At 48.4% G+C, this 115,343-nt stretch carries 107 protein-coding genes and 1 rRNA gene (1 of these 108 running past the window's edge); 101 read left to right on the forward strand and 7 right to left on the reverse strand.

Features of this window, described 5'->3' with window-relative positions:
* The first annotated feature begins 119 nt into the window (after nt 1–119).
* Nucleotides 120–236, forward strand: a 5S ribosomal RNA gene (gene rrf, locus AC0YNW_RS26905).
* Nucleotides 237–368: 132 nt separating this feature from the next.
* Here rrf and AC0YNW_RS26910 read toward each other — a convergent pair.
* Nucleotides 369–578: a hypothetical protein gene (locus AC0YNW_RS26910; protein ID WP_475834506.1), complete on the reverse strand. Its 210-nt coding sequence runs from the start codon at nt 576–578 to the stop codon at nt 369–371.
* Nucleotides 579–842: 264 nt separating this feature from the next.
* Nucleotides 843–1,373: a transposase gene (locus tag AC0YNW_RS26915; protein ID WP_119803325.1), complete on the reverse strand. Its 531-nt coding sequence runs from the start codon at nt 1,371–1,373 to the stop codon at nt 843–845.
* Nucleotides 1,374–1,597: 224 nt separating this feature from the next.
* Here AC0YNW_RS26915 and AC0YNW_RS26920 point away from each other — a divergent pair, with 224 nt between their 5' ends.
* From AC0YNW_RS26920 to rsmI, 10 genes are all read left to right on the forward strand, one after another.
* The gene (locus AC0YNW_RS26920) at nt 1,598–1,789 is read left to right on the forward strand and encodes a sigma factor G inhibitor Gin (RefSeq protein WP_387479986.1); all 192 of its coding nucleotides are present in this window, start codon (nt 1,598–1,600) and stop codon (nt 1,787–1,789) included.
* A 165-nt stretch (nt 1,790–1,954) separates the two neighbouring features.
* Nucleotides 1,955–3,460, forward strand: coding sequence for an aminotransferase class I/II-fold pyridoxal phosphate-dependent enzyme (locus AC0YNW_RS26925; protein WP_475834507.1), 1,506 nt, complete (start codon nt 1,955–1,957; stop codon nt 3,458–3,460).
* 109 nt (nt 3,461–3,569) lie between these two features.
* Nucleotides 3,570–4,205, forward strand: coding sequence for a dTMP kinase (gene tmk, locus AC0YNW_RS26930; RefSeq protein ID WP_387479979.1), 636 nt, complete (start codon nt 3,570–3,572; stop codon nt 4,203–4,205).
* Between the two features lie 107 nt (nt 4,206–4,312).
* Nucleotides 4,313–4,642 carry a cyclic-di-AMP receptor gene (locus AC0YNW_RS26935; RefSeq protein ID WP_119803331.1) on the forward strand — a complete coding sequence of 110 codons (330 nt, stop codon included), beginning with the start codon at nt 4,313–4,315 and terminating at the stop codon, nt 4,640–4,642.
* A 15-nt stretch (nt 4,643–4,657) separates the two neighbouring features.
* On the forward strand, nt 4,658–5,101 hold the full coding sequence (locus tag AC0YNW_RS26940; RefSeq protein ID WP_475834508.1) for a YaaR family protein: 444 nt from the start codon (nt 4,658–4,660) through the stop codon (nt 5,099–5,101).
* Nucleotides 5,102–5,136: 35 nt separating this feature from the next.
* Nucleotides 5,137–6,114 carry a DNA polymerase III subunit delta' gene (gene holB / locus AC0YNW_RS26945; protein ID WP_387479985.1) on the forward strand — a complete coding sequence of 326 codons (978 nt, stop codon included), beginning with the start codon at nt 5,137–5,139 and terminating at the stop codon, nt 6,112–6,114.
* 3 nt (nt 6,115–6,117) lie between these two features.
* The gene (locus tag AC0YNW_RS26950) at nt 6,118–6,921 is read left to right on the forward strand and encodes a PSP1 domain-containing protein (protein WP_387479977.1); all 804 of its coding nucleotides are present in this window, start codon (nt 6,118–6,120) and stop codon (nt 6,919–6,921) included.
* A gap of 92 nt (nt 6,922–7,013) precedes the next feature.
* On the forward strand, nt 7,014–7,388 hold the full coding sequence (locus AC0YNW_RS26955; RefSeq protein WP_475834582.1) for an initiation-control protein YabA: 375 nt from the start codon (nt 7,014–7,016) through the stop codon (nt 7,386–7,388).
* A gap of 134 nt (nt 7,389–7,522) precedes the next feature.
* The gene (locus tag AC0YNW_RS26960) at nt 7,523–8,254 is read left to right on the forward strand and encodes a tRNA1(Val) (adenine(37)-N6)-methyltransferase (protein ID WP_387479975.1); all 732 of its coding nucleotides are present in this window, start codon (nt 7,523–7,525) and stop codon (nt 8,252–8,254) included.
* Nucleotides 8,251–9,135: a 16S rRNA (cytidine(1402)-2'-O)-methyltransferase gene (gene rsmI / locus AC0YNW_RS26965; protein WP_475834509.1), complete on the forward strand. Its 885-nt coding sequence runs from the start codon at nt 8,251–8,253 to the stop codon at nt 9,133–9,135. Before AC0YNW_RS26960 ends, rsmI begins: the two co-directional genes overlap by 4 nt.
* Before the next feature lie 137 nt (nt 9,136–9,272).
* Here rsmI and AC0YNW_RS26970 read toward each other — a convergent pair whose 3' ends face one another.
* On the reverse strand, nt 9,273–9,527 hold the full coding sequence (locus tag AC0YNW_RS26970) for an AbrB/MazE/SpoVT family DNA-binding domain-containing protein (RefSeq protein ID WP_028609554.1): 255 nt from the start codon (nt 9,525–9,527) through the stop codon (nt 9,273–9,275).
* A gap of 269 nt (nt 9,528–9,796) precedes the next feature.
* Here AC0YNW_RS26970 and AC0YNW_RS26975 point away from each other — a divergent pair, with 269 nt between their 5' ends.
* The 35 genes from AC0YNW_RS26975 to spoIIE all read left to right on the forward strand — a co-directional run bounded on the left by AC0YNW_RS26975 (nt 9,797) and on the right by spoIIE (nt 44,337).
* Nucleotides 9,797–11,098: an HD domain-containing protein gene (locus tag AC0YNW_RS26975; protein ID WP_387479973.1), complete on the forward strand. Its 1,302-nt coding sequence runs from the start codon at nt 9,797–9,799 to the stop codon at nt 11,096–11,098.
* A gap of 33 nt (nt 11,099–11,131) precedes the next feature.
* Nucleotides 11,132–11,911: a TatD family hydrolase gene (locus tag AC0YNW_RS26980; protein WP_475834510.1), complete on the forward strand. Its 780-nt coding sequence runs from the start codon at nt 11,132–11,134 to the stop codon at nt 11,909–11,911.
* Nucleotides 11,912–12,362: 451 nt separating this feature from the next.
* On the forward strand, nt 12,363–13,514 hold the full coding sequence (locus tag AC0YNW_RS26985; RefSeq protein WP_475834511.1) for a ubiquitin-like domain-containing protein: 1,152 nt from the start codon (nt 12,363–12,365) through the stop codon (nt 13,512–13,514).
* Nucleotides 13,515–13,665: 151 nt separating this feature from the next.
* Nucleotides 13,666–14,214, forward strand: a complete 549-nt coding sequence (gene rnmV, locus AC0YNW_RS26990) for a ribonuclease M5 (protein WP_387479970.1) — start codon at nt 13,666–13,668, stop codon at nt 14,212–14,214.
* 3 nt (nt 14,215–14,217) lie between these two features.
* Nucleotides 14,218–15,144 (forward strand): 16S rRNA (adenine(1518)-N(6)/adenine(1519)-N(6))-dimethyltransferase RsmA, encoded by a 927-nt coding sequence (gene rsmA, locus AC0YNW_RS26995; protein ID WP_387479969.1) that lies wholly within the window; start codon nt 14,218–14,220, stop codon nt 15,142–15,144.
* Nucleotides 15,145–15,207: 63 nt separating this feature from the next.
* The gene (yabG, locus tag AC0YNW_RS27000) at nt 15,208–16,083 is read left to right on the forward strand and encodes a sporulation peptidase YabG (RefSeq protein ID WP_387479968.1); all 876 of its coding nucleotides are present in this window, start codon (nt 15,208–15,210) and stop codon (nt 16,081–16,083) included.
* Between the two features lie 183 nt (nt 16,084–16,266).
* Nucleotides 16,267–16,539, forward strand: coding sequence for a biofilm formation stimulator Veg (gene veg / locus AC0YNW_RS27005; RefSeq protein WP_116050072.1), 273 nt, complete (start codon nt 16,267–16,269; stop codon nt 16,537–16,539).
* A 156-nt stretch (nt 16,540–16,695) separates the two neighbouring features.
* On the forward strand, nt 16,696–16,881 hold the full coding sequence (locus AC0YNW_RS27010; protein ID WP_387479967.1) for a small, acid-soluble spore protein, alpha/beta type: 186 nt from the start codon (nt 16,696–16,698) through the stop codon (nt 16,879–16,881).
* 128 nt (nt 16,882–17,009) lie between these two features.
* Nucleotides 17,010–17,864, forward strand: coding sequence for a 4-(cytidine 5'-diphospho)-2-C-methyl-D-erythritol kinase (gene ispE / locus AC0YNW_RS27015; RefSeq protein WP_475834512.1), 855 nt, complete (start codon nt 17,010–17,012; stop codon nt 17,862–17,864).
* Between the two features lie 82 nt (nt 17,865–17,946).
* Nucleotides 17,947–18,774: a pur operon repressor gene (gene purR, locus AC0YNW_RS27020; protein WP_387479965.1), complete on the forward strand. Its 828-nt coding sequence runs from the start codon at nt 17,947–17,949 to the stop codon at nt 18,772–18,774.
* Between the two features lie 16 nt (nt 18,775–18,790).
* Nucleotides 18,791–19,189 carry a RidA family protein gene (locus tag AC0YNW_RS27025; RefSeq protein ID WP_387479964.1) on the forward strand — a complete coding sequence of 133 codons (399 nt, stop codon included), beginning with the start codon at nt 18,791–18,793 and terminating at the stop codon, nt 19,187–19,189.
* Between the two features lie 130 nt (nt 19,190–19,319).
* Entirely contained in the window at nt 19,320–19,601 is a 282-nt protein-coding gene (gene spoVG / locus AC0YNW_RS27030) for a septation regulator SpoVG (RefSeq protein ID WP_087571183.1), read from the forward strand.
* 130 nt (nt 19,602–19,731) lie between these two features.
* Nucleotides 19,732–21,126, forward strand: coding sequence for a bifunctional UDP-N-acetylglucosamine diphosphorylase/glucosamine-1-phosphate N-acetyltransferase GlmU (gene glmU / locus AC0YNW_RS27035; RefSeq protein ID WP_475834513.1), 1,395 nt, complete (start codon nt 19,732–19,734; stop codon nt 21,124–21,126).
* Between the two features lie 94 nt (nt 21,127–21,220).
* On the forward strand, nt 21,221–21,874 hold the full coding sequence (locus AC0YNW_RS27040) for a 50S ribosomal protein L25/general stress protein Ctc (protein WP_475834514.1): 654 nt from the start codon (nt 21,221–21,223) through the stop codon (nt 21,872–21,874).
* A gap of 437 nt (nt 21,875–22,311) precedes the next feature.
* On the forward strand, nt 22,312–22,875 hold the full coding sequence (pth, locus tag AC0YNW_RS27045) for an aminoacyl-tRNA hydrolase (RefSeq protein WP_475834515.1): 564 nt from the start codon (nt 22,312–22,314) through the stop codon (nt 22,873–22,875).
* A 63-nt stretch (nt 22,876–22,938) separates the two neighbouring features.
* The gene (locus AC0YNW_RS27050) at nt 22,939–23,169 is read left to right on the forward strand and encodes an anti-sigma-F factor Fin (RefSeq protein ID WP_387479960.1); all 231 of its coding nucleotides are present in this window, start codon (nt 22,939–22,941) and stop codon (nt 23,167–23,169) included.
* Between the two features lie 175 nt (nt 23,170–23,344).
* Entirely contained in the window at nt 23,345–26,905 is a 3,561-nt protein-coding gene (gene mfd / locus AC0YNW_RS27055) for a transcription-repair coupling factor (RefSeq protein ID WP_475834583.1), read from the forward strand.
* Nucleotides 26,906–27,047: 142 nt separating this feature from the next.
* The gene (locus AC0YNW_RS27060; RefSeq protein WP_475834516.1) at nt 27,048–28,157 is read left to right on the forward strand and encodes a peptidylprolyl isomerase; all 1,110 of its coding nucleotides are present in this window, start codon (nt 27,048–27,050) and stop codon (nt 28,155–28,157) included.
* Between the two features lie 166 nt (nt 28,158–28,323).
* A complete protein-coding gene (locus tag AC0YNW_RS27065) occupies nt 28,324–29,928 on the forward strand; it encodes a spore germination protein (RefSeq protein ID WP_475834517.1) in 1,605 nt (534 codons plus the stop codon).
* Nucleotides 29,929–29,949: 21 nt separating this feature from the next.
* Entirely contained in the window at nt 29,950–31,050 is a 1,101-nt protein-coding gene (locus tag AC0YNW_RS27070) for a GerAB/ArcD/ProY family transporter (protein ID WP_475834518.1), read from the forward strand.
* Complete coding sequence (locus AC0YNW_RS27075; protein WP_475834519.1) at nt 31,047–31,367, forward strand: hypothetical protein; 321 nt, start codon at nt 31,047–31,049, stop codon at nt 31,365–31,367. Before AC0YNW_RS27070 ends, AC0YNW_RS27075 begins: the two co-directional genes overlap by 4 nt.
* Nucleotides 31,358–32,296 carry a Ger(x)C family spore germination protein gene (locus AC0YNW_RS27080; RefSeq protein ID WP_475834520.1) on the forward strand — a complete coding sequence of 313 codons (939 nt, stop codon included), beginning with the start codon at nt 31,358–31,360 and terminating at the stop codon, nt 32,294–32,296. The genes AC0YNW_RS27075 and AC0YNW_RS27080 overlap by 10 nt, the downstream gene beginning before the upstream one ends.
* 65 nt (nt 32,297–32,361) lie before the next feature.
* Complete coding sequence (locus AC0YNW_RS27085; protein WP_387479955.1) at nt 32,362–32,556, forward strand: CLC_0170 family protein; 195 nt, start codon at nt 32,362–32,364, stop codon at nt 32,554–32,556.
* A gap of 69 nt (nt 32,557–32,625) precedes the next feature.
* Nucleotides 32,626–33,498 carry an SPFH domain-containing protein gene (locus AC0YNW_RS27090; protein WP_475834521.1) on the forward strand — a complete coding sequence of 291 codons (873 nt, stop codon included), beginning with the start codon at nt 32,626–32,628 and terminating at the stop codon, nt 33,496–33,498.
* Between the two features lie 13 nt (nt 33,499–33,511).
* Nucleotides 33,512–33,685 (forward strand): type II toxin-antitoxin system antitoxin, encoded by a 174-nt coding sequence (locus AC0YNW_RS27095; protein WP_182914504.1) that lies wholly within the window; start codon nt 33,512–33,514, stop codon nt 33,683–33,685.
* A 449-nt stretch (nt 33,686–34,134) separates the two neighbouring features.
* Nucleotides 34,135–34,677: a stage V sporulation protein T gene (gene spoVT, locus AC0YNW_RS27100; RefSeq protein WP_387479953.1), complete on the forward strand. Its 543-nt coding sequence runs from the start codon at nt 34,135–34,137 to the stop codon at nt 34,675–34,677.
* A gap of 153 nt (nt 34,678–34,830) precedes the next feature.
* Nucleotides 34,831–36,504: an oligosaccharide flippase family protein gene (locus AC0YNW_RS27105; RefSeq protein WP_475834522.1), complete on the forward strand. Its 1,674-nt coding sequence runs from the start codon at nt 34,831–34,833 to the stop codon at nt 36,502–36,504.
* A 32-nt stretch (nt 36,505–36,536) separates the two neighbouring features.
* Nucleotides 36,537–38,045, forward strand: coding sequence for a bifunctional methyltransferase/pyrophosphohydrolase YabN (yabN, locus tag AC0YNW_RS27110; RefSeq protein ID WP_475834523.1), 1,509 nt, complete (start codon nt 36,537–36,539; stop codon nt 38,043–38,045).
* Nucleotides 38,046–38,230: 185 nt separating this feature from the next.
* Nucleotides 38,231–38,503: an HU family DNA-binding protein gene (locus AC0YNW_RS27115; protein ID WP_116050095.1), complete on the forward strand. Its 273-nt coding sequence runs from the start codon at nt 38,231–38,233 to the stop codon at nt 38,501–38,503.
* A 3-nt stretch (nt 38,504–38,506) separates the two neighbouring features.
* Nucleotides 38,507–38,794 carry an RNA-binding S4 domain-containing protein gene (locus tag AC0YNW_RS27120; protein WP_387479950.1) on the forward strand — a complete coding sequence of 96 codons (288 nt, stop codon included), beginning with the start codon at nt 38,507–38,509 and terminating at the stop codon, nt 38,792–38,794.
* 271 nt (nt 38,795–39,065) lie between these two features.
* The gene (gene yabP, locus AC0YNW_RS27125) at nt 39,066–39,350 is read left to right on the forward strand and encodes a sporulation protein YabP (RefSeq protein WP_387479949.1); all 285 of its coding nucleotides are present in this window, start codon (nt 39,066–39,068) and stop codon (nt 39,348–39,350) included.
* A complete protein-coding gene (yabQ, locus tag AC0YNW_RS27130; protein ID WP_475834524.1) occupies nt 39,347–39,964 on the forward strand; it encodes a spore cortex biosynthesis protein YabQ in 618 nt (205 codons plus the stop codon). Before yabP ends, yabQ begins: the two co-directional genes overlap by 4 nt.
* On the forward strand, nt 39,964–40,272 hold the full coding sequence (locus AC0YNW_RS27135) for an FtsB family cell division protein (protein WP_475834525.1): 309 nt from the start codon (nt 39,964–39,966) through the stop codon (nt 40,270–40,272). The genes yabQ and AC0YNW_RS27135 overlap by 1 nt, the downstream gene beginning before the upstream one ends.
* Nucleotides 40,273–40,501: 229 nt before the next feature.
* Entirely contained in the window at nt 40,502–40,996 is a 495-nt protein-coding gene (locus AC0YNW_RS27140; protein WP_387479946.1) for a S1 domain-containing RNA-binding protein, read from the forward strand.
* A gap of 866 nt (nt 40,997–41,862) precedes the next feature.
* Complete coding sequence (gene spoIIE, locus AC0YNW_RS27145; RefSeq protein ID WP_475834584.1) at nt 41,863–44,337, forward strand: stage II sporulation protein E; 2,475 nt, start codon at nt 41,863–41,865, stop codon at nt 44,335–44,337.
* Nucleotides 44,338–44,546: 209 nt separating this feature from the next.
* Here spoIIE and AC0YNW_RS27150 read toward each other — a convergent pair whose 3' ends face one another.
* The gene (locus AC0YNW_RS27150; protein ID WP_475834526.1) at nt 44,547–45,632 is read right to left on the reverse strand and encodes a hypothetical protein; all 1,086 of its coding nucleotides are present in this window, start codon (nt 45,630–45,632) and stop codon (nt 44,547–44,549) included.
* Between the two features lie 10 nt (nt 45,633–45,642).
* Nucleotides 45,643–47,118 carry an MBOAT family O-acyltransferase gene (locus AC0YNW_RS27155; protein WP_475834527.1) on the reverse strand — a complete coding sequence of 492 codons (1,476 nt, stop codon included), beginning with the start codon at nt 47,116–47,118 and terminating at the stop codon, nt 45,643–45,645.
* 361 nt (nt 47,119–47,479) lie between these two features.
* Here AC0YNW_RS27155 and AC0YNW_RS27160 point away from each other — a divergent pair, with 361 nt between their 5' ends.
* From AC0YNW_RS27160 to AC0YNW_RS27220, 13 genes are all read left to right on the forward strand, one after another.
* Nucleotides 47,480–50,689, forward strand: coding sequence for a glycoside hydrolase family 78 protein (locus AC0YNW_RS27160; protein WP_475834528.1), 3,210 nt, complete (start codon nt 47,480–47,482; stop codon nt 50,687–50,689).
* Nucleotides 50,690–50,701: 12 nt separating this feature from the next.
* Entirely contained in the window at nt 50,702–55,189 is a 4,488-nt protein-coding gene (locus AC0YNW_RS27165; RefSeq protein WP_475834529.1) for an RHS repeat domain-containing protein, read from the forward strand.
* A gap of 623 nt (nt 55,190–55,812) precedes the next feature.
* On the forward strand, nt 55,813–57,561 hold the full coding sequence (locus AC0YNW_RS27170; protein WP_475834530.1) for an RHS repeat domain-containing protein: 1,749 nt from the start codon (nt 55,813–55,815) through the stop codon (nt 57,559–57,561).
* An 11-nt stretch (nt 57,562–57,572) separates the two neighbouring features.
* Nucleotides 57,573–57,866 carry a hypothetical protein gene (locus AC0YNW_RS27175; protein WP_475834531.1) on the forward strand — a complete coding sequence of 98 codons (294 nt, stop codon included), beginning with the start codon at nt 57,573–57,575 and terminating at the stop codon, nt 57,864–57,866.
* Between the two features lie 334 nt (nt 57,867–58,200).
* Nucleotides 58,201–58,737 (forward strand): hypothetical protein, encoded by a 537-nt coding sequence (locus AC0YNW_RS27180; RefSeq protein ID WP_475834532.1) that lies wholly within the window; start codon nt 58,201–58,203, stop codon nt 58,735–58,737.
* Nucleotides 58,738–59,414: 677 nt separating this feature from the next.
* The gene (locus AC0YNW_RS27185; RefSeq protein WP_475834533.1) at nt 59,415–59,591 is read left to right on the forward strand and encodes a hypothetical protein; all 177 of its coding nucleotides are present in this window, start codon (nt 59,415–59,417) and stop codon (nt 59,589–59,591) included.
* A gap of 221 nt (nt 59,592–59,812) precedes the next feature.
* Entirely contained in the window at nt 59,813–60,058 is a 246-nt protein-coding gene (locus tag AC0YNW_RS27190; RefSeq protein ID WP_475834534.1) for a hypothetical protein, read from the forward strand.
* A gap of 496 nt (nt 60,059–60,554) precedes the next feature.
* Nucleotides 60,555–61,073 carry a hypothetical protein gene (locus AC0YNW_RS27195; protein ID WP_475834535.1) on the forward strand — a complete coding sequence of 173 codons (519 nt, stop codon included), beginning with the start codon at nt 60,555–60,557 and terminating at the stop codon, nt 61,071–61,073.
* 40 nt (nt 61,074–61,113) lie between these two features.
* Nucleotides 61,114–61,368, forward strand: coding sequence for a CPCC family cysteine-rich protein (locus tag AC0YNW_RS27200; protein WP_475834536.1), 255 nt, complete (start codon nt 61,114–61,116; stop codon nt 61,366–61,368).
* 240 nt (nt 61,369–61,608) lie between these two features.
* Entirely contained in the window at nt 61,609–62,133 is a 525-nt protein-coding gene (locus tag AC0YNW_RS27205) for an RNA polymerase sigma factor (protein ID WP_475834537.1), read from the forward strand.
* Complete coding sequence (locus tag AC0YNW_RS27210; RefSeq protein ID WP_475834538.1) at nt 62,117–62,902, forward strand: hypothetical protein; 786 nt, start codon at nt 62,117–62,119, stop codon at nt 62,900–62,902. Before AC0YNW_RS27205 ends, AC0YNW_RS27210 begins: the two co-directional genes overlap by 17 nt.
* Nucleotides 62,903–63,189: 287 nt before the next feature.
* Entirely contained in the window at nt 63,190–69,708 is a 6,519-nt protein-coding gene (locus tag AC0YNW_RS27215) for a cellulose binding domain-containing protein (protein WP_475834539.1), read from the forward strand.
* A gap of 39 nt (nt 69,709–69,747) precedes the next feature.
* Nucleotides 69,748–70,524 carry a hypothetical protein gene (locus AC0YNW_RS27220; protein WP_475834540.1) on the forward strand — a complete coding sequence of 259 codons (777 nt, stop codon included), beginning with the start codon at nt 69,748–69,750 and terminating at the stop codon, nt 70,522–70,524.
* A 193-nt stretch (nt 70,525–70,717) separates the two neighbouring features.
* Here the strand turns inward: AC0YNW_RS27220 and AC0YNW_RS27225 are convergent, their stop codons facing one another.
* On the reverse strand, nt 70,718–70,942 hold the full coding sequence (locus tag AC0YNW_RS27225) for a helix-turn-helix domain-containing protein (protein ID WP_475834541.1): 225 nt from the start codon (nt 70,940–70,942) through the stop codon (nt 70,718–70,720).
* Between the two features lie 175 nt (nt 70,943–71,117).
* Here AC0YNW_RS27225 and AC0YNW_RS27230 point away from each other — a divergent pair, with 175 nt between their 5' ends.
* Nucleotides 71,118–71,396, forward strand: a complete 279-nt coding sequence (locus AC0YNW_RS27230; protein WP_475834542.1) for a hypothetical protein — start codon at nt 71,118–71,120, stop codon at nt 71,394–71,396.
* Between the two features lie 82 nt (nt 71,397–71,478).
* On the opposite strand, the gene AC0YNW_RS27235 is transcribed toward AC0YNW_RS27230, so the two are convergent.
* The gene (locus AC0YNW_RS27235; protein WP_475834543.1) at nt 71,479–72,078 is read right to left on the reverse strand and encodes a DJ-1/PfpI family protein; all 600 of its coding nucleotides are present in this window, start codon (nt 72,076–72,078) and stop codon (nt 71,479–71,481) included.
* 308 nt (nt 72,079–72,386) lie between these two features.
* Between AC0YNW_RS27235 and AC0YNW_RS27240 the strand changes: the two genes are divergently transcribed.
* From AC0YNW_RS27240 to AC0YNW_RS27440, 41 genes are all read left to right on the forward strand, one after another.
* Nucleotides 72,387–73,121, forward strand: coding sequence for a vWA domain-containing protein (locus AC0YNW_RS27240; protein WP_387479982.1), 735 nt, complete (start codon nt 72,387–72,389; stop codon nt 73,119–73,121).
* Nucleotides 73,105–74,034, forward strand: coding sequence for a serine/threonine protein kinase (locus tag AC0YNW_RS27245; RefSeq protein WP_387479933.1), 930 nt, complete (start codon nt 73,105–73,107; stop codon nt 74,032–74,034). The genes AC0YNW_RS27240 and AC0YNW_RS27245 overlap by 17 nt, the downstream gene beginning before the upstream one ends.
* 20 nt (nt 74,035–74,054) lie before the next feature.
* Complete coding sequence (gene tilS / locus AC0YNW_RS27250; RefSeq protein ID WP_475834544.1) at nt 74,055–75,467, forward strand: tRNA lysidine(34) synthetase TilS; 1,413 nt, start codon at nt 74,055–74,057, stop codon at nt 75,465–75,467.
* Nucleotides 75,468–75,517: 50 nt separating this feature from the next.
* Nucleotides 75,518–76,057 carry a hypoxanthine phosphoribosyltransferase gene (hpt, locus tag AC0YNW_RS27255; protein ID WP_387479931.1) on the forward strand — a complete coding sequence of 180 codons (540 nt, stop codon included), beginning with the start codon at nt 75,518–75,520 and terminating at the stop codon, nt 76,055–76,057.
* A 100-nt stretch (nt 76,058–76,157) separates the two neighbouring features.
* Nucleotides 76,158–78,173: an ATP-dependent zinc metalloprotease FtsH gene (gene ftsH, locus AC0YNW_RS27260; RefSeq protein ID WP_475834545.1), complete on the forward strand. Its 2,016-nt coding sequence runs from the start codon at nt 76,158–76,160 to the stop codon at nt 78,171–78,173.
* Between the two features lie 252 nt (nt 78,174–78,425).
* Nucleotides 78,426–79,466 carry a BMP family lipoprotein gene (locus AC0YNW_RS27265; protein ID WP_475834546.1) on the forward strand — a complete coding sequence of 347 codons (1,041 nt, stop codon included), beginning with the start codon at nt 78,426–78,428 and terminating at the stop codon, nt 79,464–79,466.
* Nucleotides 79,467–79,598: 132 nt separating this feature from the next.
* Nucleotides 79,599–81,134, forward strand: a complete 1,536-nt coding sequence (locus AC0YNW_RS27270) for an ABC transporter ATP-binding protein (RefSeq protein WP_475834547.1) — start codon at nt 79,599–79,601, stop codon at nt 81,132–81,134.
* A 5-nt stretch (nt 81,135–81,139) separates the two neighbouring features.
* Nucleotides 81,140–82,222, forward strand: coding sequence for an ABC transporter permease (locus AC0YNW_RS27275; RefSeq protein ID WP_475834548.1), 1,083 nt, complete (start codon nt 81,140–81,142; stop codon nt 82,220–82,222).
* Nucleotide 82,223: 1 nt separating this feature from the next.
* Nucleotides 82,224–83,186, forward strand: a complete 963-nt coding sequence (locus tag AC0YNW_RS27280) for an ABC transporter permease (protein WP_387479926.1) — start codon at nt 82,224–82,226, stop codon at nt 83,184–83,186.
* A gap of 201 nt (nt 83,187–83,387) precedes the next feature.
* The gene (locus AC0YNW_RS27285; RefSeq protein ID WP_475834549.1) at nt 83,388–83,780 is read left to right on the forward strand and encodes a VOC family protein; all 393 of its coding nucleotides are present in this window, start codon (nt 83,388–83,390) and stop codon (nt 83,778–83,780) included.
* A gap of 287 nt (nt 83,781–84,067) precedes the next feature.
* Nucleotides 84,068–85,006, forward strand: a complete 939-nt coding sequence (gene nadA, locus AC0YNW_RS27290) for a quinolinate synthase NadA (protein ID WP_475834550.1) — start codon at nt 84,068–84,070, stop codon at nt 85,004–85,006.
* Nucleotides 85,007–85,081: 75 nt separating this feature from the next.
* A complete protein-coding gene (gene nadB, locus AC0YNW_RS27295; protein ID WP_475834551.1) occupies nt 85,082–86,695 on the forward strand; it encodes an L-aspartate oxidase in 1,614 nt (537 codons plus the stop codon).
* A complete protein-coding gene (gene nadC, locus AC0YNW_RS27300) occupies nt 86,688–87,572 on the forward strand; it encodes a carboxylating nicotinate-nucleotide diphosphorylase (protein WP_387479922.1) in 885 nt (294 codons plus the stop codon). Before nadB ends, nadC begins: the two co-directional genes overlap by 8 nt.
* Nucleotides 87,569–88,339 (forward strand): type III pantothenate kinase, encoded by a 771-nt coding sequence (locus AC0YNW_RS27305; RefSeq protein WP_387479921.1) that lies wholly within the window; start codon nt 87,569–87,571, stop codon nt 88,337–88,339. The genes nadC and AC0YNW_RS27305 overlap by 4 nt, the downstream gene beginning before the upstream one ends.
* 4 nt (nt 88,340–88,343) lie before the next feature.
* Nucleotides 88,344–89,249 carry an Hsp33 family molecular chaperone HslO gene (gene hslO, locus AC0YNW_RS27310; protein ID WP_387479920.1) on the forward strand — a complete coding sequence of 302 codons (906 nt, stop codon included), beginning with the start codon at nt 88,344–88,346 and terminating at the stop codon, nt 89,247–89,249.
* Between the two features lie 19 nt (nt 89,250–89,268).
* Complete coding sequence (locus AC0YNW_RS27315; protein ID WP_475834552.1) at nt 89,269–90,231, forward strand: peptidylprolyl isomerase; 963 nt, start codon at nt 89,269–89,271, stop codon at nt 90,229–90,231.
* Nucleotides 90,232–90,370: 139 nt separating this feature from the next.
* On the forward strand, nt 90,371–91,309 hold the full coding sequence (gene cysK, locus AC0YNW_RS27320; RefSeq protein WP_387479918.1) for a cysteine synthase A: 939 nt from the start codon (nt 90,371–90,373) through the stop codon (nt 91,307–91,309).
* A gap of 131 nt (nt 91,310–91,440) precedes the next feature.
* Nucleotides 91,441–93,030, forward strand: coding sequence for an anthranilate synthase component I family protein (locus AC0YNW_RS27325; RefSeq protein WP_475834553.1), 1,590 nt, complete (start codon nt 91,441–91,443; stop codon nt 93,028–93,030).
* Between the two features lie 53 nt (nt 93,031–93,083).
* Nucleotides 93,084–93,665 (forward strand): aminodeoxychorismate/anthranilate synthase component II, encoded by a 582-nt coding sequence (gene pabA / locus AC0YNW_RS27330; protein ID WP_475834554.1) that lies wholly within the window; start codon nt 93,084–93,086, stop codon nt 93,663–93,665.
* Nucleotides 93,662–94,594 carry an aminotransferase class IV gene (locus tag AC0YNW_RS27335; RefSeq protein ID WP_475834555.1) on the forward strand — a complete coding sequence of 311 codons (933 nt, stop codon included), beginning with the start codon at nt 93,662–93,664 and terminating at the stop codon, nt 94,592–94,594. Before pabA ends, AC0YNW_RS27335 begins: the two co-directional genes overlap by 4 nt.
* Before the next feature lie 48 nt (nt 94,595–94,642).
* Nucleotides 94,643–95,491: a dihydropteroate synthase gene (folP, locus tag AC0YNW_RS27340; protein ID WP_475834585.1), complete on the forward strand. Its 849-nt coding sequence runs from the start codon at nt 94,643–94,645 to the stop codon at nt 95,489–95,491.
* A 57-nt stretch (nt 95,492–95,548) separates the two neighbouring features.
* Complete coding sequence (gene folB / locus AC0YNW_RS27345) at nt 95,549–95,935, forward strand: dihydroneopterin aldolase (RefSeq protein WP_475834556.1); 387 nt, start codon at nt 95,549–95,551, stop codon at nt 95,933–95,935.
* The gene (gene folK / locus AC0YNW_RS27350; RefSeq protein ID WP_387479913.1) at nt 95,913–96,467 is read left to right on the forward strand and encodes a 2-amino-4-hydroxy-6-hydroxymethyldihydropteridine diphosphokinase; all 555 of its coding nucleotides are present in this window, start codon (nt 95,913–95,915) and stop codon (nt 96,465–96,467) included. Before folB ends, folK begins: the two co-directional genes overlap by 23 nt.
* Nucleotides 96,419–96,631: a helix-turn-helix domain-containing protein gene (locus AC0YNW_RS27355; protein WP_116050149.1), complete on the forward strand. Its 213-nt coding sequence runs from the start codon at nt 96,419–96,421 to the stop codon at nt 96,629–96,631. Before folK ends, AC0YNW_RS27355 begins: the two co-directional genes overlap by 49 nt.
* 8 nt (nt 96,632–96,639) lie before the next feature.
* The gene (dusB, locus tag AC0YNW_RS27360; protein WP_475834557.1) at nt 96,640–97,671 is read left to right on the forward strand and encodes a tRNA dihydrouridine synthase DusB; all 1,032 of its coding nucleotides are present in this window, start codon (nt 96,640–96,642) and stop codon (nt 97,669–97,671) included.
* A 284-nt stretch (nt 97,672–97,955) separates the two neighbouring features.
* The gene (gene greA, locus AC0YNW_RS27365; protein WP_387479911.1) at nt 97,956–98,432 is read left to right on the forward strand and encodes a transcription elongation factor GreA; all 477 of its coding nucleotides are present in this window, start codon (nt 97,956–97,958) and stop codon (nt 98,430–98,432) included.
* A 76-nt stretch (nt 98,433–98,508) separates the two neighbouring features.
* Entirely contained in the window at nt 98,509–100,020 is a 1,512-nt protein-coding gene (lysS, locus tag AC0YNW_RS27370) for a lysine--tRNA ligase (protein ID WP_475834558.1), read from the forward strand.
* Between the two features lie 348 nt (nt 100,021–100,368).
* Nucleotides 100,369–101,163, forward strand: a complete 795-nt coding sequence (locus AC0YNW_RS27375; protein WP_387479909.1) for a tyrosine-protein phosphatase — start codon at nt 100,369–100,371, stop codon at nt 101,161–101,163.
* 117 nt (nt 101,164–101,280) lie between these two features.
* The gene (locus AC0YNW_RS27380; RefSeq protein ID WP_475834559.1) at nt 101,281–103,395 is read left to right on the forward strand and encodes an S-layer homology domain-containing protein; all 2,115 of its coding nucleotides are present in this window, start codon (nt 101,281–101,283) and stop codon (nt 103,393–103,395) included.
* Between the two features lie 99 nt (nt 103,396–103,494).
* Entirely contained in the window at nt 103,495–104,262 is a 768-nt protein-coding gene (locus AC0YNW_RS27385) for a YveK family protein (RefSeq protein ID WP_475834560.1), read from the forward strand.
* Complete coding sequence (locus tag AC0YNW_RS27390; RefSeq protein ID WP_475834561.1) at nt 104,243–104,935, forward strand: CpsD/CapB family tyrosine-protein kinase; 693 nt, start codon at nt 104,243–104,245, stop codon at nt 104,933–104,935. Before AC0YNW_RS27385 ends, AC0YNW_RS27390 begins: the two co-directional genes overlap by 20 nt.
* Before the next feature lie 36 nt (nt 104,936–104,971).
* Entirely contained in the window at nt 104,972–106,795 is a 1,824-nt protein-coding gene (locus AC0YNW_RS27395) for a polysaccharide biosynthesis protein (RefSeq protein ID WP_475834562.1), read from the forward strand.
* Nucleotides 106,796–106,833: 38 nt separating this feature from the next.
* Nucleotides 106,834–107,364 (forward strand): hypothetical protein, encoded by a 531-nt coding sequence (locus AC0YNW_RS27400; protein ID WP_475834563.1) that lies wholly within the window; start codon nt 106,834–106,836, stop codon nt 107,362–107,364.
* 33 nt (nt 107,365–107,397) lie between these two features.
* Complete coding sequence (galU, locus tag AC0YNW_RS27405) at nt 107,398–108,282, forward strand: UTP--glucose-1-phosphate uridylyltransferase GalU (protein ID WP_475834564.1); 885 nt, start codon at nt 107,398–107,400, stop codon at nt 108,280–108,282.
* Between the two features lie 60 nt (nt 108,283–108,342).
* Nucleotides 108,343–109,458, forward strand: a complete 1,116-nt coding sequence (locus AC0YNW_RS27410) for a DegT/DnrJ/EryC1/StrS family aminotransferase (RefSeq protein ID WP_475834565.1) — start codon at nt 108,343–108,345, stop codon at nt 109,456–109,458.
* Between the two features lies 1 nt (nt 109,459).
* Complete coding sequence (locus AC0YNW_RS27415) at nt 109,460–110,101, forward strand: sugar transferase (protein WP_475834566.1); 642 nt, start codon at nt 109,460–109,462, stop codon at nt 110,099–110,101.
* Nucleotides 110,102–110,213: 112 nt separating this feature from the next.
* Nucleotides 110,214–111,344, forward strand: coding sequence for a glycosyltransferase family 4 protein (locus AC0YNW_RS27420; protein WP_475834567.1), 1,131 nt, complete (start codon nt 110,214–110,216; stop codon nt 111,342–111,344).
* A 4-nt stretch (nt 111,345–111,348) separates the two neighbouring features.
* Nucleotides 111,349–112,407, forward strand: coding sequence for a glycosyltransferase (locus AC0YNW_RS27425; RefSeq protein ID WP_475834568.1), 1,059 nt, complete (start codon nt 111,349–111,351; stop codon nt 112,405–112,407).
* 72 nt (nt 112,408–112,479) lie between these two features.
* Nucleotides 112,480–113,553 (forward strand): glycosyltransferase, encoded by a 1,074-nt coding sequence (locus AC0YNW_RS27430; protein ID WP_475834569.1) that lies wholly within the window; start codon nt 112,480–112,482, stop codon nt 113,551–113,553.
* A gap of 99 nt (nt 113,554–113,652) precedes the next feature.
* On the forward strand, nt 113,653–114,573 hold the full coding sequence (locus tag AC0YNW_RS27435) for an ATP-grasp fold amidoligase family protein (RefSeq protein WP_475834570.1): 921 nt from the start codon (nt 113,653–113,655) through the stop codon (nt 114,571–114,573).
* Nucleotides 114,574–114,613: 40 nt separating this feature from the next.
* On the forward strand, nt 114,614–115,343 hold the 5' portion of the coding sequence (locus AC0YNW_RS27440; protein ID WP_475834571.1) for a lipopolysaccharide biosynthesis protein. Its footprint extends 755 nt past the window's final position; the window shows 730 of its 1,485 coding nt (coding positions 1–730); the start codon lies at nt 114,614–114,616; the stop codon falls past the right edge of the window.

Below are 115,343 nucleotides of genomic sequence, written 5' to 3' on the forward strand. Positions count from 1 at the left end.
TGGAAGCACAGCAATGTGTGGAGCTGACGAATACTAATCGGTCGAGGGCTTATCCTACTGCTAAGGATGATTCAACAGTTACTTTCGTATCCAGTTTTCAAGGTGCAAACCCTTGATCGTTTGGTGATGACGGCGAAGGGGAACCACGCGTTCCCATACCGAACACGACCGTTAAGCCCTTCAGCGCCGATGGTACTTGGACCGCAGGGTCCTGGGAGAGTAGGACGTCGCCAAGCACAAAATGGCCTGCCGCAGATGACTGCGGCAGGTTTTTTGTGCTTGGCGACGTTCCTCTCCCTGGTTGGGAGAGTGTCCGAACCTCTTCATCGAAGCAACTCGGAGATGTTGGCCCGGCCTTAGCGGTAGGTTCAGACGCCGACCGTGAAGCAGCGCTTCGAAGCCCACTCATCCGGTGCGGAATGGACGTCGCCAAGCACAAAATGGCCTGTCGCAGATGACTGCGGCAGGTTTTTTGTGCGTTCGGGGACTTTGGGATCGGCGAAGCCCTTGATCCCAAAGCCCCCGGGCGACGTTCCTCTCCCTGGCTGGGAGAGTGTCCGAACCTTTGATCGAAGCATCTCGGTGATGTTGGCCCGGCCTTAGCGGTAGGTTCAGACGCCGACCGTGAAGTAGAGCTTCGAAGCCTACTCATCCGGTGCGGAATGGACGTCGCCAAGCACAGGAGCCTACCGTAACGGATGCGGTAGGCTAATTACTTTTAAAAAGAAAAGTTAAAGACAAAAGACAAAAACTTAAAGATTAAAACCTAAAGTCAAAGACCATTCTCTCGGGGAGAATGTGAAGGGCCCTGTTGCTTGTGTGCAACAGGGCTTAAGCCATTTTTAACGATGATAATAGGATGCTTCTTTCCATTGGAGGCGCAAGACGCCGTCTTTGCGCTGCTTGCGGAAGGCAAAGGACAACATAAGGCGGGGAATGATGAGCCAGATGTGCCAGGAGATCAGACTGATCATAATGGAGGGCGGTGTCCACGGATACAGGACAGCAATGATGCACAAGCCCAGCCAGAATAGGTGCCGATGGACGCGTCTGAAGATCAGGAGCGAGATATCATTGGCCGGCTTGAATCCGATCCAGGGCGGTGTGATGCGCCATGTCCATTGACGCTCCGCTGCTTCAGTGACGGAGATAAAGGTTAAGACGATAATAATGAGGTGGAGCACTTGTATCGCTGCAAACCCGAATAACCAAGCGAATAACCCGTGTATGCCGTAATTCAGCATTTGAAAGCCGAGGAAAATAGCCGCTATGATGAGATGGCTCAGGATGAGCTCTGACTTGACGATGACTCTTTTGACCAGTTGATATTGATAGATCGTGGCGTTCATTTGATCCGCTAGGGATTGTTTCATGCAGGACATCCTTCCGTTATCTTGCTAAAACTCCATTACATATATCGGCAAATACAGGAGGTTCGTGAAGTTTAACTTTTACATCTGTTGTCAATCACCATTCGCCCAGACGCAGCATAAGATATATAAATATTTGAAATACGTTATGAAACAAGTATATTTCACTAGAATTCGTGGCATAATAATAGGAACAGAGTTAACGGAATGAGAAAGCGGGGATGATTATGGATCAAACCACCACTCATCAATGCACGATTTGCGGCAAGTCGAAGTCAGAAGGGGAAGGTATCCGCATTGTACTCGGCTTCATATGCGCCGATTGTGAGACCGAGATGGTCCATACGGATGTGAAGGATGCCAAATATCCGTTCTTCATTCATCAGATGAAACAATTATTTGTTGAAAAAAATGCTTGAAACAGCCCTGGGAACAGAGGCTGTTTTTTATATCTGCAAAAACGACTGACACTAGATGAAGACACAGCCTTATTTACGTCTGGGACATGACTTCGTACAATAGATGAATAGACACCCAATCAGTCAACGGACGAACGGATTGGAACGGAAGGATGATCGATCGCGATGGGAAGATTACAAGCTCCGCTGTTTGAGGCGTTGATGAGACATGCGCAGAGCAGTCCCGCCAGCTTCCATGTACCGGGGCATCACAACGGGGCGGCGCTTCTGCATGCGCTCCATACTATCGATACCGAGGATGCATTAGATATAGGAAAGCAGCTATCCGCTATTATGCGTCTCGATGTGACAGAGCTGTCTTCAACGGATGATCTCCACCACCCGGAAGGCGCTATTCTGGCAGCACAGCGTCTGGCAGCTCATTGTTATGGAGCGGAGGAGACTTGCTTTCTGGTTGGCGGCAGTACTTCTGGTAACTTGGCGATGATTCTGGCTGTATGTGAGCCCGGCGATATCATCATCGTACAGAGGAACGTACATAAGTCAGTCATTAACGGGATGAAGCTGGCAGGTGCCAAGGCTGTATTCCTGACACCTCACATCGATTCAAGCACGGGACTCTCAACGATTCCATCGCTTGAGCAGGTCAAGCAAGCGCTTCATCAATACCCGCAGGCGAGAGGCGTGTTCCTCACTAATCCCAATTACTACGGAATGGGCGTGAAGCTGGACGCGTACGTAGAAGCATGTCATGCACAGGGAAAGCCGCTGCTGATCGATGAAGCACATGGTGCTCATTATGGGATGCATCCAGATTTGCCGACTTCGGCTATACAGGCGGGCGCAGATGGAGTAGTGCAGTCCACGCATAAGACCTTGCCGGCGTTAACAATGGGGGCCATGCTTCATATGCAAGGGAAGCTTCTGAATCAACGTAGAGTAAGAGAGGCGCTGGCTATGGTGCAAAGCTCCAGTCCTTCTTTTCCCATCATGGCTTCACTCGATATTTCCCGCGCAATAGTGGATAGGCTTGGCGACAATTTCTTCCATACCGCGATCGAGGCGGTACATTCTTTCCGAAATTGGGTAAAGGAAAGTAAGATGATATTCACTGTAGGTGAGACTGAGCTACATACGGACAAACAGACTGATCCGCTGAGACTAATACTGACGGTACCGAGCGGGAAGCTGACAGGATTCGAGCTGCATCGGGAGCTGGAGAAGCGCGGATGCTGGGCGGAGATGTCGGATCCTCTTTATACAGTATTGGTCATGGGTCCTCATGTGTGCCCTGACGGAACTATATCCCGGTTAAAGGATGCTTTGAAGGACATTCATCAAACATATGTATCTGCTGAATGCCGTGAACCAAATCGACAGGAGCAGGTGGAGCTCGTAGACCCGAGCGAAGGGATCAGCGAACCAGTCTCATTCGCAAGAGCGAAGGAGCAGACAAGCAGGAGAGTCCCTTTGCATGAAGCTCTTCATCATCCATCCGCCGAAATGATCATTCCTTACCCTCCGGGGATACCGCTTCTCTATCCGGGAGAGCGATTCACGGATCGTCATCTTGCCGATATCAAGCGATTATCAGGTGCCGGTGCGAGGTTCCAGGGTGCTGAGGACAGCACAATGGATACCGTAGCTATATTAATAGAAGAGAAATGTTGAAGAGGGTCGAAATACAAGGGATATCCCTGTAAATTTCATTGTAGTACCAGTACCGCTTTGTTACAATGAAAGGACAAGGACGCTACTTACAGTAAGGGGAAACCGCAGATTGAGTACGGGACTGTTTATTACAATAGAAGGCGGCGAAGGCGCCGGCAAAAGCTCACTCATTGGGCAGCTTGCGAATACAATGCAGAATAAGGGCTATCGCGTAGTCGTCACGCGGGAGCCAGGGGGCATCCCGATCGCGGAGAAGATTCGCACCGTGATTCTGGACCCCGAGCATACGACGATGGATGCAAGAACGGAGGCGCTGCTCTACGCAGCATCCCGCAGACAACATCTGGTGGAGAAGGTCATTCCGGCATTGGAAGCTGGAGAGATTGTCATCTGTGACCGCTTCGTTGACAGCAGCCTTGCTTATCAAGGCCATGCAAGGGGGCTTGGTATCGAGGAAGTATGGCAAATCAATCAATTTGCCATCAGTGGTACGATGCCTGATCTAACCATCTATATGGATGTCTCCCCGGAGGTAGGGCTGTCGCGAATCGCGAGCAATCCCCAGCGGGAGATTAATCGTCTGGATCTGGAGAGACAATCGTTCCATGAACGCGTACGCGAAGGTTATCACTTGGTGATGGAGCGATTCCCGGATCGCATACACCAGGTAGATGCGGAGGAAACACCGGATCGGGTGCTGCAGGCGGTTGTGGCTATTGTCGAACAACGCTTGAGTGGGATATAGCTTGCTTCGTTGCAGCGTCAATTGTAAGGGGTACCACAGCACGAGCACAGAGGAAGACTAAGTCATTTATTGTTTACCTATTCTAATGAAGCCAAGGGGGAATGAAGATGAAATTAGTCATTGCGGTTATTCAGGATAAGGATAGCAACAAACTGTCTAATGCGCTTGTTCGGGAAGGGTTCAGAGCAACCAAGTTGGCAAGTACGGGCGGTTTCCTTCGCGCAGGTAATACCACGTTTATGATCGGGATTGAGGATGAGCGGGTGCATGAAGTGCTCCAAGTCATCAGCTCGAATTGCAAGGTGCGCGACCAATTGGTCACGCCGGTATCGCCGATGGGCGGATCGACCGATTCCTACATTCCGTTCCCTGTAGAAGTACAGGTCGGAGGGGCTGCGGTATTCGTTATGCCGGTAGAACGTTTTGAACACTTCTGATTGGGTGTGACATAGATGAGAGTTGACCAAGGTTGGCGCCCGGTTGGGCAGAACCGGGCGAGCGCCGATTCATCCATGAAGCCGGTGCAGCCTGCAAACTTCGCTGATGTGATGGTCCAGCAGGATGCGCAGCGAACACAGGAGCAGCTGAATCAGAAGCTGCAAGATATTCATCGGCAAGGCGATCGTCTCGCCAAGAATATGACGGTAAGGGAGCTAATGCTTTACCGCCAAATGGTGAAGCTGTTCCTGGAGGATACAATCAGGCGCGGCGTCGGATTGAAGGAAGTCAGAGGCTTCGACCGCCGCGGGCGGGTGAAGCGCTACAAGCTTCTCGATGAGATCGACGCCACGCTTGTAACGATGGCGGAGGACTTGCTCGACAGCGAGGAAGGTAGAATCGAGCTGTTGAACAAGATAGGCGAGATACGGGGGATTCTGATCAATCTCATGTTCTAGCCTTGCGACGCCAGGAAAGGTAAGGAACGAGAATGATGAGCTTAGAGCATGCCGATATACAATGGAAGGCGCAGCGCATACTGAAGCATGCCCTCCAAAGCGATAGAATTTCACATGCCTATCTATTCAGCGGTCCAACCGGTACGGGAAGAATGCAGATGGCGCGGCAATTTGCCAAAGCGCTGTTCTGCAGCACGGATGGCTGGGATGCTTGCGGCGAATGCCTGGAATGCCGGAAGTTCGACCATGGCAATCAGAGCGATCTCATTATGATGGCTCCGGACGGGCAAAGCATCAAGATTGACCAGATCCGTGAATTGCAACGTTCGCTGTCCTATCGCAGCACGCAGACGGGACGCGTCGTGTATATTATTGAAGCGGCGGAGAAGATGACGATTCAAGCGGCGAATAGCTTGCTTAAGTTTTTGGAGGAGCCGGTATCTCCGATCGTTGCGATTTTAATTACGGATAATGGACAAGCGGTGCTGCCGACGATTCGGTCGCGCACGCAGTGGGTGCCTTTTCTTCCAATGCCGCCTGAGGCGATGCTGGAGCGCTTGACGGCCGAAGGAGCCTCGCCGCTGCTGGCCCGAGCCGCTGTCCAGCTGTCCTCCGGACTGGACGGCGCTAGACAAATTCTCCAGCAGAATGGGTTTGCAGAAATCAGAAACCTAGTGATACAATTAGGCAAGGAGAGTACGTCCCGATTCACCGCGGCGATGATCACTGCCCAGCAGCAGTTATTTAAGACAGATTTAGCGAATCATATGGATCTGCTGCTTTCATTATTGACACTATGGTTTAAAGATTTGACACAGTTCCAGGCCGGAAGGCAGGACAAGCTTGTTTTTATAGATCAGTTGGAATGGATAAGCAGCAATGCTTATAATCGCTCCTTCGCAGGTTGGGTAAGCTGTATGGAGCATGTCCTGGAAGCAGGCAAGCGCATGCGGGCGAATGTATCGCCACAACTCGCGTTTGAGCAACTATTGGTAAACTTACAGGAGGGCTAATCCTTGTATAATGTCATCGGTGTCCGCTTCAAGAAGGCGGGCAAGATCTATTACTTTGACCCGGTCGAGCACCCCGTGGATAAGGAACAGCATGTGATTGTTGAGACCGCCCGCGGAATCGAATACGGTAAAGTGGTGGTGGGACAGAAGCAAGTCGGTGAATCGGATGTTGTTCTCCCTCTCAAGAAGGTGATACGAATCGCAAGCGATGTTGATGCGCAGGTTGTGGAAGAAAACCGTGCAGCGGCTAAGAATGCATTCACAACCTGCCTTGACAAGATCAAGAGTCATCAGCTTCGTATGAAGTTGGTTGATGTCGAATTTACCTTCGACCGCAATAAAATCATTTTCTACTTTACGGCTGAAGGCCGTGTCGACTTCCGGGAGCTCGTCAAGGATCTGGCCAGTGTGTTCCGGACCAGAATCGAGCTTCGCCAGATCGGCGTACGGGATGAAGCGAAGATGCTTGGTGGCATCGGGCCTTGCGGACGCGTCCTCTGCTGTTCCTCATGGCTTGGTGACTTCGAGCCGGTCTCCATCAAGATGGCCAAAGACCAGAATCTATCGCTGAATCCTACGAAAATATCGGGCCTGTGCGGACGTCTGATGTGCTGTTTGAAGTATGAGCATGACAATTATGAGAGCGTGCGCGAAGAATTGCCTGCCGTGGGCAAGATCGTCGTTACTTCGTATGGTGAGGGCAAAGTGACAGGAATCAATGCCGGATCGAAGAGCGTGTACGTACAGCTGTTCGATTTACCAGGCAAGCCAAAAGAGTTGCCGTTAGACGACGTCGTTGTGAAGTAAGCAAGCGGCAGAAGTCATTCTGATAGGTGAGGTAACGCTCACGCTTGAAGTTCTGGGGTGGGAACTTGGAGAAGAGAGATATTTTTGTTCAAATGGATGAATTGGATAATCGAATGGGAGTGTTCCATGCCGAGCTCAGCGCTCTGAAGCTTAAGGTGAAAGAGCTGCTGGAGGAGAACAAGCGTCTTAGCATCGAGAATCATCAGCTGCGGCAGGTATTCAAGCGAGAGACGATATCCGAGCGCGAAGCAGTGGGAGTCGCCGTACAGAGCGAAGTCAGTACGGCGGATGCGGAGCTGTCGCCAAATCATGAGGCTGGCCTCGAAGAGGGCAGCGTTGCGGTAGGCGAGGGCCATGACAATCTCACGCGGCTATATCATGAAGGATTCCATATTTGCAACGTATATTACGGACATCTACGAACGGAGGGCGACTGTCTGTTCTGCCTCTCCTTCTTGAACAAATAAGTGGAATCCGTATCGACAGGCCGTCCTTACTGCTGAGGACGGTCTTTTTTCTAAATAAATTTAGGGTAAGAAACAGTACTTTTTGAACAACCTCCAAAATGGAAAAAATGAACGAAGGATATAAAGGAGAGACCATGAACGTGTCTGAACAACCATCTATTCCGCTTACCGCGGGTGAAAGAATCGACGATTTGTTAACGGATACGGGGCTGATGATCATTCAAAGCCGTGAAGTGTTCAGCTTCTCGCTCGATGCGGTACTCTTGTCGCGATTTGCGAATATTCCGAAGCACGGCCGGATTGCCGATCTATGCTCAGGCAACGGCGTCATTCCGATTTTACTCTCATCAAGGACAAAAGCTTCCATCGATGCGATCGAAATCCAGCCGAGACTGGCCGATATGGCGCGAAGAAGTGTCGCATTGAACGGATTACAAGAACAAATTACGGTGCTGGAACAGGATTTGCGTACTTATCCTAAGATTGTGGCCAATGGCGCCTATGATGCCATTACAGTGAATCCTCCTTATATGCCAGTTACAGCTGGCGATAAGAACGAGAACGAACATTATGCCATCGCGCGGCACGAAATACATTGCACGCTTGAAGATTTGGCGCAAGCCTGCTGCAGGCTGCTGCGTCCTGGCGGCAAGCTGTCGATCGTCCATCGGCCATCCCGACTGCTCGATATTATAGAATCGCTTAGACGCTGGAAGCTGGAGCCGAAGCGAATCCAGTTCGTCCATCCCCATGCGGGCGCAGAAGCGAATATGGTATTAATTGAAGCCATGCGTGACGGGAAGCCGGATATTAAGCTGCTGCCGCCAATTATGGTATACAACGACGAAGGAGTTCAGATCGTATGAAGAGACAGCGAAGCTATTCGGTCCAAGCTAGCGATGGCATGAATGGGGAAGCGGGAACGCTTTATCTGGTAGGGACGCCCATCGGCAACCTGGAGGATATGACGATGCGCGCCATTCGAATTCTGAAGGAAGTGGACCTGATTGCAGCGGAGGATACGAGACAATCCCGCAAGCTGCTCACCCACTTCGATATTCATACGCGTCTGGTCAGCTATCATGAGCATAATAAAGCGGCAAGCGGCCCTGAGTTAATACGGCTTCTGGCTGAGGGGCAGTCCATTGCTCTCGTAAGCGATGCCGGATTGCCAGCCATATCTGACCCGGGAGCTGATCTCGTTGCGGAAGCGACAGAACAAGGGATAACGGTGGTTCCGGTGCCGGGAGCGAATGCGGCCTTGTCCGCTCTCATTATGTCAGGATTGCCGACGGATCGATTCTTGTTTGCCGGATTTCCTCCTAGAGAGAAAAAGTCGCTTGGGAAGTGGCTGAAGGATCTGTCGGGACAAGCAGCCACGCTTATTATGTACGAATCGCCCCATCGGCTGACGAAGTCGCTCGATGCGATGCTTGAGCATCTTGGCGATCGAAGGGCGGCGGTGGTTCGGGAATTGACGAAGCGGCATGAAGAAGCTGTCAGAGGAACGTTGTCCGAATGCCTGGACTGGTTCCGGGACAATGGTCCGCTAGGCGAGTTCTGTATCGTCGTGGAAGGCGCGGACACGGCCCAGTCGTCCAATGAAGAGATGTGGTGGTCCCAGTTGGATGTAGCTGCCCATGTCGCACACTATGAGACGACAATGGATCGGAAGGAAGCCATTAAGCAGGCGGCCATCGACCGGGGAGTTCCCAAGAGAGACGTATATAATGAAGTAAATCGATAGGCTGCGGGGGAAGGTCCGATAGAATGGCCGGAGAAAAAAAGGACCTTCCTGGCCGGGTTCTAGCGCAGGAAGGCAACAAGGAGTATAAAAAGGTTAGAATTAACAAGTAGGTATAAATTGATTATAACCGATTTTTTTTATTTTGTCACAGGAGTAGGCATTTCTGATAAACAAATATGACAAACAATTTTTCCTTTGAAGTAGGAAACGTTCTCTGCATTGCCGCAGAAGATACAAGCAGGCTCATATTTCTTCAGCATGATGCGCTCTCCGTCTACATAAATCTCAAGCGCGTCCTTCTCGCCAATACCAAGTGTACGGCGCAATTCAATTGGAATTACCACGCGGCCAAGCTCATCGACTTTACGTACGATACCTGTTGATTTCATCATTATCTATCAAATCCTCTCACAAAATGTATTTTCGTCACCATTCGACAATGTTTGTAGATTCCATGTTACTATAATACCAACTCTTCCCAAAACAGTCAACCTAGAATCTTCTGCCAGATCGCTGTAACCACAAGCGATCTCGGGGGATCATCGGACAATTGCTATGTAATAGAATACAACAGCTTCGACATTTTGGAAACTATTTTACGACACTATTCGACAATGGTACTGCGTTTTGTGTCGAAACTATGAACAAAGGAGATGAGAAGATGAGAGAGCCGTTAACGGAAGAAAAAGTATTTAAGGATCCGGTACACGATTATGTATATGTCAGAGACCAGACGATATGGGAGCTTATTAATACGAAGGAATTTCAGCGGCTTCGTCGGATCAGGCAGCTTGGCACAACCTACCTGACGTTCCACGGGGCAGAGCATAGCCGATTCTCCCATTCGCTTGGCGTCTACGAAATTACGCGGCGCATCATATCGCAATTCGAGCGCAGCGGCTACCCGGATTGGCCGTCCGAAGAACGGCTGGTCTCGCTGTGTGCCGCACTGCTCCACGATGTAGGCCACGGACCCTTCTCGCATTCTTTGGAAGAAATATTTGATACAGACCATGAAGTATGGACCTGCAACATTCTGCTCGGCGATACGGACATTAATAAGGTGCTCCGGCAAGTGTCGGATGACTTCCCGGACAAGGTTGCTGCCGTAATTCAGAAGACGTATCCGAAGCCGATTGTCGTCAGCTTAATCTCAAGCCAGATGGATGCGGACCGGATGGACTATTTGCTTCGTGATGCTTATTTCACCGGAGTCAATTACGGCACATTCGATTTGGAGAGAATTCTAAGGGTGCTCAGGCCGTACCAGGGCAAAATAGTCGTGAAGGAAAGCGGTATGCATGCCGTAGAGCATTACCTCATGTCCCGATACCAAATGTACTGGCAAATTTACTTCCATCCCGTCACGCGCAGCTCGGAGATTATATTGAGGCAAATTTTCCGGCGGGCGCAGGAATTGAATGAGCAAGGCTATACGTTCCGCTGGATGGCGGGACCGCTTCAGCAGCTCTTGAACAACACGCTTTCTCTGAGCGATTACTTAAAGCTGGACGAACCGCTTGCCCAGACGGCATTCGCCGAATGGGCCGAGGAATCGGATGAACTGCTTAGCGATCTGTGCCGTCGTTTCCTGAACAGACAGTTATATAAGTATGTAACCATCGATAATCCTGATGAATCACTTCTATTAGAAGTAACGGATGCGCTGCAGTCGGTCGGTCTCCATCCGGATTATCATATGGAGATTGATTACCCGTTTGACCTTCCGTATGACGTATACAGGCCGGATCAGAACAATGGAGAAAAACGTGAAAAAGCGCCGATTTTGTTGCTGGACAGCGAGGATCGAATTAGCGAGATTTCCATGAAATCCGACATTGTTCGTTCTATTACAGGATTGCATCAAGGACAGTACCATTTATATTTTCCGGAGGAGCCGCTGCGGAAGAACAAGGAGCTTCTGTCCGAGCGGATGCTGAGATTGTTTAAGCTCGACTTATAATGAAATGAATGATTATAGGAGTGAAACGACACGATGACTTTACCGGTACTTTTTGACACGCATACCCATCTTGATTCGTACAAATTCGACGAGGACCGCGAGGCAGTGATCGAACGCGCTCGCGCGGCTGGTGTCGAGCTAATGGTCAATATTGGCTTTGACCGGGAGACCATCCCGACGACGATGGCGCTCGCAGAGAAATATGACTTCATCTACGCGGCTGTCGGCTGGCATCCGGTCGAGAGCATCCATATGAAGCCGGAGGATCTGGATTGGATCGAGGAGCTGTGTAAGCACGAGAAAGTCGTCGCCATCGGCGAAATTGGACTGGACTATCACTGGGATACGTCACCGAAGGACGTGCAGCATCGTGTATTTCGGGAGCAAATCAGGCTCGCGCGCAAGATCGGAAAGCCGATTGTCATCCATAACCGCGATGCGCATGAGGACATTATTCGCATATTGAAGGAAGAGCAGGCAGAGGAGATTGGAGGCGTCATGCATTGCTTCTCCGGAAGCTGGGAAACCGCTAAAATTTGTCTCGATATGAACTTCTATATCTCCTTCGGAGGACCTGTCACCTACAAAAATGCAAGGGTGCCAAAAGAGGTTTTGGAAAGGGTTCCAATGGACCGTCTTTTGATCGAAACGGACTCCCCTTATCTAACTCCTCATCCATATCGTGGAAAGAGAAATGAGACCTCTTATGTGGCACTTGTGGCGGAGGCGGCAGCCGAAATTAAGGGGAAAACGGTGGAGGAAATTGCTCAAATCACAACCGAAAACGGTAAAAAATGTTTTGGAATCGTATGAAAGTCGGTTTAAAACCGAGAAATAAAGACCTTTCGCGCAATAAAACTGATTTTTGTCGCTGAAATCACGTATATTTTTGAAGTTTTCCCGCTTTTTTCGTGAAAATCGCATTTTATCGCATCTTTACAACTGGGCTCTGATGAAGGTATCATTCAAATCAGAGCTTTTCGTTTTGTATTGGATTTCCAGTCTAGCAACCCAACATAAGCCTCATCAACACTCCTCACTCCCATCCCATCGTGAACGCTTAGGCGCCTACCACACATACCCTTCACAAGGACGACATCCATCCCAAGTTTGAATAAACGGTAAAACGTCGTCATAGGGATAAACAGGGAGGTGAGAGGGACTGCTTTACTGGAGCGCGTGCTTGCACGCCAATATATTATAGTCGCGTCAGTTGTAACATGCGTAACACTTGGCGGCGGGGCTATGAAGGAGGACCGAAGAAGTGGGATTAATCCAGTCATCTAAGGACACCCATGGGAAACGATCATCCAGCATGACTTTCGCGATGCGATGGAAGCATGGAAACTTGCGTTTGATTATGTTGAGCGCTGTAATCTCAATCGCTATGACTTTCATGTTTTTGGTGTTGTTGTACGGAACGGCTGTCAAAAGCGTCTCCGTAGTAGTGAATGGACAAGAAACCGTTGTGGAAACAAAGCAATGGGTCCTGCAACGCCTACTGGATGAACAAGCTATTACAATTGGACCTCATGATGAGGTGTCTGTCCCGCTTAATTCACCGATTAAGAATGGGGACCGGGTCGAAGTGAATCATGCGATTCCGGTCGTTGTAAAAGCTGATGGCAAGACATCAACGGTGTACACGACAGAGAAGACGGTACAGGCGGCGATAGAGGAACTCAATCTAACGCTACGCAATGAAGATACAATTAGTCCTCCTCTCCACCAACCGGTAGAGGCGGAAGAGATGATAACTATAGTTCGAGTGAATACGAAAGTGTCCGAGCTCGAGAAAACTGTGCCATTCTCTATCGTGAAGAAAGAAGACCCGACACTGGAACAAGGCAAGGAGAAGGTTGTTCAGACCGGCAAGGAAGGCGTCGTGGTTGAGCAGAAGAAAGAAAAGTACGAGGATGGCGTACTGGTATCGAATCAAGTTGTGAGCAAGGTCGTTCAGACAGCAGCGGTGAATCAGGTGGTCGCGGTAGGCACCAAGAAGCCTGAGCCGAAGGTAACCATTCTGTCGAACAACAGTCCGAGTGTGATGACCGTAACCAAAGGCGACGTGACGTTCAAGGCGAAGAAGATGCTGAAGAATGTAACACTGACAGCCTATTCCGCTGGCGTGGCGTCTACCGGTAAGGATAAGGATCATCCGGACTATGGCATTACTGCCTCCGGTACTCGCGTGAAGGAAGGCCGCACCATTGCGGTTGACCCGAAGGTTATACCGATCGGCTGGTGGGTTTATATCGAGGGCATCGGCTTCCGCCGTGCTGAGGATAAGGGCAGCGCCATAAAGGGCAATAAGATCGATGTTTATTTTGACAGCAATAGCCATGCTACGAAGTTCGGCAAGAAGACGGGATATACCGTCTATATTCTTGGTCCGAACAAACCGACAGCTAGCTAATCTGTGTCAAAGAGAAGCGGGGCTGTTCCGAGGGTCACATGACCACCGGAACAGCCCCGTTTGCCTTGCGGAATGGATGAAGTGTCTTTGCATGATTAAGGAAGGTAGGATATGCTGAAGCTAAGGGAACGAACAGGAAGGAATGGGAACGTTGATTAAGGAAGTAATCGTGGTGGAAGGCAAAAGCGATACGGCGGCGATTAAGCGGGCTGTTGATGCCGATACGATCGAAACCAACGGATCGGCCATCGGCGAAGATGTGCTGCGCCGCATTGAGCTTGCCAGCGAGAGAAGAGGCGTGATCATCTTCACCGATCCCGACCATGCCGGCGAGAGAATTCGCAAGATTGTGGCACGTCGTGCCCCTGGCTGCAAGCATGCCTTTCTCCCGCAGGAGATGGCTTATTATAAAGGTGATATCGGCATTGAGAACGCAAGTCCGGAGGCGATTGTGAAGGCCTTGTCGGAGCTTCGTACCGAGTCATCGGCGCAAGAGGGCGAGATCAAGTGGGAGGATCTGATGGAAGCGGGATTGATCATCCATGACGATGCGGCCAATCGGAGACTGATTATGGGCAAGCTGCTGGGCATCGGCTATGCCAACGGCAAGCAGTTCTATAAGCGCTGTACGAGCTTCTGCATATCGAAGGCGGAGTTCGAAGAGGCCGTGCGAGAGATGGAGAAGAAACTGGAGGAATAACGAATGAGTATAGAGAGCGGGAGCGGGCAAGCCAAGGCGCCGAAGAAATCGGGCGCTTCGGATATCGGTACGCCGAGACGAACGAAGGAAATTATCGCAAAGCACGGCTTCTCCTTCAAGAAGAGCCTTGGACAAAATTTCTTAATCGACGGCAACGTCTTGAATAATATAGTAGCTGCAGCTGAGCTGGACGAACATAAGGGCGCTCTGGAGATTGGACCGGGTATCGGCTCTCTGACACAGAAGCTGGCGGAGACAGCGGGCAAAGTAACGGCCGTCGAGATCGACCAGCGGCTGATTCCGATACTAGCTGATGTGCTCGCTGACAACCCGGAAGTAACGGTCGTTCATGGTGATGTGCTCAAGCTGGACCTCAAGCAGCTGTTCCAGGAGCAATTCTCCGAATGCGCGGGCGTAAGCGTGGTGGCGAACTTGCCTTATTACGTCACAACCCCGATTCTGATGAAGCTGCTGGAGGAGCGTCTGCCGCTCCAGCATATTGTCGTGATGATTCAGAAGGAGGTTGCCCAGCGGATGGCAGCAAAGCCGGGCGGCAAGGAATATGGCAGCCTTAGCGTGGCTGTGCAGTATTATTGTGTGCCCCAGCTAGTCTGCACCGTACCTCATACCGTCTTCATTCCGCAGCCAAACGTCGACTCTGCGGTTATTAAGCTGACGGTAAGGGATACGCCGGCCGTAGACGTACCGGATGAGGCCTATTTCTTCCGTGTCGTCCAGGCCAGCTTCGCACAGCGCCGTAAGACGCTGGCGAACAATCTGACGGCGTTCGTAGGCAAGGAACGCCGTGAGGAGCTGACGGCCATGCTGAACCGTATCGGCATCGATCCAGGACGACGGGGCGAGACGCTGTCGCTTGACGAATTCGCCTTGCTGTCGACTAGCCTGCATGAAGCGGGCTGGAATCGATAGCCTACATTTTTGATCACCATTCGAAGGGTCCGCCCATAGGATAGACGAAGAGGTGATTAACCTATGAAGCATGGGGACCTGGTCGTCCGCAAATCGTATGGCGGTGACGTGTTGTTCCGTGTCGAGGATGTACGTACCCATAATGCCGTCCTGAAGGGCACGGATTACCGGCTGCTGGCGGATGCGCCAATTCCTGATCTGTCGGTCGTGCGCGATCCCGAGTCTACACGCGCAGTACAACAGGTACGGATTAAAGTGAATGAATCGTTAAAGAAAATGCACACCGATAGAGAGCGGCAGGCGCTAGGCACAGAGGAAGCCATCAGGCTTGCTCAGCAGCAGCAGCAAAATGCCCATTACTTTGAGGTGCCCGGCAAGGTGCTTCATCTAGACGGTGACGGCAACTACTTGAAGAAGAGCATGCAGCTCTACAATACGATGCATGTGCCTGCTCACGGCCTGCATATCCACGAATCGCAGATGGCGGATGTGCTGTATCGGCTGCTGCCCCAGATCAAGCCGGATATCGTCGTCATAACCGGACATGACGGCGTACTGAAGAACCGGGCACCGAACGAAATCTATAGCCTTACGAGCTACAAGAATTCGCAGAACTTTGTGAATGCGGTACGAGTGGCTAGAGAATACGAGAAGAATAGGGACGGCCTCGTAGTCGTGGCCGGCGCTTGCCAATCACATTTTGAGGCGCTGCTGCAGGCGGGCTCTAATTTTGCCAGCTCTCCGGGCCGCATCTTGATTCATGCGCTTGACCCGGTCTATATCGCGATCAAGGCCAGCTATACGTCCATAAGAGATGCCATCAATTTGCCTGATGTGATTCATGGTACGATCAGCGGAATAGATGGCGTAGGCGGCATCGAGACGATGGGACGGTACAGGGTTGGCTTGCCCAAACCGAAGGTAACGTCGGCACCGTAGGACTATTGGAATGTATAATCAAGGGAATTATGCACAAACTATTGTTTAGATTTTCTCATTTTTAAAAAAATGGGTGAAATCACCGTTGACAAGAGAAATATTGGACTGATATAATATTTTGCCTCATTTGACAAACCCTCTTTTTTTGGTTATAATGGACAAGGAAAGAGGTGGTAGCTGACAATGGCAAAAAATGCGCTGTTGGATATAAAACGCAGCTTGGAAGCCCATGTGGGATCCAAGATCCGTCTTCGGGCAAACGGTGGTCGCCGAAAGACCATTGAACGGACCGGCACGTTGGAAGAAATCTACCCTTCTGTGTTCATTGTTAAGCTGGATGAGGAACAGCACGCTTTCAAACGCGTTTCCTACAGCTATGCGGACATCCTGACAGAATCTGTGGAAGTGACCGTGTGCAATGATGAGGGTCAAGTACGCATCGCTTTTCAACAATAGATCGACATAAGTTTCATAAGGCCGATAAGGCATCTGGCGCAGAGCAATCTGTGCTTTTTTTTTGCGCATAATCGTCTGTAGGGGACACATACTACCTTCGTCAAGCCGTGTTTGCAGCATGAATGAGCAAATTCCAGACAGCGGAGGGATATGGATATGGGACGCAGAAGGCGCAGCGTAATGTCAGAACAGCTGAAGTACGAGCTGGCCAAAGACTTGGGATTTTACGATACCGTCCAGCAGGAAGGCTGGGGCAGCATTAAAGCGAAGGATGCCGGCAATATGGTCAAGCGCGCGATTCAGTTGGCGGAGCAAGCAGCGTCGAAGTCACAGCAGCCATAGTGAAGGTGCGTAGAAGCTAAACCTGTGCGGACTGCAAAGAAGCAGTTGCCATGGTTTAGCTTTTCTTGTATTCCTTTGTTATAATGGGGCTTAAGCTAAGCTTAGAGACGAACGGGTGAACATATCGGATGAAAATTTATGAAAAAGCACCAGCCAAAATTAATTTGCTGCTGGACGTGCTTCGCAAACGGGATGACGGTTATCACGAAGTCGAGATGATCATGACCATGGTCGATCTGGCCGACCGCCTGGAGATGGAAGAGCTTCCGCGCGACACGATTATCATATCAAGCCAAGTCGGCTATATTCCGCTGGATGAGAAGAATCTGGCTTTTCAAGCGGCAAGGCTGATCAAGGAACGCTACGACGTCAGGAAAGGCGTCTATATTCATCTGGACAAGAAAATACCTGTGGCTGCCGGCCTTGCAGGCGGAAGCAGCGATGCAGCTGCTGCGCTTCGCGGCTTGAACCGGCTGTGGGATCTGAACATATCGGAGGACGAGCTGTGCGTGCTTGGGGCGGAGCTTGGTTCTGACGTGCCGTTCTGCGTTACGGGAGGGACAGCCATCGCGCGGGGCAGGGGGGAGAAGCTGGAGCATATCGATCCGCCGCCGCAATGCTGGGTCGTGCTGGCGAAGCCGCCGATCAATGTGTCCACCGCCGATGTATACGGACGGCTGCGTGCGAACGATCTGAAGCACCATCCTTCCATTCCCGCGATGCGGAATGCTCTCGCGAAAGGCTCCTTCCAGGACATGTGCGCGGGACTTGGCAATGTGCTGGAGACGGTTACGCTGGATCTCTATCCAGAAGTTCTTCAATTGAAGGAGAGCATGCTTCGTCTGGGTGCCGACGGGGTGCTCATGTCTGGCAGCGGACCTACCGTATTCGGACTTGTTTCGAAGGAAGCGAAACTTCCTCGTATCTATAATGGACTTCGCGGATTTTGCAAGGAAGTATACGTGGTAAGAATGCTTACATAATCATGACGTTCTTCTTGCTTAAATCCGTATAAAAATGTTATATTGTGTTTATATTATTCGGATTTAGTGGGGGGACATGGAAATGAAGAAGTTGAAACGAAGCTCGAGATTAGTAGAAATGACGCAATACCTGTTATCTCGTCCCCACACGTTAATTTCGCTGACAGCATTTGCTGACCGCTATCAATCCGCGAAGTCTTCCATTAGTGAGGATTTGGCTATTATAAAAGAAGTGTTCGAGGAAGAGGGCATCGGAGAATTGCAGACGCTCGCAGGCGCTGCTGGCGGAGTGCGGTATATGCCGCAGATGCGGCAGACTGTTGCGCTCGATATTATGAAAGACATCTGTCTTAAGCTGGAGCAGCCGGATCGCGTGCTTCCTGGCGGCTATCTGTATATGACGGATATGCTTGGACAGCCGGAGCTTCTGGCTGACGTTGGCCGCATGTTCGCGACGGCATTCTCTGGCCGCAAGATTGACGTCATTATGACGGTGGAGACAAAGGGCATTCCGCTTGCTTATGCGACAGCAGCTTGCCTGAATATTCCGGTTGTCATTGTTCGTAGAGACAATAAGGTGACGGAAGGCTCCGCGGTAAGTATTAATTACGTGTCGGGCTCGACCAAGCGCATTCAGACGATGTCGCTTGCGCGCAGAGCCTTGAAGGAGCAGTCACACGTTCTGATTATAGACGACTTTATGAAAGCCGGCGGCACGATTCAGGGCATGATGGACTTGCTCTATGAATTCAAGGCGACGGTAGCTGGCGTCGGCGTATTTGTGGAGTCTGGCGAGGTAGAGCTGGAGGAGCGGCTGCTGGAGGACTATGTGTCGCTTGCCAAGCTGACAGCGGTAGATATGAAGACGAAGCATACCACGGTTGTTCCGGGCAATTATTTCAAAAGCTGAGAGGCGGGGAATAGTCATGACAACAAATACGAAGCTGGAAGTCATCTCGACGAGTGAAGCGCCGGCCGCGATTGGTCCTTATTCGCAAGCGATTAAGCTGGGCGGATTGCTCTTTACATCCGGCCAGATTCCTCTGGATGCATCAGGCGCTCTAGTAGAGGGCGGTATCGAGGAACAGACGCATCAAGTATTCCGTAATTTGAAAGCGGTATTAGAAGAAGCGGGAGCGTCATTCCAGGACGTGGTGAAAGCGACGGTATTCATGAAAGATATGAACCAATTCGCAACGGTCAACGGCATCTATGCTTCCTATTTTGGCGACCATAAACCGGCTCGCTCCGCTGTAGAGGTGGCAAGGCTTCCGAAGGACGTCTTTGTCGAAATAGAAGTGATTGCATCGACATATGTCGAATGAAAACGAAAAAAATGCATACTAAAAAAAATATTTTAAATTGAGTATCATTTTACCAAAAAAGCAGAAGGAATTGGCACAAAAACGTGGAAGTATACACCAAGTCTCAGATAGGCAAAGGTGGTGAACACAAGTGCAAATTACTGATGTCAGACTCCGCCGTGTGAACTCGGAAGGTCGCATGAAGGCTATTGCTTCCATAACCATTGACAACGAATTCGTGGTTCACGACATTCGCGTTATCGATGGTAATAATGGTATGTTTGTAGCTATGCCTAGCAAGCGGACTCCGGATGGTGAATTCCGTGATATCGCTCATCCGATTTCTTCCACGACTCGTGAGAAGATTCAAGCTGCCGTCCTGGCAGAATATGAGCGCGCGGCTGATGAAGTTGCGATTGAAGAAGGGGCATAATAGCGGAGCTATTCAGCTTCTGCAAAAATGGTATCGTATGGAAAAGAGAGCCCAGGCTCTCTTTTCTTTTGTTTCAATATGAGCTATATTCGAGTGAGGATTGCTAGGTGATAGGGAGGGTATTCAAAAAATGAGAGTGATGGCGATTGTACTGGCTGCCGGTCAAGGCAAACGGATGAAATCGAAACTATATAAAGTGCTGCATCCCGTCAGCGGGAAGCCGATGGTAGGCCATGTACTGGATACAGTCAAGGAAGCGTCCAGCGAACGGACAGTAGTTGTGGTCGGGCATGGAGCAGATATGGTGAAGTCGTATTTGGGTGATGCTGCGGAATACGTGCTGCAAGAGCAGCAGCTTGGAACGGGCCATGCGGTTCTGCAGGCAGCACCGTTGCTAGGCACAGAAGAAGGTACAACAATCGTGATCTGCGGCGATACGCCGCTTGTTCAATCTACTACGCTGCACGCGATGCTGAAGCTGCATGCGGATAGCGGAGCAGCTGCTACGATTCTGTCGGCTTCCTTCGAGAATCCGGCTGGATACGGCCGCATTATTCGCGGAGAGGACGGAACGGTACAGCGGATCGTTGAGCATAAGGACTGCTCGGCGGAAGAAGCGGCGGTACAAGAGATTAACACAGGTACGTATTGCTTCGACAACCGCAAGCTGTTCGACGCTTTGGGCAAAGTGAATAATGAGAATACGCAGGGTGAATACTACCTGACTGATGTGATCGGCTTGCTGAAGGAAGCGGGAGAGGTCGTACAGGGCTATTGCACCGATGATACAGCGGAAGCTATCGGCGTCAATGACCGTGTCGCGCTGGCAGAAGCGGAGCGTTATATGCGCGAGCGTATCAACCGCAAGCATCTGCTGAACGGCGTGACGATTATCGATCCGGCCAATACATATATTGAGGCCAGCGTGCAGATCGGCTCGGACACGGTCGTCTACCCGGGCACCGTTCTCCGCGGATCTACCGTAATTGGCGAAGATTGTGTCATCGGTCCGGCTGCGGAAGTGGTGGATACCGTGATTCATAATGGCGCTTCGATTAAATACTCAACGTCTTGCGAATCGGTCATTGGCGAAGAAAGCGCAGTCGGCCCGTACGCCAATCTGCGCCCGGACTCGAAGCTTGGCCGGGGGTGCAAGGTAGGCGATTTCGTCGAGCTGAAAAACGCATCACTTGATGATGGCAGCAAAGTGTCGCATCTGAGCTATATTGGCGACGCTATTGTAGGCAAGGACGTCAATATTGGCTGCGGCGCCATTACGGTCAATTACGATGGCTTCAACAAAGCGGTAACCGAAATTGGCGACGGCGCCTTTATCGGCAGCAACGTGAATCTGATTGCCCCTGTAAAGGTGGGTAACGGGTCATATGTCGTTGCGGGAACGACCATTACGCAGGATGTGCCGGACGGGGATCTGGCGATTGCCCGTGAACGTCAGGTCAACAAGCCGGGGTATGCGGACAAGATTCGCGCCCGGGCGAAGGCGAAGAAAGAACGCACGGAGTAGCTATTGTCGGCTCGACACGGCCTTATATGTGATTAATTTCTGATAGATGTGGGTAAAGTGATATGGACATCCAATTCTTCGAGGAGGGTTCCATATGGCAATTGCAATACAAGCGGAACAACGGACCGGGGCTACCAAAGGCGATTTGCGTCAGCTGCGCATTAGCGGCCAGGTACCTGGCGTCGTATATGGCAGGCAACTGCAGTCTTCGGCTGTAATCAGCGTAAGCGAGAAGGAATTGTCTACCTTGCTGCGTTCTCATCCCAACGCGGTGCTGGAGCTGAGTGTACCCGAATCTGGTGTGCATTCCGTCATGGTGGCGGATGTTCAGCGCGACGCGCTGAATCATAAGCTGCTTCACGTAGATTTCCGCCAGATCAATATGAACGAGAATGTACGGGCGAGCGTCCGTATTGACGCGACAGGCGACTCTACCGGCGTACGTGAAGGCGGCATCCTATCAGTGATCCTTCATGAGCTGGAGGTTCAGTGTCTGCCAGGTGATATTCCAGAAGCCATCGAGGTCGATGTATCCGAGCTTGGCATCGGCGACAGCATTCTCGTCTCCGATCTTAAGCTGCCTGGGGGCGTAGAGGCCAAATCCGATTCCCAGCTTGTGATCGTCACGGTGCTGGCGCCGCAGAAAGAGCTGAGTGAGGAAGAGAAGGAAGCGCAGGATGTGGAAGCTCAAGAAGCGGAATCGCGTTCCGACAATGCGGTTCACGAGGAAATCTCAACAAGCACTTAGAAGGCCATATCAATATGCCTGGCAAGCTGTCCTCCCTGGAGGGCAGCTTGCTTGCGTTCGGGGACAACTCTTCGCAAATTAACGCTAATTGTGCTACATTAAGGAGGTAATGTGGTTGCCGAAAGATGCTAGTTGCACCATATCTACGATGGGTGCGCACAAGCTTATTTGCTCACGAAGCAGGTTTTCCAAACCTGAGCTTACGCTTAGGTTAAAGCTGAAGACCAAGCTTATGCTCACGAAGTAGGTTTCTTCGACCTAAGCTTACTCTTAGGTGAAAGCAGAAAACCAAGCTTATGCTTACGAAGTAGGTTTTCTCCAACCTAAGCTTTCGCTTAGGTTATGGTCGAAAACCAAGCTTATGCTTACGAAGTAGGTTTTCTCCAACCTAAGCTTTCGCTTAGGTTATGGTCGAAAACCTTTTAGGAGGATATCATATGAAATGGATTGTTGGGCTCGGTAATCCGGGCGCTCAATATAAGGATACACGGCATAATGTCGGATTTATGGTCGTGGATGAGCTGGCGAAGCGATGGGGCATCACGCTGACTCCTCAAGGCAAGCATAGAGCGGTGATCGGCGAGGGCAATGTCGGCGGTCAGAAGGTAGCGCTGATCAAGCCTATGACGTATATGAACTTGTCGGGCGAAGCGGTACGCTCGTTCCTTGACTACTACAAGGCTGATCTGGCCGATGGCATTATCGTCTACGATGATCTGGATACCGAAATCGGAAGGCTAAGGCTTCGCTATCAAGGCAGCGCAGGCGGGCATAACGGCATCAAGTCGCTTATCCAGCACCTGAATACACAAAGCTTCAACCGGATTCGGATGGGAATTTCGCGTCCGCAGCCAGGCAACGTCATCTCCGATTACGTTCTGGCGAACTTTCCGAAGGCGGAGCGCGACAAGCTGGCGCACATGATTGAGCAGGCCTGCGATGCCGCTGAATTCGGATTAAAGGCGCCATTTGAAGAAACAATGGCAAAGTTTAATCGGTAACCGTTAGTTTGTGGCGTTACGGGGCATACTGAAGGGTATAACTACTCTTCAGGAGGCATACATATGGCTGTAAACTATATATGCAGACATTGCAAGACAGCGATGGGCTCCATCGACAGATCGTCAGTGACAGAGCAGCAGCTCGGTTTCCATTTCTTGACCCCCGAAGAGCGCAGCGATATAATAGCGTATGACTCAAACGGTGATGTTACGGTCAAGGTTGTTTGCGATTATTGCAACGAAGCGCTGACTACGAATCCTGACCTATTGTTGGTCAGCAATCCTCTTCAATAAACCGATAGAAACTTGCGAGAACAAGCTATGCCGCCTTGTGGCCGGATGTAGCTGTTTTTGCGTGGGCAGATCAATCCGGGCTGAAGCATCCATTGCTGACCGACTGGTATGAGCCGATCGGCGGGGGAATGCTACAAGTCCCTAATCTATGACAAACAAAAATTTTCACCCGAACATGGTTGTGTATAGAAAAGAGGTGCCGCAAACGTTGAAAGCGCTAATTCAAGCTTTTGCCGCAGATTCGGACGTCCAGTCAATCTTGTCCGGTATCCGCAAAGGGATGCGTGAGCAGATGGTATCCGGGCTCGCCGGCTCTTCCCGCCAAGTGTTGATCGCAGCGCTGGAAGAAGCGGTAGAGCGTCCGATGCTGGTTGTGACGCATAATATGTTCTCCGCACAGAAGATTGCGGAGGATCTGCAAGAATGTCTATCACCTGATAAAGTGATGTTATATCCTGCCAATGAGCTTATGGCTGCAGAAGCGGCGATCTCGAGTCCCGAGACGCTGGCGCAGCGCATGGACGTGCTGATCAAGCTGTCCAAGGGCTATCGCGGGATTATTGTCGTGCCGTTCTCTGGCGTGAGGCGCTACCTGCCGATTAGCAGCGTTATGGCTGACGCTCAGATCAAGATCGCAGTCGGCGATTCGTTGCCGATGGACGGCTTCCTGCTCCAAATGACGGCGCTCGGCTATGTGAGGGCAGACCGCGTGGAATCGCGCGGAGAGATGAGCGTACGGGGAGGCATCGTTGACTTCTATCCGCTTACGGCATCGCAAGCGTACCGGATGGAGTGGTTCGGCGACGAGATTGATTCCATTCGTGCCTTTGATCCCGCAGAGCAGCGTTCGTCGGACCGTATGGACTCCTATGTGATTCCGCCTTGCCAAGAGATTATTGCAGACGCTACTCGTATGTCAGTTGCGGCCAGGCATGCTGCGGATCTGTTGGAGAAGCAGCTCGATAAGATGACGGACCGTACGGCGAAGGACCGGCTGCGTTCTGAAATTGGCAGCGAGCTGGAGAAGCTGAGAGAGCAAGTCTACTTTCCTGAAATCTATAAATATATTGCACTGCTTTATCCGGAACGGCAGACGATTCTGGATTATATGCCAAGCGATACGCTTCTTGTGCTGGATGAGCCGACGCGTCTCATCGAGACGGCGAAGCAGCTGGAGCGGGACGAGAGCGAGTGGGCGCTGCATCTGCTGCAGAGCGGCAAGTCGCTCCCCGGGCTGGTGCTTGCACGCGATACGGATGAGATTCTTCACCACCGTCCGTTCCCGACGTTGTTCTTATCCCTGTTCTTAAGACAGATTCCGCATAGCCAGCCGCAGAACATTCTCAATATGACCAGCCGTTCCATGCAAAATTTCCACGGCCAGATGAACGTGCTGAAGTCGGAGATGGATCGCTGGAAGAAGATTGGCGCGAACGTTATTATGCTTGCAGGCAATGCGGAGCGTATGGATCGCATGCGCCGCGTGCTGGATGATTACGGCATAGAGCCGCCTAATCTGCTGGAGGGCAATCTTCAGCAGGGCTTTGAGCTGCCTTCTTCGCATCTGGTCGTCATTACGGAAGGCGAGATGTTCTCACAGAAGCAGCGCAAGCAGCGGCGCATCGACAAGAAGATGGACAACGCCGAGCGAATCAAGAGCTATACCGAACTGAAGGTCGGCGATTACGTCGTTCACCACAATCATGGCATCGGCAAATATGTCGGCATCGGCACGTTGGAGATCGGCGGTATTCATCGCGATTACTTGCATATTCTGTATTCCGGCGGCGACAAGCTGTCGGTGCCGATCGACCAGGTTGACATGATTCAGAAGTATGTCGGCTCCGAGGAGAAAGAGCCGAAGGTCAGCAAGCTGGGCGGCGCCGAGTGGACCAAGGCGAAGAGCAAAGCGAGAGCTTCCGTACAGGATATCGCCGACGACTTGATCAAGCTGTACGCGCAGCGTCAGTCAACGCCAGGCTTTGCCTTTGGAGAGGACACGTCCTATCAGCAGGAATTCGAAGCGATGTTCCCTTACGATGAGACGAGGGACCAGCTTCGTGCGATAGAAGAGATTAAGAGAGATATGGAGAAGGGCCAGCCGATGGACCGCCTGCTATGCGGCGACGTTGGCTATGGCAAGACGGAAGTCGCGGTGCGCGCGGCATTCAAGGCGGCGATGGAGAGCAAGCAGGTCGCCGTTCTGGTGCCGACGACGATTCTGGCGCAGCAGCATTATGAGACCTTCCGCGAGCGGTTCTCCGGCTATCCGATCAATGTGCAGGTACTAAGCCGATTCCGCTCCCGCAAGGAGCAGAACGAGACGATTAAGGGATTGAAGAACGGAACAGTGGATGTGGTGATCGGCACGCATAGACTGTTGTCTCAGGATATTATTTTTAAGTCGATTGGCCTGCTGATCGTGGATGAGGAGCAGCGGTTCGGCGTATCGCATAAGGAGAAGCTGAAGAAGCTGAAAAACAACGTGGATGTGCTTACGTTGACGGCAACTCCGATTCCGCGCACGCTGCATATGTCCATGCTGGGTGTACGCGATTTGTCCGTCATTGAGACGCCGCCGGAGAACCGGTTCCCGGTTCAGACGTATGTCGTGGAATACAGCCCGGCCCTTGTGCGTGAAGCGATCGAGCGCGAGCTTGCCAGAGGCGGGCAAGTCTATTACCTGTATAATAGGGTTCAAGGCATCTACCAGATGGCCGAAGCGATCAACGCGCTTGTGCCGGATGCGAAGGTGACCGTCGGGCATGGTCAGATGTCCGAGCAGGAGCTGGAGAAGACGATTCTGGACTTCCTGGACGGCGAGTCCGATGTACTCGTCAGCACGAGCATTATCGAGACAGGCGTCGACATCCCGAATGTGAACACGCTTATCGTGCATGACGCGGACAAAATGGGCTTGTCCCAGCTCTACCAGCTTAGAGGGCGCGTCGGACGATCCAATCGAATCGCTTATGCCTACTTCACATATCAGCGGGATAAGGTGCTGACTGAGGTAGCGGAGAAGCGTCTGCAGTCTATCAAGGAATTTACGGAGTTGGGCTCCGGGTTCAAGATTGCTATGCGTGACTTGTCTATACGCGGTGCCGGGAATCTGCTTGGAGCGGAGCAGCATGGTTTCATTGCGTCTGTCGGCTTCGATATGTATTCGCAGATGCTGGCTGAGGAGATTGCGAAGCGCAAAGCGGAGATGACTGGCGAAGAAGTGGTGGAAGAGAAGACGGTCAGCACGGTCATCGACATCAGCGTGGATGCGTACCTGCCTTCTGACTACATCTATGACAGCATTCAGAAAATCGAAATTTATAAAAAAGTGGCGACTGTCCGTACCTTCGAGGAGTGCGACGATTTGATCGACGAGCTGGTCGACAGATTCGGCGACCTGCCTCAGGCGGTCAGTAATTTGATGTCGGTAGCCAGGCTTAAGATCTACGGCAGCCTATATGGAATCGAGATGATCACCCAGAAGGGAGACGATCTTATCTTCCGCATGTCCGAGACTCAGAGGGGCCGCGTTGCCCGGAAAAAAGTGGACCAGCTCTGCCTGAAGCTGGAGAACCGCTTCAAGCAAAGTGCGGAGCAAGAGTCGCCGCCGACCGTTCTCCTTCGCGGGAAAGGACTGAATATGGAGCAGAAGCTTCATTTGTCAGAGAAATTCATGGAGGGCTACAGCGAAGCCCTGCCTAAAAAGGAAGAGCTGCAGAACGCGACGTCGTAGGACAGATTCGCTTTTCGGGTTCCTTTTCTGATACAATAAAAACAGTTTATGTTCAAAGTCGGTTGGCATCATGTCATGCTTCGTGATCAGGAGTGACTATTGAACAACCTCTAATAGCTTATAATCTGAAAGGGGATTCTACATGTTTCACAGTACACGCAAATCGACATGGCGCAGAAGCGCACTGCTCGTCCTTGCAGCGGTGCTCGTCATGACGATGCTGGCGGCATGCGGCGGCAAGGGGAAGGGTGAACATTCCTTGCAATTTAAGAACGTAGACAAAGGCGAGGTTGTCGCGACATTCAAGGATGGCAAAGTTACGCAAGATGAACTTAAAAAGTATCTGGACGTCTATGTTCTGGCTCAGCCGGCTTACGAGTCGGTCGTGGAGATCCCGCAATTCCAGGAGATGCTGCTAGAGCAATACGTAAGCTTCAAGCTGCTTAGCGCTCAAGCATCTGAAGAGTCCATGAAGGAAGCACGCAAGCAAGTGGACGAGCAACTGACAGGATTCAAGGAGTTGAAAGGATCGGACAAGACCTTTGCAGACGAATTGAAAACGAAAAAAATCTCGGATGCGGACATCGCGACTTTCCTGCTGCTTAATTCCGCAGCTGTCGTGCATATGAATTCCCTGGTTACAGATGAAGATATGGCGAAAGCCTTTGAAACGATGAAAGCTGATTTTGCAGTATCCGACGTGCGCCATATCCTGGTTCAAACGACTGAGACTGATCCGAATACGCAAGAAACGAAAGAGCTCCGTACCGACGAAGAAGCGCTGGCTCGCGCCAAGGAAGTAAAAGCGAAGCTGGATGCAGGCGGCGACTGGAACGAGCTGGCTAAGACGTATTCCGATGACGGCGGCTCCAAAGACAAAGGCGGCTTGTATGAAGCAAGCCCAGGCAGCAAATGGGTAGAGCCTTTCAAAATCGCGACTTACGAGCAGGAAATCGGCGTGATCGGCGAGCCTGTCAAATCCGATTTTGGCTACCATGTCATCAAAGTTGAGAAGCGTGAAGACAAAAAGCTGGATCAACTGACTGAAGAAGAGAAGAACCAAGTAAAAGGCGCGGCGGCTTACACGTACATGGAGAAATTCATGACGGAAGAAATGCCGAAGCAAGAGCTGAAGATTACGCTGCCTAAAGCTGAAGAGGGCGCAGGCGAAGCACCAGCAGATGGCGAAGCTCCAACAGCGACGCCAGCCGATGGTGATGCTGCAAAAGGCGACGAGAAAGCCGCAGAATAAATTCAGCTATATCGCATAGAACGACTAAGACCGTTTGACCGGGCATCATGCCGGACAGACGGTCTTTTTTGTATGGGGACTTTGGATAGATTTTCCCTGAATTGAAAACACTAAAACGGATACGGTACAGGACGGACTGCGACTATCGATGAAGGGCGGTGACAGCATGAGGCTAATCAAGGGATATAGGCGAACGAGGCAACCGAAGAAGCTTTCTACCAACCATACGTTGTCTGAATACAAAGACATGAGACTGAGCGGCTCGCTGAAGCAGCTGGAAGATATTATAGACCATACGCTGGGTACAAGCGCCGATCTGGCCGTGCGCAAGTTTCAAGTATTCGGCCGCTTCCCCGCCGTCATGTTCAGCTTCTCTCATATGGTTCAGCAGGCAGTGGTCAATGAAGATATTATCAGACCGTTCATGCATGTCCCTAGACATCTGCAAGATCGCAACATCGAGCTGGCGCAATTGCCGGACATTCTCTTGTACGAGACGCTGTATCACGGGGAAGCTGAATTGCAAGGAGAAATCGATCTCTTGATTCGGGGGGTGTTGGGCGGGGATACGGTTGTGGCCATTGAAGGCATGTCAGAGGCTTTCCTGATCGGTACGCGCAGTATCGACAAGAGAGGCATCGAGCAACCAGCTACGGAGCAGGTCATCCGCGGACCGCGTGAAGGCTTTATCGAGTCCTTAGGCACGAATTTGGCCCTCATCCGTTATCGGCTGCAATCGACTGAGCTGCGTGTTGAATCCAGAGAGATCGGAACCCGGACAAAGTCCAAGGTAGCCATATGCTATATGGATGGCATTACCGACCCTGAGCTGTTGAAGGAACTGGATCGCAGGCTGTCGGAAGTGAAGATTGACGGTGTGCTGGATTCTGGGTATCTGGAGCAATTTATCGAGGACAATAAGTGGTCGCCTTTCCCTCAGGTACAGTATACGGAGCGGCCGGATAAGGTCGTGGCCAATTTGCTTGAGGGCAGGGTCGCGATTCTTGTTGATGGCTCTCCATTGGCTCTGGTTATTCCTACTGTATTCGGGCAGTTCTATCAGACGGTAGAAGATTATACGGAGCGATTCCTGCTCATGAGCGCCATTCGAATGGCGCGTCTGGTTGCCCTGATCTTCTCGCTTGTCTTTCCGTCCTTGTACGTCGCTATCATTTCGTTCAATCCTGAGCTTATCCCGACGGAATTCGCAGTGGCTGTAGCAGGCGGAAGAGCGGGCGTGCCGTTCCCGGCTGTCATTGAGGTGCTCATTATGGAAGTCTCCATGGAAGTGCTTCGGGAAGCGACGATCCGATTGCCTCAGCAGGTCGGCGGCGCCCTGTCGATTGTCGGCGTGCTTGTCATCGGACAAGCAGCTGTAGCGGCAGGCTTCGCCAGCCCGATTACCGTGGTGATTATCGCGCTGACTACAATCGGTTCATTCGCAACGCCGGCCTACAATGCCGCGCTCGCGCTTCGGCTGCTGCGTTTCCCGCTCATTATTATGGCTGGCATATTCGGCTTGTACGGCATTATGGTCGGTCTTATTGTGATCGCGAATCATGTGCTGTCGCTGAAATCATTCGGCGTGCCTTATCTGAGTCCGCTCGTGCCGGGGGATAAAGAGGGGATAAAGGATCTGCTCATACGGGCACCGATCAAATGGATGAAGAACAGACCGGCATTTCTCCATCCTCAAGATAATATAAAGCTGCAAGTGGAAGATCAGGCTTCACCCCCGAGCACTGATGAAACAAGTCCGGAAAAAAGATAGGCGGAAGGAGCACCATCGATCATGGCTAACACGCAGACCAGACAAATTACGGTTCTTCAGACAGCGGCTATACTCGTCAGTACGATTATCGGCGTAGGTGTGCTGTCGCTTCCTCTGTTTGCGGCCAGGGCGGCCGATTCGGCTGCTCCGATTGTGACTCTCTTTGGCATTATCGTCGCTTTCATTGGACTGGCGCTCATCACATGGCTGGGCATACGCTTCCCGGATCATACGATCATCGAATACAGCGAGCAAATTATCGGCAAGTGGATCGGGCGGCTTGGCAGTGTATGTATTATTGTATTCTTCGCTGTGTTGACATCGCTGACCGCCAGAGAATTCGGCGAGGTGGTGGTTACCGCTGTATTGAAAACAACGCCGGTCGAAGTAACCGTCATCGTGATGCTCATGCTGGCCGCGATATCGGCGCGGAAGTCGCTGACGACCTTCGCGTATATTCATAATTTCTATTTTCCCTTGCTTCTGGTGCCTTGCTTGTTAATCGCCATTCTGTCGCTCAGTAATGCAGAGATTATCAACCTGCAACCGGTGATATGGTCCAAGCCTAATCATGTTCTTCTAGGAACGATTACGATTGCCGCGCTATTCCAGGGCTCATTCATCCTGACTTTAATTATCCCGTCGATGAGACAGCCCAAGAAGGCCATGAAGGCAAGCGTATATGGGATTTTGATTGCTGGAGGACTCTATTTGGTCATTGTATCGGCAGCCGTCAGCGTCTTCGGCGCTGAGGAGATTAAGAAGCTGCTATGGCCCACGCTGGAGCTGGCTAAGGGTACTAATTTGCCGGCTAATATATTGGAGCGGCTGGATGCGGCGTTTCTCGCCGTATGGGTGACAGCGGTATTCACGACGCTGCTGTCCAGCTACTTCCTGACCGCATATGCGATGAAGCAGCTATTCCGTTTGCGCGAGCATCGGGTATTCTCGTTTATTTTGTTTCCGTTTATTTTTTTCATGGCGATGATTCCTCAGAATGTGACTCAGCTTTATGGCATCATCGAGCATGTCGGTCGATTCGGCCTGATTATCACGATTGCTTATCCGGCGGTCTTGCTGCTTCTAGCTATGATGCGCAAGAAGAGGGGGCAGGTACAGTGAATACCAAGGGGACGCGCCGCTCCTTACGATTTATCTGCGCAGTTCTTCTGCTGACCCCCTTGTTAAGCGGTTGTTGGGACCGGCTGGAGATCGATGACCGGGCTGTTGTACTGGGCGTATCGATCGATGAGGTGGGAAGCGAGGAAGCGGCGAAGCGCGAGGAGAACGAGGTAACCCATGTGAGGGGCTCTCTCCCTCCTCCGAAGGAGGGGATGGTCAGGGTAGGCGTGCAGATTGCGCTTCCTGGTCAGATTCCGCTTGGTCCCGGCGAAGCGGGCGGCGCGGGAGGCGGCAGTCCGAACCGACTGTGTGGGTGATTCATGTGGTCGGCCACTCTATTAACGATGCCTTTATGAATTTGCAGCAGCAGGTATCGAGCCGGCTGTTCTTCGGTCATCTGCGGATTATCGTCATCTCGGAAGCAGTCGCGGAGAAGGATATGAGCAATATTAATGATTACTTCCGCCGCAACCCGGAAATACGCAGAATGGCCTGGATGATGGTGTCCAAAGGAAGGGCATTCGAGCTGATGAATGCGGCCCCCAAGCTGGAGCGGATACCGACGCTATACTTGTTGTCCACACTCGACAATGCGATTAAGATGGGCAAATTTCCGAAGGATTATATTGGACAGTATTGGAGCAACTCCTCGAAGAAAGGGCAGGAAGGTTTCTTGCCCTACGTGGAGATCAAGGAGCAGGATAATGTCGAGATTCAGGGGCTGGCCTATTTCCGCGGAGAGAAGCTGGTCGGCATCACGAAGCCTCTGGAGATATCCGGGTTCCTTGGTCTGCGCGGCATTAATCCGGCTGGTTATCGCGCGGTCGTTCTGCTGGATTCGGAGGATATGTCTACCGCCGTTATGACGAACGTGACGCATAGGCATTCCAAGATTGATCTAAGTGTGAAGGATGGCAAGCCGCATTTTCGGATTAGAGTAGAACTGGAGGCAAACCTGGCAGAGAAGATGAGCAGCAGCATATCACTGGATGATCCTGCAACGATCGCCAAGATCGAGCGAAAGCAAGAGGAAGGCTCCGTCCAGTTCTATAACAATATTATTGAGAAGACACAAAGCAAAGGCTCCGATATATTCGGATTTGGCGAGATGGTCCGAGCCAAAAAACCGGGGTACTGGCATCAATATATCGGGACGAAGGAAAAGTGGCAGGAGATGTACAAGGAGACGACCTTCGATATTGATGTAGCGGTACGGATTCGCCGTATTGGCATGAAAGCTACGTAACGCATCGATTTTTTGGCCTATGCGATGGAGCAAGAATAGGGCTGTAATAGGAGGAGATGGAAAAAATGATGTTAAGCGTGGTCACGATTGGCCTGTCAGGTTACCTTTTTTTCATCTGTGTCTTATGCGGCTTTTTCCTGCTGTTCATCGATGCCAAAGAAACCCATGTAACCAAAAGAGAATACCGATTGTCCAACATCTTCGGCTGGATTCACCTGATTCTGGGCGTTTCTATTCTGTTGATCCTTTGGCTAGCATAAAATATCAGTTGCTTATATTTGTAAAAAGTGATATCATTAACATATCATAATGATATGGGAGTGAATCTCATGAGAGAGAAAAAAGCATTATATGTCAGCGGATATCTGGCACTTCTAATTGCGATTGTTGCAGCTGTAGGCGGTGCGGCGCTGATCATCCTTCAGCTGTCCTCGACGTCTGTATCGGCATTCAGCATTCTACTGGGAGTTGTGCTTCTCCTAGTGGCCTTTCTGATTACGACGTCATTAGTTATTGTTCAGCCGAATGAAGCGAAGGTTATTACCTTCTTCGGCACGTATATTGGTACGATTATCGAGAGCGGCCTATGGATGGCTCTGCCGCTTACGACAAAGGCGACGATATCGCTTAAGGTGCGCAACTTCAACAGCCAGAAGCTGAAGGTGAATGATGCGGAGGGCAATCCTGTGGAGATTGGCGCGGTTGTGGTCTTCAAGGTCGTGGATACGGCCAAGGCTACCTTCGACGTCGATCATTACGAGCGGTTCGTCGAGATTCAGAGCGAGACGGCGATCCGTCATATTGCAGCACAATATCCTTACGACATCTTCGATGACGAGAATGGTGTATCGCTTCGCGGCAATGCGGATGAAGTGGCAGCCGAGCTGCAGCGCGATCTTCAGAATAGGCTGGAGGTTGCAGGGGTGCAACTGGTCGAGACGCGGATTACGCACCTCGCTTATGCGCCGGAGATCGCAAGTGCAATGCTGCAGCGTCAGCAAGCAATTGCGATTGTAGCGGCGCGCCAGAAGATCGTTGAAGGGGCAGTCGGCATGGTAGATGCCGCGCTGCGGAAGCTGGAGGAGAACGGAATCGAACTGGATAGCGAGCGGCGGGCCGCGATGATCAACAATTTGATGGTTTCGATCGTATCCGACAGGGCGGCGCAGCCTGTCATCAATACGGGCTCTCTGTACAGCTAAGGAACGCTGAATTATGGGGAAAGAGAAGAAGGCGTTCCCGCTGCGCCTCGATCCCGACATCCATCGTGCGCTTGAGCAATGGGCCGCTGACGAATTCCGCAGCGTGAACGGTCATATCGAATTTCTGCTGCGCGAAGCGCTTAGCAAGGCAGGACGGCTTGGAAAGCCCCGCAAAGAAGAGGAATAATCGGGACGGCATATGCAGACTGGCTGCGTATGCCGTCTTTGTCGTAGATGGACAACTCTGGATACATACGGCTAGAGAGGGCATCATAAGGCTCTGGGCCGTGAGGGGCAGCTCGCATTTGGCGGTTCTTCAAGGGAACAGCGGGTCGTATTGGAGACGTGCATAAGAAATTGGGAGCGGATGAATACTATGGTCAGATTCAAATTCTCCATTGAAGAATCTTAACACTTCAGGTACCGGAGCAGCACCAAGACCCTACGATAACAACGGCCTGCTGCGAATGTTCTGGTATGGGATATGATCTGCCAAGCTGCCGGCTTGGCGCTACCCGGAAGAAATTCGAGGACGCCGAAAGTCCTCGTGGAGCTCTCAGTGATGTTTTTTTATAAAAAAGTGATGCATGAATCCAGTCGATTCAAAATCCTCTAGGGAAAGCGGGGCAACAAGAAATGAAAGCAACTGGAATTGTACGTCGTATCGACGATCTCGGGCGTGTGGTGATTCCGAAGGAGATTCGCCGTACGTTGCGTATACGCGAGGGCGACCCACTGGAAATATTCGTTGACCGTGACGGTGAAGTCATCTTGAAGAAATACTCCCCGATCGGCGAGCTGGGCGACTTCGCCAAGGAATATGCGGAATCGCTGTACGAGAGTACCGGGCATATTACGCTGATTGCCGACCGTGATACCATTATTACGGTAGCGGGGGCTTCCAAGAAAGAACTGTTGGACAAGCCTGTCGGCAATACGCTGGAGTCATGCATGGAGAATCGCAAGACGCTTGCGGAAACGAATGGCGGCGCTTATGAAATTGTGAAGGATGTACAGGATCAATACAGCTCGTTCGTCGTGGCCCCTATTATTGCTGGCGGAGACCCCATCGGTGCGGTTGTACTGCTGAGCAAGGATGATTCCGTCAAGATGGCACAGCTTGAGACGAAGATGGCCGAGACGGCTGCAGGCTTCCTCGCGAAGCAGATGGAGCAATAAGCGATATCTTATTGGCGCCTACACATAAGAACATGAAGACACGGCTTCTCCGCACAGCTTTCGTGTTGCGGAGAAGCTTTTATTTTTGTATCTGCTCCCGTTTACGGTATAATCATTAATCATAACCATTCATAGGGAGCAGGGGACTAACATATGGGCCGGACGGCATCGAGACTTCGCGGAGGCGGAATCTGGCGGAACGGCGTAATCCTGATGGCAGGGGCTGCGCTCGTCTCCAAGCTGGTAGGCGCTTTGCAGAAGATCCCGCTGCAGAATTTGGCAGGAGACCGCGTATTCGGCATCTATAATGCCGTCTATCCGTTCTATCAGCTGATTGCGGTCTTGGCTACAGCGGGTCTGCCTACGGCAGTATCTATTATTATTGCGCGCAAGCTTAAGGAAGATGAACCTCTGGAGGGGACAAGGAGTACGGTTATCGCCGCATCGATTCTTCTGGGAGCGACAGGCGTCTTCGCGTTTCTGGGAATGTGGCTTTCCGCCGACCTGGCGGCATCATGGATTGGCGATGATTCGGCGGCACTGGCCATCCGTGTATTGTCGGCTGCGCTGCTATTCGCGCCGTTCGCTGCTGTGCTTCGCGGCTATCAGCAAGGGAAGAGACGGATGGGCTTGTCTGCCGCATCCCAAGTCACGGAGCAGTGCGCACGCGTTGCGATTATGATTCTAGCGCTGCAAATTGGCTTGAATGCGGGCTGGAGCGATTCCGCCTTGGCTGCGGGTGTGATGAGCGGAGCGGGCGCGGGTGCGCTCGTCGCGCTTGTGCTTCTGTCGATAGGAGGCTGGCGCGAGCGGGCGGCAAGACGGCAAACCGCTCGAACCCCGTTGGGAACCCGCCGTATTCTGCGGGAGATGAAGGAATTGGCTGTCTTGGCTGCTCCGGCTGCGCTGGCCTCTATCGTCGTGCCGGTTGTAGGGGTGGTCGATGCCTTTATGGTGCCGCGTCTGCTGGGAGACAGCGGCATGGCTGAATCAACGGCGATGAGCCTCTTCGGCGTATATAGCCGCGGCGGTCCGCTGGTGCAGCTTGTTACGATGGTCGCGGCTGCCGCAGCAGCGGCCATGGTGCCGGGTCTCGTGACCGCTAAGGCCGGAGGCCAGTTGGACGAGCTGCAGACCCGTCTGTCGTTGCAACTGCGGATGGCCTGGATGATGGGCGGGGCGGCGGCCATCGGCCTCTTGCTGCTGGCAGAGCCGCTCAATATCATGCTCTACAAGGATGCGAAGGGCACGCTTGCCTTCGCGCTTGTCGGCTGCACCGCGCTGGCCGGCTGTGTGAACGCGATTGTCGCGCCCGCGCTGCAAGCGCTCGGCTCGGCGCGGGTGCCTGTGGCGCTGCTCTTGCTCGCAGCGCTGCTGAAGGGCGCGCTGAACGCCGCGCTGGTGCCCTCCCTCGGCATCGAGGGAGCAGCGCTCTCCGGCGTGATCGCGCTAAGCGCCGCCGCCTTGCTGGGCGCGGCGGCGCTGCGCCGTGCGGCTGCGGGGCTCCGCCTGCCGCACGAGCGGTTGAAGCGGCGGGCGAGCATTAGCCCCGCCGCCGCAGGCTTGGTCGCGCTGGCGGCTATGGCCAGCGCGGTACTGCTTGCCCAGCGCGTGCTTGGCGCCGCGCTTGGGTATGGGCTGCCGCAGCGAAGCTTGGCGGCAGCCCTGTCGCTGGCGGGCGCAGCCGTCGGCGTGATCGTCTTCGCCGTCGCCGCTCTGCGCGCAGGCGCGATAGACGCGCGCGAATGGCGCGCGATTCCGGGCGGCGATCGGCTTGCCGCCCGGCTGCGGCGGCTTCGGCTGATCCCGCCGCTGGACGAGCGGTAGCTCGTCCCCTTACATAAGGAGGAGGATTCAAGGTGGCATATTCGCCAATTGTGATAGTTGGACTTGGCTCCGGCGACCCCGATCAACTTACGCTGGGCATCTGGCGGCAGCTGCAGGCGGCGAAGCGCGTCTTCGTCCGTACCGAGCACCATCCCGTGATGGCTCTGCTCCAAGAACATAACATTCCGTATACCTCATTCGACAGCTTGTATGAGCAGCATGATTCATTCCCGGAGGTGTATGAAGCCATCGCTGCAAGACTGCTGCAGGAAGCGCTGCAAGGCGGGAGCGAGTCTGGGGCTTCGGCACCTGCCGATGCTATTCTCTATGCTGTCCCCGGCCATCCGATGGTGGCGGAGCGCACGGTACAGCTGCTTCGCGAGCGTTGTGCGGCAGAGGGCGTAGAGCTGACCGTACTGGGTGGCGAGAGCTTTCTGGACGCAGCCTTCGCCTCTCTGGGCCTTGATCCGATTGAGGGCTTCTCCCTGCTGGATGCGGCGGAGCTGAAGGCTTCTCTTCTGCAACCGGAGTTGCATACAGTCATCGGTCAGGTGTATGATGCTTTTACCGCTTCTGACGTCAAGCTGGCGCTGATGGAGCGATACCCGGAGGATTACGAGGTCGTTATCGGCCATGCACTGGGTGTACAGGGACAGGAGCGGATCATCTCCGTTCCGATCTATGAGCTCGACCGCAATCAGGAATACGGCAATCTCTCGATCATTTATGTGCCGCGCTCCGAGGATCCGGCCTTGCGCAACCGGACGTTCGAACGGCTGCATGAGATCGTGGCCATCCTGCGCAGTCCTGAAGGCTGCCCGTGGGACCGCGAGCAGACGCATCAATCGATTCGTAAGAACTTCATTGAAGAGCTCTATGAGGCTTTGGAAGCCATTGATAACGACGATCCTGACGGCATGCAGGAGGAATTTGGAGATGTCATTCTGCAAGTGATGCTGCATAGCCAGATGGAAGAGGAAGTTGGCGCATTCTCGGTCTATGACGTCATAGAGACGCTGAACGAGAAGCTGATCTTCCGTCATCCTCACGTGTTCGGCGAGACTGGCGCACAGAATGCGGACGAAGCGCTAGCGAACTGGGAAGGCATGAAAGCGGAGGAGAAGCGGAGGAAGGGAACAGACGCGGCAAGGGTGTCGCAGCTGGACGGCATTCCGCCGGATCTGCCCGCACTTATGAAGGCTTACAAGCTGCAGAAGAAAGCGGCGAAGGTCGGCTTCGACTGGGATGAGCTGGGACCTGTCCTATCGAAGATCGAAGAAGAGCTGCTAGAGCTGCGAGAAGCGATCTCTTCCGGAGACGGAGAGAAGCAAGCGGGTGAGCTGGGCGACCTGCTGTTCGCCGTTGTGAATGCGTCGCGGTTCATCCACGCTGATCCCGAGGAAGCTCTCTCTCGGACGAATCGAAAGTTTAAGAGCCGATTTCAATATATTGAAGAGCAGCTTCGTATAAACGGCAAAACTTTTGACCAAACTGATTTACTAGAGATGGATCGATGGTGGGAAGAGGCTAAGAGACTTTAGCTTGTATGACTTTCGCCACAATTCGCCTAAATTCCGCACTATTCCCAAAAAAAATTGCAGTACGCGGCAGGATTTTGTTCTCTCAAGCAGAATAAGTATTCTTCGTAAGAGCAGATTTTGCTAATGGGTGAGCCGCCTCGACGCGGCAGCCACAAATAACCGTTATTTATTAGGAGGATATTCACATGAACAAAACAGACCTGATCAACAACATTGCAGAGAAGAGCGGACTAACGAAACGCGACGTTGAAGCTGTCCTGAACGGCTTTCTTGGCGAAGTAACTGACGCGCTTGCAAGCGGCGACAAAGTACAATTGATCGGCTTCGGTACTTTCGAAACTCGCAAACGTTCCGGCCGCGTGGGCCGCAACCCGCAAACGGGTAAAGAAATCACGATTCCAGAATCCAAAGTTCCTGCATTCAAAGCAGGCAACAAGCTGAAAGAAGCGATCAAGTAATACATGCGCTTAGATAAATTTCTCAAGGTGTCCCGCCTGATCAAACGCCGTACCGTTGCGAAGGATGTATCCGAGCAAGGGCGCGTGTGGATTAACGGCCGCGAAGCGAAAGCGAGCAGCGCCGTCAAGGTTGGGGACGAGCTCCAGATCCAGTACGGTCAGAAGATCGTGACGGTCCGCGTGGAGCGTCTCACCGAGACGACCCGCAAGGATGAAGCCAGTGAGCTCTATACCTTGGTGAAAGAAGAACAGCGCCCGCGCGAGAATGATCTCGATTGGGAGAAGCAATAATAGAAGGGCTGTCCGGCTTAGGCCGGGCGGCCCTTTTCTGCTGCAATTAGGTATCGTGGATAGTTGGCTGTGCATAGAGCCTTCGCATTCAGGGGACGCTTGTCCTAACGAAGCTCTGTCCCCGTCTATTCCAGATTCGAAGCTTTCGCGACCGCAAAACACTTAGGGCATTTCATTTTGGAATTGTCCCTCCGCCTAAGATTCGCAGGTTCTAAACCTTGTCCTTCTCCCATACAGTAATAGAGAAATTAACGAAGCGGGGGACGAGTCTATGGCGGAAGCGGGCAAGGGGCAGAAGAATCAGGATGTAAAGCTGATTAATCGGAAGCTGCTGGAGCTTACCGGGGTCGTGAATGTGGAGAGCTTCGACAGCGAGGAATTTCTGCTGGAGACGGAGCTGGGCTTTCTGACGGTTACCGGACAAAATTTGCATATTAAGCATTTGAGCCTGGAGCAGGGCTTAGTTGCTATTGAAGGATTGGTCCATTCTCTCGCCTATCTGGACGGAGCGGCAGCCAGCAAGTCCAAGGGGCTGTTCGGAAAGCTGTTTAAGTGACGTTAAGCGTACAATGGATGACGGTAGCCGTCATGCTGCTATCCGGGCTTAGCATGGGTGTCGTCTTTGACGGATACCGCGTTGTGTCGAATGAGCTGCGATTTCCGCGATGGTGGCTGCCGGTGCTTGATATCATCTATTGGATGGCGGCTGCGGTCGTCGTGTTCCGAATGCTGTATGCCAGCAACAATGGCGAGGTGCGGGCATACGTGTTTCTAGGACTGGCTATCGGGGTAATCCTCTATTATTGGCTGTTAAGCAAGCCAGTGATCGGCCTGGTGAAATGGATAATCGGCGCTATACGAGCTCTTATCTCATTCATTTTGAAGGTATTCGACATTATGATCGTCAAGCCGATTCTGTTGCTTTACAAAACCGTGATGGTCATTTTAGGATTTGGGTCTGCGCTCACTATTTTCCTTCTAAAAATTGTGGTACAATTGGTTCGTCCAATTTGGCTATTGCTGTTATGGATGATAAAGCCTGTGACTCGCCCGCTGGGGCGCTGGCTGAAGCCGCATTGGGAGCGATGGAGGGTAGAGGAGCGTCTCGCGAAGGGACTAGCTGCCATTACCAGGCGTTGGAATCAATGGTTTAGGAGGGGTCAGCGTTAATGTCGAAAGCAGCTGCAAAAAAATCAGTAAGCGGATCTGCCGCGAAACGCCGGTACAGGATCTGGATGATGTTCATTGTCCTGTTCATGGGCTGGGCGGGTTATACCTTATTCGGTCAAATGCAGCAGCAAAAGGCGACGTTCGAGAAGCTGACGACGATCGAGAGCGGGATTGAGGAAACCAGGTCTCAGACAGAAGCGCTCAAGCGCGAAGTGGAGCGCCTGAACGATCCAGAATATATCTCTCAGCTGGCTACCAAGGAGCAAGGAATGGTAAAAGAGGGAGAACAGCAAATATTTAGCGAATAATGGGGCGCCTTATCGGGTGAACGTCTGTTGACCTTGCTTCGGCGATTCGGTTATAATCACGATAGATACAAGACTTTATATGGCGGGGCTAGAGGATGTTTCAAATACGGCAATCGTGTTTAATATCGATTGAACCCGGCTTAATGACGAAATAAGTTTTGTTCGAATCAAGCTCGATATGTCGGGCAATGAATTATCACAAAACTTTGAGAGAGGAACATTTTATTTTATGGCAATTGAAGTGGGCGCCAAGTTAGAAGGAAAAGTGACGGGCATCACGCATTTTGGGGCATTTGTCGATTTATCGGGAGGTGTCACGGGTCTAGTTCACATTTCAGAGATTGCCGATAACTACGTCAAGGACGTGAAGGATCATCTGAAGATCGACGACGTCGTGAAGGTCAAAGTGATCAACGTTGATAAAGACGGAAAGATCGGACTCTCCATTAAGCAAGCCATTGACCGGCCAGAAGGCCATCAGCCACCACCGCAACGTGAGCGTGCCAGCTCAGGCGGACCTGGAGGCGGAGAACGATTCAACCGCGGAGGCCAAGACCGAGGCGGACGTCCCTTCAACAAGCAATCGTCTGGCAGACCGTCCTACGGCAAACCGTCATTCGAGGATAAAATGTCTCGCTTCTTGAAAGATAGTGAGGAGCGTATCTCTTCCCTGAAGAAGAATACGGAAGGCAAACGCGGCGGACGCGGTGCCAAGCGAGTATAAACCATTACGTTACTTACTACCCTATAGATCAAGCAGGACCTACGTGGTCCTGCTTTTTTTATTGCGCTGGGGCGGGCTGCCAGAGGTTGGCATCTACTCAGCCATGGCATGATCCGTGCGGATCGTATGAATTGAAGGAGTAGAGCGAGTTGATTAAGTCGTTGTAATCGACTAAAAGCCGAACTGGGGGTATTAAGAGCGAGATAGATCGGTCGGACCGACTTAAAAGTCGCGCTAGCGGTGCTCAGAGTGAAATAGGTAGGTCGGACCGACTTAAAAGTCACGCTAGCGGTGCTCGGAGTGAAATAAGTCGGCGAGACCGACCTAACAGCCGAGCTGATGGTACTTTGAGTGAAATAAGTCGGTACAACCGACTTAAATTCACAAACGCAGCCTTCGCACGACTAACTGTAGCCGACAACCTCGCCTTTCTAGTCCGATGAGTTTCTCGTCTTACGCCAGATGCTGTCAGCAAGGGGCACAGAGCAAGGCAATTGCTCATTACCTGTCGAGTACGGCAGCACGGAAGTCGGTTTGAGCGATATTCCTATTTGAAACAAATACTTTTCTTCCATCCTCCGCTATTCCCGACAGGTTACCGCGTCCATTCGCCATCAAATTGGAAGCGCTATCTGTCTTTTTTGTTGACAGTGAACACGCTAGCGAACAGTACGTATCTCGGTCAAAGCCAGTAGGGGCGTGCGATTGACCCTGACGTGACAATGACTGCAAGTCCATGCAATTTTGTCGGAAAAAACTTTTGGGCGTATTACGATAAGTGACAAACTTCATAAGGACAGGCTCCTATAATTGGAAATACAATAAAACCGGATTGGTGGTGTCAAGTAGTGAAGAAGGAAAGCGTGATGGGAATCCCGGCGCTGAAGCGAGCGGGATGGTTTCAAACAACCGTACAGAGAGGGAAGGATATGCGTGCCGTCAAGGGGGCGGTGAGCATGCTTCTCGCCAAGAAGTGGACCATACTGCTTGTTGCTATCGGATTTTTGCTTGGACGAGCCGTCATCTTAGAGTCGTTAATGCCTTTTGCCGTCGCTTACTTTGCCGTCCTTTATTTTATGAGAAGGGATATTTATGGTTGGGTAGCCGTCTCGCTGGTAGCGGGAAGCTGGTTCGCGGTTGATCCTGCTCCGTTATGGATCGCGATGGAGATTGCCGTGCTGTTCCTGCTTATGAAGGGGCTGGAGGCGTACGAGAAGGCGGAGCTGTCTACCGCCCCTATTCTGGTCTTTACCGCTACGCTTCTTGTACAGATGTTCAGCGTCTTCATAGGAGATACGCTCAGCTGGTACAGCTTTATGCTTGTGGTGGTGGAGGCGGCACTGGCGTTCGTGCTGACGCTGGTATTCATTCATGCGATACCAGTTCTCACAATGACCAAGAAATCCGCGGCACTCAAGCATGAAGAGATTATCTGTGTCATGATACTGCTTGCATCCGTCATGACGGGAGCCGTGGGATGGATCGTATACGGAATGTCGGCTGAGCATGTGATGTCGCGTTATTTGATTCTTCTCTTTGCAATGGCTGGTGGGGCGCCGCTTGGAGCTTCTGTTGGCGTCATTGGAGGATTGATTCTGAGCCTGGCGGATTTCAGCGCTCTAATGCAGATGAGTATGCTGGCTTTTGCGGGATTGTTGGCGGGGCTGCTAAGAGATGGAGGCAAGATGGCAGCTGCGTTCGGCCTGCTGCTAGGCACATCCATTCTTTCTATATATATTGGCACGGGGGCGGATGTCATGAGTTCAACATGGGAGTCCGTTGCAGCCGCTACGCTGCTGTTATTGACCCCAAGGGGCGTCATTCGTACAATTGCCCGTTATGTGCCGGGAACGAACGAGCATGTGAAGTCGCAGCATGAGTATGCAAAGCGAGTACGGGAAGTAACGGCGGAGCGGGTATCCCAATTCTCCGATGTATTCCGTCAGTTGTCCCGCAGCTTTGGCCAATTGAATCAAAATGTAGCGGAGGTGAAGCGCGAGGAGGAGATCGGACATTTCATGAATGCGGTAGCGGAGCGCAGCTGCGCGAGCTGCCATCGGCAAAAGGCTTGCTGGGAGGACAAGTTCTTCCACACCTACAAAATGATGACCGATATGATGACGACCGTAGAGGAGAACCAGGTTCCGGGGACAAAGGAACAGCCGCGCACGTGGACATCCCATTGTGTGAAGTCATCTCAGGTGCTGACGGTTATGAAGCATCAATATGAGCTGCATCAGAACAATAAGCATTGGAAGAAGCAGATTCTGGATTCCCGTCAATTGGTCGCAGACCAATTATTAGGCGTATCGCAGGTCATGGAGGACCTATCGAGAGAAATTAAGAGGGAGGGCCAGACGCTTCATCTGCAGGAAGAGCAAATTAGAGAGGCGGTAGAGGGACTGGGGTTGTCCATCCAAGGCGTAGATATCGTGAATTTGGAGGAGGGGAACGTCGAGATTGAGGTGTATCATTCATTCGAAAGAGGCTTCGACGAATGCCGCAAAATTATCGCGCCGCTGCTCAGTGATATCCTTGGTGAGCATATCGCAGTGAAGATTGAAGTGCCGCCGGCCAAGCATGGCGAGCCGACGATGGTCACATTCGGTTCAGCGAAGCAATATGAGCTGGAGACAGGCGTAGCTGGAGCAGCCAAAGGCGGGGATCTGCTGTCGGGAGACAGCTTTAGCCTGGTGGAGCTTGGCAACGGGAAGTTTGCGGTTGCGATTAGCGACGGGATGGGCAATGGAGAGCGAGCACGCCAGGAGAGCAGCGCGGCTCTCTCGATCCTGCAGCAGCTGCTGCAATCCGGCATGGACGAGAAGCTGGCGGTGAAGTCGGTCAACTCGGTGCTGCTGCTCCGGTCTTCGGAGGAGATGTATGCTACGGTCGATTTGGCGATCATTGATCTCTATACAGCTCATACGACCTTTATGAAGATCGGTTCTACGCCTAGCTTTATCAAGCGCGGCAAAGAGGTCATTCCAGTAACCGCTAACAATTTGCCGATCGGCATTATTCAGGATATTGATGTCGATTTCGTCTCCATGCAGCTGCAGCCCGGCGATACGCTCGTCATGATGAGCGACGGCATCTATGATGCGCCCGGCCATGCGGTGAACAAGGAGATGTGGATGAAGCGCATCATTAGCGAGATGCAGACGGAGGACCCGCAGGAGATTGCGGATACGTTGCTGGAGACGGTCGTGCGTTACCACGAAGGCGACATCGTAGACGACATGACCGTGCTCGTAGCCCGTGTGGACAAGCATCTGCCGGAATGGGCGTCGTTCAGATGGCCGGGAGTAACGAGGATGGAGCGTCCTAGGACGGTGAGTTGATGGAGAGCGGACAAGCTTTAAAGTTAACAAAATCAAGGGAGGTATGGATATAAGCATCAAGAATGATTAGGAATTTAGAATGTTAGTTATGATCCCCTCAGGGTAGACGACGCACATCGTTCATCTAATAAGATGAACTTGACCGTTGTTTAAACTGAGGGGGATTTCGTGTGTAAAGGAATAATGGTTACTAGTGCAGTGTACAACCCTTAATAATGAAGAACCAGCTCTTGCATATTTTTATCTTTTTCGGCCCATTGCTCTCTTGATATTCTTAAATCATCAAGATGTTCATTAATATTGTCTGGAGTTAATCTTATTCCGAACCAGGGAGGCACCGTCTCTACTTCTCTACCTAACATACGGTATAACATCAGATCACCGGTCCTCTTCGAGAAGTGGGACAAGTCGTCGTAATAGGAGTCATGGTAGAGCGAACTCATTGATATGTCATGAAAACCGGAGAAGTCCCAAACAGGGGCAATCGTTGAGAGTTGACGTACCCACTCTTCAAGATCCGACCAGTAATTTTTTTGCCATATCGATTCAAGAAGTATAGCATGCATTGGACCTATGTAAAGATACAGCGCAATATCATTTTGATCACAGAGCTCTTTAATTTGCTGAATATAATTTATACTGTCGGTTGAGAGTTGGAACTGGTTAGGTATAGTGTTCAAATCTCGGTTTATATCTGCAGGTATTCTAAAGCTCTCATCATAGCTCCCATCATCGAGAAATTGGCTTTCTGTATATATTATGGAGTGATTCAGATTGTCATACAACACTCTTACGCTATCAGTAAATACCGTCTTGGTTAAAAGTGTCGCAAATAAATCCTGAAAGAGCAAAGGGTTGTCTAACCGTTCTTCTACAAAGTTAACATGATTCTTATGCGTTTCATTAAAGGTTTCAAAATCTAATCCTAGATATATCGTTTTTAAATTTTTATTATTTTTCAATAGATATTCCACGTATCTCAGATGGATATAAGGACTAGAAGCGGAAAGGCCCAAATTATAGCTATCTTCGCCTGTCAGAGCTGTTAGTGTAGAAGGATTCAAGCGCATTGCGCGTGAGGTGCCCAGAATTATAGCTTGAGACTGATATCTCATACTGTGAACGGTTTTAAACAAATAAGGATCTCTATTGCTTATTTTATTATAGTTATAATCATTTTTCTTTGTATGGTATATTCCGTAAGGATCAACGAAGTAGTTAGTTGTAGCTACTATTGTAAGAATTAATGTTGCTAAGATTAAGGTAGATATAGCCCATTTTTTTTGTGTTTTCATTATTGCCACCTTAAAAGTTAAAGTATAAAAACTCTGTTATTCTATTTAAATTCATAATCGAGTAAACAAGCAAAATAATAATAAACAGTGCATTCAGTAAATTAGGCTTAAAGGCCGCCGCTTTCTCGGATGTATTTTTAAAACCTAGTATAAGAATAAGTCCAATAAATATGTAGAGAAGCGACAAGGTTTTATTTTCTAGAGGTGTAGATGCAAACCCTATCCCAATCTCCTTTACCGGCTGGAGCAACACGCTTAATTGAGTCGGTAAAAGTGCTCCATTTAATCCCATCATAGCCTTTATAAAATGAATAGCCATACTTATGGACTCAACTTTAAAGAAAACAAGTATGAAATTCACATATAAGAAGGTTATTCCCCATGCGATTGCCTTGGGCAGCCTGATGGATGTTTTTCTCCATAAGCGATAAATAATAATTCCTGCCCCAATCAACAAGCCCCAAATAATAAAATTCCAGCCTGCTCCATGCCAAATACCGCTGATTAAAAACAACAGAACCAACGACAGGCTCGTTATCCATTCTGTTTTGAGCCTTAGAGTTTTTGTCATAAATGCGCTTCTGGATAGTTTGCGGTTCACAGGCACATATACGTATTCATATAAGAAACGGGTTAACGTAATATGCCACCTAGACATCATTTCTTGAATATTGGTTGCTTTATAAGGAGAATTGAAGTTAATAGGAATCCTAATGTTAAAGAACAGGCCTAAGCCTACGGCCATGTCCGAATAGCCGCTAAAGTCAAAGTACAACTGAAAGGTATATGACAATGCCACAATCCAAGCATCGAAGAATGTAATGGTGTCCAAGACGCCCATGCCGCTTGCCACAGTCGTAGAGAATTGATCGGCAAGAATGACCTTCTTAAATAACCCGATTGTAAAAATGTATATGCCTAATGAGATGTTCTCATAGTTGATTCGATGGTTGGCTGGCAGCTGGAATTGAGGCATCATTTGACGATGATGGACAATTGGCCCGGCAATGAGCTGAGGGAAGAAGGTAACAAATAATGAGTAGTTAATAAGACTCTGTTCCTTGACCTTGCCGTTGTAGCAGTCGATGATATAACTGATTTGTTGAAAGGTATAGAAACTGATCGCCAGCGGCAGAGCTATATTCAGAAGAGTAAGATTGGCTGAAAATAGACTGTTCACGTTGGACAAGATAAAATCGAGGTATTTGAAATATCCGAGCAAGCCTAAATTAAAGACAATGCCAGTAATTAGTGCAGGCCTCGCCTTATGAGAAATCAGATATCTTCCAACCATATAGTTGGCTACAATGGATATGAGTATTAGTGGCAGATACGCTGGGTTCCACCAACCGTAAAAAAACAACGAGCAAGTCACTAACCAGAGTTTGGAGAAGCGCTGTGTGGCTGACCAGGCATTGAGCACAAAGTAGCTTACGAATACAAAGGGCAGATATAGAAAGATGAAGTGGGGCGAGTTAAACAACATGTCCTTATGCTCCTGTAGGTAGATGCCCGGCAGTCCAGTAAACGAGTGACGTGATCTATCTGTTTAATAGATGAACATAGCTATTATACGAAGCCAGATGATGTTTGATCAAGAAATTTATGTTAGAGTTTGTCGAACTATACGTTAAAACTCAGTCTCCGTTCTTATAGCGGGGGCTTTTATTGTGGGGAAATTAGGACTTAAGAAATAGTTATATACGGACAGACGTTCTGTGAATATAATTAATCTTGTTGTCCAGAGAGAGTGAAATTTTAGGAATGGAGGAATGATTTTTAAATCGTTTTGTCATATCAAGGAATACATAAAAAAATCATATGTTTATAACTAGGAGGAAAACGAGATGAATAGGCTCAAAAGAAGTTTTGTATTTATTCTCTGCTTCTGTCTAATCCTTGGAATTGGTGTTCCGGCATCAATCTCTGCAGAAGAAAAAGAGATCATTCAGGATCAAACGGAAATGGTTCAAGATACAGAGGAAGTTATCGATGATAATAGCCCCGTCTTGGAGGCAGCCCCCCCAGATGTTATAGAAAGCGCCAGCGAGTATGGGGAGACGGTTCTAGGAGAAGTTGTTGATCTAAGGACTTCTAACAGCAAGCATTACTTATTGTCTGATAATACCTATATGGCAAGGGTAACATTTACTGATCAGCATTACTTGGACGAGAGCGGCACTTGGAGAAATATCGACACTAGCTTAACGGATGAAGCGGAAATTGACGTAAGTGATCCGCTCATTTCGTTGGAGACAGCCCAGACATTAAAGTCGTCGTTTTCGGTAAACTCCCGGAAAAAAGCTGATACGTCTGAGTCGGATATGAGAGCATTGAAAGTTCCTTTTGATGTAAAGCTCCCTAAGCGTATCTCCAAAGGCTACACCATTGGAAAAGGCTCTGAATCGTTAACCTTTATTCCGCTTGAGGCTTCAAATACAAAGGGAGAAGCTCTTGGCAACAAAATGCTGTACAGCGATGTATGGACGAGCTCCGATGTAGAGCTAGAAGTTATTGAGAATGGTATAAAAGAGACAATTTACTTGAAAGATGAGCAAGCACCTACATCATTCCGTTTTCAGGTAGAGGGTGATCTTGCAAACTCTAAAACTTTTGAGCTGCAGCCTGCTTGGCTGGTTGATGCCAATGGCACGACTCGTGATGTGGAGCAGGTCATAAGCGAAGAGAATGGACAAACCTTTGTTGACTTGACGGCGGATGTGTCGGAGTTGGTGTATCCGATTGCGATTGATCCGACTGTAAATATAGTTTCCAATCAAGTCACGTTCCAGAGTACAGTGGTAGATTCTCAACAAACACAAGATAACAGCAGTACTCAATTTCTAAAAGCAGGAAGGGATTTAAACGGTAAGGAGACAAGGTTTTTATTAAAATTCGACATTGAGTATCCTGGCATCATTCGTGAGGCCTTTCTAAATATGTATCAGGGTGGACGAAATGAAACCTTTCTTAATTTGGACTTCTTTAAAATAACTTCACCGTGGACAGCATCGGCTGTGACCAATTTTGCTAGTTTACCATCAATAGCTGGCACTAGATTCTTTGATCGCCAAATTCCAACCGGCAGTTCAAATCAGTGGTATAGATTTGATATTTCCAGTGTAGTGAAAGACTGGTCAACAGGCGCAAGTCCAAACTATGGGTTTATGGGTAAACAGATGGGGACAGTTTCCAAGACCGAAACCGTATTTCATAATTTTAACTCACCTGATGTAGCACTTCGCGCTTTTCTGGATATTGTTTATACACAGCCGCCTAGTGCTCCTGAGGTAATATCGCCAAATGGCGGAGAGATATGGACTGGTCAACAGATTATTACCTGGAAGCCATCTACAGATGTCTATGACTTTATCGGTTTACCAAACAAGACCTATTATGCGGGAAATTCTCCTGCTACACAAATTGGTCAGACTTTTACAACAGGTACATTGGGAAGTGAGAAGCTGACAAAAGTAACTTTTAACATGTTATTTAATCAATCATCCAATAGAGAGTTGCCTGTTAGCCTTTATCTAGCTAGCGGGGGTGTGCCAACAGGAACAGCCCTTTCAACAAAGAATGTAACGATAAATAATAAGGGGCAGTATACGGCTAGTTTTGATTATACACTGGCTCCTAATACTACTTATGCCATTATCTTTGGTTCACCAACAATGACACAATTTAATGTCGGTATGCAGACTACAACGAGTAATTACGCTGGAACCGCTGGATCGTTTGTCACTAGAAATGGAAGTGGGAGTTTCACAGAGAATTTGACAGAGGACTTAATGATTCAAATCGAAACCACCAAATCCAACCTCCGTTATCATATTCAAGTTTCGACAGACGCGGGGGCGACTTGGACTGATATTGTGGCGCTTACGGCTCCTGGTGTGACGTCGTACCCATATAATTTTACGCCGATCAAGCAAACCTTTAATGCTAAAGTGCGGGTTCGCTCATACAACGGGCAGTTATATGGGGCATGGGATGAAAGTGACAATGTGTTCATTATTCACCAGCTTCCAAATCAACCGACAGGATTGACACCGGGCAGTACGAATTCGGCAACGCCTATGCTGACTGCAAGCACGACCCCCGTTCTGAGTTGGACCTTCTCCGCTCCGAATACAGGAAGCTTCCAGTCCCAGTATCAGGTTCGTTTGTTCAGTGGTGCAACGGTTGTACATGATAGCGGCTGGGTTCAATCCTCCAACACATCCTATACGGTTCCTTCAGGTCTGCTGACAAGAAAAAATACGTATAGCTGGCAAGTAAGGATTAAGGATAATGTTGGAACGGAATCGGCATATTCGGCTCAGAGCTATATAAAGATTAACGGTCTGCCAGTTGTTAATGTGACTTCCTATACGAATGGAGCAACGCTGACAACCAACACACCGCAATTTACATGGACCTATACGGATAGTGAAGGACAAGCCCAAACGGAATACCGCATCTTGGGTTCCCAAGATAATTGGCAGACAGTCGGATACGACTCGGGTCCGCTTACAGGCAATGCAACGACTTTTACAACTACGCCACTTGCGAATGGGGCCTGGAGCTTTAGAATTCTAGCCAAAGACGGTATGGAATGGTCGGACCCAGGTGTTAGAAATCTAATCCTTCCAGCATCCTTCGAGCCTAATAATACGTCTGCGCAGGCATTCGCGATTAACTATAACCAAAGCTATTCGACGGTAATAGATACAAGCGCGGATATAGATTTCTTCAAGTATGTAGCTGCATCCAACGGTGTAGATACCTTTACGTTGAACGTACCAGCCGGTAAAAACTACGATGTGCATGTATATGACAGCGGTATGAATCTGATTGCAGCGGGCATTCAGGGCGTTGGAGCTGTCGAGAATGTACTCTATCAAGTAACCAAAGGAAACACCTATTACATCAAGGTATTCGGAGTGGATGGCCATTTTAGCGCGACAGCAACGTATTCGTTCATTCTGAAGAAGCTGAATCTTCAATATGAGACGGTATACCAGTACGATGCGAACGGGAATATCGTGGGCAAAACAACTACCCAAAAGAATTAAGGAGGAAGCTTCTTGAAGATATCAGCAAAGCGGACGCTCATTATTCTGTTGCTTAGCGTCCTTCTATTCCCAGATCTATCTAATACCATTCAATATACGATTACTGCCGCGCAGGGAGTGGACTATCGCCATGTCAACACCAAGCCTGACGAGGCGCCATTCCGCGTGGAGTTGGGCAATGAGACAATCTCTACTCTATCCGGCAGCATTTCTTTGGGAGCCAGCGATCTGAGTCTGCCCGGGCGTAATGGTCTAGGTTTCACACTAAGTCGCGTATACGATAGCGGAAGCTCTCAGCTATATCAGATGACGAGAGCCAGCACGACTAATGGAACAGATCAGTCGCAAGAAGAGAAAATGTTCCCGATCGGCACAGGCTGGAGCTGGGATATTTCCTACCTGGAAATTAACGAGGGCGGCAAATACCTCCACTTAGCGGGTGCAGGTGTATTCAAGATTAACAAAGATAATGAGTTTATGGGCTATCCGTGGAAAGACTATACCTTCGAAGAGAATAAGACGGTAACGGTGGGGGCTCTTACCTCTGCCTATGCAGTCAAGTCGATTCATAAGATCAACCAATACTTCGATTCGCAAGGCAAGCTGATTCAAATTGCGGATTCCTACAACAATACCATTAAGTTTGAGTACTCGGGGTGGAAGCTAATCTCCATTACCGATGCTATCGGCAACAAGATTAACATAACCTATGGCGAGGGTACTGTTGTATTAAGCACGGGCACCAAGACGGTTACCTATACGTTGGCTAAAACTAACGGTAAAGATCTGTTACAGAAGGTAACGGACCCAATCGGGCGTGAGATAGGATACGAATATAGCGTAAAGGAAGCAAAATTTAGCCTTGTTCATACGACACCAGCCGTATCCAATCCCTATGCATTGCTAACGGGAATCACGTATCCGACTGGTGCAAAAAGTGTTATTGAATATGAGAGCACTCCAATAACCCGGTATATTGGCAAGACGATGGTTAATCAAGTGTATCGGGCAAAGTCGAGAGAGGATCAATTCGTTCAGCAAGGCGGGGCTATCTTCAAGGCGAATCGAAAAGATGTCACATATCCGCTCAGCGACATGGGATCGTCGTATGATACTGACTATAATTTCTCGGTAGCGATTAATGATGGTCTGTCAGTTACAACCTACACGAATGAGAAGGACTACATTAACGAGGATTACTCACCGGTCTTCTATAATAACAATCGTGCGAGCACTTCGGTACAGAATGGAGTCACTTATACTTCACGAGTAGATTATGAATACGACCGTATCAGAAGATGGCCAGTTCCAATTAAAATTACTGAGACGACTTCCAATTCAGCAGTATCCGCTACTAAAGTAAGCCAGAACAGCATGCTGTACGACTCCTACGGCAATGTTGTGTCCTCTGTTGATCCTAACGGAAGAATCACCATTAATACGTATGACGAGACCTCACACTTGCTGGTGGGAGTTCAGTCCCAGATTGATCCATCCCGATATGTGTATAACGAAATTGTCAGAGACAGCGTTCATGGACATATTTTGACCCAGCGGGTTAGAGAAGGAAGCCCGACAGGAAATATACTACAAGAAACCGTGAACAGTCAGTATGATTCATTCGGTAATGTTACTCAGCAGAAGCTGCTTCAAAGCTCAGGCGGCTACATTACGGTCAACACAGAGTTCAAAGCTACTGCGCCATATAACGGAGCTTTTTCTACTAAAATAACAACCTCTGGTTATGATGTGGACCGCAAAGCTATTACGGTATCGGAAGTATTGAATTTCCAGACGGTTGACGGGATTTTGACTAGCTACACGGACGGGAAGGGCAATACGATAGCCTATCAGTACGATAATCTCAACCGGGTCACAAAGGTAATTAATCCTGATTCGAGCGAGAGCACCATTAGCTATCGGGATAAGCAAAACGAGATTGAGATGACCGATGAAATGGGTATTAAGTTGTTGACAAGATGGAATCCGTTCGGCTGGAAGACCGAGACGGGAATCATCGAGTACCATGTATTTAAGCCAAAAGCGAAGTTTCGTTATGATGCATTCGGCCGTGTGACACAAACGGAGGATGCACTAGGTAATCTGACAAGCTTCGGGTATGACCAGTGGAGTCGTCAGAATAAAATTGTAATGCCGGATACTACATCCTCCAGAGTTGTTTATGATGATATTGGAAACACCAAGACTGCCATTGACAGTGTGGGCAATCAGCTAAAGGAATACTACGATATTGCGGGCAATGTGCTGAAGAAAGAAGAGGTCACAAGTACGGGTACCGCAACTATTTTAGGAACCTACACTTATGATTTGGCCGGAAATGTCTTGCTGGCAAAGGATAGTGCACAGAACACGACGAAATATTCGTATGATGCACTGAGCCGATTGACAAGCGTTATTAACGCCTTAAATGAGACAACAGCCTATAAGTACAATTTGCAGGGCAATATGATTCAATTGGTGTATCCAGACGGGAACAGTCTGAGCAAAGAGTACGACGAATGGGGTCGACTCATTAAGTCCATCGATGCCAAGAATCAAGTTGAAACGTTCTACTACGATGCCAATAATAATATGATTGGCTCAGTGGATCGGAAAGGCAATCGATTTAAGTATTCCTTCAATAATCGCAACATGCTGCTTTCTTCCGAGTTGGTCAATGCCCAGGGTAATCCACTTCCGGTTAGTGAGAAGGTGGCCTATCAGTATGACCTGGCAGGCAAACGTAAGCAGATGAGCGATGTGACTGGAACAACATCCTATACGTACAATCCGAACACAGGTCAATTAACAGAAGTACAGTTCCCAGATGCCAAGACGATTAAATATGATTATGATGCAAACGGCAGCCGGGTTGGGATGAAGGATCCTTTTGGGTTCAATACGTATTACCGCTACAATGCGAATAATCAGCTAGAGATAGTATCCTCTTCCCTGAACTTTAATCGTGATTATGTCGCCAAGTATCAGTACTACTCGAATGGCTTGTTAAAGCAAACAACGCAAGGCAATGGGGTCGTCACAGAAGCAGCTTATAATGGACTCCGTATGCAGGGATTGCAGCATAAGAAGAGCGGTGGAAGCGTCATTAATGCGTATTCTTATATGCATGATCCAAATGGCAATATTAATTCACGTACAACGAACGGTATTACAGATGTATACCAATATGATTCGTTAAACAGGATATCGACCTCCTCTCAATTTAATGAGAGCTATCAGTATGACAGTCGCGGCAACCGCAGCAATATGTCTACCAGTAATCCTTTTGATAGCGCGGCGGCTGATCTGTCCTACGATACCCGCAATCGTCTCACTCAGGTGATGACTACAGATGGCAAGACTGTTTCTTATACGTATAATGGTGATGGTCAGTTGTGGGAACGAAGTGAGGGGGGCAAAACTACCCGTTATTATTGGGATGGTGACCAGATTATAGCCGAGGCTATGGTCACTGGTGGCACAGCAAAGTTCTATGCTCGTTACATCAGAGGCAAAGGGCTAGAAGCTAGGGAAGATATTCAAGGAAAAGCCTATTATCTAAAGAATAGTCATGGTGATATTGTTGAATTAAGAGATTCGTCAGGTAATTTGAGACTGAATCAATATGACTATGATATCTTCGGCAATATGACTGTTCAGAATGAACTCATTACCCAGCCTTTTAAATATTCGGGTGAGATGACAGACTCAACTACTGAGCTACAATATCTTCGGGCTAGGTGGTATGATCCGTCCATTGGAAGGTTTGTTGGAGAGGATACGTATGAGGGGGATATTACTAATCCGTTGGCTTTGAATCTTTATACGTATGTAATTAATAACCCATTGAACTATGTTGATCCGAGTGGGAATTATTGTGTTTCAGCTGATGGCAAATGGGCACACGGAAATCCTTGTGAATCACCAACTAGTATTGAAATGGGTGATAATGATAAATATTATGGATCGCCTATTATTGACAATGGTATTATTATAGGATATTTAGGTAAAAGTGGACCCTATGCACAAAAGGAATTTAATTATTGGAAGGAGTTTGGTAAAGGGGCTGTCACAGGATCGGCAGATGCTATTCTGGGGAATTATGTTTACACTCAATTAATGAGTACTAAGCATGAAGTGGTTAATATATCAACTTTAGGTCTAGCCAATCAAATTGATCGTTATGTGTTTCCGAGTTCTTTTAATAAAACCATTGCAAATCTCTCTAAAACTGCAGGGTTAGTCTCTATAGGTATTACTGGTTTTGAAATTTATAATGATTTTCAAAATTACACAGGCAATGATAGGTATTGGGCGGCTACGTTAACAGTCGCGGGTACAGGTGCATCAATTGGCGGTACGGTATTGGTTACAGTAGGCTTAACTGCTTTAACTGGTGGGGGTTATCTTGTTGCTATTGCTGCATTTGGGGCTGGAGTTGCAATTGGAGCTGGGGTTAGTGCTGGAGTTGATTATTTGAAAAAAGAATTTTTGAAATAAAGGAGATACAATGAGTCTAATTTATAATAATCTTCCCCTGCCTTTGTATTTAGTACTAACAATTATACTTCCTACATTTAGTTATTTTGTTTATTTGAAAAGCAAAAAACAAAGAAAATCTCTGTTCTTCAGTATGGGTTTTATGTGTATTTGTTTAATTGGATATTTGAGTGCATATATCCGAATTGTAGAGCATTATAATTGGCAAACAGACTTCTCAAACCATCTTCCTCCTGTGCTTATACTAATTATAGGACTCATGTTTTTATTTATTTCAATTGGTACTTATCAATTAAGTAAGAATAATAAAGAAATGAGGCGGATAGTTGTAACTTGTATTACTATTTTGTTTATGACCTTTATATTTTTTATATTGTTTTTTATACTAAAAGTAAGATAGGGAAAGCTATATATGAGTGAGTAGGACTACACCATGACGTGAGAAAAACCAAAACACCTTCAAGAAAATAGTGCCATGTCGTAAGATGTGGAAATAATCTTGAAGGTGTTTTTGCGTTGGTAACCATAATAAACAAGAATGGGGGCCGCCTCGTTAAGCCCATCGATTTCCGGTTAATGAGAAGGTTTCCTATCAATATGACCTGGCAGGCAAACGTAAGCAGATGAGCGATGTGACTGGAACAACATCCTATACGTACAATCCGAACACAGGTCAATTAACAGAAGTACAGTTCCCAGATGCCAAGACGATTAAATATGATTATGATGCAAATGGCAGCCGGGTTGGGATGAAGGATCCTTTTGGGTTCAATACGTATTACCGCTACAATGCGAATAATCAGCTAGAGATAGTATCCTCTTCTCTGAACTTTAATCGTGATTATGTCGCCAAATACCAGTACTACTCGAATGGTTTGTTAAAGCAAACAACGCAAGGCAATGGGGTCGTCACAGAAGCAGCTTATAATGGACTCCGCATGCAGGGATTGCAGCATAAGAAGAGCGATGGAAGCGTCATTAATGCGTATTCCTATAGGCATGATCCGAATGGCAATATTAATTCACGTACAACGAATGGTATTACAGCTGTATTCCAATATGATTCACTGAACCGGATATCGACCTCTACTCAATTTAATGAGAGCTATCAGTATGACAGTCGTGGGAATCGCAGTAATATGTCCACCAGCAATCCTTTTGATAGTGCGGCGTCTGATCTGTCCTATGATACCCGCAATCGCCTCACCCAGGTGACGACTACAGATGGTAAGGCCGTTTCTTATACGTATAATGGTGACGGTCAGTTGTCGGAACGAAGCGAGGGAGGCAAGACGACCCGTTATTATTGGGATGGTGACCAGGTTATAGCGGAGGCTGTAGTAACTGGTGGTACAGCTAAGTTCCATGCTCGTTACATCAGAGGCATTGGGCTGGAAGCCCGGGAAGATGCTGAAGGCAAAGCCTATTACCTAAAGAATGGTCATGGAGACGTTGTAGAGTTACGGGATTCGTCAGGCAACCTGCGATTGAATCAGTATGACTATGATATCTTCGGCAATATGACGATTCAGAATGAGCTCATTCCCCAGCCATTTAAATATTCGGGTGAAATGACAGACTCAACAACTGAGCTGCAATATCTTAGGGCTAGATGGTACGACCCATCTATTGGAAGGTTTGTTGGGGAAGATACTTATGAAGGGGAGATTAAAAATCCGCTAACGTTAAACCTCTATGCATATACATCTAATAATCCGTTGAGATATATTGATCCATCAGGTCATGTATTTGAACAGAGTGCAGGTTTTGGAGGTTCGGTTAAAGAAACCGCCAAGGCTAGTTATATGAAATGGAAGCTTGGGGATTCTAGTGCTTTTGAGGATGCGCCACAGTACATCAAAGATGAAATGATTAGACTGGCAAAAAGTGATTGGTCTGTAGATGAGGCGATAACTTGGTTCTTATCGGGAATAGTTACAGGTGCAGCGTTAGCATCTCCTGCTGCAATTGTAGCTGCATTTGAAGTTGCGACTATGGGCATCACTACTGCAGCGATTACTGCTGGTGCTACTACTACACGTGCTGCAGTGACAGTTGGTATAGCAAAAGGTTCAGGATTGTTTGAATCATCTCTCTTGGCGAGTTCTGGAATAAAAGTTGGGGGGGTTGCAGAAGTCACAGTAAAAGGTAAACACATTACTCTTAAAGATATTATTATATACGCAGATGGCGTAAATGACTCGAAGAACCTTATTGGAGTTAAGGATATTGTTCAATGGAGAAACGCAATAATCGAGGAGTTAAAAAAACAGGGATATGAAACACTTACAATTCAAGGTATCCGGGTTGAAAATTCAACATCTGTAAACCCAGGAATGACCATTAATCGAACTTTTGATTTAACTAAATAAGGAGTGGGAATGTGTTAATCGAGGATGTAGATTTTACTGCTGGTGAAATTGAAGAAATTGAGCTTGCAAAGGAACTTTGTGATGGAATGTATGTTGGGGAAGAGGAGATAACTTGCTTTGCTGTTTTGTCGAAATTGTTTAATCATACCATTACAATTAAAGATAATAGAAAAGAAGTTGTAGGAGCATATTCACAATTGATCCAGTATAACAAGTTCTGGTCTGGGGTTGAGTGGTTTAATAACGGTCACATTGAAATGGTTACTGCTAAACTAAGGAAGGTATTGAAATCAGAAGTGTTCTAGTGATTTAAAACAACAATTAATTTTAATACCACATGCGAGTGTAACTCCATGTGGTTTCTTTTTTAAGTTTAAACCACCTGGCGTATCATACTTCGTTGGATTAGAGAACAAAATATGATTGAGCATTAGCAGATTAAAAGTATTCACATGCGGTTACTTGTGATGGCGGTATAGAGGGTGTCGGTATTAAAGAGAGCATAAATGGTTCTACTTGGACTCCTGATATTATGCATGTCGGATCAAGAGAGATATATAATTGAAGATTTAGATTTAAGGGATACTAGATATGGAACTTATGATGCACTTTTAAACTATTTGGGGAAGTAGGAATTATATGTACTGCTACAGGGTTACCAAATATAATCCAGATTACAGAGATGAGTTTGGTGCGTACACAAGAGATGATTGGACTGCAATTTCTGATATAGGTGAAGAGTTTAATAAAAAGACTTTCAAAATGGAAGAGTATCTGCGAGTAGAAAATTTATATGTAGATGCAGTTATTAGGATGATGGAATGTGTAGGGATAAAAAGCCTAATGGTAATTGGCTTGGAGAAGTACTATGAGACACCGAAAATAACAGCACATCACGAGATATACACAGAAAGAATGGTGCAATTATATCAAAATATTTCTGAGGACCTATTTGTAACAGATCATGATTTACAGGATTTGTGTAAACTAGTGCTGAGAGAATCGTTGTATTTGGGATTAGTATTTGAGGACAAAATGTATGTTCATTTTGGCTACGATTACTATATCTATACTGGTATAGATAAAGAATGTAAGGATGCCATAGACAGTATTCAAGCAAAAGGTTTATTTGTTGAAGAATGTGAATCACCCTATTTTCGAGAAGATGATGATTGATTAGCTTTAAGAATTGATATTTCCAAATGTGTACCCGCATGGACTAATAGTTTATTTTTTAGGGGAAGTGTCAGGGATAAGCTCGAAAAAATAATAGGATTGTATACGTACTATTCAGCCACATACGAGTATAACAACTCCATGTGGTTTTTTCTTATTCCATTCATAAAAATCATAATAGTATTTATAACGGTCATATTGTAGAATCGATGTGAATCGTTTCAAAATATTTACATCTTAAGGGGCAAACAATAATGAAAAGAGAAGGAATCCCTCCAAACTCCATTCTGTTAACTACGTTTGTATTACTCTCTATCTATTTTTTACTTCACTTATCGATTGTTCTGAAGAGCATAGTTATTGATAAGTCAATCTTAAGTGAATTTGAGATGAGCACATTTTATCTTTATTTTGAAACGGACAAGTAACAGTACAAGTTAGCAAATGTATTGAGTATTTTCTCGATTATTGTAGCTGTTCTGAACTTTTACTCTTTAATGGAGAAGGTAAATAGTACTCCGGATGACACCTCAGAAAATGAAATGTGGAGATTCTTTGCTCCATATAGTGACCAGCCTCATTTTGTAGTTACAGGCAGTGGAATCGAGAAATGATTTTATTTTGATTACTATGTGCTAATTACTCAATAGACGAGCTTAATAGGAGTGTATGAATCCATGTTCGAAGACATTGATTTTTCACCTGGAGAAGTTACGTATAATGAAACTGATGACCCCGATTATCTACAAGAAGAGGATTTATTTCAAGTTACTTATGGAAATGACTTATATGTCTTGGATGTAGGCTATTACAGAACAGAATATGCTGTTGTTGTCATCAAGTCATTAGACTAGTCAAAACCTATTTGGGAAAAGAGATGCACCGCGATAACAGAACTTTATTCAATCGTGCAAGAATGTTCTGAGTTTGTAAAAGAATTAATGAAAAATCCTTCTTCTGAGTACTAGGGTGACTAGTAAATATTCATGCGGTAGAAATAATCTCGGTTAGAGAAATTTATGGTCACCCTAATCGGACGCAATTTGTAGAAACATCTTGAGTGGGAGAGAGTCACTTGTTAGAAAACATTGATTTTCATGGTGGAAAGGTGTTATTTAACTATTTTTATAAAATCAACTTTGAATCCACATTACAAGAAGATGATTTCTATTTGAGTGAAGATATGCTAGCAGTATCCTATATGGATGGACAGTGCCTTTTAGACGCCGGTTGGTCAGGCGATGAAAATAATCGCGCGTTCGTAATACGAATTGTCATGGAAAATGACTGGGTCAGCCCATTTAAGAGTATAAGACGTTAGACAAAAGAGAAGTAGAAAAGGTTATTAAAGAATTTATAAAAGAAATAACAAAGAGGATATAGACTTAATTTTAATGATTTTAAAATTTCGGGATCAGTTAGACCTAAAGCATTTTTGTGAAAGTAGGCAGTATAAACAACTCCCTATGGTTTTCAAAAAGCAATTTTTGTTAAGGAGAGGTGCCTAAAATTATATGTTTGATGATATTGATTTTTCTCCCGGAATAGTTACTTATAACGGAACCGAATTCTTGGATCAAGAGGATATATTTCAGGTCAGTTATTATGAGGGATTGTATACGTTAGACGTTGGTTGGTACAGAAAAGAGTTTGCGGTCTCCGTAATAAAAAATTACGACTGGGAAAGTCCGCTATTGGAAAAAAGGTGCAAGGAGCTAAATCAACTTCATAGAATAGTTCAGACATGCTCTAAGTATGTACGAGAAATAATTCATAACGGGTAAATATATGGACCCTGATAGAATTGGAGCTACACTATGTACAAGGCTCATATTAGACTTCTTATTATCGCACTTTCAGTACTCTTTTTATTTGCGGGCGGCATGGTCATCAGTAAATTTATTAATTTCGATTCAAAGCCTGCTGTGTCTAACACAGGTGAGGTTTTTTACGGAACGTGGATCATAGCAGATGAGATTGCAAGCGGTAATGTAATAGCATTAGATGATGAAGAGATTGGGTCAATTATAGGACAAACGATTACATATACGGCTGAAGAAGTTAGAACAGGCGAGGCGATTCTACAAACTCCAAGTTATAAAAAAGAGGTTATACCCGCCATCCAATTCCAGAATGATTCCCTACTCTCCATACAAGAACTTGGCATCCAAGATGATTATATAACGGAAGTTACATTGTATGGAGATGAGAAGCTGAAGAACTATTGGTTCCATCTTGGAGGGACCTTCTTCCTGACAGACAATGATAATCAATTAATCTTGTTTTACGGAAATGTTTATTTTTTAATGGAAAGACAGGTGGAGGGTCAAGCATAGCGTTCTGAGGATTAAAAAGGATTAATATAGGGGTAGAGATATGAAGAGATTACAGTGTCCATGTTGTTTTAACTTTACTATTGAAAGTCAAGATGAGGTTGTTGTGGATATTTGTGAAGTTTGTTTTTGGCAATATGATGAAGTTGCTCATTCTAAACCTAATTTAAATATAGGAGCAAATTATATTACCCTAAATCAAGCAAGGGAAAATTATAAAAATTTTGGGGTGTGTAAACCTGAGTTTAAAGAGATGGTAAGAAAGCCATATCAAGAAGAAATTCCTGAGAATAACTAAACTCCTAGCATATTAGTCTTGTTCGGTCTGTTCAATGATGGCTATCGTTGAATGTGTTAAACCTTCGAGTTATCTAAATAAGATGCTTGGCACAAAATCTAGGGATGCTGAATTAAACGATCATGGAGCTTGAAGCTCCATGGTCGTTTTACTTTTTACTCACGAATATTTTCATAAGAGTAAACTTTCTCCGAACTTGCAGGGTAATACTTATAGAACAGCAAGAAAGGGGTGAATGAGGTGGAGCTTGATACGATCAGCCGGATCGTTCAGGGTGACAGGGAGGCGTTCCGCAGCCTGTATGACGAGTACTTCGACTATGCGATGCGGACGGCCGCGCTGGTGGCGAAGAATCGGGAGTGGGCGAAGGATGCGGTGCAGGAGACTTTCCTCCGTGTATACCGGAACATCTGGCAATACGATAGAGCCAAGCCGTTCAAGCCGTGGTTCTACAGCATTTTGCTTCGCGAGTGCTATCGGGTAATGGAGCGGGAGAAGAAGATTGTGCCGATGGGTGAGCAGTTGGAGCGAGTGGCTGTGGAAGCAAACATGCCGGATGGGAAGGTCGATCTGTACGATGTCCTGCAATCTCTCCATGATATGTACCGGATACCGCTTATCTTGAAATACCTTCATAACTACAGCGAGCGGGAAATCGCCGACATTATGGAGCTGAACGTCAATACACTGAAGTCGCGCCTCCTCAAGGGGCGGGAGCAAATGAGAGACCGATTGGGAGGGGAGCCATATGGATCAAAAGCTTAAGCAGCGTCTGGAAGAAGAATCGAACTATCCTTCCCATCTGAAGGAAGAAATGTGGGCGCAGATTGAGTCGCAACTGGAGAATGGCTCTTCGTTGCCGGCAGATTCAATAGAGGGACAATTGAACAACACAGAACAGCCACAGGGGAAAAGAGGAAAATGTACGATGACCATTATCAAAGCAACTACAGGGCTTGCAGCAGCTGTCATAGCTGTCACAGCATTTTTGGCTTTGCCGCCTGGAGAGGCGTTTATGAAGAGCGTGCAAAACTGGTTTGCGCCGGAGAAAAAAATCGAGGTTGAGGTCGAGGGGAATAAGGAAGAGACAAACGGACAGATCCATGTAAATGAAGAAAGCCGCTACGCCATCTATTATGACAAGGAACGCTATAAGCTCGTTCAGCAGGACGGAAAGGACATCATCACGACTATTGAGCTGTTACCGGAGCCGTACCCGCAAGTATCGCTGACGATTGAACAGAATGTAGACGCGTTGCCGGAGAAGCTGGCTGCGGAGATCGCAGGCAAGCTGGCCGACCAGTTTGCAGAGGTGCGTGAAATTGAGAAGGTTAGTGAACCTGTAGAAGGCTACCGTATTCACGCGATTAACGGTCATGATCGTCTGAGTGAAGTCATCTCGGTATACGTCACAAGCAACGAGCAGCAAGGCAGCTTCATCCTGACAATGAACTATTTCCTGGAGGCGGCTGAAGGCCATGGGGCGAGATTTACACAGACGTTGGAGCAGTTCAAGGTGCTGGCAGAGGAGTGATTAACACCTATGCACCGCTAATGGAGTAGGGGGAGGCGAATTCGCCTGCCAGGAGCTAACGTAGTTTCTTTTTTAAAAATAGACTTGAAAAAAATAAGGCGATGAAGACAGCAGATTATGCTGTCTTTTTCTATGGATTTAATATGTTATTTTGTTAAAGTTCATGACTATTGATCTATTTAATGAAAACCTTCGGTTCTATAGTCCTATGAATTGGAATAATTGCCAGTCGATATATAGGGATAACGACATCTTTTTGGATAAGAATGGAGAGGGTTTAATTGAAGGTGAAAAAGCTTTGGGCAAAATGGATGAACTGGATGCTGATTATCGCTTTAATATGGTCCATTGCACCTGGTTCCATCGTAACGGCACAAGGCGGGCTGCAAGCTTCGGACAATCCGAAGTTTATTCAGCTTCTTCCATCTGTGTTCAACCCATCGGCTGGCGAAAGCACGACCATTCGCTGGAATTGGGAGATTGATCATATTACTGCCATTGAGGTTAGGGATGGAGAACGGCTAGTCGAGACGCTGACAACACAAATGTATGCGGGCGGTTATGCTGTTCATAACTACCAATGGGATGGAAAGGACAAAAGTGGTAAGGTGCTTCCTGCGGGCACATATACGATTATCGTACGCTCGACGGAACCGAAATACGAGAGATGGGCGCATGTCGCGTCAATGACCCTTGTAGACGGCGATGCCGACAAAGTTTATGTTGCGCCAAACGATGACAAGAGAAGTAATCAATTTGTAGTATATGGACTGAATGGCAGCAACAACGGCGTAACGAACGTTCAATTGACGGCCACAAATACAGAGAACGGTCAAGCGACAACGCTTGAAGCTACTCTACAGGAGAATCAGTGGTTTGCAAACGTAACGCTGCCGCCGTACAAGCAGATGAAGCTGGAGGCTGTGTTTACGGGAGGCACAATCGACAAGGCGCATACAGTGATCGTGAACCATCGATTCCGGCTATTCGATGACATGCGATTGTTGGCTTTGCAGTATTACAATGATGACAATGTAGTAGAAAAAATTAGGACAGACAACAAACTGCCGGAAGACGAGCCTAATCCAAGTGAGCTATTCGGAAGAAGTATTCTGGTCTATGAGCCGGTGGAGATTGTTCCGATTGCACAAGAGATCGATCCGCTCTCCAATACGCATGGCGTCATGGATGGGTATGAGGGACTTACGTTGTTATCTCCTGCAAATATGTCGACTGGTAATTATTTTGGTCATGCAGAAGATGTGTTTATTGACGGTGCGGCACCGCTCTTCTTCAACCGGTTCTATAATTCAAGAAGTGATAACATTAGTGAATTTGGTATGCACTGGAGTCACACATATTCCTATCGTCTGCGCGATCTGGGCGAGCAAGTCGTTATTATGTTTGAGGATGGACATACGGAGACCTTCACTGCAACGGGCGGCGGAAGCTATACGAAAGCCGAAGGTCGAAACCACGCCTTAAAGAAGCAGTCGGATGGTACGTATCAATTGTCGATTGATGGAATGACATTCCTGTATTTTAACGGGCAGGGCCTCTTAACAAGAGTAGCGGATCTGAACAATGTTCAGACCGTGCTGCATTATGACGGAACCAAGCTTATCCGAGTCGAGAAGAACGGCAAGTCGATTCAGTTCCATTACAATGGCAAAGGGCAACTGCTGAGCGCCACGGCTCCTGGTCAGAATACCGCCCAATACAGCTATCAATCCCAACAATTGAATAAGGTTGTACTGGATGAACAGGATTGGCTCTACAACTATGACGACGGCAAGCGGCTGTCCTCGATCATTAAGCCTTCCGGGGAGACGTTGCGATCCTTTGCTTATGACAGCCAAGGCAGGCTGATCAAGGAAACGAACGGCAACGGTCATTCCAGCACGTTAAGCTATGATGACTACGAACGCAAGGTCATTCTGACCAATCCAAAAAACGAGCAAATCACTTATTATTACGACAAAGATTATCGTCTGGTGAAGGTGCAAGACAGGACGGGAACAAAAACCTATCAGCATACGAATGCTTCTGCTGTAAGCAGCGTCACTTCTTTGGCATCCACAAGCGGTAATGTGGCGAAAGCCGTTAGTGCTCAGAGCAGCAAGAAGCAAGAAGTAAGGACGCTTGGCGCTGCTTCTTCCGCATCAAGCGACGTGTTGAAGGTGCAGATGTATAACGTCAGCGATCTAGGTAAACAGGACCCGACGAATACGATTCACCCAATGATGCGCATCTACAATACATCGCAGGGAACCATCGATCTGAGCGATGTAACCGTACGTTATTATTTTACGAATGACGGCATTACAGAGCAGGTCTACTGGTGCGATTGGTCGGATATCGGCTGCTCGAAGGTGAAAGGATCGTTCCTTAGTGTAGCCGCTAAAGGCGATACTGCGCTGGAGGTAGGCTTTGCCAGCGATGCCGGTGAATTGAAGCCGGGCGAATATGTAGAGGTGCATAACCGCTTCAACAGCAAGAACTGGAACGATTACGATCCGACCAACGACTATTCTTATAACGCTGGAGACAACATATTTGTCGATTGGAACAAGGTTGATGCGTTCTATCGCGGCGTGCTCGTATGGGGAGATGGCAGCGGAAGCGGAACGCCGGAACCAAGCCCAACGCCGACACCAACACCCGATCAGGGGGAGTCTCCAGGTCCAAGTCTGACACCAAGTCCAACACCTGAACTGGAGCCTGATCCGGAGAAAGTGCCGTACATCGAAGCATCGGATAACGGAACGCGCAGCATACGGGCCGAAATGTTCAACTTCAACCGGAGCGCCAACTACAACACGATTTATCCGTGGTACCGCCTTGTGAACGAATCGGATGAAGCGATTCCGCTGAAGGATATTCGGATTCGCTATTTTCTAACGGCGGATACTTCGGAGGAGCTCATCTTCTGGTGCGACTGGGCAAGCATTAGCTCAGGCTCGAAAGTAAAGGGCAACTTCATGAAAGTATCGAATCGGGATGGAGTCGTCGATACGGTATTGGAGATTTCGTTCACCGATCAGGATGCGGTATTGAAGCCTGGACAGTCTATAGAGCTTCATACGCGAATCGGCAAAAAAACATGGCCTGACTTCAAACAGACCAATGACTTTTCGTTTAATCCCAAGTCCACCCAGTATGAACCGTGGAAACGAATTGCGGTATTCGTAAACGGCAGATTTGTATGGGGACAGGTGCCGGTAGCTGCCGCTGATATTGCGCCGCCGGAAGAAGCGCCGCTGTATGTGCCGAATGATTTTGCAAAAACAAAGGCGATTCTCATTACGGACCAGCTGGGTAATAAAACCTCGTATGTATACGATGCTAATGGGAGTTTGACGCAAATAACGGATGCGCTGGGCCAGACATCGGTTTGGACCTATAACGACAGATCCCAGGTCACCAGCTATACGGACCGGGAAGGCCGTCAGATGTCTTATACCTATGATAGTCGTGGGAATCTGACTAATGTAACCGATGGAGAAGGTCATGTGACCTCCTATCAATACAATGCGCTTGGTTCGCCAACCTCCGTGACATTGCCGGATGGCTCGAAGATTCAGGCAGTGTATGATAGCAACGGCAATCCGGTAGAGTTCATTGAAGCGGACGGAAGTGTCTACAAGCAGACATTCGACGAGAGCAACAAGCTTGTTAAGTGGGTTGATCCGCTAGGCCAGGAAATCAAGCTACGATATAACACGCAAGGACAGGTTGACCGCGTCGAGTATGAGGACGGCACCTTCGTCTCCTATCAATATAATAAAGATGGAGAAATGGTAGCATTGGTTGATCGCAATGGAGGCATTACGCGATCCGAATACGATGCAGCAGGTTTCAATACGGCTGTTGTGGATGCGCTGGGCCAAAGAACAAGTTATATCTATGACGAACTCGGACTGTTGGTCGAGACTGTAGACCCGCTTGGTAACAGTGAGAAAATCATTAGGGATGGGTTCGGTCAAGTAACAACAAGAGTCAATAAGCTGAACCAGAAGACGGAATACAAGTACGATGCGATTGGCCAATTGTTGTCGACGACCGATCCCGCAGGTCATACGACCCGATACGAATATGATGCGATTGGCCAGCTTAAGCGTCAGATTCTGGCCGATGGTTCAGTCACTACTTATTCGTATGATGGCTCCGGTCTAATCGTTGAACAAAACGACCAAGGCTCCATAACCCGATATGAATACGACAAACGCGGCGCACTCATCAAGGAAACGAATGCGCTCGGATATTCGACTTCCAGGGTCTACAATGCAAACGGCTTGGTAGAGAAAGAGTTTAATGCTTCTGGTCATGCGACTTCTTATGAATACGATGCATCGGGACGTTTGAAGAAGAGTATTAATGCGCTTGGCCAAGCGACCTCGTATGAAAGGGACCAACTGGGTCGAACGCTTGCCGTTACCGATCCAAGCGGTGCGGTTACACGCTATGCGTATAACGACAGCGGTAAGGTATCTCGTGTCGTAAATGCTGACGGACATGCTATCGAGTATACGTATGATGCATTAGGCCGCAAGCTGTCCGAACGCGATCCGCGAGGCAGCATCACTCGTTATGCTTATGATGCATTGGGGCAATTAACTTCAGTGACTGACGCATTGGGAGCGAAGACGGCTTACCGCTACGACGCCGCAGGCAATCTGGTGGAGCAGGTGCGTCAGGACACTGGTGGAGTGAAGAAACAGATTACGTCGTACACGTATAATGCGGTTGGTCAGCGCCTCAGCATGACGAACCCGCTGGGCCATGTTACTAAGTACGCTTATCATGAGACAGGCGCATTGGCATCCATGACCGATGAAGACGGTTATATTACGCGTTATGCATATGACGAGTTAGGACGCCGCACGGCTATAGACTATAACGGGACATCCTCGGGGACATTCCGTTATGACCAGAAGGGGATGCTTGTGGAGGCGGCAAATGCTTCCGGCAAAACAACCTATGCGTATGATGCCCTTGGTCAATTGTTGACAAGCACCGACCCTAACGGAAAAGCAGTAAACTATACCTGGACACCGACAGGACGGAAAGCTTCGATGGCTTACCCAGGCGGAGATAAGGTGTATTATGAATACAACGAACTGGATCAGATTATCAAAGTAACAGGGCCGAAAGATAAGCCGGCTGAGTATCGTTATGACATCAACGGCAATGTATTGGAAAAGCTTGCGGCTGACGGCGTTACCACGTCATATAGCTATACATCGCTTAATCGACTAGAGTCGCTGAACGAGCAGCTTCCTTCCGGAGAGTTATTGCGGTCGATTACGTACAGCTACGATGCTGCTGGCAATATCGTTAAACAGGATGAGAAGGCAAGAGGCATTGATCGCAAGCGACAATATGAGTATGACGCATTGAACCAGCTTGTTAAGGCGCTGGATGAAGGCGTAGAAAAGACTTATGTATACGACGCTTTCGGCAATCGCACTCAGATGCAGGAGGGAAGTTCATCCCCAGTCCGTTATGAGTATAATGGAGCCAATGAATTGCTCAAGCGGACGCAGGGTATGGATGTAACAGCCTATACGTATGACAAGCGCGGTAATCGGGTAGAAGAGAAGCTGAACGGTGTGACTAATGCGACCTATACCTTTAACGAAGCGAATCGTCTTTCTGAGTTGAAAAAGGCTGGCGTGACAACGACCTATTCGTATAACGTTGACGGTCATCGCACGAGAAAATCTACAGGAGCAGATCAATTGGTTTACGTGCTTGATCCGTTAAGCCCTTATGGAGAGGTGCTGGAAACGTATCAGAACGGTCGTCGAGCTGATTCCGTCGTATATGGTAAGGATCGTCTGGGTGTAGTGAACGAACAAGGTGACTTCTATAGCTACAGCCTTGACCATCTGGGCAGCGTCCTTGAGCTTCGGAATTCAGACGGGGCTGCCGCGGAGAGCTATAAGTATGATGCATTTGGCGAATTGCTTGCGGGACCAACTGGTAATTCTGACGTACAGACTCATCTGTCCTACACGGGTCATGAATATGACCCAGAGAGCCATTTGTATTATGCTAAGGCACGATATCTGGATGCTAGATTAGGCAGGTTTGTTAGTGAGGATACGTATGAAGGAGACATTTTTAATGTAACCACATTAAATTTATACACGTATGTCAGCAACAGTCCACTACTATTTACTGATCCATCAGGATATGCTTTATGTGAGGGGGCGACCAACTGCAACCCAAAACCATCCCCAACAAGGAAAAAAGAAGTACAGTTAGTTTCCAGCCAACAGCTTATTGATTTGGAATTTGAGAATGTTGACGACAATATGGTTAACGGATTAAACGAAACATTAAGAACATATGAAATAAATACAGTTGAAAGAATAAGACATTTCTTGTCACAGATTATGCAAGAATCTGAACGTGGGTTGTGGACTACCGAGCTAGGTAAAAAGAGTTATTTTGATAAATATGAGCCTGGAACCAAAATAGGTAAATCTTTGGGTAACACCAAAAAAGGAGATGGATATAAATATAGAGGTGCAGGCTATATTCAAATGACAGGGAGATACAATTATCAAAAGTTTGCTGATGCAATGAACGATCAAAAAATTATGGAGCTAGGGGCAAAATATGTAGCAGAGCATTACGCATGGCACGCAGCCGGTTTTTGGTGGCATAATAATAAGATGAATGATTTGGTTGATTCAGGCGCAACTGTTGCACAAGTTACAAAACGTGTCAATGGTGGTACTAATCATTTATCGAATCGCGAAAAGTACTATAAACTTACAGTTAAAGTAATCAAATAAAATGAAAATCAAAAAAATATTTAAGTGGGAGGAGCTCATTTGTTCAAAAAAGGAGTAGCTTTACTTCTAATTTGTGTCGCCTTGGCCTCGTGTGATAATGGGGATCTTAATAAAACCACACTGCAGGCTAATGCCTCGACTGAAACTGCTATTGGATATCAGATTATTGACTCAAGTTTCACTCGCAATAATGGATCGATTAAGTATCCCGTAATCAAAACAACAGCAGATGCCGACGATGTCCTAGTAAATGAACTAATAAAAAAAGAGCTTATACAACGATTAGATGCCAATTTTACGGAAACGGATACTATTGAGTTGAATTATAAAATTACAGCTAACAATAATAAAATTTTAAGTATTCAATATGTTGGTTATGTATATGCTGAGACTGCGGCATACCCTGTACATGTGCTTTTTACTACTAATATCAATTTGGAAGAAAATAAAAAAATAATATTAAGCAACGTTCTAAGAGTTAATGACAAGTTAGTCGAGGCATTCAAAAATGGCACATACAAAAGCTATGATGATAATTTTAATTTAGCTGAAGAGGGGGTATTGGATAGCATTATTAATCGAATAGAGGGCAGCGAATGGCTGGAGTTGCTATCTAATGCTGATCAAGAGGTAAATCTATCAGGTGCCTTTAGTTATATCACCGACAATGCTTTTGGTATAAGTATTCCGATTGCGCATGCGGCAGGAGATCATTTAGAACTGGAGGTTTCATTGGTTGACCTTGTTGGTCATTTTAACAATGGAAGTAGTATTTTAGAGACGCTTATTAAAAGTTTCCCGGTGCAAGATCCCTAATATGAAAAATGAGCTGTTAGTCTGAGCAAGATAGATTATAAAAAAGCCATAAGTGGATGTGATGTGACCCCGAAAAGTTAGACACTGTATATTAGGCGGCTTCAAGAGCATGAGTCCTGGACTGTACCGGACTCATGCTCTTTAGTTTTGCTTTACCCGGCTTGTGATTGCAGTACGTTATATATGGGTCATATTAGTTCTCTGACTCTGAACAATTCTCAACCGAAACAACCAATTGATCAACCGTAATATCCAGTGCCGTACAGATTTGTTCCAGCGTGCGGATATAGACCCTGTCTACGGAATCGGAGCAGAGATGGTTGATGGTCGCAATTCGCATATTCATGGAAAGCGCGAATTGCCTTTGAGAAATGCCGCGTTCCGCCAGTATTTCACGCAAGCGAATATGAATTTTCATACTTCCTCCATTACCGTTAAGCGTAATTAAAAAGAGTATAGCATAAACAGAGTATAAATACATTGCACTATACTCTTAAGGGTGGTATATTAATAACCAATTAAACCCTTAAGAGTTTAAACCTTAAAGGGTATAGACAATCCTAGTCTTGTCGATAAGGAGGAGTATGACAAGTATGGTGCGAGAACATCATTCGTCGCCCATGACCAAACCAATGGACACCTACAATCTCTACATCGAGCAGGAGGATACGTTCTATCAACAGCTGGAAACGTTGGAGCAATGCCAGGTTGCGGTGTTTGACCATATCTTCCGTTATGGCGAGCGCTTCAACAAAGCGACGGTCGAGCAAGTGCTGCGGAGCGTTCATCAGCTGGAAGTGAACGTACGGCTGGAGTTGCTGCAATTGCGGCTGGACAAGGCATTCCTGGCCTATGACATGAAACATAACTAACCGCAATAGAAGAACCGCTCTTACTCCCATCAAAAAAGGCTACCCCAACAGGCCCAATGACCCGCTAGAATAGCCTACCTTCTTATAGCACTAATGTCTCATTTTCTTGACGTGCAGCCTGTTCCTCCCGAACAAGCCGGATGAACTCTCTCATGAAGCCCGGCAGGTCAGGCCAGGCATGGCCGCTGACCAGCTTGCGGTCGGCATGCAGCGTGTCCGTCGTGTACGTGGCGCCCAGGCGCTCGACATCCGGCTTCACGGCGTTGTAGCACGTCATCGTGCGGCCCTCGAAGTAGCTTGTATCTTTCAATGCCATGAACACCAGCGCGCCGTGGCAGATGACGCCGATCGGCTTGTCCTCTTGGAGGAAATGCTCGACGATGCGCGGCAGCTCAGGGTGGTTGCGTATATATTCCGGGGCGCGGCCGCCGGGAATGACAAGTGCGATATATTCCGACGGATCGATATCCGCGAAGGAAGCATGAGATGGCAGCAGATGGGCAGGCTTCTCCGTATAGGTCTCCCAGCCCTCGATAAAGTCATGAACGACGGTATTCAGCACTTTTTTCTCCGGGGATGCAATGACAGCATCATAACCTTCCTCTAGCAGGCGGTAATAGGGATAGAAAATTTCCAAAACCTCTGTTCCGTCACCCGTAATCAGCAGAACCTTGTTCGACATGCGCTCACTCCTTCAAGGAATTTTTTGGCATACACTCCTATTATCTATGGGGCGTCCAAGTCTGTAAATCTATCCGAAGTCACCGTGTCCTTCTGCCCAATCCGGTTCTAACCCTGTCAGATTCGGGCGATGGCAACCCCCGATGGGATGGGCTATACTAATATGAAGCTTACCTTGGAGCGGCGAAAAGCCGATAAATACGGGTAAGGAAAAGGAAAATGATAGGTAAGAGGCGTTTATCTCTCTCAAAAAAGGCAAAGCTGATAGAAATGGCTTTATAACTTTGCTATGCGGAGGGATAGACGATGATGAGGCAAATATTGCTGATAACAGATGGCTGTTCGAATGTGGGACTCAGCCCGGTGGTGGCGGCGGCTCATGCCAAGTCGGAGGGCATTCATGTCAATGTGGTAGGTGTGCTCGACCATGGGGATGTAGGCGAGCTAGGCGCGGCAGAGATTGAAGAGATCGCGCGTGCCGGCGGCGGACTGAGCCGTATGGTCAATACGCGGCAACTATCGCAGACGGTCCAGATGATGACGAGGAAGACCGTGGTACAGACGATTCAGATCGCGGTGCAGAAGGAGCTGCAACAAGTGCTGGGCAACGGCTCCATCGAGGCGCTGCCGCCGGAGAAGCGGGGCGAAGTCGTGCGCGTCATCGATGAGCTTGGCGAGTCGTCGGGTCTCCGAGTGGCGCTGCTGATCGATGCCAGCGCGAGTATGAAGCCGAAGCTCGCCGCTGTGGAAGAAGCAATTCACGATTTGATGCTTAGCCTACAGGCCAGACAGGGTAAGAGTGAGATATCGGTATTTCATTTCCCAGGCTCGCGTCATGGCGATGATTGCATTATGGATTTGGCTTGGACCAGCCATCTGAGTGGCGTGCATTCGATATTTCCCAAGCTGCAGATGGGCGGGACAACGCCGACAGGACCTGCAATTATGCAGGCGGTCGATTATTACAGGCAAGGCGAAGCGGGGGACTACGGCCGCAGAGGCAGACATGAAACGGATGGGATGATGGGTGACTACGTCGTTTAAGCTGGAGCTGCGGCGCGGAAGCGTCGTAATCGGCAAGTGGAGACAAGGCAAGTACCGGGTGGAACGGCTGCTGGGAGAAGGGGCCAACGGGAAAGTCTACCTGGTCCAGAAGGACAGGGATTGGTACGCGCTCAAGGTGGGAGCGGATGCAGTAGACATGCAATCCGAGGTGAACGTGCTGAAGTCGCTTGCTCAGCAGAAGGGTCAAGGGATGGAGCCGTTCCTGTTCGACGTCGATGATCTGTACGGACCGGGCGGGAAGGAATATCCGTTCTACGTGATGAGATATGTGCGCGGAACGACACTTGCCAGCTACCTGAAGGAGCAAGGGGCGGAATGGTTCCCTCTGGTCGGGCTGAATCTGCTGAGCAAGCTTGGCAGGCTGCACCGGTCAGGTTGGGTATTCGGCGATCTGAAGGTGGAGAATGTGATGGTGGCCGACTACGGTCATGTTGAGCTGGTAGACTTCGGGGGTGTGACGGCTGCCGGCAAAAGCATCCGCCAGTTCACAGAGATCTACGACCGCGGGTATTGGAACAGCGGCTCGCGTTCGGCCGATCCGAGGTACGATCTCTTCTCGTTCAGCGTATTATGTATCCAGTTGCATGAACCAAAGCGCCTCCATCAGCTCACGAAGGAGCTGCTGCCTCAGAACCGATCAACAGTCGAGCTTATGGCGTTAGCGGAGGGGTGCGCGATGCTTAAGCCGGTGGCTGGCTGGATGCGCAAGGCACTGCATGGCGAGTTCAGAGACGCAGAGGAAGGTGCGGCTGCGTGGCGGCTGCTGATGCACCGGAAGGAGACGCGCAGATCCTCCACAATGCCGGGCTGGCTGAAGGGGCTCGTTGCGACCTCCGGGATTCTGCTCGCGGCCTCGATCTTCGTCTGGTTGCTTCGCAATGTATGGATGTAGCAGAGGAGGGCAATAGAATAATGAATGAACCGCTTCAGATGGAACTTGCGAAGGAAGCGGCTGCCCACAGCATGTGGGAGAAGGGCGATACCATTCTGGTGGCCGTGTCCGGAGGGCCCGATTCTATGGCGCTGCTTCATATGCTTCATGCGCTGTCTGACCAAGGCATTAAGCTGGTTGCTGCTCATGTGAATCACGGGTTTCGGGCGGAAGAGTCCGCCTTCGAGCTGGAGGTTGTTCAATCGTTCGCTAAGAGCCTTGGGGTGCCATGCGAGACCATTGTCATGGATCTGCCTTCTTATATAGAAGAAAACCGATTGAATCTGCAAGCTGCCGCGAGGGAGAAGCGATACGAATTCCTGTACCGGACAGCGACTCAGTACGGCGCGTCATGCATTGCGCTCGCCCATCATGCAGATGATCAGGCGGAGACGGTGCTGATGCGGCTGATCAGGGGAGCGGGACTATCGGGACTCTCAGGCATGAGCAGCGTCCGTCGCGAAAAAAATGTGCAACTCATACGCCCCCTCCTTCGTATGAACAAGTCAGACCTTCTGCGTTATTGCGAGGAGCACGAGATTCCGTACTGCGTTGACAGCAGTAATCTGGCCCGGTATTACTTCCGTAATACGGTTCGTCTGGATGTCATTCCTTATTTAATGCAGTTCAACCCGCAGCTTCCTCAATCTCTCCAAAGACTGGCTGAAGTAGCCGGCGCGGAGGATGATTGGATGGAGCAGCAGGCATCGGAATGGTTCAGCCGCATCGTACGCTGCGGAGAAGGCGAATGCCAGGTGGAATGCCGGGAGCTGTCCGGTCTGCACGTCGCTTTACAAAGGAGATTGATTAAACTAATATTAAATTATCTGTCTCAGGATACGGAAAACATAACCTATGGCGCCGTCGAGACGATGCGGCAGGCGGCATCTTCGCATGCTCCAGCTACATGGCGGATGGACGCCGCAGGCGGGATCCAATGCTTGCGCGAATACAGCGTAATGAGATGGGTACATACGAATGCAATACCGGATATGGCAGGCGGGTACAATTACGTCATCGAACAGGGAAGCGATGAACGAATTGAAGCGGCGCCAAGCGGATGGAGCTTCCGGTTAGAATGGTTGGAGACTGCGGCTGCGAAGCCGGCATCCCGCATGGAAGCACATTTCGATGTGGCCGGACTGGTCTTTCCGCTGCATGTGCGCAACCGCGTGCCGGGAGACAGAATTCATGTTTTAGGATTAAATGGGTCGAAAAAAGTGCAAGATATGTTCGTTGACGAGAAGGTACCGCCCTCCCGTAGAGAGCTGTATCCGCTGCTCTGCGACGGTGACGGCAAGCTGCTGTGGATTCCCGGCATCCGCCGATCCGCGCATGCCCTTCCAGGGAGCGGAAGCGCACAAGTTCTGCGTATTACGGCACTCAACGAATAAGGAACAAGGGAATACACATAAACATAGGTAACGCGTAGGAGGCTTTTGAAGTGCAGAACGACATCCAAGAAGTGTTATACAGCGAAGAGCAGATTGGCGCCAAGGTAAGAGAACTGGGGGCTAAGCTTAGCGCTGATTATGAAGGGCGGAATCCGCTCGTTATTTGCGTCCTCAAAGGCGCGTTTATTTTTATGTCCGATCTGGTGAAAACTATTACCGTTCCGCTTGAGATCGACTTTATGGCCGTCTCCAGCTACGGTGCTTCCACCAAATCATCCGGCGTCGTCAAGATTATTAAGGATCTGGACGTGTCGGTGGAAGGACGCGATGTCCTCATCGTCGAAGATATTATCGACAGCGGCCTGACGCTCAGCTACTTGATCGACGTATTGGAGCGCAGAGGCTCGAAGTCCGTGACCGTGGTCACGCTGTTCGACAAGCCGGCGCGCCGCACGGTTAGCTTGGAGCCGAACTACAAAGGCTTTACGCTGCCTGACGAATTCGTCGTGGGCTATGGCCTGGATTATGCGGAGAAGTACCGCAACCTTCCTTATATCGGCATTCTGAAGCCGCAGGTTTACGAAAAGTAATTCGCGCTGGAACCGTACATGTCCGCCCTCCGGTAGCCTCTATTGTGATGGAAAGTCATGCTATGGTAAAATATCTAAAGCGTCTGAGAGGAGGTAGGGGATGAATCGGATTATCCGAAATACTGGTTTTTATTTGATCATCTTTTTGGTTACCGTTGGTGTTTTTCAATATATTAGCGGTCAAGGGGATTCCACCAAGCCGCTGAGATACGATGAATTCCGCCAAGTTGTGGAAGCGGGAAATGTAGCATCGATTACCGCGAAGTACGATAAGGAATCGTATTACATTACGGGTAAATATAAGACAAAGCCGGAGGGTGCGGACAATGATAACTTCACGTCCCGCATGAACACCTACGCGGCAGAGCAGAACCTCGATGCTTGGCAGAAGGAATACGGCTTCGAGTATAAGGCCGAGCCGATGGATACCCCAAGCTTCTGGGTGACGTTCCTGACGTCCATTATTCCGTTCATTCTGCTCATCGTACTGTTCTTCTTCCTGATGAATCAGGCTCAAGGCGGCGGCGGCAAAGTGATGAACTTCGGCAAGAGCCGTGCCCGTCTGTACAACGAGGAGAAGAAGCGCATCACGTTCGAGGACGTGGCAGGCGCAGACGAGGAGAAGCAGGAGCTGGTGGAGGTCGTCGACTTCCTGAAGGATCCTCGCAAGTTCAATCTCGTCGGCGCACGCATTCCGAAGGGCGTATTGCTCGTAGGTCCTCCAGGTACAGGTAAGACATTGCTTGCCCGTGCGGTTGCGGGTGAGGCGGGCGTTCCGTTCTTCAGCATCTCGGGCTCCGACTTCGTGGAGATGTTCGTCGGTGTCGGCGCATCCCGCGTACGTGACTTGTTCGAGAACGCGAAGAAGAATGCGCCATGTATTATCTTCATTGACGAGATCGACGCAGTCGGCCGTCAGCGCGGCGCCGGACTTGGCGGCGGGCATGACGAGCGCGAGCAGACGCTCAACCAGTTGCTGGTTGAGATGGACGGCTTCGGTGCGAATGAAGGTATTATTATTATCGCAGCGACGAACCGTGCTGATATTCTGGACCCTGCGCTTCTGCGTCCGGGCCGCTTCGACCGTCAGATTACGGTTGACCGTCCAGACGTGAAAGGCCGCGAAGCGGTACTGAAAGTCCATGCGCGCAACAAGCCGCTTACCGGCGAGGTGAAGCTGGACGTTATCGCGAAGCGTACAACAGGCTTCAGCGGTGCGGATCTCGAAAACCTGCTTAACGAAGCGGCGCTTCTTGCGGCACGCCGCAACAAGAAAGAAATCAACATGGTGGATATCGACGATGCGATTGACCGCGTGATTGTCGGCACGGAGAAGAAGAGCCGTGTCATCAGCGATCGCGAGAAGCGTATCGTGGCCTACCACGAAGCAGGCCATACGATTGCAGGCTTCTTCCTGGAGCATGCCGACCTCGTGCACAAGGTAACAATCATCCCGCGGGGACGCGCAGGCGGATATGTCATCATGCTGCCGAAGGAGGACCGCATGCTGGTCACGAAGCAAGAGTTGCTTGATAAAGTTACTGGATTGTTAGCTGGCCGGGTAGCGGAAGAAGTATTCATCGGTGAGATCGGAACCGGCGCATACAGCGACTTCAAGTCAGCAACTGGCATCGTGCGCAGCATGATTATGGAATACGGCATGAGCGATAAGCTCGGTCCGATGCAGTTCGGCAGCTCGCAAGGTCAAGTGTTCCTGGGCCGTGACATTGGCCATGAACAGAATTACTCTGACGCCATTGCGTACGAGATTGACCAAGAGATGCAGAACATTATCAATGATTGCTACGACAGAGCGAAGAAGCTTCTCACAGAGAAGAGCAAAGAGATGCATCTGATCGCGAATACGCTGCTTACGGAAGAGACGCTTGAGATGGAACAAATCAAATCCTTGATCGAAAAAGGCGTGTTGAAGGTAGAAGGCGAATCGCCATCCGGCGAAGGCTCCTCATCTGCTGAGGTTACAACTGCCGAACCGATCATCGACGAGATTGGCGATGTGAAAGTTCGCATCCAACCTCGTGACGAGGCGGAAGTGAAAGACGCAACGCCACCGGATCAATCCGGCAACAATTCCGACGATCCAGATAAAAAGTAAACCATATTCGTCCCGTTGCTCCTTCATGGAGCCGCGGGACGTTTCATTTTTTAAACTAGCGTGATTATTCATGCAATTCATTACATAAACATGCAGTAGCGGTGTTAATGTATCTAACACAATTTGATTGACGTAAATTTTTTTGTCACTATAATGAAATAATAGCGGCAAGAAACAGCAATACTGTAAAGGTAATGCTGTGCTTGTTGTTGTCATGTTCAAAAACAATTTAATTAAGGGGAGAATTGAAGCATGAAAAAGACATTCAGCTTTATGCTCATGCTAGTAGTCGCTCTGTCGCTTGTATTGTCTGCTTGCGGACAAGCCAAAAACGGCGGAACAAATGAGGGTGGAAACAAAGTCGAGTCTGACGGAAGCGGCAAAGACTTCAAGATTGGCATGGTAACAGACGTAGGCGGAGTTAACGATAAATCGTTCAACCAAAGCGCATGGGAAGCTCTTCAGAAGCTGAAAGCCTCCACTGGCGCTGATACGAAGTTCCTGGAGTCCAAAGGTGAAGCAGACATGGAGCCGAACCTGAATAACTTCGTTCGTGAAGGCTACAGCCTGACTTGGGGCATCGGTATGCTGTTCGAAGACGCTCTGAAAAAAGTAGCGACTGAGAATCCGGATGCTAAGCTTGCTGTAATTGACGCTGTTGTAGAAGCTCCGAACGTAACATCCGTTACTTTCGCAGAACAAGAAGGCTCCTACCTGGTAGGCGTTGTAGCTGGCCTCATGACAAAGTCGAACAACATCGGCTTCGTAGGCGGCATGGAAATTCCGGTTATTACTCGCTTTGCGAAAGGCTTTGAAGCTGGTATTAAAGCTGTGAATCCGGAAGCTAAAGTCAATATTACGTATTCCGGCGCTTTCGATAAGCCTGACCTTGGCAAGAGCATCGCAGCTACTATGTACAACGACGGCGCGGACATCATCTTCCACGCTTCTGGCGGTACAGGCAATGGCGTATTTAACGAAGCTATTGAGCGTAAGAAAAGCGGCAAAGAAGTATGGGTTATCGGCGTAGACAAAGACCAATCGCTGGAGTTCGGTGACGAAGTCACGCTGACATCCATGATGAAGGGCGTTGAAGCGGCGGTAACGAAAGTATCCAAAGACCTGATCGACGGCAAATGGCAAGGCGGATCGCATCAAGTACTTGGCCTGAAAGACGACGCAGTAGGTCTTCCTGAGACTTCCACGAAGAATGTTCCAGAAGACGTTTTGAAAAAAGTGGAAGAGTACAAAGCAAAAATCGTCAGTGGAGAAATTACGGTTCCGGGTGAATAAGATCGATAGATCGGACTCACGATAAAGCTTGGCATGGGTCACAGAGGCAAGACCGGCATGAGCCGGTCTTGTCCTGTTTCTCTGATCAGAAAGAGCGAATAACTATATGTGATCCCGGGAGATGATGAACGCATGGATCAGAGCGGGGCAGTCGTACAACTGAAGGGCATTACCAAGAGGTTTCCTGGCTTGGTTGCGAATGATTCCATTAACTTCGAGCTGAAGAAAGGCGAGATTCACGCTTTGCTCGGTGAGAATGGAGCAGGCAAGTCTACGCTTATGAATATCTTGTTCGGTCTGTATCAGCCGGATGAGGGTGAAATCTGGATTAACGGAGAGCAGACAGTCATTGACGGCGCCTCCAAAGCAATTGAGCTGGGCATCGGCATGGTGCATCAGCATTTCAAACTTGTGCAGCCCTTCACGGTAGCGGAGAACATCGTTCTTGGCAATGAACCGAAGAAGGGGCTTACGATTGATTACAAGCTCGCGAACGAGAAGGTTAAGTCGATCTCCGAGCGCTATGGTCTGAAAGTAGATCCGCAGATGCGGATTCAAGATATTACGGTTGGCATGCAGCAGCGGGTTGAAATTTTGAAAACGTTATATCGGGGCGCGGAGATTCTCATCTTCGACGAGCCGACAGCTGTTCTAACCGTTCAAGAAATCGAGGAACTGATCGAAATTATCCGTAATCTCGCTGCAGAAGGTAAGTCCATCATCATTATTACGCATAAGCTGAAGGAAGTTATGGCGCTGGCTAATTCGGTCACTGTTATCCGAAGAGGCAAGGTCATCCGGTCGCTCAGCACAAGCGAGACGAGCGAGCGCCAGCTGGCCGAGCTGATGGTAGGACGCGACGTCAACTTCCAGGTCGAGAAGTCGAAGAACAAGACTGGCGAAGTGGTGCTCTCGGTTGAAGGGCTGCGCATGAAGGGCGATCAGGGCAAGATGGTGCTGGACGGCACCAGCTTCCAGGTACGCTCCGGCGAAATCTTCGGCATTGCAGGCGTAGACGGCAATGGACAAAGCGAGCTGATCTATGCGATTACGGGCATGCGCAAGGTGCAGGATGGTCATGTGAAGCTGAATGGCACAGACGTGACGAACGATACGCCTCGCAAAATCTCCAATGCCGGTGTCGGCCATATTCCGGAGGACCGTCATAAGCACGGGCTTGTGCTTGATTTCAAGCTGAGCGAGAATATGATACTCAACACATACTTTAAGCCGGAATACGGCAAGTCGGGCTTGATCGACGAGAAGTCAATGGACAATCTGACTACCCGGCTGGTAGAGGAATTCGACGTGCGCACCTCCGGCATCTATACGCATGCGCGTGCGCTGTCCGGCGGCAATCAGCAGAAGGCGATCATTGCCCGCGAGCTGAACAAGGACCCGGATTTGATCATCGCCGTACAGCCGACTCGGGGATTGGACATCGGTGCGATTGAATTTGTTCACAAGCGTCTTATGGAGGCGCGCAATGAAGGCAAGGCTGTCCTGCTTGTATCCTTCGAGCTGGACGAGCTGTATGCTTTGTCCGACCGGATTGAGGTTATGTATGAAGGCAAGCTGGTTGGTGCGGTGGACGCCGATAATAGGGATGATGAGCGTCTCGGCTTATTGATGGCCGGCAATTCCGATCATGATGGGGAAAGGAGCTAGCGGCAATGGACGTAATCAAGAAGATTTTTAATGAAAAAAGATCGCTGCTTGTGCCGATTGTCTCCATCGTGCTCGGCTTGTTGATCGGGGCCATTGCGATGCTGGCAGGCGGCTATAATCCGATTCTGGCGTATAGCTCCCTCTTCAATCGGGTGATTGGCAGCCCGTATCATATGGGTGAGACCATTCGTGCGATTACGCCCTTGATCTTTACGGGGCTCGCGGTAGCCTTTGCTTTCCGTACGGGTCTGTTCAACATCGGGGTAGAAGGACAATTCGTTATGGGGATGACAGGTGCGACGCTGGTTGGCGTCCTGCTTGATCTGCCATGGTACATTCACGGACCGCTTGCCGTAATTACGGGCGCCGTATTCGGCGGACTCTGGGCAGGCATCGTCGGCTACTTGAAAGCGAAGCGCGGCGTGAACGAGGTTATTTCCTCCATCATGCTGAACTGGACGGCTCTATATTTGGCCAACTTCATCGTAACCAGGTTCCTTACTGACCCTGGCCAGCAGAAGTCTAGAGCGATTCATGAATCCGCTCTGATGAATATTGAATGGCTGGTTCAACTGATGGACAAAGCTCGGATTCATTGGGGCACGTTCGTGGCGCTGGCATGTGTCATTATCTTCTACATCATCTTGTGGCGTACGAAGCAAGGCTACGAGCTGCGCGCAGTCGGACATAATCCGGATGCTGCGCTCTATGCTGGCATGAACGTCAATCGTACGATCGTGAAGTCGATGATGATCAGCGGCGTGTTCGCAGGTCTTGGCGGCGTGTTCGAGGTGCTTGGCGTATTCGGCAATCAGACCATTATGGCGGCATCGCCTGGTTATGGCTTTGACGGTATCGCCGTTGCATTACTTGGCGGCAACACGCCGGTTGGCGTTCTGCTCGCGGCTATCCTGTTCGGCGGTCTCAGCTATGGCTCCGCCGGTATGAGCTTCGGTGCAGGCGTGCCTCAAGAGATTGTCCGGATCGTTATCGGATCGGTTATCTTCTTCGTGGCGGCGCATGGCATCGTGAAGTTTATTCTTAAACCGTTCATGAGCAAGCGCGCGAAGCGGAAGGAGGCGGCGTAGGATGCAATTTATTGAAGTATCTGGCCAGCTCATTAACATTACGCTTGTATTCTCCACCGCACTAATCTTCGCCGCTCTCGGCGGTATGTTCTCGGAACGCTCGGGCGTAGTCAATATCGGTCTGGAAGGCCTGATGGTATCCGGCGCTTTCGCGGCTGCGGTCGCGACGGACTATGCCACGCAAGCAGGACTTGGCGGCATCTCGCCATGGATTGGTTTAATTGCGGCAATAGTCTTCGGCGTTGTGTTCTCCCTTCTGCATGCCGTAGCGACGATTACATTCAAGTCGGACCAGACCGTAGTCGGCGTCGTGATTAACATTCTGGCGCTAGGAACGGCTATTTATTTCACCCGGAGCCTCTATGACGGCTCGGCTCAGACGAGCCAGCTGACAGAAGTGTTTCATAAGGTGGCAATTCCGTTCCTGTCCGATATTCCGATTATCGGGGAAGGCATCTTCCGTTCCTATCCGACGACGTACATCGTTATCGTGCTTGTGATCATCAGCTATTTCGTGCTGTTTAAGACGCCTTTCGGATTGCGTCTTCGCGCGGTTGGCGAGCATCCAAGCTCGGCTGACACGGTTGGCATCAGCGTAACGAAGTATCGTTATATCGGCGTTATGCTGAGCGGCGCGCTTGCCGGTCTTGGCGGAGCGACGATTACGCTGACGACAACAAGCAGCTTCGCGCATAATACGATCTCGGGCCAAGGCTTTATCGCGCTTGCCGCCCTGATCTTCGGCAAGTGGAATCCGCTTGGCCTTGCAGGCGCCGCCGTATTCTTCGGCTTTGCGCAGGCGCTGCGGAATTTCGCGCAATTGTTCGATTTCTCGAAGCAAATCCCGACGGAAGTGTTCTATATGCTTCCGTACGTGCTTACGCTGATTGTCCTTGCGGCGGCAGTCGGCCGATCCAGCGCTCCTGCGGCGCTTGGACAGCCATACGACCCGGCGAGAAGGTAGCTTGAATCAAGAGTGGCCTGCCTTGGCCGCTCTTATGCAAAAGATCGTACTCCATTGCAGCCAGCGAAGGAGTGCGATTTTTTTGATCGAGGCCAGGGTGATGATGCCGCAGCTGAATGGATAATACGCGGCTTGGTTTGAAAAGCTTTGTACAAGGGCGGCATTACGCCGATCATTCTGAATGCTGGAGGAGAAAAACACATGCAAAAAATCAATACGTTTCTAATGTTTGAAGGTCAAGCGGAGGAAGCCATGAACTTCTATCTGTCGCTATTCGAGGATTCCGAGGTCATCAGCATTTCCAAGTACGGCCCGGAGGGACCAGGCGAGGAGGGCACGGTCATCCATGCGACGTTCAAGCTGGCTGGTACCACTTATATGTGCATCGATAGTCATGTCAAACACCAATTCAGCTTTACGCCTTCGATCTCTTTATATGTAAATTGTTCCTCCGAGGCCGAGATCGAGACGTTATGTGCGAAGTTGTTAGAAGGCGGGAAAGCCTTGATGCCGCTTGGCGAATACGGCTTCAGCCGGAAGTTTGCTTGGGTAGCCGACCGCTTCGGGGTCACATGGCAGTTGAACCTGGCATAAGGTCAGACGCTGCTCGGCATGTGGCGGTCATGTATAGCGATGAATGGGGGCTCGTCCGGCAAGGACGGGCTTCTTTTCTATAAAATGAGGAAACATCCATTGACAGAGCCATCTGCCAAGTGTAAATTAAATCTTAATCAAATGAATTTATCCCTTTTGGTTTAAACTATAGGCAAGCGAATCCCTAAGTTTGTGCATCATTTCACAAAGTCGCTAGCCGCATAACGGAATGGGACCATCGTTCATCAAATGGAAGGCCCATCCCTCATAAGAGGAGAGGATCTATCGTGGAAGCATTGGCACTGGAGCGCAAAGCGGAGCAGAATCGAGAGCTGCGCGAGAGGCTGTTGCAATTAAAGAAAGAGCGTAATGCCATTATTCTTGCTCATTATTATCAGCGGGATGAAATACAGGAAGTAGCGGATTTCCGGGGGGATTCCTTCTTGCTAGCACAGAAGGCCGCTCAGACGGATGCCGAGGTTATCGTGTTTTGCGGCGTTCACTTTATGGGTGAGAGCGCCAAGATTCTGGCTCCGAACAAGACGGTCATTATTCCGGACGAACGCGCCGGCTGCCCGATGGCGGACATGGTGAACGTGGATGGACTGCGCAAGCTGAAGGCTCAGCATCCGAACGCCAAGGTGGTTACGTATATCAACTCTTCGGCAGAGATCAAAGCGGAGACGGATATTTGCTGTACATCCGCGAACGCCGTGAAGGTCGTCAATTCGGTTGAGGGCGATGAAGTGATCTGGGTACCGGACAAAAACCTGGGACACTACGTTCAGCAGCATACTGACAAAAAGATGATCATCTGGGAAGGCTACTGCAACACGCATGACATGCTGACGGTGAAAGACGTGGAGGAGATGAAAGCCAAGTATCCGAACGCGCAATTCGTCGTCCATCCGGAATGCCGTCCGGAAGTTGTGGAGCTTGGTGATTTTGTCGGAAGCACAACCGCTATTCTCAAATACTGCAAGGAATCCGATGTTCAGGAATTCATCGTAGGAACAGAGGATGGCACTGGTTATCAGTTGAGACTCGATAGCCCGAACAAGACGTTCCACTTCGCATCGAAATATTTGGTATGTCCGAACATGAAGGTGAACAATTTGAAGAAGCTCGTCAAAGCGCTTGAGACGATGCAGCCGCAAATCTACGTTCCGCCGGCTGTTGCGGACAGTGCCCGTTTGTCGCTGGAGCGCATGCTGCAAGTGAAGTAGCATGCGCTGCTTCACTTATAAGCGATAATTGCAGGCTACAGATCAAGATGACCCCGAGGTGAAGGAGCTAGCGTTATGATTCCTAGATATTTGGTCGACGTGGAGCTGGACAAGCTGCCCGTCTTAGATAAAGATGTCATCGTTATTGGGGCCGGCATTGCCGGTCTTTTTACCGCTATACGGGCAAGCAGACAGCATTCGGTGCTGATGATTACGAAGAAGTCGCTGCTCGACAGCAATACACGATACGCGCAAGGCGGGATTGCCGCCGTTATCTCTGATGAGGATTCACCCGCTTACCATAGACAGGATACGCTTATGGCCGGCGCAGGACTGTGCTCGGACGAAGCGGTCGATGTATTGGTGCATGAAGGTCCAAAAGGCGTGCAAAGCCTTATTAAGATGGGCACGCAATTCGACGTGGAGAATGGCGAATTCGCCTTGACCAAGGAAGGCGCCCATAGCCAGCGGCGCATCTTGCATGCGAATGGCGATGCGACGGGCTATGAGATTGTACGTGCGCTGTCCGAGAATGCGGTCGCCAATGAGAAAATCGAAGTATGGGATGACCATTTCGTCATTGATCTGGTTACGCAGGACGGCGAATGCTGCGGGGCAATCGTTCAGAAGCCCAATGGCGAGCGGTTGTTCGTTCGCGGCAAAGCGACGATTCTCTGCTCCGGCGGTGCAGGCCAGCTCTATCGCTACACGACCAATCCGGAAGTCGCAACGGGAGACGGCGTCGCGATGGCCTATCGAGCGGGCGCCTACATAAGAGACGCGGAATTCGTTCAGTTCCATCCGACGGCGCTATGTTATCCTGGAGCGCCGCGTTTCCTGATCTCGGAAGCGGTACGCGGGGAAGGCGCAGTATTGCGCAATATTAAGGGTGAACGCTTCATGGAGCGCTACCATGAACAGCTGGAGCTGGCACCGCGTGATGTCGTTGCGCGCGCAATCGTCAGCGAGATGGAAGCGACCAAGTCGACCTTTGTCTATCTTGACGTGACTCACGAGCCTGCGGAGATGGTCAAGCACCGCTTCCCGACGATCTACGAATATTGCTTGAAATACGGGCTGGACCTTACCTCCGACTGGATTCCAGTCGCGCCTGCCATGCACTATATGATGGGCGGCGTGAAGACCGATCTGAATGGTGAGACGAATATCAAGCGGCTATTCGCCTGCGGTGAAGTGTCATCGACCGGGGTGCATGGCGCGAATCGGCTTGCGAGCAATTCATTGTCCGAAGCGATCGTATTTGGCCGCCGCATTGTGAAGCGGATCGAGCATTCACCGCCACTTGAGATGGAGCCGAAGTTCTATAATGAGGTGGAGCGCAATAGCGCTTCTATGCAGGCTGTTGTCGAGAGGCGGCTTAAGCTGCAGAAGATTATGGTGCGGTATGTCGGCTTGAAGCGGAATGAGACAGGCCTTAGAAAAGGCTTGGAGGAGCTGAAACGGCAGCTGCCGATCTTCCAATCCATTCTGACCGATCGCGAGGAGTTCGAATTCGCGAATATGCTCACTTGCGCGCTGCTGATGACGGAGTCAGCGATTACACGGGAAGAGAGCCGGGGGGCGCATTACCGGGAGGACTTCCCGGCGCGCGATGATCTGGTATGGAGAAAACATACGGTGCTGCACCGTACAAAAGGCATGACTGAGGAGCGAATTGAAGATGTTTGAGTGGACGACAGGCGGATATGACGCGCAGATGAGAGACCAGATCAGAAGCTGGCTTGCTGAGGATATCGGCAGCGGGGACATCACGACGGAGACGACGATCGCGGCAGGTTCCCGTTCGACAGCTGTCATTCATGTGAAGGAGGACGGCGTGATTGCGGGAATTCCGCTGGCGAAGCTGGTGTTCGAGGTCGTTGACCCTAAGCTTTCCTTCCAAGCACGAGTGGAGGATGGCGATCACGTCACCAAAGGGACGGTTCTGATTGAAGTGGAAGGCAGTACGCACAGCATTCTGACAGGCGAGCGGCTTGCGCTTAACTTGATGCAGCGGCTCTCCGGTATTGCTACGAAAACCAAGTCTTATGTTGATGCGCTTCAAGGACTGCCTGTCCGCCTGGTTGATACGCGCAAGACGACGCCGGGCCACCGCATGCTGGAGAAGTATGCCGTACGTGTCGGCGGAGGCTCCAATCATCGATTCGGCTTGTATGATGCCGTCATGATCAAGGATAATCATATTAAGGGTGCCGGAGGCATTACTGCCGCGGTCACCTCGGCACGACGCCAAATTCCCCATACGATGAAGATCGAAGTGGAGACGGAGTCCCTGGTACAGGTAGAGGAAGCAATCGCTTGTGGCACGGACATCATCATGCTTGATAATATGACGCATGAGTTAATGCGGGAGTGCGTCGCTCTGATCAAAGGGAAATCGCCGCATATTATTGTAGAGGCGTCTGGTGGCGTGAAGCTTGACACAATTCATGGCATCGCTGCTTGCGGCGTAGATGTCATCTCCGTCGGAGGGCTGACTTATTCGTTCCAGGCACTGGACATTAGCTTGGACCTGAACGAGAAGAAGGAGGTCGGACGGGGTTGATTCTGGTTATCGATGTAGGCAATACGAATATTGTGCTTGGCATCTACCGTGGCCAGGAGCTGTTGTACCACTGGCGGCTGAGCACGAACCGTTCGGCGACTGTGGATGAGTACGGCATGAACATTCATAATTTATTCCTGTACGCCGGAATCAAGATCGAGCAGGTCGACGGTGTGATTATTTCCTCCGTTGTACCGCCGCTAATGCGGACGCTGGAGCAGCTTTGCTTAAAGTATGTGCGCAAGACGCCGCTTATCGTCGGTCCAGGCGTGAAGACAGGGCTGAACATTCGTTATGAGAATCCGCGAGAGGTCGGAGCGGATCGAATCGTCAATTCAGTAGCGGGTATTGAGAAATACGGCTATCCGCTTATTGTGGTAGACTTCGGTACGGCGACAACCTTCGATTATATTGATACAACGGGCAGTTATCTGGGCGGAGCGATCGTGCCCGGCATCGGCATCTCTACGGAAGCGCTCTATCAGCGCGCAGCGAAGCTGCCGCGCATTGAGCTGCAGAAGCCGAAGAGCGTAATCGGACGAAATCCGATTACTTCGATGCAAGCAGGTATTATATACGGCTATGCTGGACAGGTTGATGGTATTGTGAACCGGATTCGTGCCGAGTTCAGCGTGAATCCGCGTGTTGTAGCTACAGGCGGGCTTGCAGAGCTAATTGCCGCTGAATCGGATACAATTGAAGAAGTAGACCCGCTGCTGACGCTGGAAGGCTTGAGAATTATTTATGAACGCAACCAGGAGGGCTAAATAGATGGAAGAGCAGCTGAAGGACATATTGGTGCGGGGCACGGCTTGGGGTGGGAAGATTCGCGTATTCGCGACCCGTACAACCCATATCGTAGAGGAGCTGCGGCGCCGTCACGATTCGTTCCCTACTGCGTCGGCGGCTCTGGGCCGTACACTGTCGGTAGGCGCGATGATGGGCGCGATGCTGAAGGGCAAGGAAAGACTGACGATTCAAGTGAAGGGCGACGGTCCGATCGGTCAGGTTGTTGTGGATGCCAACGCTGACGGAGAGATTCGCGGTTATGTCGATCATCCGCAGGCGCATCATGGCAGTAATGAGAAAGGCAAGCTCGATGTGGCCGGAGCGGTAGGTACTTCCGGGTATATCCACGTGACGAAGGATCTCGGTCTCAAGGAGCCGTACCGGGGCAGCGTTCCGCTGATCTCGGGAGAGCTTGCAGAGGATTTCACGTATTACTTCGCTGTATCGGAGCAGACGCCATCGGCAGTAGGCGTTGGCGTATTGGTAGAGAACGACAACTCCGTGCTGCATGCAGGCGGATATATCGTTCAACTAATGCCGGGTCTGACAGATGCCGAGATTACGCGCCTGGAGCAAGCTGTGGCGAAAATGCCGCCGGTTACGACTCTGCTGGCGCAAGGCCAGACGCCGGAGGATCTGCTGAAGTGGCTCGTAGGCGAAGAGGACTTGGTCATTCATGATACGATGCCGCTAGTGTTCAAATGCCAGTGCTCCGAGGATAGAGTGGAGCAGACGCTAATCAGTCTCGGCGAATCCGAGCTGCGCATGATTATTGAGGATGATGCAAAGGCGGAAGTGGTATGCCACTTCTGCAATGAGAAGTATTCGTTCGGCAAGGAGCGGCTGGAGCAATTGCTGGTACAAGCAAAGCCGAAGCCGGTTCAATAATAGAAAGGCAGTCCAGGCCATGAAGAGAAATGAGGTTCTGAAGGCTGTGGTCATCCTTCAAGCCGTCTGTATGATTGCTCTGACGGGCATGGTGATGGTTAAGGTATGGCCCCTGCCTGGGTTAAGAGGAAACGAGCAGGGTGAGCAGACTTCTCCGCCGGCTCCGACCGGTACGGAGGGGAGCGGGCAGAAGCCTGTTGCATCGGTGGGAGGTCAGCCCATTACCGGTTCCGAGCTCACGAGCGAGCTGTACAAGCAATATGGTGACGAAGTGCTCCACGTCATGATGCTGAGGCGTGCACTTGAATTGGAGTCGAAGGCTACGGGCCTTCGCATCTCGCAGGAGGAGCTGGACCGGGAGATCGCCGCCGCCGCTGAGGGCTACGGGGACGAAGAGTCCTTCTATTCCATGATGAAAGAGCAGCTTGGTTTGTCCAAGGAGCAGATTCAAGAGGAGTACCGTTACCGATTGCTGCTGGAACATATTACGATTAAGGATATAACGGTCGCCGACCATGAGGTGGATCGCTATATGCAGGATCACCCGGAGCAGTTCGAGCCGCAGCTGCAATTTCATTTGCGCTGGATTGTGACGAACACCAGGGAGCAGGCGGAGAGCGTGCTGGCGAAGCTGATGGACGGGGAATCGTTCGCTGCCATGGCGAGACTTTACTCCAATGATCAATTTACAGCCGAAGACGGTGGCGATCTGGGTATGATCGACGCGGATGATCCGTTTTATGATGAAGAGGTTCTAGTTGCTGCAGCTGGAATGGCAGTAGCGGAGATAGCCGGTCCAATCGAATTGACGGAGCAAGGCTACGCGATTATCGAGCTGGCGGGCCGGAAGTCGACGTCCAATCTGGCCAGCGACCGGCTGTTCGAGCAGGCGCGAAGGCAGCTTGCACTGGAGCGGGCCAAGCCGCTGAATGTCGTAGAGGACGAGCTCTTGAAGCGATATGATGCGATGGTGATGAAGTGAACACGACCGTGCTGGGAGCGCGGTCGTTTTTTTCCAATAGAAAGCAAAAGTGACTATTGACAACATTGGCGCGACATTGTTAAGATGTAATTAGTCAAAAACCAACTATTTTAGTCGGAATAAGGAGGACTTTCATTCCATGGCCAAAATTGTACAAAGCGTAACAGATCTGATCGGAGATACACCCCTTGTTCGTTTGAACCGTCTCGTGCCGGAAGATAGCGCGGAAATTTATGTGAAGCTGGAGTACCAGAATCCGGGTGCCAGCGTGAAGGACCGCATTGCGATCAGCATGATCGAAGTGGCGGAGCAAGAAGGACGCATTAAGCCGGGCGACACGATCGTTGAGCCTACAAGCGGCAACACAGGCATCGGCCTGGCTCTTGTAGCGGCTGCCAAAGGATACAAAGCCATTCTCGTTATGCCAGAGACGATGAGTATCGAGCGCCGCAACTTGCTGCGCGCTTACGGTGCTGAACTGGTGCTGACGCCAGGCTCCGAAGGCATGAACGGCGCAGTGCGCAAAGCGGAAGAGCTGGTTCAAGAGAACCCGTCGTACTTCATTCCGCAGCAATTCAAAAACCAAGCGAACGTGAAAATCCACCGCGAGACGACAGGACCTGAGATCGTGGAAGCGATCAACTCCCTGGACGGCAAGCTCGATGCCTTCATTGCGGGCATCGGCACAGGCGGAACAATCTCCGGCGCTGGTGAAGTATTGAAGGAAAACTACTCGGATATCAAAATTTATGCGGTTGAGCCTGCAGCATCCCCGATTCTGTCCGGCGGCAACCCTGGTCCTCATAAAATTCAAGGTATCGGCGCGAACTTCATTCCGGATATCTTGAACCGTGAGATCTATGACGGTATCATTACCGTTGAGAATGAGGATGCGTTCGAATACGCGCGTCGTGCGGCGAAAGAAGAAGGCATTCTGTGCGGAATCTCCTCCGGCGCAGCGATCTATGCAGCGCTGAAGGTAGCGAAAGAACTGGGCAAAGGCAAGCGCGTGGTCGCTATCGTACCAAGCAACGGCGAGCGCTACCTGAGTACGCCTCTGTTCAACTTCGAGAACTAATCGCTTTGTTGCTTTTATAAAGCTAACGATAAGAAGGGCCTTTCATTCTTCGGGATGGAAGGCGCTTTTCTTTTGCCGGGCATTTCTGTATACTGAGCGAAATAAGCATCAGGGATCGGGGGATTTACAAGATGGTCACCGCTTGGGAAGAGTGGATTCGGTGGCGCGCCGAACAAACCTATACAACACTGCCGCTAGTGAAGGAGCTGTCTCTTCAGAGGGAGCCTGGGGGCAAGGTCGTCTCTTGGGAGGAGGCTTGGCAGGACGCATCGCCGTATGCCTTTGTGCTGGAGAGCGGCAAGGACGGAAGATTCACCTATCTGGGCTTGCATCCGGACAGCGTCATCAAGGGCAAAGGCTTGCAAGCGGAGTCGATTGACTTCCGTGGACTGGACGAGCAGTCACAGGGACGCAGGCAGTGGAAGGGTAAGCCGCTGGAGGTGGTCCGCGCATGGATGAGCGACGGTAAGGGACCTCGGCTCGCCGATGCTGACGGGCCGAAGTGGCTGGGCGGCTGCGCGGGCTTCTGGAGCTATGATATTGTGCGCAGCATCGAGCGTCTGCCGGAGATTGCGAAGGATGATTCCGGCTTGCCAGATTATTTGTTCTTGAGAATGAATGAGATCTGGGTCGTCGATCATAAGCGAAGCGTCGTCTATTGCGTCGTACATAGTCCGGTGTCGTTCGGCCAATCGGATGAGGAACTGAAGGCTGTCTATGATCAGGCCTCGCTGAGAGCGGAGGGAATGGCGGATTATTGGCTGACCTGGTTCGAGGAAGAGAAGGCGCGCGCGAGTGCGGAGAAGCTGCAAGCAAGCCGTCTGGCCTATATGGACGGGGAATCGCTTCATATAGACGTCAATACGATACCGGGCATTGAGTCTCCTACTTCCAAGGAAATGTATATGGACGCTGTGCGGGCTATACAGCGCTATATCGGGCAAGGAGACGTATTCCAGGTCAATCTGGCCCAGCGGCAGTCCAAAGCCGTGTCGACACCGCCAGAGGAGCTGTATGAATGGCTCAGACTATTCAACCCGTCGCCCTATATGGGTATGCTGCGCTCGCCGGACTTCCAGCTGGTATCGGCTTCGCCGGAGCTGCTAGTCGAGCTGAAGGGACGCCAGCTGGGTACGCGCCCGATCGCGGGTACGCGCAGAAGGGGACGCACGGAGGAAGAGGATTTGTTGTTCGCCGAAGAGCTGCGCACGAATGAGAAGGAGCGGGCTGAGCATATTATGCTGGTCGATCTGGAGCGCAATGATTTGGGCCGTATCTCCACCTACGGAACGGTCAAGGTGAAGGAACTGATGGTCATCGAGCGATACTCTCATGTCATGCATTTGGTGTCACAGGTAGATGGAGAGCTTGCCGCAGGCAAGGATGCCTATGATGTCATTGCGGCGACTTTCCCTGGAGGTACCATTACCGGCGCTCCGAAGATCCGTACGATGGAGATCATTGAAGAGCTGGAGCCTGTGCGCAGAGGTCCCTATACGGGATCGATGGGATGGATTGACTATAACGGGGATATGGAATTTAATATTATTATTAGAACGATGGCTATAAAGGATGGAACCGTTCATATTCAAGCTGGAGCGGGCATCGTCATCGACTCGGACCCGAACCGAGAATATGAGGAATCGATGAACAAGGCGAAGGCGCTGTGGAAGGCGATTCAGTATAGCGAGCGGTTCGCAGACAGAGAATCGGAGCAATAAGGACCCAAGAGCTTTGCTTCTATAAATAGGTTCGGACAAAGGGGATGTGGAGCATGATACTCGTAATCGATAACTATGATTCGTTCACGTACAATCTGGTGCAATACTTGGGCGAGCTGGGAGAGGAGATCATCGTCAAGCGGAACGATGAGATCGATCTGGCCGGCATTGAGGAGCTCGCGCCTGATCATATCCTGATCTCGCCGGGACCTTGTTCGCCGAATGAGGCGGGTATTAGCCTGTCGCTGATTGACCATTTCAAAGGAAAGATTCCGATATTCGGCGTTTGTCTCGGCCATCAGTCGATCGGACAAGCGTTCGGTGGCGAGGTTGTGCGCGCGGAGAAGCTGATGCACGGCAAGACATCCCCGATTCTGCATGACGGCAAGTCGATCTTCGATGGTATGGAGTCGCCATTCACAGCGACGCGCTACCACTCTCTAATCGTTCGCAGGGAGACGCTGCCGGATTGCCTGGAGATCAGTGCGGAGACGGCAGAGGGCGAAATTATGGGGCTGAGGCATAAGGAGTATGCGATCGAGGGCGTGCAATTCCATCCGGAGTCCATTATTACGGACCATGGGCATACGATGCTTCGCAATTTCCTGCGCCACCGGTCCGGCGTTGTGCAATGAAGATCGGTCTGAACGGTAATGTGGTTGAAGCACACCAAGCTGTGATCTCAGTCTATGATCACGGCTTTTTGTACGGTCTGGGCTTGTTCGAGACGTTCCGTACCTACAAGGGAAGGGCCTATTTGCTAGAGCGGCATATGGAGCGCTTGAAGGCGGGCTGTACGGAGCTGGGCATTCCTTTCGGTATGAGTATCGGTGAGCTGGAGGCCTGGATAAGCAGACTATTGCGAGAGAATGAGTTGAAGGATGGCTACATACGGTTGACGGTAAGCGCCGGGGAAGGCGCGCTGGGACTGCCGACTGGAGATTATGAGCAGCCGAATATCATCTTGCTTGTGAAGGAATTGCCCCCAGTGAATGAGGAAGCGATGCGATCTGGCAAAGAGCTGCGCCTACTGCGTACCATGCGGAATACGCCGGAAGGATCGGTGCGATTCAAATCGCTTCATTATATGAACAATATTATGGCGAAGAGAGAGCTGCTCGGATTGGCTGGCGAAGAGGACGCACATCCCATGCCGGCACAGCCGGGAGCTGAAGGGCTAATGCTGACTCGGGAAAGCTGGCTGTCTGAAGGAATCGTAAGCAATCTGTTTTTCTTCCGTGGAGGCATCGTCCGAACGCCTGCTATTGACACGGGAATATTGCCCGGCATCACTAGACAGCGTGTATTGGAGCTTGCTGCAGAAGCGGGATATGTAGCAGAGGAAGGCCATTATCGGTGGGAAGAGCTTGCAGCGGCCGATGAGATCTGGATGACCAATTCCATTCAGGAGCTGGTTCCTATTACACAGCTAACGCGCTATGATTCCGACACGAGAATGGAGATGAGCGGCGGTTCAGCCGGTCCGGTGACGATGAAGCTGCTGGCGCTGTACCGGGCGGATACCGGGAAGCGACCGCCGTATAATGGGCGGTTGGCAGATTAGGGTATGCTAGCCGGTAGAGACGATTGAGCAGGAGGGACGTGACAGATGATGAAGACTAGACCGACTTATTGGAAGCGATCCTACGACTTGGGCGGCGGTGTAAAGCTCGAGCTGGGCACACGTACGCTAATTATGGGAATCTTGAACGCAACACCGGACTCGTTCTCGGATGGAGGCCGCTATAACGATGTGGAACGAGCGGTTGCTCATGCCAAGGAGATGGTGGCTGCGGGCGCGGATATTCTGGATATCGGCGGCGAGTCGACAAGACCGGGTTTCGAGGCGGTTAGCGCGGAAGAAGAGCTTAAGCGGGTGCTGCCGGTCATCGCGGCCGTCCGCAAGGCCCTTCCGGAGGTCGCAATTTCGGTAGACTCCTATAAAGCCGTAACGATACGCCAGTGTCTGGAAGCGGGCGCTCATATCATTAATGATATCTGGGGGCTGAAGGGCGACCCTGATATGGCGGCTGTGGCAGCGGAGTATGGGGCGCCGGTCATCATTAGCCATAATCGTCATGCGAGGGATTATACTGATTTTGTTCCCGATGTTCTGGCGGATCTCCAAGCTAGCGTTGGCTTGGCCCGCAGAGCGGGGGTAGATGAACAGCAAATATGGCTTGATCCCGGTATTGGTTTTGCCAAGACCTATGAACATAATCTGGAGCTGCTCGATCGTCTGGACGAGTTGAATGAGCTTGGATACCCGGTGCTGCTGGGCACGTCGCGCAAGCGATTCATCAAGCAGACGCTCGATTTGCCAGTGGATGAGCTCGTTGAGGGAACGGCGGCGACGGTAGCCCTAGGCATCGCGCGGGGCTGCCAGATCGTACGCGTGCATGACGTGCAGGCAATCAAGCGCACGGCATTAATGACAGACGCGATCCTCTATCGCGGATAGTGATAGCGACCGAGCCGTATAGGCGAGAGTTGCAAACCGGAAGGAGCACGACATAACATGGACCGAATGATCGTAAAGGGCATGCGCTTTTATGGATACCACGGCGTATTCCCGGAAGAGAACAAGCTGGGGCAGCAATTCTATGTCGATCTGGATCTGGGAATCGACCTGGAGCAGGCCGCCAATACGGATGACCTCACTTGTACCGTGAATTATGCAGAGCTGCACGCGCTGGCGAAGTCGATTGTGGAAGGGGCCCCCTTCAAGCTGATTGAAGCGCTGGCAGGGCACATTGCATCGCGTGTACTGGAAGCTTATACTATGATCAATGACGTCACCGTCCGTGTGACGAAGCCGCATCCGCCGTTCGATATCCACTTTGACGGGGTGACGATCGAGCTGGCGAGAAAGCGGGATGCCGATGGCCGAATCGTACGAGCATAAAGCCGCAGGCGCCGAAGCTTATATTGCCCTTGGCTCCAATATGGGGGAGCGCGACAAGCTGCTGATGGATGCGATCGAGCGCATCGATTCCCATCCGGATATCCGCGTGCTGCGCGTATCGGGCATGTATGAGACGGAGCCGGTCGGCTATACCGATCAACCTTCTTTTCTGAACATGGTGATTGCCGTGTCCACGACCTTAGAGCCCTTGGCTCTGCTGCGCGAGCAGCTGGAGCAGGAGCGCCTCCTCGGGAGAATTCGACATGAACGTTGGGGACCAAGAACCATTGACCTCGATCTTCTCCTATACGATAATGTCAGAATGGATCAAGAGGAGCTGACGCTGCCGCATCCGCGCATGATGGAGCGGGCGTTCGTGCTTGTTCCCTTGCATGATGTGATCTCGAATTCGCATCCTTTGCACGAAGGGGTTCAGGCTGCGTCTTATGCGGCGCTTCGGGAAGGAAAGGAAGGCATCACGTTATGGAAAACAATCAATTGGCGCAGCGCGTCAGAGCCTTTCGAAAGCTGAAGGGCTATACACAGCTAGAGCTGGCCAAGGAGCTTGGCGTATCGGTAGCGGTGCTGGGATCGCTGGAGCGAGGCACACGGAAGAATGATCCCAAGTTGCTCAACCATATCGCGAAGACGCTGGGGATCAGCTATGAGGAACTCATGACCATGAAGGAGGAGTAAGGAGCCGCATGCTGAAAATCGGAGACATCGAGATGAAAAACAGAGTGGTGTTGGCGCCGATGGCAGGCGTGTGCAACCCGGCTTTCCGACTGATTGCCAAGGAGTTCGGCACAGGGCTTGTATGTGCGGAGATGGTAAGCGACAAGGCGATTCTGCACGGCAACAAGCGCACGATGGAGATGCTGTTCGTAGACGAGCGGGAGAAGCCGCTCAGCTTGCAGATCTTTGGAGGCGACCGTGAATCGCTGGTTGAAGCAGCTAAGGTCGTCGACAAGCAGACGAATGCCGATATTATCGATATTAACATGGGCTGTCCGGTGCCAAAGGTGACCAAGTGCGACGCAGGGGCGCGCTGGCTGCTGGACCCTAATAAAATATATGAAATGGTATCCGCGGTAGTGGATGCCGTCGACAAGCCCGTAACGGTGAAAATGCGGATCGGCTGGGATGACGAGCATGTGTACGCAGTTGAGAACGCACGGATGGTAGAGAAAGCGGGCGGCAGCGCCGTCAGCGTGCATGGACGCACCCGCGAGCAACAGTATACCGGCAAGGCGAACTGGAACATTATAAGAGACGTCAAGCAAGCGGTATCGATTCCTGTTATTGGCAACGGTGACGTATTCTCGCCTGAGGATGCCAAGCGGATGCTAGAGCATACCGGCGTAGATGGCGTTATGATCGGACGCGGCGCGCTGGGCAATCCGTGGATGCTGTACCGCACGATCCAGTATCTGTCGACCGGAGAGCTCCTGGGCGATCCGACCCCGCGGGAGAAGATGGATGTGGCGATTCTTCACCTGGACCGGCTGATCGCACTGAAGAACGAGGCGGTAGCGGTAAGAGAGATGCGCAAGCATCTGGCCTGGTATCTGAAGGGGCTGCCTGGAGGCGCCCGCGTGAAGGATGTCATTATGGAGGAGACAGGTCGCGACCGTATGGTGACGATTCTGGAGAATTACATCCATTCGCTGGAGAATGAGGGCGTTGGCTCAGAAGCCGGAACGTCCGGCCGCGCAGCGGAGGAACCTGTACATTAACCCATGGGAAAGACACGTCAGGCGGTTATTCGACAATGGTCGACAATAACCGCTTGTCGTCGTCTTTCCTTTTTGGCGGGGAAGTGAAACGGTTTCAATGGCGGGGCTGGCTCCGATTGACATTCAAGTTACCATGCAATATAATCGTGCAATATAATCTAACAAATAGTTGCAAGACACTATAGTCACCAGCAGGTATGATGGTCATCATGCGTAATATATTAAGTAACAGTGAATTCATACAACGTATGAAAAATTAGTCACACGACAGGAGAATCGGAAAGATGAACGATAAGCAAATCATTCTGACTCAGGACGGGTTGAAGAAGCTTGAAGAGGAGCTTGAGTATCTGAAGTCGGTGAAACGTCGTGAAGTAGCCGAGCGGATCAAGGTCGCGATCGGTTACGGCGACATTAGCGAGAACTCGGAGTATGAGGATGCGAAGAACGAGCAAGCTTTTATCGAAGGCCGCGTTATTACGCTGGAGAAGATGCTTCGCAACGCCCGCATCATTAATAATGATGACATTGATATCGATACCGTCAGCATTGGATCGATTGTTACGGTAGAAGATCTGGAGTTCGGCGATACGATGGAATATGCGATTGTCGGCACAGCGGAATCTGATCCGCTCCAGAACAAAATTTCGAATGAAAGTCCCGTTGGCAAAGCGATTCTGGGCAAGAAGAAGGGCACAGTCGTAGAGGTTAACGTTCCGGCGGGCATTATTCAATATAAGATTATCGATATCAAAAAATAAGGTGTGCGATTCACGATTTCGAAAGCTTCCTTGCCGGAAGCTTTTTGAGCGTTTGCCGAATGTATTAAGGAGATGAATGAAAGTGGAACATGATAACAACCAGAACAGCGAGCAGGAGCTGAGCGAACTTCTGCAAATTCGTAGAGACAAGCTGGATGAGCTTCGCGGACTAGGCGTAGACCCGTTCGGCCAGAAATTCGAGCGTACGCATAATGCCAAGGACATTCTGAGCGCCTATGAAGGATTAAGCAAGGAAGAGCTGGAGGAGCAAGGCAATAAAGTCAGCATCGCCGGCCGTATTATGCAGAAGCGCGGTATGGGCAAGGCTGCTTTCGCTCATATTCAGGATCTGACAGGCCGTATCCAAATCTATGTCCGCAAGGATTCCGTAGCCGAGAACAAATTCGCGGCATTCGACCTGCTCGATATCGGCGATATCGTAGGCGTACAGGGCGTTGTCTTCAAGACGAACACGGGCGAGGTGTCGGTTAAGGCTCTTGAAGTGGACGTGCTGACGAAGTCACTGCTGCCGCTTCCGGATAAGCATCACGGCCTTAAGGACGTGGAGCTGCGCTACCGCCAGCGTTATGTCGATCTGATTGTGAACCCGGATGTTCAACAGACGTTCATCTCCCGTTCCAAAATCATCCAATCGATGCGCCGTTATCTGGATTCCCTAGGCTACCTGGAAGTGGAGACGCCTACGCTGCATTCTATTGCAGGGGGCGCTGCTGCGCGTCCATTTATCACGCATCATAATGCTCTGGACATGCAGTTGTATATGCGTATTGCCATTGAGCTTCACTTGAAGCGCCTCATTGTCGGAGGCTTGGAGAAGGTATACGAGATCGGACGCGTCTACCGCAATGAAGGCATCTCTACGCGCCATAACCCTGAATTTACGATGATTGAGCTGTACGAGGCTTATGCCGACTACAAGGATATCATGGCACTTACCGAGAATATGATTGCGCACATTGCACAAGAGGTTCTCGGCACGACCCAGATCAAGTATCAAGGACATGACGTTGATCTTACGCCGCAATGGCGCAGAGTCAGCATGGTCGACCTTGTCAAAGAGGTAACGGGCGTTGACTTCAGCGTTCAAATGACGGATGAAGAAGCGCATGCCCTTGCAAAGGAACATAAGATTCCTGTAGAACCGCACATGACGTTCGGCCATATTCTAAATGCCTTCTTCGAGGAGCGCTGCGAGTCGACTCTTATTCAGCCAACCTTCGTAACGGGACATCCGGTTGCGATCTCGCCGCTGGCGAAGAAGAACGACGTTGATCCGCGCTTTACGGACCGCTTCGAGCTGTTCGTCGTGGCGCGTGAGCACGCGAATGCGTTCACAGAGCTGAATGATCCAATCGATCAGCGCGAGCGCTTCGAGGCGCAGCTGGAGGAGAAGGAGCAGGGCAATGACGAGGCGCATGATATGGACGATGACTTCATCCGCGCGCTGGAGTATGGCATGCCGCCAACGGGCGGTCTGGGCATCGGTATTGACCGTCTGGTCATGCTGCTGACGGATTCTCCGTCCATCCGTGATGTCCTGTTGTTCCCTCATATGAGAGAGCTGTAGCTGTCTCAAAACAGCCTAAAATACAGGTTAAAATCAATGCCCCACAGCAGTGGGGTATTTTTTTGAAAAAAAAGTTTTCTGGAAAGTGCAACCAAATGACCCTTCATAGCGTTATATAGTAGAGTGAGTTCTAAATAATTTCTCGACAAAATCTAAACAAATTCTGAAAAAAAGCTCGACTCAGGCGCCAAATTGTCAGTTTTTGACTTTACCAGGATGGAAATAGTGGGATATACTGATAGGTATTAAGAAGACCGGGATATGTTACCTGCTATGAATGTCAATCCTGATAAAGTATTGGTCAATTTTTGCCGATAACTAGATTGACACCAATTCTAGCAGGAAGACGTGAATCAATTGATAGATATCCATACACACATTCTACCCGGGTTAGACGATGGCGCTCAAAATGTTCAGGATTCTCTTCAGATGGCTCATGCGGCTATTGCGGAGGGGATCGACGTCATTATCGCAACTCCTCATCATGCAAATGGAGTCTATATCAATGCTGCTGCGGATGTGTCCAGGCACGTGCAGACATTGAATGACAGATTTTCTGCAGAGGGAATGTCCCTTCGAATCGCACAGGGGCAAGAAATACGCGTACATGACGATTTGTTGGAAGCGTGGCACAGAGGCGAGCTGTTAACATTGGCCGGCTCTGCGTACGTATTGTTGGAAATGCCCTCGTCTCGTATTCCGAGGGTGATGACAGAACTCATTCATGAGCTGGGCATTCTGAAGCTGAAGCCGATTATCGCTCATCCAGAGCGCAATGCGGAGGTTGTGCAGCATCCCGGCAGATTGACTGAATTGATTGAACTGGGGGCATACGCCCAGGTCACAACCCACTCTTTGCTTGGCGGATTCGGAAAGCGAATCGAGCAGGCTGCATGGTCGCTCCTGAGAAGCGGCAATATCCATATCGTATCCTCCGATGCTCATCATGTGGAGCGTCGCGGATTTCGCATGCAGGAGGCCTATCAGGCAATAGAGAAATCCATGGGTGAACAATGGTCCGAGTATCTGAAGAGAAACGCGGCCGCCGTCTTGGTGGACAACCCGTTCGAGGAAGCTCCGCAAGCGAGCACTTCGACAGGTTTTCATATAAAAAAGTTCTATTCTTTCTTCTTCAAGAAGTAGAAGGAACGGCATCCAAGACCTACAAGATTCCTACATAGGGAAGTAAGTTGGCTTTCGGTTTTACTAGTCTTTCATCTTTGCGATGGGGACCTAAACTAATTATAGAGGTGAGAGAAAGTGACTTTAAGAAGAAAATTAGCAGTAACTACAATTGCGGCAAGCGTTGCTATGTCTGCATTCGCAGGCATTCCGCTTAGCAACAAAGGTTTGGCAGAAAAGCTGGGAGTAAGTAATGTTGCTTATGCGGCAGAAGCTGTTAAGTTCCCTAACCAAGCAATCATTAAGCAGTTGCAACGCGTTGAAAAAGCCCTTAAGGCAGAGGAGAAACAGGCTCTTAGAGATCTCCGCGATGCATTGAATGGTCTTGAGGATTCTGTAAAAGGACAGGTTGTAGCTCCAATCGTTAATAAGCTTGTCGATGCTGATGCTCCAGATGCACAAGAAAAGAAGGATGCTTTGAAAAATGTGTTTGTCGATGCAATTGCACTGACTTTCGCACCATCCGAAGCGAAGCTTGAAGAGTTCCGTGTAAAACATCACGATCTGATTCAAGGATACGCTACAGAAGTTGGTGTGCCTGATCTGACAGTTGATGATATTGCTGGTTATTTCTTGGCTATTCAAGATGAAACTTTCAAAATTGTTAACAAAAAGTCTCTTGTTCAACTGCTAGATCTTTTGGGTGATGCTGAGGGTGTGAACAGCCTGTTCGAAGAAGTGTTGGCTGCTATTCCTAATAATAAGTACGCGATTGAAAAAGTGTTCCTGGAATATAAAGTAACAACTGAAGATGTTGTGGCTGTTGTGTCTGCTGGAAAAGCGGCGGTTAATGATAATAGCTTGTTCAATAAAGCTGCGGCAGCACTATATGAAGTTTATAAGAGAATCAATAGCACATCAGGCGGCGGTACTGGTGAAGCTGGTCCAATCGTAGACAACACGATTACAGCTGAAGCACAAACTCTTATTAATAACCTTTCGGATCTGAAAGCAAAACTTGCTACAGCAACCGAAGAAGAAAAAGCGAAGCTGATTGAAGATGCAGTCAAGCAAGTGGACGATCTTGTTAAAAAGCTGGCTGTTATCTCTGTAAAGGTTGATATTGTTGAAGGTAAAGCAACGGTTAGCCTTGATGAAACTAACACTGTAATTGCTCTTAACAGCATCGGCGCTGTTATCGCAAAACTTCAAGATGCTGCTGGCGTATCTTATGATGCTCCGAAACTAACAGCTAACGCTGGTGATGTAACTGAAAATGAAGTTGCAGTTAAGTTGTCGGCTAAGATTGTAGAAGCTGCAATTAAAGCAAAGGTTCCTGCATTCTCCTTGAAAGTTGGAGCATTCGGTGTTGAGTTGCCATTCGGCGGCACGTTCTCCAAGCAAATTGACTTTGGATTCAAAAAATCCGATGCTAATGAAGCTGCTTTGGGCGGCCTGAAAGCTGCTTCCCAAGTATATGACTTCAGCCTTTCCGTAGGTGGCGTAGCAACTACAAGCTTTGACCGTCCGATCGTAATCAGCATTCCGCTTGGCAGCACTACTGGCCTGGACAAAGAACTGTTGTCCGTAGCTAAGATCGTTGAAGGCGGACTTGAGTTCCACGGCGGTCGTGTAACGGATACTTCGGTGATTGAGTCCCGTGACAGCTTCTCTTCTTATGTTGTTGTTGAAAACAAAGTAACATTCGGCGACATTGCACATGTATCTTCATGGGCTGGCCGTGCTATTGAAGTGGTAGCAGCTAAAGGTGCGATTAATGGCAAGGCAGACGGCGTATTCGATCCGAATGCAAATGTAACTCGTGCTGAATTCGCTAAAATGCTGGTTCGTGCTCTTGATCTGGAGAACGGCTCCGCTACTGAAAACTTCGCTGATGTAAATGCAAGCGACTGGTTTGCTCCTTATGTAGCAGCAGCAGCAGATAAAGGCATTATCAAAGGCAAAACTGCTACGAAATTCGATCCATCCGCTCCTATCAAGCGTGCTGAGATGGCTACAATGATCACTCGTGCACTGCAACTGGTAAATGGTTCGAAAGATGTTGCTAATATCGATGCAGCTCTGGCAGTATTCTCTGACGCAGCTCAAATCAACGAAACGTTGAAAGCTGGCGTTGCATTCGCAGCTAGCAAAGAAATCGTTGTAGGCAGCGACGGCAAGTTTGCTCCAAATGCAAACGCAACACGCGCGCAAGCAGCAGTTATTATCTACCGTGCAATTAACGCTAACTAATACTGCATAAACAATTGAAATCTTCCTCTCATGTAGATGGGAGGAAGATTTTTTCTTGAAAAGCATGAGCTTACTATAGTCAACGGAGGAGTAGTCAGAGTGACTAATGAATTAGATTTTCGACAGTATCTGTCCATTATTCGTAAGCGTTTAGCGTTAATCCTATCTATTGTTGTGATCTGTTCTGCATTGTCTGCAGTATACAGCTTATATTTCAAAGATCCTATCTACGAAGCTTCGACCAAAATAATCGTCAACCAAACCTCGTCGCAACTGGCGACCCAACAACTCGATTTGAATCAGATAAATACGAATATACGCATGATTGATACTTATAAAGAAATTATTAAGACTCCTGCAATACTCGATAAGGTTGTAAATCAATATCCAGAACTTGGATACACTGCTCAAGAGCTGATCGGGCATATTCAAGTAAGCTCTGTAAATAATACTCAGGTTATGACACTTGTTGTTGAGGATGTAAACTATCAAAGGGCTGCCCAAACAGTGAATGCAGTTTCCAATGTGTTCCGAGAGGAAATTCAACATATTTTTAAAGTAGAAAACGTTTCGATATTAAATGAAGCGGATATCAATGCGCAACCGGGGCCTGTATCACCTAATGTGCCTCTGAATATTGCGATTGCGCTTATCGTTTCACTTATGTTATCGGTAGGCGTTGTGTTTTTGCTTGAATATTTGGATGACACGATCAAGACAGAGTCGGATGTGCTCGAGCATTTGGGGCTGCCTACTATTGCTATGATTTCAAAAATGAATCCAGAGGAGCAGAAGTCCACACAATCTCAAGCAACTACCCGAACTTACAAGGCTGGTGAATTAGAGCGTGTCACAATCGAAAAGTAAACGTCAGCTAATTACTCTGACTAATCCTAAATCCCCAATTTCTGAGTCCTACCGTTCATTGCGGACAAACATAGACTTCTCGTCCATTGATGAAAAAATGCAGGTTATTATGGTTTCTTCAGCAGGCCCAGGTGAAGGAAAGTCGACAACGATTACTAACTTAGCTATCACTTTTGCTCAGTCTGAGCGCAAAGTTGTTCTTATTGATGCTGATCTTCGTAAGCCAACGGCGCATCATACATTCTCTATTTCTAACCGCTTTGGATTGTCTTCTGTATTGTCGCAGCAGTGCTCACTAGAAGAGGCGATACAACACTCAGACGTGCCTGGAATGGATATTATCACATCAGGGGCAATTCCCCCAAATCCGGCAGAAATGCTGAATTCCAAAAGAATGACTGCAGTTATTGAAGAGCTTAGACAAAAGTATGATGTTGTTCTTATTGATACACCACCACTATTGGCTGTAACGGATGCACAGATCGTTGCTGCAAAGAGTGATGGGGTTGTTCTTGTTGTCGATCAGGGGCGTGTTAAGAGAGAAATTGCTAAGAAGGCTGTTCAGAATTTGCAGAGTGTTAATGCTCACATATTGGGTGTTGTTCTAAATAATGTGAAGCGCAGAGCGAAAGAAGAGGCCTATTATTATTACTATGGTACAAATGAAAAATAAGTCATAATTGTTGCAACGGCGGAAGGAATGAGCAAAATGAGTTACAGAAGAAGGATGCTAATTATACTAGTGGTGGATATTATCATTATTTGGGTGGCCATAGGGGTATCCTATCTGTTCCGTTTCAGTGGAAGCATTCCTCTCCGTTATGAGGAGCAAATGCTGTTATTTGCTATAGTGACGACAGTCATATGCGGTAGCAGCCTTGCCTTCTTCAGAATGTATAGAAGAATGTGGCAATATGCAAGTATTGGAGAGATTATTGAGCTCTTCAAAGCGATTGTAATTGGAATGCTATTATCCTATACAGCCGCCTCCTTGATTTTTGGTGAGCGTATTCCACTATCAATAGGCTCTAGAACTTTAGAGCTTATGTTGCTTTTAATGGGTGGATCAAGATTTTTATGGCGCTTAATACGAGTAAACCGATCTATAAAATTGGAACAACCACATAATATATTAGTTGTAGGGGCCGGAGATTGTGGTGCTCTTATTGCTAAAGAAATTATGACGAGTGATCTTTTCAAGGACAGTCGGTTAATTGGTTTCATTGATGACGATAATCATAAGCGTAATATGCAGGTCGTAGGGGTACCGGTTATGGGTAACCGTGAAGACATAGAACATATTGTACAAAAACATGATATTCATGACATTGTCATTGCTATGCCGTCCGCGAAACGGGCAGACATTTCAGATATAATCAATATATGTAAATTGACAGGTGCCAAGGTTAAGATTATACCGGCTATTAATGATTTTATATCGGGGCGTCTGGCAGTTCAAACCTTGCGTAACGTAGAAGTTGAGGATTTACTAGGAAGAGAGCCCGTTAACATTGATATGAAGGGCATTATGGATTATGTTACGGATAAAGTAGTATTGGTTACAGGTGCAGGAGGTTCGATAGGATCAGAGCTTTGTAGACAGATTGCATCGTACCAGCCATCTAAGCTGTTATTGCTTGGTCATGGGGAGAATAGTATTTATTTAATAGAGATGGAGCTTAGAAATAAGTTCCCGCAAGCACAATTAGAGACAGTAATTGCAGATATCCAGGATCGCGATCGAATGGATAAGGTTTTTGCAAGATTCAAACCGAATGTTGTTTTTCACGCAGCAGCTCATAAACATGTACCACTTATGGAGCGTAATCCATCTGAAGCAATTAAAAATAATGTTTTTGGTACTAAAAATGTTGCAGATGCAGCAGATAAGTATGGTGCGCAGCGCTTTGTCATGATTTCATCGGACAAGGCCGTCAATCCTAGCAGCGTCATGGGCGCTACAAAGCGGATTGCAGAGATGTATATTCAAAGCATTAATGCTACAAGTCATACTCAATTTGTGGCTGTGCGATTCGGTAATGTTCTCGGCAGCCGAGGTAGTGTTATTCCAAGGTTTAAGGAACAAATTTTGGCTGGCGGTCCAGTTACGGTAACTCATCCCGATATGGTTAGATATTTTATGACAATACCAGAGGCTGTTCAATTAGTCATTCAGGCTGGTGCATTTGCAAAAGGCGGAGAAATCTTTATATTGGACATGGGCAAACCCGTTCGTATATTGGACTTGGCTAAAGACTTGATTCGACTTTCAGGACTTGAGCCGGATGTGGATATTAAAATTCAATTTAGCGGTATGCGTGAAGGCGAGAAGTTGTTTGAAGAATTATTAACAGAGTCTGAAGCAACAACGGCTACTCAGCATGAACGAATTTTTATAGGTAGGCCTTCAGAAATTAATAGATCAGAACTGGATATGCAATTTAGAAGGTTTGAGAAAGTATTGGGTGAGGATCATCATTCCGTAAAGGCTGCTATTGAGCGGTTAGTACCTTTTTACTCTCATGTATCGTAAAGTCATACTATTATTCAATCAGAAGAGGTGAGAAGCGAATGAAAAAATGGAAAAAGGTCCTTATTTGGGTAGCTTCAATTATTGTCGTATTAGGTGTAGGTGGTTTATTTGCTGCTAACTATGCTATGGATCGGATGATTGCTTCATTGGCAAGTAGCTTAGAGACGGACTTGGCAGTAAAAGAGAATAATGGGAATGCAGAACCAAACCATAATGACTCAACTAACGAAGAGAGTCCTGATATAGATAAATCTGCAGGTAATCAGCCTTCTGATGACGGTTATACCGCGGAGATATCTACTGACAAAGCAAAAAACGTGCAAGAAAAGATTACAGTTGGTGAAAAAGCACAGCTTGCCGGAGTTTTTTTGAAGCAACTAAGCGTTGAGGATATGAAGTTGCTTCAAGAATTGGCAAGCGGGGGTCTTAATCTAGACGAAAAGAAACAGGCACGCAGCTTAATATTGGAGAAGTTGACCCCTGAACAATATGATGAGTTGATTCAAATTGCAAAAAAATATGGTATGAGCGAGGGAAAAGGCTACACTGAGGCTATAAAGGATAAATAACACACTATTGTTACGAACCATGGAGGTCGTTGTATGAAAGTGCGGAAGGCTATTATTCCTGCTGCGGGTCTAGGCACAAGATTTTTACCGGCAACGAAGGCCATGCCTAAAGAAATGTTGCCTATTGTAGATAAACCTACCATTCAGTACATTGTAGAAGAGGCTGTTGAATCCGGAATTGAGGATATTATTATCGTTACCGGAAAAGGCAAACGTGCTATTGAAGACCACTTTGATAATTCATTTGAGCTCGAACAGAACTTGCTGGAGAAGGGCAAGCTTGAGCTTCTGAATGAAGTTCAGAAGTCCTCTAAAATGGTTGATATACATTATATTCGGCAAAAGGAAGCAAAAGGTTTAGGCCATGCGATATGGTGCGCGAGAAAATTTATTGGAAACGAGCCATTTGCAGTACTTTTGGGTGACGATATAGTTCAAGCTGACAAACCGTGTCTGAAACAAATGATCGAACAGTATGATCGATATAAATCTTCTATAATTGGTGTACAGGGAGTAAGCCCAAATGAAGTTTCTAGATACGGAATAGTGGCAGGTAAGGAAATTCATGAACGTCTGTACAGCGTAAGCGGACTTGTGGAGAAGCCAAAGATGGAAGAAGCTCCATCTAATATAGCCATTATGGGGCGCTATATTCTAAGTTCCAAGATCTTTAATATATTAGAATCTCAGCAACCAGGTGCTGGTGGAGAAATACAATTGACAGATGCGATTGCCGAACTAAACCGTTTTGAGGCTGTGTATGCTTATGATTTCGAAGGTACACGTTATGATGTTGGAGAGAAATTTGGATTTATTAAAACAACGATCGAAATGGCCCTTCAAAATTCTAGTTTACGAACTGAGTTATTGGAATACCTTGAGGAACTATTAAAAAGTAATAAAGTAACTAAATTATAAAGCTTTAATAAGCGTAAGTGGGATGAACCAACGATAGATGTTTAGAAGGAGATTGTAACTATGGCTTCTAAGATTTGGCTTTCCTCTCCTCATATGAGCGATGAAGGTTACGAAATGGCTTATGTAAAAGAAGCATTTGAGACGAACTGGATCGCACCACTTGGGCCAAATGTTAATGAGTTTGAAAAAGAGTTAGCGGCCAAAGTTGGATCGAAAGCAGCTTCTGCAACCGTTACTGGTACTTCAGCAATACAATTGGCACTTAAATGTGCTGGAGTTAAAGCAGGTGATATCGTCCTCTGTCAGTCTTTGACTTTTTCTGCCACAGCTAACCCTATTATATATGAGAACGCGATTCCAGTTTTTATAGATAGCAATTATGAAACATGGAATATGGACCCGCATGCATTGGAACAGGCTTTTGTAAAATATGGAGATCGGGTCAAGGCGGTACTGATTGTACATCTATATGGTATGTCTGCAGATATGGATAGAATAGCAGCGCTCTGCAAGCATAATAACGCAACATTAATTGAAGATGCCGCTGAATCACTTGGCACTTACTATAAAGGTAAGCACACGGGAACAATTGGCGAGTTTGGAGTGTTTTCATTTAATGGAAACAAAATTATTACGACATCTGGCGGTGGTATGCTTGTGTCTGATAATGAAGAGAAGATTGCTAAAACAAGGTTTTGGGCTACACAATCTAGAGATCAAGCAAGGCATTACCAGCATAGCGAATTAGGATTCAACTACCGAATGAGCAATGTTGCAGCTGGAATTGGAAGAGGACAGCTTAAAATATTAGATCTGAGAGTTGCAAAGAAAAGATACATTTTTGAGTACTATAAAAGAGAACTTGGCGAACTTGAGGATGTAGAGTTTATGCCAATTAATGAATGGAATGAACCTAACTATTGGTTGTCTTGTCTGACGCTGAATGGGAAAGTAAAGCCGATTGCTGTAATAGAAAAACTTGAAAAAGAAAATATTGAATCAAGACCTGTGTGGAAGCCAATGCACTTGCAGCCTTTCTTTGCAGAGTATGATTATATAGGCGGAGTAGTGAGCGAGAATCTTTTTAAAAATGGCATTTGCTTGCCAAGTGATACTAAAATGACTGATGAAGATCTAGAGAGAGTTTGCAAGATATTTAAGGAGTTGTGGAAATAATATGGACATCAAGAAAGGATTGTATGAGAAGTTTATAAAAAGACCTCAGGATTTAGTTCTTTCTTTGATTGCTCTCATTCTACTTAGTCCGATAATTGGGATTGTTGCTATATTAGTAAGGATTAAACTGGGCAGTCCAGTAATATTTATTCAAGAACGCCCGGGACTGAATGAGAAAATATTTCGAATGTATAAATTTAGAACTATGACAGATGAAAAGGATGCACAAGGAGAATTGTTGCCCGACTCTGTAAGACTTACTAAGTTTGGGAAGATGTTGAGAGCTACAAGTCTTGATGAACTACCAGAGCTTTGGAACATAGTTCGTGGAGATATGGCAATAGTAGGACCTAGACCTTTACTAGTTGAATATTTGTCACTTTACAACGAGCACTCAAAGAGAAGGCACGAAGTAAGATCGGGTCTTTCAGGACATGCACAGGTAAATGGTCGAAATGCGATTAGCTGGGAAGAAAGGCTTAACCTAGATGTCGAATACGTAGATAATGTGAGTTTTATTAGGGATTGGAAGATTATTTTTCTAACTATACAAAAAGTGTTTGTAAGAGAAGGTATTACTTCAAATACATCTGTCACAATGGAGCCTTTTAAGGGAACAACTTCAAAAAGCATGGAAATGTAAGTATTTAATTGTAATATATATTTCTTCTTACATTTGAGAGTTTCATTGATATCTTGTATGGTTAAATTTAGCATAAGACTTCAGAGAGTACTTAGTGAACGGAGAATTAAAAATGAGGATATTATTCATAACTACAATTTCAAATACAGTAAACGCATTTTTAATTCCCCACATTAAGATGCTGATCAATAAAGGATACAAAGTAGATGTAGCCTTTAATATTGAACAAAAAGTAAGTCCCGCAATCGCTCAGATGGGATGCAAAGTACATGTATTGCCCTTTCAAAGGTCCCCAATAAGTACAGATAATATTAGTGCTTTTAAGCAGCTGAAAAAAATTATAGATGAAGAACAGTACGACTTGGTACATACACATACACCCATTGCATCAGCAATTGTAAGATTGATATGTAAGAAACTGAATCATGTGAAGGTCATTTATACAGCCCATGGGTTCCACTTCTATAAAGGGGCTCCTTTAACTAACTGGATTCTGTACTATCCAGTAGAAAGATATTTGGCCAATTATACGGATGTATTAATTACAATAAACAATGAAGATTATGACCAAGCCAAGAAGTTTTCGGCTAGCAAAGTAGAATATGTACCCGGAATCGGTATTAATATAGATGAGTTTATCAATCAGTCTAATCAAAAAAGCTCTTTGAGAAGAGAAATAGGAATTACAGAGGAAGATTTTCTCATTCTATCAATAGGTGAGCTTAATCAAAATAAAAACCATATTACCGTGATTGAGGCATTATCTAAAATCGGAAATTCTAATCTTAAATATGTTATTTGTGGCGAAGGGCCATTAAAAGAGAAAATTCGTATCGCAGCAGCGGAACATGGCGTGAGTGATCAAGTAGTGCTGCTTGGCTATCGCAATGATGTGGCTCAAATAATTCGAGAAGCTGATTTATTTGCATTCCCATCCTATAGGGAGGGGCTATCCGTTGCCCTTATGGAAGCAATGTCATCATCCTTGCCTGTAGTTTGCTCGAAAATAAGGGGAAATCTGGACTTAATTATGGATGGCCAGGGAGGATATCTTGTAGATCCGGCTGATTCAAATGGTTTTTCTGACGCAATTAAGAAACTATCTGCTAATAAAGAGCTTTGTGCTAAGTTTGGACAATTTAATAGAGAAAAAGTGAAAGCCTTTGATGAAGAAAACGTAAAACAAAAAATGAGGCTAATTTACGATTCAGTAACAAGGAATAAAGAGACATCAGAAGCCTGAGCGAGTGAAAGGACAAAAAATGAGAATACTCCATTTATTGCAGAGCAATGTGCTGTCCGGTGCAGAAAATGTAGTTGCTGATATCAGTATGATGCTTAAGGATAACTATGATATTGCATACTGTTCACCTGAAGGTCGAATCCGAAAAGCTTTGGATGATCGGGAAGTGCGGTTCCTTCCTCTTGACAGGATCAATACATCAGAAATAAGAAAAGCTATTAGAGAGTATCGTCCTGATATTATTCATGCCCATGATGTTCGCGCGACTGCAATGGCATCTTGGGTGGCCAAGGGCATACCTGTAGTTTCACATATTCATGGAAACAGTTCTGAGATGAGAGTGTTGAGCCTGAAGTCCATATTGTATATGTTATCTACAATAAGAACCAAGCAAATCATTTCGGTTTCAGATAGTATCCTAAAGGATTATGTATTTAGGAACTTTATTAAGCATAAAACAATCTGTTTACGAAATATCATACATAGTCCACGCATAGAGAAACTGTATACTAAGGACGATAATGAATATAAATTTGATTTTATATATGTAGGAAGACTAACCTATCCTAAGAATCCCCAAAGAGTAGCGGAAGTAGCATCACTTGTATTGGAGGCTTGTCCCAACACAACGTTTGGGATTGTGGGTGAGGGTGAATTGAAAGATGAAATGTATAGGGTATTTGAAGAAAAAGGGCTATTGAGCAGAGTAGTATTTACAGGACGCCTATCTTATCCTTATAAAGCCTTGGCCCAGGCAAAATGTATGCTTATGTGCTCCAGATATGAAGGTACACCAATTGTAGCATTAGAAGCAATGGCACTTGGAGTTCCAATAGTCAGCACACCTGTTGATGGAATGATGGATCTTGTTATTAACAATAAAACCGGTTTTTTGAACGAAGATAATAACCGGTTGTCCGATTCAGTTATAAAATTAATTTCTGATGAAAAGCTTTGCAGCAGCATGTCGCAGGCTACTAAAAAACACTTTACTGTTTTGAATCGCGAAGAGGATTACAAACACGAATTGATCAAAATTTACAAAGCTGTATCAAGCAAGTAATGAAATTGCTACTCCAAGCCTGTTTTAATTAATTATAAATTTAATACTCTTCTTACTAGGGAGTCGTAGTCCATGAAAAAGAAAGTTGCATTTGTTATTCCAAACCTTGGCGGAGGTGGAGCTGAGAGAGTCATTGTAAACGTCATCCGCAATTTGGATATGAGTAAATTTGAAGTCAGGTTAATTATGATTAAAAAAGAGGGTATGTATCTAAATCTGGTCCCGTCCACAGTGACGATTGTTGATTTAAATACGGACAGGGTGCGCTATTCTTTGCCGAAATTGATAAAGGAATTAAATCAATATAAACCGGATGTTATTCTATCAACATTAGGACATCTCAACCTTGCTTTGTTGGTGATAAAAGGCTTTCTAAAAGGAAAGCCTAAACTTATTGTTAGAGAAGCTAATACGCCATCCAAGAGCTTATCCTCTAAAAATAAACTACTCACTTTTGCGTATCGCTTCTTGTATCCCAGGGCGGATCATATTATTGCCCAGTGTAATGATATGAAGGAAGATATTATAAAATCATTCAATATTGCACCCGAAAAAATTGTATGCATTTATAATCCGTTGGATCTTGTAAAAATCAGGGGAGATATAAAAAGTGATAACCCCTATACAGATAAACAAGATAAGATAAATCTTCTTTCCGTAGGGAGATTAGACCGTCAGAAGGGCTTTGATATTTTATTGAATGCCTTTAAATTGGTTATTCCACAAGTCCCCAATGCTCATCTTACTATACTAGGGGACGGTGCATTAAAAAGTGAATTGCTTAATCAGATCAAAACATTGGGCATTGAAGAACATGTTACATTAAAGGGGTTTCAGAAAAACCCATATCCGTATTATTATTTTTCTGATACATATATTCTTTCATCAAGATGGGAAGGATTTCCGAATACTCTCCTTGAGGCTTTGGCTTGTGACGCCAAAGTTGTATCAACAAATTGCAAAAGCGGTCCCAGAGAGATTATTGGTAATAACGAATACGGTATCTTAGTTAAAGAGGAAGACCCACAATCATTGGCTAAGGGCATTATTGAATCCATAAAAAATGATAATCGGTCCAATCAAAGGGCGGAGTTTTTTGATATTAAAAAAATCATACTAGAGTATCAGAAAATCTTGGAAAGTTAAAAGAATAGTCCAAGCAAATGAATTAGTTCGCTTATAAGTCAACAAGTGAACTTTTTTCAGTTTTTGATTCCACAAATTGAATAATGAGAGGTAATTCTTGTGATCAAAAAGATTTTAAAAGCAATCAAACATCCTCGGTTGGTCATTGTAAATGCATTGAATTTACGAATATTTCGAGTCATGCCCGATAGCTTATTCTTGAAGATTAAATACCGGTTAATCCTGAGGAGAAATTTGAACCTTGATAAACCGGCTACTTTCAATGAGAAAATGCAGTACTTGAAAATCCATGACCGGAACCCTCATTATACAGATCTAGTTGATAAGTATAACGTTAGGGCATACATAGCGGCTACAATCGGTCAGGAATTTCTAATTCCGCTTCTAGGTGTGTACAACTCTTTTGAAGAAATCGATTTTGAGAAATTGCCAAATCAATTTGTATTAAAACCTAATCATACCTCAGGGAATGTATATATATGCACTGATAAATCTAAAATTAATTATAGGCAGCTGAAAAAAGAAATAGAAGGTTGGATGAAACGAGAGTATTACTGGATTCATAGGGAATGGCCATACAAAAATATAAAACCTAAAATTGTATGTGAAAAATACATGGTGGATGATTCTGGAGTGGATCTAAAGGATTATAAGTTTTTGTGTTTTAACGGACAAGCGAAGTGTTCTTTTGTTTGTACGAGTCGGAATTCCGGAACAGGTATGAAAATGAATTTCTATGATGTGGATTGGAACTTAATGCCTTTCTATCGATTATATCCAAACAGTACAGAAGCAATAGAAAAACCAAATAATTATACTAAGATGATTGAATTAGCAGAAAAATTGTCCGCTGGAACTTCATTTGTGAGAGTCGACTTTTATGAGTCGAATGGACAAATTTATTTTGGAGAGTTAACTTTTTATCCAGGATCGGGATTCGAGCCGTTTACCCCAGAGTCATACGACTTTGAATTAGGCAGCTGGATAGACCTTGGCAATGAACCGAGTGATCAGAAGTAAATAATGATTTTTCGGCGGAGTTAAAGGAGAATACACTAGCGTGGAAGCAAAAAACATACAGGGAAAAATTGTAAATGCAACAAAATGGTCATCAATTACTGAATTACTAGCCAAAATAATTGTGCCTTTAACTAATATTATTCTGGCAAGGATTTTGGCTCCAGAGGCTTTTGGAGTTATCGCTACAATTACAATGATCATTAGTTTTGCAGAAATGCTAGCAGTAACCGGGTTTCAAAATTATCTGGTCCAACATCAGTTCAAAAGCCAGAGAAGCAAGTATAACAGCGCCAACGTTGCTTTTTGGTCAAACATGATTATTGCATTTGTTTTGTGGGGTATAATTGCTATTTTCAATGAACAAATTGCAGTAATGGTCGGGAATCCTGGGCTTGGTTTTGTTATTATAATTGCCTGTATTCAGCTTCCTCTAACATCAATTATAAGTGTACAGATGGCTCTTTTCAGACGGAGTTTTAACTTCAAGATACTATTTTTCGCAAGAATTACTACGGTACTAGTACCCCTTGTAATTACTATTCCATTGGCACTAATTGGATTTGGTTATTGGTCGCTTATTATTGGGATGATTTCGATGCAATTTATTAATGCTATTATTCTAACGGCCAAATCAATATGGAAGCCCAAATTTTGGTACGAATTAGCTACTCTTAAAAAAATGTTTAGATTCAGTGCGTGGTCGCTTGTGGAAGCTATATCGATTTGGCTTACCATATGGATTGATACGTTCATTATCGGATACTACTTAA

Source organism: Paenibacillus sp. J31R120 (genome assembly GCF_056269225.1).

Excerpts from the sequence above, each read along its gene's own strand:
- AC0YNW_RS26910 (WP_475834506.1), bottom strand. The coding sequence starts at position 578 with ATGCTTCGATCAAAGGTTCGGACACTCTCCCAGCCAGGGAGAGGAACG.
- AC0YNW_RS26915 (WP_119803325.1), bottom strand. The coding sequence starts at position 1,373 with ATGAAACAATCCCTAGCGGATCAAATGAACGCCACGATCTATCAATAT.
- AC0YNW_RS26920 (WP_387479986.1), top strand. The coding sequence starts at position 1,598 with ATGGATCAAACCACCACTCATCAATGCACGATTTGCGGCAAGTCGAAG.
- AC0YNW_RS26925 (WP_475834507.1), top strand. The coding sequence starts at position 1,955 with ATGGGAAGATTACAAGCTCCGCTGTTTGAGGCGTTGATGAGACATGCG.
- AC0YNW_RS26935 (WP_119803331.1), top strand. The coding sequence starts at position 4,313 with ATGAAATTAGTCATTGCGGTTATTCAGGATAAGGATAGCAACAAACTG.
- AC0YNW_RS26940 (WP_475834508.1), top strand. The coding sequence starts at position 4,658 with ATGAGAGTTGACCAAGGTTGGCGCCCGGTTGGGCAGAACCGGGCGAGC.
- holB (WP_387479985.1), top strand. The coding sequence starts at position 5,137 with ATGAGCTTAGAGCATGCCGATATACAATGGAAGGCGCAGCGCATACTG.
- AC0YNW_RS26955 (WP_475834582.1), top strand. The coding sequence starts at position 7,014 with ATGGATGAATTGGATAATCGAATGGGAGTGTTCCATGCCGAGCTCAGC.
- AC0YNW_RS26960 (WP_387479975.1), top strand. The coding sequence starts at position 7,523 with ATGAACGTGTCTGAACAACCATCTATTCCGCTTACCGCGGGTGAAAGA.
- rsmI (WP_475834509.1), top strand. The coding sequence starts at position 8,251 with ATGAAGAGACAGCGAAGCTATTCGGTCCAAGCTAGCGATGGCATGAAT.
- AC0YNW_RS26970 (WP_028609554.1), bottom strand. The coding sequence starts at position 9,527 with ATGATGAAATCAACAGGTATCGTACGTAAAGTCGATGAGCTTGGCCGC.
- AC0YNW_RS26975 (WP_387479973.1), top strand. The coding sequence starts at position 9,797 with ATGAGAGAGCCGTTAACGGAAGAAAAAGTATTTAAGGATCCGGTACAC.
- AC0YNW_RS26980 (WP_475834510.1), top strand. The coding sequence starts at position 11,132 with ATGACTTTACCGGTACTTTTTGACACGCATACCCATCTTGATTCGTAC.
- rsmA (WP_387479969.1), top strand. The coding sequence starts at position 14,218 with ATGAGTATAGAGAGCGGGAGCGGGCAAGCCAAGGCGCCGAAGAAATCG.
- yabG (WP_387479968.1), top strand. The coding sequence starts at position 15,208 with ATGAAGCATGGGGACCTGGTCGTCCGCAAATCGTATGGCGGTGACGTG.
- veg (WP_116050072.1), top strand. The coding sequence starts at position 16,267 with ATGGCAAAAAATGCGCTGTTGGATATAAAACGCAGCTTGGAAGCCCAT.
- AC0YNW_RS27010 (WP_387479967.1), top strand. The coding sequence starts at position 16,696 with ATGGGACGCAGAAGGCGCAGCGTAATGTCAGAACAGCTGAAGTACGAG.
- ispE (WP_475834512.1), top strand. The coding sequence starts at position 17,010 with ATGAAAATTTATGAAAAAGCACCAGCCAAAATTAATTTGCTGCTGGAC.
- purR (WP_387479965.1), top strand. The coding sequence starts at position 17,947 with ATGAAGAAGTTGAAACGAAGCTCGAGATTAGTAGAAATGACGCAATAC.
- AC0YNW_RS27025 (WP_387479964.1), top strand. The coding sequence starts at position 18,791 with ATGACAACAAATACGAAGCTGGAAGTCATCTCGACGAGTGAAGCGCCG.
- glmU (WP_475834513.1), top strand. The coding sequence starts at position 19,732 with ATGAGAGTGATGGCGATTGTACTGGCTGCCGGTCAAGGCAAACGGATG.
- AC0YNW_RS27040 (WP_475834514.1), top strand. The coding sequence starts at position 21,221 with ATGGCAATTGCAATACAAGCGGAACAACGGACCGGGGCTACCAAAGGC.
- pth (WP_475834515.1), top strand. The coding sequence starts at position 22,312 with ATGAAATGGATTGTTGGGCTCGGTAATCCGGGCGCTCAATATAAGGAT.
- AC0YNW_RS27050 (WP_387479960.1), top strand. The coding sequence starts at position 22,939 with ATGGCTGTAAACTATATATGCAGACATTGCAAGACAGCGATGGGCTCC.
- mfd (WP_475834583.1), top strand. The coding sequence starts at position 23,345 with ATGGTTGTGTATAGAAAAGAGGTGCCGCAAACGTTGAAAGCGCTAATT.
- AC0YNW_RS27060 (WP_475834516.1), top strand. The coding sequence starts at position 27,048 with ATGTTTCACAGTACACGCAAATCGACATGGCGCAGAAGCGCACTGCTC.
- AC0YNW_RS27065 (WP_475834517.1), top strand. The coding sequence starts at position 28,324 with ATGAGGCTAATCAAGGGATATAGGCGAACGAGGCAACCGAAGAAGCTT.
- AC0YNW_RS27070 (WP_475834518.1), top strand. The coding sequence starts at position 29,950 with ATGGCTAACACGCAGACCAGACAAATTACGGTTCTTCAGACAGCGGCT.
- AC0YNW_RS27085 (WP_387479955.1), top strand. The coding sequence starts at position 32,362 with ATGATGTTAAGCGTGGTCACGATTGGCCTGTCAGGTTACCTTTTTTTC.
- AC0YNW_RS27090 (WP_475834521.1), top strand. The coding sequence starts at position 32,626 with ATGAGAGAGAAAAAAGCATTATATGTCAGCGGATATCTGGCACTTCTA.
- AC0YNW_RS27095 (WP_182914504.1), top strand. The coding sequence starts at position 33,512 with ATGGGGAAAGAGAAGAAGGCGTTCCCGCTGCGCCTCGATCCCGACATC.
- spoVT (WP_387479953.1), top strand. The coding sequence starts at position 34,135 with ATGAAAGCAACTGGAATTGTACGTCGTATCGACGATCTCGGGCGTGTG.
- AC0YNW_RS27105 (WP_475834522.1), top strand. The coding sequence starts at position 34,831 with ATGGGCCGGACGGCATCGAGACTTCGCGGAGGCGGAATCTGGCGGAAC.
- AC0YNW_RS27115 (WP_116050095.1), top strand. The coding sequence starts at position 38,231 with ATGAACAAAACAGACCTGATCAACAACATTGCAGAGAAGAGCGGACTA.
- AC0YNW_RS27120 (WP_387479950.1), top strand. The coding sequence starts at position 38,507 with ATGCGCTTAGATAAATTTCTCAAGGTGTCCCGCCTGATCAAACGCCGT.
- yabP (WP_387479949.1), top strand. The coding sequence starts at position 39,066 with ATGGCGGAAGCGGGCAAGGGGCAGAAGAATCAGGATGTAAAGCTGATT.
- AC0YNW_RS27135 (WP_475834525.1), top strand. The coding sequence starts at position 39,964 with ATGTCGAAAGCAGCTGCAAAAAAATCAGTAAGCGGATCTGCCGCGAAA.
- AC0YNW_RS27140 (WP_387479946.1), top strand. The coding sequence starts at position 40,502 with ATGGCAATTGAAGTGGGCGCCAAGTTAGAAGGAAAAGTGACGGGCATC.
- spoIIE (WP_475834584.1), top strand. The coding sequence starts at position 41,863 with ATGGGAATCCCGGCGCTGAAGCGAGCGGGATGGTTTCAAACAACCGTA.
- AC0YNW_RS27150 (WP_475834526.1), bottom strand. The coding sequence starts at position 45,632 with ATGAAAACACAAAAAAAATGGGCTATATCTACCTTAATCTTAGCAACA.
- AC0YNW_RS27155 (WP_475834527.1), bottom strand. The coding sequence starts at position 47,118 with ATGTTGTTTAACTCGCCCCACTTCATCTTTCTATATCTGCCCTTTGTA.
- AC0YNW_RS27160 (WP_475834528.1), top strand. The coding sequence starts at position 47,480 with ATGAATAGGCTCAAAAGAAGTTTTGTATTTATTCTCTGCTTCTGTCTA.
- AC0YNW_RS27170 (WP_475834530.1), top strand. The coding sequence starts at position 55,813 with ATGAGCGATGTGACTGGAACAACATCCTATACGTACAATCCGAACACA.
- AC0YNW_RS27180 (WP_475834532.1), top strand. The coding sequence starts at position 58,201 with ATGTACTGCTACAGGGTTACCAAATATAATCCAGATTACAGAGATGAG.
- AC0YNW_RS27185 (WP_475834533.1), top strand. The coding sequence starts at position 59,415 with ATGTTCGAAGACATTGATTTTTCACCTGGAGAAGTTACGTATAATGAA.
- AC0YNW_RS27195 (WP_475834535.1), top strand. The coding sequence starts at position 60,555 with ATGTACAAGGCTCATATTAGACTTCTTATTATCGCACTTTCAGTACTC.
- AC0YNW_RS27200 (WP_475834536.1), top strand. The coding sequence starts at position 61,114 with ATGAAGAGATTACAGTGTCCATGTTGTTTTAACTTTACTATTGAAAGT.
- AC0YNW_RS27210 (WP_475834538.1), top strand. The coding sequence starts at position 62,117 with ATGGATCAAAAGCTTAAGCAGCGTCTGGAAGAAGAATCGAACTATCCT.
- AC0YNW_RS27225 (WP_475834541.1), bottom strand. The coding sequence starts at position 70,942 with ATGAAAATTCATATTCGCTTGCGTGAAATACTGGCGGAACGCGGCATT.
- AC0YNW_RS27230 (WP_475834542.1), top strand. The coding sequence starts at position 71,118 with ATGGTGCGAGAACATCATTCGTCGCCCATGACCAAACCAATGGACACC.
- AC0YNW_RS27235 (WP_475834543.1), bottom strand. The coding sequence starts at position 72,078 with ATGTCGAACAAGGTTCTGCTGATTACGGGTGACGGAACAGAGGTTTTG.
- AC0YNW_RS27240 (WP_387479982.1), top strand. The coding sequence starts at position 72,387 with ATGAGGCAAATATTGCTGATAACAGATGGCTGTTCGAATGTGGGACTC.
- tilS (WP_475834544.1), top strand. The coding sequence starts at position 74,055 with ATGAATGAACCGCTTCAGATGGAACTTGCGAAGGAAGCGGCTGCCCAC.
- ftsH (WP_475834545.1), top strand. The coding sequence starts at position 76,158 with ATGAATCGGATTATCCGAAATACTGGTTTTTATTTGATCATCTTTTTG.
- AC0YNW_RS27265 (WP_475834546.1), top strand. The coding sequence starts at position 78,426 with ATGAAAAAGACATTCAGCTTTATGCTCATGCTAGTAGTCGCTCTGTCG.
- AC0YNW_RS27270 (WP_475834547.1), top strand. The coding sequence starts at position 79,599 with ATGGATCAGAGCGGGGCAGTCGTACAACTGAAGGGCATTACCAAGAGG.
- AC0YNW_RS27275 (WP_475834548.1), top strand. The coding sequence starts at position 81,140 with ATGGACGTAATCAAGAAGATTTTTAATGAAAAAAGATCGCTGCTTGTG.
- AC0YNW_RS27280 (WP_387479926.1), top strand. The coding sequence starts at position 82,224 with ATGCAATTTATTGAAGTATCTGGCCAGCTCATTAACATTACGCTTGTA.
- AC0YNW_RS27285 (WP_475834549.1), top strand. The coding sequence starts at position 83,388 with ATGCAAAAAATCAATACGTTTCTAATGTTTGAAGGTCAAGCGGAGGAA.
- nadB (WP_475834551.1), top strand. The coding sequence starts at position 85,082 with ATGATTCCTAGATATTTGGTCGACGTGGAGCTGGACAAGCTGCCCGTC.
- nadC (WP_387479922.1), top strand. The coding sequence starts at position 86,688 with ATGTTTGAGTGGACGACAGGCGGATATGACGCGCAGATGAGAGACCAG.
- hslO (WP_387479920.1), top strand. The coding sequence starts at position 88,344 with ATGGAAGAGCAGCTGAAGGACATATTGGTGCGGGGCACGGCTTGGGGT.
- AC0YNW_RS27315 (WP_475834552.1), top strand. The coding sequence starts at position 89,269 with ATGAAGAGAAATGAGGTTCTGAAGGCTGTGGTCATCCTTCAAGCCGTC.
- cysK (WP_387479918.1), top strand. The coding sequence starts at position 90,371 with ATGGCCAAAATTGTACAAAGCGTAACAGATCTGATCGGAGATACACCC.
- AC0YNW_RS27325 (WP_475834553.1), top strand. The coding sequence starts at position 91,441 with ATGGTCACCGCTTGGGAAGAGTGGATTCGGTGGCGCGCCGAACAAACC.
- pabA (WP_475834554.1), top strand. The coding sequence starts at position 93,084 with ATGATACTCGTAATCGATAACTATGATTCGTTCACGTACAATCTGGTG.
- AC0YNW_RS27335 (WP_475834555.1), top strand. The coding sequence starts at position 93,662 with ATGAAGATCGGTCTGAACGGTAATGTGGTTGAAGCACACCAAGCTGTG.
- folP (WP_475834585.1), top strand. The coding sequence starts at position 94,643 with ATGAAGACTAGACCGACTTATTGGAAGCGATCCTACGACTTGGGCGGC.
- folB (WP_475834556.1), top strand. The coding sequence starts at position 95,549 with ATGGACCGAATGATCGTAAAGGGCATGCGCTTTTATGGATACCACGGC.
- folK (WP_387479913.1), top strand. The coding sequence starts at position 95,913 with ATGGCCGAATCGTACGAGCATAAAGCCGCAGGCGCCGAAGCTTATATT.
- AC0YNW_RS27355 (WP_116050149.1), top strand. The coding sequence starts at position 96,419 with ATGGAAAACAATCAATTGGCGCAGCGCGTCAGAGCCTTTCGAAAGCTG.
- dusB (WP_475834557.1), top strand. The coding sequence starts at position 96,640 with ATGCTGAAAATCGGAGACATCGAGATGAAAAACAGAGTGGTGTTGGCG.
- greA (WP_387479911.1), top strand. The coding sequence starts at position 97,956 with ATGAACGATAAGCAAATCATTCTGACTCAGGACGGGTTGAAGAAGCTT.
- lysS (WP_475834558.1), top strand. The coding sequence starts at position 98,509 with ATGAAAGTGGAACATGATAACAACCAGAACAGCGAGCAGGAGCTGAGC.
- AC0YNW_RS27395 (WP_475834562.1), top strand. The coding sequence starts at position 104,972 with ATGAGTTACAGAAGAAGGATGCTAATTATACTAGTGGTGGATATTATC.
- AC0YNW_RS27400 (WP_475834563.1), top strand. The coding sequence starts at position 106,834 with ATGAAAAAATGGAAAAAGGTCCTTATTTGGGTAGCTTCAATTATTGTC.
- galU (WP_475834564.1), top strand. The coding sequence starts at position 107,398 with ATGAAAGTGCGGAAGGCTATTATTCCTGCTGCGGGTCTAGGCACAAGA.
- AC0YNW_RS27410 (WP_475834565.1), top strand. The coding sequence starts at position 108,343 with ATGGCTTCTAAGATTTGGCTTTCCTCTCCTCATATGAGCGATGAAGGT.
- AC0YNW_RS27415 (WP_475834566.1), top strand. The coding sequence starts at position 109,460 with ATGGACATCAAGAAAGGATTGTATGAGAAGTTTATAAAAAGACCTCAG.
- AC0YNW_RS27420 (WP_475834567.1), top strand. The coding sequence starts at position 110,214 with ATGAGGATATTATTCATAACTACAATTTCAAATACAGTAAACGCATTT.
- AC0YNW_RS27430 (WP_475834569.1), top strand. The coding sequence starts at position 112,480 with ATGAAAAAGAAAGTTGCATTTGTTATTCCAAACCTTGGCGGAGGTGGA.